At 65.0% G+C, this 113,308-nt stretch carries 102 protein-coding genes, 1 tRNA gene and 1 pseudogene (2 of these 104 only partly in view); 53 read left to right on the top strand and 51 right to left on the bottom strand.

The window, feature by feature from the left end:
- Together GGD61_RS08005 and GGD61_RS08000 are read left to right on the top strand one after the other, a co-directional pair.
- Positions 1-2,388, top strand: the 3' portion of a protein-coding gene (locus GGD61_RS08005) for a tetratricopeptide repeat protein (RefSeq protein ID WP_092261221.1). Its footprint begins 207 nt before the window's first position; 2,388 of the gene's 2,595 nt are visible here — the last part of the coding sequence; its start codon lies beyond the left edge, outside the window; its stop codon occupies positions 2,386-2,388.
- A gap of 286 nt (positions 2,389-2,674) precedes the next feature.
- The gene (locus GGD61_RS08000) at positions 2,675-4,291 is read left to right on the top strand and encodes a phosphoenolpyruvate carboxykinase (protein ID WP_183230483.1); all 1,617 of its coding nucleotides are present in this window, start codon (positions 2,675-2,677) and stop codon (positions 4,289-4,291) included.
- Positions 4,292-4,373: 82 nt separating this feature from the next.
- Here GGD61_RS08000 and GGD61_RS07995 read toward each other — a convergent pair whose 3' ends face one another.
- On the bottom strand, positions 4,374-5,261 hold the full coding sequence (locus tag GGD61_RS07995) for a helix-turn-helix domain-containing protein (protein WP_018316381.1): 888 nt from the start codon (positions 5,259-5,261) through the stop codon (positions 4,374-4,376).
- A gap of 337 nt (positions 5,262-5,598) precedes the next feature.
- On the opposite strand from GGD61_RS07995, the gene GGD61_RS07990 reads away from it, so the two are divergent.
- Positions 5,599-7,239: an NAD(P)/FAD-dependent oxidoreductase gene (locus GGD61_RS07990; RefSeq protein ID WP_092255883.1), complete on the top strand. Its 1,641-nt coding sequence runs from the start codon at positions 5,599-5,601 to the stop codon at positions 7,237-7,239.
- Positions 7,240-7,295: 56 nt separating this feature from the next.
- Positions 7,296-8,489: a serine hydrolase gene (locus tag GGD61_RS07985; protein WP_092255878.1), complete on the top strand. Its 1,194-nt coding sequence runs from the start codon at positions 7,296-7,298 to the stop codon at positions 8,487-8,489.
- 37 nt (positions 8,490-8,526) lie between these two features.
- On the opposite strand, the gene GGD61_RS07980 is transcribed toward GGD61_RS07985, so the two are convergent.
- Entirely contained in the window at positions 8,527-9,342 is an 816-nt protein-coding gene (locus tag GGD61_RS07980) for an acyl-CoA thioesterase II (protein WP_092255875.1), read from the bottom strand.
- A 188-nt stretch (positions 9,343-9,530) separates the two neighbouring features.
- A complete protein-coding gene (locus GGD61_RS07975; RefSeq protein ID WP_177237083.1) occupies positions 9,531-12,047 on the bottom strand; it encodes a glycogen/starch/alpha-glucan phosphorylase in 2,517 nt (838 codons plus the stop codon).
- Positions 12,048-12,251: 204 nt separating this feature from the next.
- Here GGD61_RS07975 and GGD61_RS07970 point away from each other — a divergent pair, with 204 nt between their 5' ends.
- The gene (locus tag GGD61_RS07970; protein ID WP_177237082.1) at positions 12,252-12,497 is read left to right on the top strand and encodes a hypothetical protein; all 246 of its coding nucleotides are present in this window, start codon (positions 12,252-12,254) and stop codon (positions 12,495-12,497) included.
- Positions 12,498-12,521: 24 nt separating this feature from the next.
- On the opposite strand, the gene GGD61_RS07965 is transcribed toward GGD61_RS07970, so the two are convergent.
- Entirely contained in the window at positions 12,522-13,385 is an 864-nt protein-coding gene (locus GGD61_RS07965) for a LysR family transcriptional regulator (RefSeq protein WP_177237081.1), read from the bottom strand.
- 97 nt (positions 13,386-13,482) lie between these two features.
- On the opposite strand from GGD61_RS07965, the gene GGD61_RS07960 reads away from it, so the two are divergent.
- Both GGD61_RS07960 and GGD61_RS07955 read left to right on the top strand, forming a co-directional pair.
- Complete coding sequence (locus tag GGD61_RS07960; RefSeq protein ID WP_092255866.1) at positions 13,483-14,394, top strand: DMT family transporter; 912 nt, start codon at positions 13,483-13,485, stop codon at positions 14,392-14,394.
- A gap of 15 nt (positions 14,395-14,409) precedes the next feature.
- Positions 14,410-15,183 (top strand): MBL fold metallo-hydrolase, encoded by a 774-nt coding sequence (locus tag GGD61_RS07955; RefSeq protein WP_092255864.1) that lies wholly within the window; start codon positions 14,410-14,412, stop codon positions 15,181-15,183.
- A 168-nt stretch (positions 15,184-15,351) separates the two neighbouring features.
- Here the strand turns inward: GGD61_RS07955 and GGD61_RS07950 are convergent, their stop codons facing one another.
- The 4 genes from GGD61_RS07950 to GGD61_RS07935 form a co-directional block, all read right to left on the bottom strand.
- Positions 15,352-16,122 (bottom strand): TIGR02186 family protein, encoded by a 771-nt coding sequence (locus GGD61_RS07950; RefSeq protein WP_092255861.1) that lies wholly within the window; start codon positions 16,120-16,122, stop codon positions 15,352-15,354.
- Entirely contained in the window at positions 16,119-17,036 is a 918-nt protein-coding gene (locus tag GGD61_RS07945) for a sulfite exporter TauE/SafE family protein (protein WP_026201657.1), read from the bottom strand. The genes GGD61_RS07950 and GGD61_RS07945 overlap by 4 nt, the downstream gene beginning before the upstream one ends.
- A gap of 351 nt (positions 17,037-17,387) precedes the next feature.
- Positions 17,388-20,918: a tetratricopeptide repeat protein gene (locus GGD61_RS07940; protein ID WP_092255859.1), complete on the bottom strand. Its 3,531-nt coding sequence runs from the start codon at positions 20,916-20,918 to the stop codon at positions 17,388-17,390.
- A gap of 389 nt (positions 20,919-21,307) precedes the next feature.
- Positions 21,308-21,898 carry a PadR family transcriptional regulator gene (locus GGD61_RS07935; RefSeq protein WP_092255855.1) on the bottom strand — a complete coding sequence of 197 codons (591 nt, stop codon included), beginning with the start codon at positions 21,896-21,898 and terminating at the stop codon, positions 21,308-21,310.
- A gap of 200 nt (positions 21,899-22,098) precedes the next feature.
- On the opposite strand from GGD61_RS07935, the gene GGD61_RS07930 reads away from it, so the two are divergent.
- The 4 genes from GGD61_RS07930 to GGD61_RS07915 all read left to right on the top strand — a co-directional run bounded on the left by GGD61_RS07930 (position 22,099) and on the right by GGD61_RS07915 (position 28,057).
- A complete protein-coding gene (locus tag GGD61_RS07930) occupies positions 22,099-22,482 on the top strand; it encodes a nuclear transport factor 2 family protein (RefSeq protein ID WP_183230482.1) in 384 nt (127 codons plus the stop codon).
- 105 nt (positions 22,483-22,587) lie between these two features.
- Positions 22,588-24,378, top strand: coding sequence for an acyl-CoA dehydrogenase C-terminal domain-containing protein (locus tag GGD61_RS07925; RefSeq protein ID WP_183230481.1), 1,791 nt, complete (start codon positions 22,588-22,590; stop codon positions 24,376-24,378).
- Between the two features lie 55 nt (positions 24,379-24,433).
- Positions 24,434-25,642 (top strand): acetyl-CoA C-acetyltransferase, encoded by a 1,209-nt coding sequence (locus GGD61_RS07920; RefSeq protein ID WP_183230480.1) that lies wholly within the window; start codon positions 24,434-24,436, stop codon positions 25,640-25,642.
- A gap of 201 nt (positions 25,643-25,843) precedes the next feature.
- A complete protein-coding gene (locus GGD61_RS07915; protein WP_183230479.1) occupies positions 25,844-28,057 on the top strand; it encodes an FAD-dependent oxidoreductase in 2,214 nt (737 codons plus the stop codon).
- 401 nt (positions 28,058-28,458) lie between these two features.
- Here the strand turns inward: GGD61_RS07915 and GGD61_RS07910 are convergent, their stop codons facing one another.
- Together GGD61_RS07910 and gstA are read right to left on the bottom strand one after the other, a co-directional pair.
- Positions 28,459-28,767 (bottom strand): hypothetical protein, encoded by a 309-nt coding sequence (locus GGD61_RS07910; protein ID WP_143109044.1) that lies wholly within the window; start codon positions 28,765-28,767, stop codon positions 28,459-28,461.
- Between the two features lie 239 nt (positions 28,768-29,006).
- Positions 29,007-29,621, bottom strand: a complete 615-nt coding sequence (gstA, locus tag GGD61_RS07905) for a glutathione transferase GstA (protein ID WP_183230478.1) — start codon at positions 29,619-29,621, stop codon at positions 29,007-29,009.
- 126 nt (positions 29,622-29,747) lie between these two features.
- Between gstA and GGD61_RS07900 the strand changes: the two genes are divergently transcribed.
- The 3 genes from GGD61_RS07900 (at position 29,748) to GGD61_RS07890 (ending at position 32,408) form a co-directional block, all read left to right on the top strand.
- The gene (locus tag GGD61_RS07900) at positions 29,748-30,245 is read left to right on the top strand and encodes a MarR family winged helix-turn-helix transcriptional regulator (protein ID WP_018316363.1); all 498 of its coding nucleotides are present in this window, start codon (positions 29,748-29,750) and stop codon (positions 30,243-30,245) included.
- A gap of 99 nt (positions 30,246-30,344) precedes the next feature.
- The gene (locus GGD61_RS07895) at positions 30,345-31,715 is read left to right on the top strand and encodes a glutamate--cysteine ligase (protein WP_028139831.1); all 1,371 of its coding nucleotides are present in this window, start codon (positions 30,345-30,347) and stop codon (positions 31,713-31,715) included.
- A 102-nt stretch (positions 31,716-31,817) separates the two neighbouring features.
- The gene (locus GGD61_RS07890) at positions 31,818-32,408 is read left to right on the top strand and encodes a PAN domain-containing protein (RefSeq protein ID WP_018316361.1); all 591 of its coding nucleotides are present in this window, start codon (positions 31,818-31,820) and stop codon (positions 32,406-32,408) included.
- Between the two features lie 349 nt (positions 32,409-32,757).
- Here GGD61_RS07890 and GGD61_RS07885 read toward each other — a convergent pair whose 3' ends face one another.
- The 3 genes from GGD61_RS07885 to tldD all read right to left on the bottom strand — a co-directional run bounded on the left by GGD61_RS07885 (position 32,758) and on the right by tldD (position 35,610).
- Positions 32,758-33,324 carry a nucleotidyltransferase family protein gene (locus GGD61_RS07885; protein ID WP_183230477.1) on the bottom strand — a complete coding sequence of 189 codons (567 nt, stop codon included), beginning with the start codon at positions 33,322-33,324 and terminating at the stop codon, positions 32,758-32,760.
- Between the two features lie 82 nt (positions 33,325-33,406).
- Entirely contained in the window at positions 33,407-34,186 is a 780-nt protein-coding gene (lepB, locus tag GGD61_RS07880) for a signal peptidase I (protein ID WP_183230476.1), read from the bottom strand.
- Complete coding sequence (gene tldD, locus GGD61_RS07875; protein WP_026201654.1) at positions 34,183-35,610, bottom strand: metalloprotease TldD; 1,428 nt, start codon at positions 35,608-35,610, stop codon at positions 34,183-34,185. The genes lepB and tldD overlap by 4 nt, the downstream gene beginning before the upstream one ends.
- Positions 35,611-35,779: 169 nt before the next feature.
- Here tldD and GGD61_RS07870 point away from each other — a divergent pair, with 169 nt between their 5' ends.
- Complete coding sequence (locus tag GGD61_RS07870; RefSeq protein WP_018316358.1) at positions 35,780-36,067, top strand: hypothetical protein; 288 nt, start codon at positions 35,780-35,782, stop codon at positions 36,065-36,067.
- A gap of 2 nt (positions 36,068-36,069) precedes the next feature.
- On the opposite strand, the gene GGD61_RS07865 is transcribed toward GGD61_RS07870, so the two are convergent.
- A complete protein-coding gene (locus tag GGD61_RS07865; protein WP_409362452.1) occupies positions 36,070-36,612 on the bottom strand; it encodes an invasion associated locus B family protein in 543 nt (180 codons plus the stop codon).
- A gap of 480 nt (positions 36,613-37,092) precedes the next feature.
- On the opposite strand from GGD61_RS07865, the gene coxB reads away from it, so the two are divergent.
- From coxB to GGD61_RS07820, 9 genes are all read left to right on the top strand, one after another.
- On the top strand, positions 37,093-37,932 hold the full coding sequence (gene coxB, locus GGD61_RS07860; protein WP_018316356.1) for a cytochrome c oxidase subunit II: 840 nt from the start codon (positions 37,093-37,095) through the stop codon (positions 37,930-37,932).
- Between the two features lie 87 nt (positions 37,933-38,019).
- Positions 38,020-39,639 (top strand): cytochrome c oxidase subunit I, encoded by a 1,620-nt coding sequence (ctaD, locus tag GGD61_RS07855; RefSeq protein WP_018316355.1) that lies wholly within the window; start codon positions 38,020-38,022, stop codon positions 39,637-39,639.
- 61 nt (positions 39,640-39,700) lie between these two features.
- Positions 39,701-40,645 (top strand): heme o synthase, encoded by a 945-nt coding sequence (locus GGD61_RS07850; RefSeq protein ID WP_092255829.1) that lies wholly within the window; start codon positions 39,701-39,703, stop codon positions 40,643-40,645.
- Positions 40,642-40,818 (top strand): hypothetical protein, encoded by a 177-nt coding sequence (locus tag GGD61_RS07845; RefSeq protein WP_018316353.1) that lies wholly within the window; start codon positions 40,642-40,644, stop codon positions 40,816-40,818. Before GGD61_RS07850 ends, GGD61_RS07845 begins: the two co-directional genes overlap by 4 nt.
- A 5-nt stretch (positions 40,819-40,823) precedes the next feature.
- Positions 40,824-41,477: a cytochrome c oxidase assembly protein gene (locus tag GGD61_RS07840; protein ID WP_183230474.1), complete on the top strand. Its 654-nt coding sequence runs from the start codon at positions 40,824-40,826 to the stop codon at positions 41,475-41,477.
- Positions 41,478-41,555: 78 nt separating this feature from the next.
- Positions 41,556-42,452: a cytochrome c oxidase subunit 3 gene (locus tag GGD61_RS07835; protein WP_092255826.1), complete on the top strand. Its 897-nt coding sequence runs from the start codon at positions 41,556-41,558 to the stop codon at positions 42,450-42,452.
- Positions 42,453-42,551: 99 nt separating this feature from the next.
- Positions 42,552-42,953 (top strand): DUF983 domain-containing protein, encoded by a 402-nt coding sequence (locus tag GGD61_RS07830; protein WP_018316350.1) that lies wholly within the window; start codon positions 42,552-42,554, stop codon positions 42,951-42,953.
- Positions 42,950-43,702 carry an SURF1 family protein gene (locus GGD61_RS07825; protein ID WP_092255823.1) on the top strand — a complete coding sequence of 251 codons (753 nt, stop codon included), beginning with the start codon at positions 42,950-42,952 and terminating at the stop codon, positions 43,700-43,702. Before GGD61_RS07830 ends, GGD61_RS07825 begins: the two co-directional genes overlap by 4 nt.
- 118 nt (positions 43,703-43,820) lie before the next feature.
- Positions 43,821-44,186 (top strand): nuclear transport factor 2 family protein, encoded by a 366-nt coding sequence (locus GGD61_RS07820; protein ID WP_092255821.1) that lies wholly within the window; start codon positions 43,821-43,823, stop codon positions 44,184-44,186.
- Positions 44,187-44,252: 66 nt separating this feature from the next.
- On the opposite strand, the gene GGD61_RS07815 is transcribed toward GGD61_RS07820, so the two are convergent.
- Complete coding sequence (locus tag GGD61_RS07815) at positions 44,253-45,599, bottom strand: histidine kinase (RefSeq protein WP_092255818.1); 1,347 nt, start codon at positions 45,597-45,599, stop codon at positions 44,253-44,255.
- 86 nt (positions 45,600-45,685) lie between these two features.
- Between GGD61_RS07815 and GGD61_RS07810 the strand changes: the two genes are divergently transcribed.
- From GGD61_RS07810 to GGD61_RS07790, 5 genes are all read left to right on the top strand, one after another.
- Complete coding sequence (locus GGD61_RS07810; protein ID WP_018316346.1) at positions 45,686-46,330, top strand: response regulator transcription factor; 645 nt, start codon at positions 45,686-45,688, stop codon at positions 46,328-46,330.
- Between the two features lie 552 nt (positions 46,331-46,882).
- Positions 46,883-48,301 (top strand): threonine synthase, encoded by a 1,419-nt coding sequence (thrC, locus tag GGD61_RS07805; RefSeq protein WP_177237080.1) that lies wholly within the window; start codon positions 46,883-46,885, stop codon positions 48,299-48,301.
- Positions 48,298-49,587, top strand: coding sequence for a pitrilysin family protein (locus tag GGD61_RS07800; protein ID WP_092255813.1), 1,290 nt, complete (start codon positions 48,298-48,300; stop codon positions 49,585-49,587). Before thrC ends, GGD61_RS07800 begins: the two co-directional genes overlap by 4 nt.
- 39 nt (positions 49,588-49,626) lie before the next feature.
- Positions 49,627-50,214, top strand: a complete 588-nt coding sequence (locus GGD61_RS07795) for a GNAT family N-acetyltransferase (RefSeq protein WP_018316343.1) — start codon at positions 49,627-49,629, stop codon at positions 50,212-50,214.
- 160 nt (positions 50,215-50,374) lie between these two features.
- On the top strand, positions 50,375-51,025 hold the full coding sequence (locus GGD61_RS07790; RefSeq protein WP_018316342.1) for a hypothetical protein: 651 nt from the start codon (positions 50,375-50,377) through the stop codon (positions 51,023-51,025).
- 208 nt (positions 51,026-51,233) lie between these two features.
- On the opposite strand, the gene GGD61_RS07785 is transcribed toward GGD61_RS07790, so the two are convergent.
- The 5 genes from GGD61_RS07785 to GGD61_RS07765 form a co-directional block, all read right to left on the bottom strand.
- Positions 51,234-51,719: an ATP F0F1 synthase subunit B gene (locus GGD61_RS07785; protein ID WP_183230473.1), complete on the bottom strand. Its 486-nt coding sequence runs from the start codon at positions 51,717-51,719 to the stop codon at positions 51,234-51,236.
- Positions 51,720-51,724: 5 nt separating this feature from the next.
- On the bottom strand, positions 51,725-52,291 hold the full coding sequence (locus GGD61_RS07780) for a F0F1 ATP synthase subunit B' (protein WP_018316340.1): 567 nt from the start codon (positions 52,289-52,291) through the stop codon (positions 51,725-51,727).
- 65 nt (positions 52,292-52,356) lie between these two features.
- Entirely contained in the window at positions 52,357-52,587 is a 231-nt protein-coding gene (locus GGD61_RS07775) for a F0F1 ATP synthase subunit C (RefSeq protein WP_007599451.1), read from the bottom strand.
- A gap of 53 nt (positions 52,588-52,640) precedes the next feature.
- The gene (locus GGD61_RS07770; RefSeq protein WP_018316339.1) at positions 52,641-53,390 is read right to left on the bottom strand and encodes a F0F1 ATP synthase subunit A; all 750 of its coding nucleotides are present in this window, start codon (positions 53,388-53,390) and stop codon (positions 52,641-52,643) included.
- A gap of 112 nt (positions 53,391-53,502) precedes the next feature.
- Positions 53,503-53,877, bottom strand: coding sequence for an AtpZ/AtpI family protein (locus GGD61_RS07765; RefSeq protein ID WP_018316338.1), 375 nt, complete (start codon positions 53,875-53,877; stop codon positions 53,503-53,505).
- A gap of 359 nt (positions 53,878-54,236) precedes the next feature.
- Here GGD61_RS07765 and GGD61_RS07760 point away from each other — a divergent pair, with 359 nt between their 5' ends.
- Positions 54,237-54,758, top strand: a complete 522-nt coding sequence (locus GGD61_RS07760; protein ID WP_092255995.1) for a hypothetical protein — start codon at positions 54,237-54,239, stop codon at positions 54,756-54,758.
- A 160-nt stretch (positions 54,759-54,918) separates the two neighbouring features.
- Positions 54,919-55,392, top strand: a complete 474-nt coding sequence (locus GGD61_RS07755; RefSeq protein WP_092255810.1) for a secondary thiamine-phosphate synthase enzyme YjbQ — start codon at positions 54,919-54,921, stop codon at positions 55,390-55,392.
- A gap of 76 nt (positions 55,393-55,468) precedes the next feature.
- Here the strand turns inward: GGD61_RS07755 and GGD61_RS07750 are convergent, their stop codons facing one another.
- Positions 55,469-57,094, bottom strand: a complete 1,626-nt coding sequence (locus GGD61_RS07750) for an MFS transporter (protein ID WP_018316335.1) — start codon at positions 57,092-57,094, stop codon at positions 55,469-55,471.
- 337 nt (positions 57,095-57,431) lie between these two features.
- Here GGD61_RS07750 and GGD61_RS07745 point away from each other — a divergent pair, with 337 nt between their 5' ends.
- Entirely contained in the window at positions 57,432-58,103 is a 672-nt protein-coding gene (locus GGD61_RS07745; protein WP_018316334.1) for a response regulator transcription factor, read from the top strand.
- Between the two features lie 5 nt (positions 58,104-58,108).
- Here GGD61_RS07745 and GGD61_RS07740 read toward each other — a convergent pair whose 3' ends face one another.
- Positions 58,109-60,970: a tetratricopeptide repeat protein gene (locus GGD61_RS07740; protein ID WP_092255807.1), complete on the bottom strand. Its 2,862-nt coding sequence runs from the start codon at positions 60,968-60,970 to the stop codon at positions 58,109-58,111.
- A gap of 198 nt (positions 60,971-61,168) precedes the next feature.
- Between GGD61_RS07740 and GGD61_RS07735 the strand changes: the two genes are divergently transcribed.
- From GGD61_RS07735 to GGD61_RS07725, 3 genes are all read left to right on the top strand, one after another.
- Entirely contained in the window at positions 61,169-61,588 is a 420-nt protein-coding gene (locus tag GGD61_RS07735; protein WP_092255805.1) for an organic hydroperoxide resistance protein, read from the top strand.
- Positions 61,589-61,625: 37 nt separating this feature from the next.
- A complete protein-coding gene (locus tag GGD61_RS07730; RefSeq protein ID WP_183230472.1) occupies positions 61,626-62,654 on the top strand; it encodes an alpha/beta fold hydrolase in 1,029 nt (342 codons plus the stop codon).
- Between the two features lie 71 nt (positions 62,655-62,725).
- Positions 62,726-63,286: a cytochrome P460 family protein gene (locus GGD61_RS07725; protein WP_092255799.1), complete on the top strand. Its 561-nt coding sequence runs from the start codon at positions 62,726-62,728 to the stop codon at positions 63,284-63,286.
- 37 nt (positions 63,287-63,323) lie between these two features.
- Here GGD61_RS07725 and GGD61_RS07720 read toward each other — a convergent pair whose 3' ends face one another.
- Together GGD61_RS07720 and hemA are read right to left on the bottom strand one after the other, a co-directional pair.
- Positions 63,324-66,833: a PAS domain-containing hybrid sensor histidine kinase/response regulator gene (locus tag GGD61_RS07720; RefSeq protein WP_183230517.1), complete on the bottom strand. Its 3,510-nt coding sequence runs from the start codon at positions 66,831-66,833 to the stop codon at positions 63,324-63,326.
- Between the two features lie 320 nt (positions 66,834-67,153).
- Positions 67,154-68,383: a 5-aminolevulinate synthase gene (gene hemA / locus GGD61_RS07715; protein ID WP_018316328.1), complete on the bottom strand. Its 1,230-nt coding sequence runs from the start codon at positions 68,381-68,383 to the stop codon at positions 67,154-67,156.
- A gap of 340 nt (positions 68,384-68,723) precedes the next feature.
- On the opposite strand from hemA, the gene aroQ reads away from it, so the two are divergent.
- Positions 68,724-69,155, top strand: a complete 432-nt coding sequence (aroQ, locus tag GGD61_RS07710) for a type II 3-dehydroquinate dehydratase (RefSeq protein ID WP_092255796.1) — start codon at positions 68,724-68,726, stop codon at positions 69,153-69,155.
- Between the two features lie 34 nt (positions 69,156-69,189).
- Here the strand turns inward: aroQ and GGD61_RS07705 are convergent, their stop codons facing one another.
- From GGD61_RS07705 to GGD61_RS07690, 4 genes and pseudogenes are all read right to left on the bottom strand, one after another.
- A complete protein-coding gene (locus GGD61_RS07705) occupies positions 69,190-70,251 on the bottom strand; it encodes an MBL fold metallo-hydrolase (RefSeq protein WP_092255793.1) in 1,062 nt (353 codons plus the stop codon).
- Positions 70,252-70,484: 233 nt separating this feature from the next.
- A pseudogene (locus GGD61_RS07700) lies at positions 70,485-72,637 on the bottom strand (methyl-accepting chemotaxis protein).
- Positions 72,638-72,803: 166 nt separating this feature from the next.
- Complete coding sequence (locus tag GGD61_RS07695; protein ID WP_092255990.1) at positions 72,804-73,529, bottom strand: outer membrane protein; 726 nt, start codon at positions 73,527-73,529, stop codon at positions 72,804-72,806.
- A 224-nt stretch (positions 73,530-73,753) separates the two neighbouring features.
- Positions 73,754-74,074: a hypothetical protein gene (locus tag GGD61_RS07690; RefSeq protein ID WP_092255788.1), complete on the bottom strand. Its 321-nt coding sequence runs from the start codon at positions 74,072-74,074 to the stop codon at positions 73,754-73,756.
- A 208-nt stretch (positions 74,075-74,282) separates the two neighbouring features.
- On the opposite strand from GGD61_RS07690, the gene GGD61_RS07685 reads away from it, so the two are divergent.
- On the top strand, positions 74,283-74,570 hold the full coding sequence (locus GGD61_RS07685) for a hypothetical protein (protein WP_177237079.1): 288 nt from the start codon (positions 74,283-74,285) through the stop codon (positions 74,568-74,570).
- Between the two features lie 7 nt (positions 74,571-74,577).
- On the opposite strand, the gene GGD61_RS07680 is transcribed toward GGD61_RS07685, so the two are convergent.
- The 7 genes from GGD61_RS07680 to GGD61_RS07650 all read right to left on the bottom strand — a co-directional run bounded on the left by GGD61_RS07680 (position 74,578) and on the right by GGD61_RS07650 (position 81,684).
- Positions 74,578-75,516 (bottom strand): AEC family transporter, encoded by a 939-nt coding sequence (locus GGD61_RS07680; RefSeq protein ID WP_092255782.1) that lies wholly within the window; start codon positions 75,514-75,516, stop codon positions 74,578-74,580.
- Between the two features lie 159 nt (positions 75,517-75,675).
- Positions 75,676-75,885 (bottom strand): hypothetical protein, encoded by a 210-nt coding sequence (locus GGD61_RS07675; RefSeq protein ID WP_018316320.1) that lies wholly within the window; start codon positions 75,883-75,885, stop codon positions 75,676-75,678.
- Entirely contained in the window at positions 75,882-76,058 is a 177-nt protein-coding gene (locus GGD61_RS07670; protein WP_018316319.1) for a hypothetical protein, read from the bottom strand. The genes GGD61_RS07675 and GGD61_RS07670 overlap by 4 nt, the downstream gene beginning before the upstream one ends.
- 375 nt (positions 76,059-76,433) lie before the next feature.
- Entirely contained in the window at positions 76,434-78,053 is a 1,620-nt protein-coding gene (locus GGD61_RS07665; RefSeq protein ID WP_177237078.1) for an ABC transporter ATP-binding protein, read from the bottom strand.
- A 2-nt stretch (positions 78,054-78,055) separates the two neighbouring features.
- Positions 78,056-78,895 carry an ABC transporter permease gene (locus tag GGD61_RS07660; RefSeq protein ID WP_143109043.1) on the bottom strand — a complete coding sequence of 280 codons (840 nt, stop codon included), beginning with the start codon at positions 78,893-78,895 and terminating at the stop codon, positions 78,056-78,058.
- Positions 78,892-79,863: an ABC transporter permease gene (locus GGD61_RS07655; RefSeq protein WP_092255776.1), complete on the bottom strand. Its 972-nt coding sequence runs from the start codon at positions 79,861-79,863 to the stop codon at positions 78,892-78,894. Before GGD61_RS07655 ends, GGD61_RS07660 begins: the two co-directional genes overlap by 4 nt.
- Before the next feature lie 270 nt (positions 79,864-80,133).
- Positions 80,134-81,684: an ABC transporter substrate-binding protein gene (locus GGD61_RS07650; protein ID WP_183230471.1), complete on the bottom strand. Its 1,551-nt coding sequence runs from the start codon at positions 81,682-81,684 to the stop codon at positions 80,134-80,136.
- 483 nt (positions 81,685-82,167) lie between these two features.
- Between GGD61_RS07650 and irr the strand changes: the two genes are divergently transcribed.
- Complete coding sequence (irr, locus tag GGD61_RS07645; protein ID WP_092255770.1) at positions 82,168-82,653, top strand: Fur family transcriptional regulator Irr; 486 nt, start codon at positions 82,168-82,170, stop codon at positions 82,651-82,653.
- 21 nt (positions 82,654-82,674) lie between these two features.
- Here the strand turns inward: irr and GGD61_RS07640 are convergent, their stop codons facing one another.
- Entirely contained in the window at positions 82,675-84,222 is a 1,548-nt protein-coding gene (locus tag GGD61_RS07640) for a winged helix-turn-helix domain-containing tetratricopeptide repeat protein (RefSeq protein WP_092255766.1), read from the bottom strand.
- A gap of 133 nt (positions 84,223-84,355) precedes the next feature.
- Here GGD61_RS07640 and mddA point away from each other — a divergent pair, with 133 nt between their 5' ends.
- Both mddA and GGD61_RS07630 read left to right on the top strand, forming a co-directional pair.
- Complete coding sequence (mddA, locus tag GGD61_RS07635; protein WP_177237077.1) at positions 84,356-85,144, top strand: methanethiol S-methyltransferase; 789 nt, start codon at positions 84,356-84,358, stop codon at positions 85,142-85,144.
- Between the two features lie 213 nt (positions 85,145-85,357).
- The gene (locus GGD61_RS07630; protein WP_018316309.1) at positions 85,358-85,780 is read left to right on the top strand and encodes a GFA family protein; all 423 of its coding nucleotides are present in this window, start codon (positions 85,358-85,360) and stop codon (positions 85,778-85,780) included.
- A gap of 65 nt (positions 85,781-85,845) precedes the next feature.
- Here the strand turns inward: GGD61_RS07630 and GGD61_RS07625 are convergent, their stop codons facing one another.
- Complete coding sequence (locus tag GGD61_RS07625) at positions 85,846-86,070, bottom strand: hypothetical protein (protein WP_028139882.1); 225 nt, start codon at positions 86,068-86,070, stop codon at positions 85,846-85,848.
- Between the two features lie 238 nt (positions 86,071-86,308).
- Here GGD61_RS07625 and GGD61_RS07620 point away from each other — a divergent pair, with 238 nt between their 5' ends.
- Entirely contained in the window at positions 86,309-86,599 is a 291-nt protein-coding gene (locus tag GGD61_RS07620) for a hypothetical protein (protein ID WP_018316308.1), read from the top strand.
- Positions 86,600-86,734: 135 nt separating this feature from the next.
- Here GGD61_RS07620 and GGD61_RS07615 read toward each other — a convergent pair whose 3' ends face one another.
- From GGD61_RS07615 to GGD61_RS07590, 6 genes are all read right to left on the bottom strand, one after another.
- The gene (locus GGD61_RS07615; protein ID WP_092255762.1) at positions 86,735-88,681 is read right to left on the bottom strand and encodes a sensor histidine kinase; all 1,947 of its coding nucleotides are present in this window, start codon (positions 88,679-88,681) and stop codon (positions 86,735-86,737) included.
- Positions 88,678-89,361 (bottom strand): response regulator transcription factor, encoded by a 684-nt coding sequence (locus GGD61_RS07610; RefSeq protein ID WP_026201644.1) that lies wholly within the window; start codon positions 89,359-89,361, stop codon positions 88,678-88,680. Before GGD61_RS07610 ends, GGD61_RS07615 begins: the two co-directional genes overlap by 4 nt.
- Before the next feature lie 151 nt (positions 89,362-89,512).
- A complete protein-coding gene (locus GGD61_RS07605; RefSeq protein ID WP_092255760.1) occupies positions 89,513-92,269 on the bottom strand; it encodes a DUF2235 domain-containing protein in 2,757 nt (918 codons plus the stop codon).
- 244 nt (positions 92,270-92,513) lie between these two features.
- Entirely contained in the window at positions 92,514-92,741 is a 228-nt protein-coding gene (locus tag GGD61_RS07600; RefSeq protein WP_018316304.1) for a hypothetical protein, read from the bottom strand.
- An 861-nt stretch (positions 92,742-93,602) separates the two neighbouring features.
- A complete protein-coding gene (locus tag GGD61_RS07595) occupies positions 93,603-93,905 on the bottom strand; it encodes a hypothetical protein (protein WP_092255758.1) in 303 nt (100 codons plus the stop codon).
- 192 nt (positions 93,906-94,097) lie between these two features.
- Positions 94,098-94,182, bottom strand: a tRNA-Leu gene (locus GGD61_RS07590).
- A 157-nt stretch (positions 94,183-94,339) separates the two neighbouring features.
- Between GGD61_RS07590 and GGD61_RS07585 the strand changes: the two genes are divergently transcribed.
- Positions 94,340-94,882, top strand: a complete 543-nt coding sequence (locus GGD61_RS07585) for a disulfide bond formation protein B (protein WP_092255755.1) — start codon at positions 94,340-94,342, stop codon at positions 94,880-94,882.
- Between the two features lie 171 nt (positions 94,883-95,053).
- On the opposite strand, the gene GGD61_RS07580 is transcribed toward GGD61_RS07585, so the two are convergent.
- Complete coding sequence (locus tag GGD61_RS07580; RefSeq protein WP_092255752.1) at positions 95,054-96,139, bottom strand: AbrB family transcriptional regulator; 1,086 nt, start codon at positions 96,137-96,139, stop codon at positions 95,054-95,056.
- Positions 96,140-96,239: 100 nt separating this feature from the next.
- Positions 96,240-96,512, bottom strand: coding sequence for a PsiF family protein (locus tag GGD61_RS07575; RefSeq protein ID WP_092255749.1), 273 nt, complete (start codon positions 96,510-96,512; stop codon positions 96,240-96,242).
- Positions 96,513-96,717: 205 nt separating this feature from the next.
- Between GGD61_RS07575 and GGD61_RS07570 the strand changes: the two genes are divergently transcribed.
- Complete coding sequence (locus GGD61_RS07570; protein WP_092255747.1) at positions 96,718-97,209, top strand: hypothetical protein; 492 nt, start codon at positions 96,718-96,720, stop codon at positions 97,207-97,209.
- A 128-nt stretch (positions 97,210-97,337) separates the two neighbouring features.
- Here the strand turns inward: GGD61_RS07570 and GGD61_RS07565 are convergent, their stop codons facing one another.
- A complete protein-coding gene (locus GGD61_RS07565; RefSeq protein WP_092255744.1) occupies positions 97,338-97,886 on the bottom strand; it encodes a TetR/AcrR family transcriptional regulator in 549 nt (182 codons plus the stop codon).
- Between the two features lie 104 nt (positions 97,887-97,990).
- Here GGD61_RS07565 and GGD61_RS07560 point away from each other — a divergent pair, with 104 nt between their 5' ends.
- The 3 genes from GGD61_RS07560 (at position 97,991) to GGD61_RS07550 (ending at position 99,670) form a co-directional block, all read left to right on the top strand.
- Positions 97,991-98,419: a thioesterase family protein gene (locus GGD61_RS07560; protein WP_092255983.1), complete on the top strand. Its 429-nt coding sequence runs from the start codon at positions 97,991-97,993 to the stop codon at positions 98,417-98,419.
- A gap of 3 nt (positions 98,420-98,422) precedes the next feature.
- Positions 98,423-98,899, top strand: coding sequence for a PaaI family thioesterase (locus tag GGD61_RS07555; protein WP_092255741.1), 477 nt, complete (start codon positions 98,423-98,425; stop codon positions 98,897-98,899).
- A 114-nt stretch (positions 98,900-99,013) separates the two neighbouring features.
- Complete coding sequence (locus tag GGD61_RS07550) at positions 99,014-99,670, top strand: DsbA family protein (RefSeq protein WP_177237076.1); 657 nt, start codon at positions 99,014-99,016, stop codon at positions 99,668-99,670.
- Between the two features lie 74 nt (positions 99,671-99,744).
- Here the strand turns inward: GGD61_RS07550 and GGD61_RS07545 are convergent, their stop codons facing one another.
- The 3 genes from GGD61_RS07545 to GGD61_RS07535 all read right to left on the bottom strand — a co-directional run bounded on the left by GGD61_RS07545 (position 99,745) and on the right by GGD61_RS07535 (position 102,099).
- Entirely contained in the window at positions 99,745-99,951 is a 207-nt protein-coding gene (locus tag GGD61_RS07545; RefSeq protein WP_018316294.1) for a hypothetical protein, read from the bottom strand.
- A gap of 83 nt (positions 99,952-100,034) precedes the next feature.
- The gene (locus GGD61_RS07540; protein WP_183230470.1) at positions 100,035-101,105 is read right to left on the bottom strand and encodes a phospholipase; all 1,071 of its coding nucleotides are present in this window, start codon (positions 101,103-101,105) and stop codon (positions 100,035-100,037) included.
- 22 nt (positions 101,106-101,127) lie between these two features.
- Positions 101,128-102,099: a S1C family serine protease gene (locus GGD61_RS07535; protein WP_092255980.1), complete on the bottom strand. Its 972-nt coding sequence runs from the start codon at positions 102,097-102,099 to the stop codon at positions 101,128-101,130.
- A gap of 287 nt (positions 102,100-102,386) precedes the next feature.
- On the opposite strand from GGD61_RS07535, the gene GGD61_RS07530 reads away from it, so the two are divergent.
- The 6 genes from GGD61_RS07530 to GGD61_RS07505 all read left to right on the top strand — a co-directional run bounded on the left by GGD61_RS07530 (position 102,387) and on the right by GGD61_RS07505 (position 109,689).
- Positions 102,387-103,805 carry a M20 family metallopeptidase gene (locus GGD61_RS07530; protein ID WP_092255732.1) on the top strand — a complete coding sequence of 473 codons (1,419 nt, stop codon included), beginning with the start codon at positions 102,387-102,389 and terminating at the stop codon, positions 103,803-103,805.
- A 261-nt stretch (positions 103,806-104,066) separates the two neighbouring features.
- A complete protein-coding gene (locus GGD61_RS07525; protein WP_092255729.1) occupies positions 104,067-105,857 on the top strand; it encodes a peptide ABC transporter substrate-binding protein in 1,791 nt (596 codons plus the stop codon).
- Positions 105,858-105,886: 29 nt separating this feature from the next.
- Entirely contained in the window at positions 105,887-106,846 is a 960-nt protein-coding gene (locus tag GGD61_RS07520) for an ABC transporter permease (protein ID WP_183230469.1), read from the top strand.
- The gene (locus GGD61_RS07515; RefSeq protein ID WP_018316289.1) at positions 106,812-107,729 is read left to right on the top strand and encodes an ABC transporter permease; all 918 of its coding nucleotides are present in this window, start codon (positions 106,812-106,814) and stop codon (positions 107,727-107,729) included. The genes GGD61_RS07520 and GGD61_RS07515 overlap by 35 nt, the downstream gene beginning before the upstream one ends.
- Entirely contained in the window at positions 107,729-108,724 is a 996-nt protein-coding gene (locus GGD61_RS07510; RefSeq protein WP_092255726.1) for an ABC transporter ATP-binding protein, read from the top strand. Before GGD61_RS07515 ends, GGD61_RS07510 begins: the two co-directional genes overlap by 1 nt.
- Positions 108,721-109,689 carry an ABC transporter ATP-binding protein gene (locus tag GGD61_RS07505; protein ID WP_018316287.1) on the top strand — a complete coding sequence of 323 codons (969 nt, stop codon included), beginning with the start codon at positions 108,721-108,723 and terminating at the stop codon, positions 109,687-109,689. Before GGD61_RS07510 ends, GGD61_RS07505 begins: the two co-directional genes overlap by 4 nt.
- 98 nt (positions 109,690-109,787) lie before the next feature.
- On the opposite strand, the gene GGD61_RS07500 is transcribed toward GGD61_RS07505, so the two are convergent.
- Both GGD61_RS07500 and GGD61_RS07495 read right to left on the bottom strand, forming a co-directional pair.
- Complete coding sequence (locus GGD61_RS07500) at positions 109,788-110,432, bottom strand: HAD family phosphatase (RefSeq protein WP_092255722.1); 645 nt, start codon at positions 110,430-110,432, stop codon at positions 109,788-109,790.
- Between the two features lie 56 nt (positions 110,433-110,488).
- A complete protein-coding gene (locus tag GGD61_RS07495) occupies positions 110,489-111,346 on the bottom strand; it encodes a helix-turn-helix domain-containing protein (protein ID WP_246785887.1) in 858 nt (285 codons plus the stop codon).
- 565 nt (positions 111,347-111,911) lie between these two features.
- On the opposite strand from GGD61_RS07495, the gene GGD61_RS07490 reads away from it, so the two are divergent.
- On the top strand, positions 111,912-113,308 hold the 5' portion of the coding sequence (locus tag GGD61_RS07490) for an autotransporter domain-containing protein (protein ID WP_177237075.1). Its footprint extends 1,780 nt past the window's final position; only the first 1,397 of its 3,177 coding nucleotides appear in the window; it begins with the start codon at positions 111,912-111,914; its stop codon lies beyond the right edge, outside the window.

Here is a 113,308-nt window from a genome sequence, read left to right as displayed (position 1 = left end):
CTCGCCGCGGCGCTCAACAATCTCGGGCAGATTTACGCCGACCAGGGCCACGACGATCAGGCCGAGCCGCTTTACAAACGCGCCATCGCGCTGATGGAGAAGGGGACCGGTCAGGGCAGCGTCGAGATCGCGCCGCTCCTGAACAATCTTGCGGCGCTCTATCAGCGGCAGAGCCGCTTCACCGAAGCCGAACCGCTGTTCAAGCGTGCGCTGGCCGTTCGCGAAAAGGCGCTGTCGCGCGCGCATCCCGATGTCGGCCAGGCTCTCAACAATCTCGCCACGCTTTACGTGAAGCAGGAGCATTTTGCCGACGCCGAACCGCTGTTTCAGCGTGCCCTCGCGATCTATCAGAAGGCCGCCGGGCCCGAGCATCCCGCGGTCGCCACGGTCCTGAACAATCTCGGCCAGGTCGATCGCGACCTCAACCGCGATGCCGACGCCGAAGCGCCGATCAAGCGCTCGCTCGCGATCCGCGAAAAGGTGCTGGGGGCGGATCATCCCGACGTGGCGCGCTCGCTCAACAATCTCGCCGGGCTCTACGAGCACCAGCAGCGCTATTCCGAGGCCGAGCCGCTCTATCGCCGCGCGCTTGCCATCCGCGAGCGTGCACTCGGACCTGACCATCCCGATGTCGTTACCTCGACCAGCAATCTCGCTTATTTCCTTCAGGTGTCGGGCCGTACCGCCGACGCCTTGCCGTTTGCGCAGAAGACGCTTGCCGCCAACCGCGCGCAGCTGCGCACCGTGCTGCCGGTTCTGTTCGCTGCGCGCCAGCAAACTCTGCTGGCGAGCGACAAGGCGCTGGATGACGCCCTCGGCGCGATTCAGCGCGGCACGCAATCTTCCGCCGCCTCTGCCGTGAACAAGCTCGCGGTGCGATTGGCCGCCGGCAGCGACCGGCTGGCCGAGTTGGTGCGCCGGGATCAGGATATCGCGGCCGAGGCCGAGGCGCTCGACAAGGCGATCATCACGGCGGTGTCGAAGCAATTGGCGCAGCGCGACGTCGCAGCCGAGCAACGCAGCCGCGCGCGGATCGCTGCGATCGCAAGCGAGCGTGCGGGCCTGCAGAAGACGCTCACGCTCGAGTTTCCCGACTACGCCTCGCTCTCGAACCCGCTGCCGCTGGCGGTGAAGGACTTCCAGCCGCTGCTGTCGGCCGATGAGGCGATGGTGATCTATTCCGTCGTCGACAAGCGAAGCTATGTCATCGCGATCACGCGCGATGGTGCCGACTGGAAGGAGATCTCGCTCGGCGCGGACGCGATGGCGCGGAAGGTCTCGGCGTTCCGCAGGGGACTGGATGTCGGCAAGGCGCGCGATGCCTCCGGCAAATCTGGGCTGTTCGATCTTGCGCTCGCGAACGAGCTCTATGTCGCGCTGCTCGGCCCGGTCGAGGCGCTGACGAAGGACAAGCGCAGCCTCTTGGTCGTGCCATCGGCGGCGCTGACCGCATTGCCGTTTCATCTGCTGGTGACGGAGAAGCCGCAGGCTGCGATTCCGGACAGGCTCGAAGGTTATCGCGACGCCGCCTGGCTGCTGCGGCGTCAGGCCGTCTCGGTGCTGCCGTCGGTGATCAGCCTGAAATCGTTGCGTGCCTTCGCGCGCAGGGATCAGGGCGCGAAGCCGATGACCGGCTTCGGCGATCCCGTTTTCAATCCCGCGCTGGAAGGACCCGCCGACCGTCGCGCCGCAGGCGGCAAGGTCGCGGCGCGCAGCATTGCGACGATTGCCTATACCGATTTCTGGCGCGGCGCCGGGGTCGACCGCGCGCGGCTCGCGCAGGCGCTGCCGCAACTGCCCGATACCGCCGATGAGCTCAACGCGGTGGCGAGAGACGTCGGCGCCACTGATGCCGACATCCATCTCGGACGCGATGCCAGCGAAACGACGCTGAAGCGTGCAGTGCTTGCTCAATACGGCATCATCTACTTTGCCACCCACGGCCTCGTTGCCGGCGACGTCAAGGGACTGGGCGAGCCCTCGCTTGCATTGTCCATTCCCGATCAGCCGTCTGAGCTCGACGACGGCCTTCTGACCGCGAGCGAGGTGGCCCAGCTCAAGCTCAACGCCGATTGGGTGGTGCTGTCCGCCTGCAACACCATCGCCGGCGACAAGCCCGGCGCCGAGGCGCTGTCGGGATTGGCGCGCTCTTTCTTCTATGCCGGTGCCCGCGCGCTGCTGGTCTCGCATTGGGCCGTGGATTCGGAAGCCGCCACCCGCCTCACCACATCGACATTCGAGCTGCTCAAGAACGAACCAAAAATCGGTCGCGCCGAAGCCTTGCGCCGCGCGATGTTAACGTTTGTCGACGACACCTCGTCGCCGCGCAACGCCTACCCGGCGATGTGGGGACCGTTCGCGCTCATCGGCGAAGGCGAGGTACGATAAGCCGGCAGCCGGAATTGTGCGTCGCAAAAACCTTGATCAACGCCGAATTCCGCATTTGGTTGCGCGATCATTCGTGATTTTTTGATGCAGCTGCTCAGAGCTGACATGCGCGACGTTTGGCGCGGTCCTTGAATAAACCAAATCCTGCGGGATCAGCTTGGCAACGCCAGCGTTCATCATTATTAGGTCGCCCAGCCGAGGCTGGTTGGCCTATAAATCACGGTGACCGCGATGGTGCTGAAGTTCTGGTCGCGCTGAATGTCGCGGGTTCTAGGAGGATTTTTTCGTGCAAGAGACGGGCGTGCGCAACGGTGCCTTTGGCGCCGACAAGTTCGGTTTAAAGAATCTCCAGCAGGTTCACTGGAACCTCGGTGCGCCGCAACTCTATCAATACTCGCTCACTGCGGGCGAGGCGGTGCTGTCCGCTGACGGCGCACTCTGCGCCGACACCGGCGAGTTCACCGGGCGCAGCCCGAAGGACAAGTTCACGGTGCGTGACGCCACCACCGACAAGAAGATGTGGTGGGCCGGCAACCAGTCGATCACCGCAGAGCAGTTCGAGACGCTCTATCAGGACTTCCTCAAGCACGCCGAAGGCAAGAAGCTGTTCGCGCAGGACCTCTATGGCGGCGCCGACCCGGCCTACCGGATCAAGACGCGCGTCTTCACCGAGCTCGCCTGGCACTCGCTGTTCATCCGCACCCTGCTGATCCGCCCCGGGGCGGTCGAGCTGCCGACCTTCGTGCCGGAGCTCACCATCATCGACATGCCGAGCTTCCGCGCCGATCCCAAACGGCACGGCTGCAAGTCGGAGAACGTCGTCGCGATCGATTTCGCCCGCAAGATCGTCCTGATCGGCGGGTCTTATTATGCCGGCGAGATGAAGAAGTCGGTTTTCACCACGCTGAACTATTATCTGCCCGAGCGCGGCGTGATGCCGATGCATTGCTCGGCCAATGTCGGCGCCAAGGGCGACGCGGCGATCTTCTTCGGCCTGTCCGGCACCGGCAAGACCACGCTATCGGCCGATCCGAACCGCACGCTGATCGGCGATGACGAGCACGGCTGGGGCCCGAACGGCGTCTTCAACTTCGAAGGCGGCTGCTACGCCAAGTGCATCAAGCTGTCGCAGGAAGCCGAGCCCGAGATCTTCGCGGCCTCGACCCGCTTCGGCGCGGTGCTCGAGAACTGCGTGCTCGACGAAGATACCCGCGTGGTGGATTTCGACGACGGCTCCAAGACCGAGAACACGCGCTCGGCCTATCCGCTCGACTTCATCCCGAACGCCTCGCGCACCGGCCGCGCGCCGCAGCCGAAGAACGTGGTGATGCTCGCCGCCGACGCCTTCGGCGTGCTGCCGCCGATCGCCAAGCTCTCGCCGGCGCAGGCGATGTATCACTTCCTGTCCGGCTACACCGCCAAGGTCGCCGGCACCGAGCGGGGTCTCGGCAACGAGCCGCAGCCGGAATTCTCGACCTGCTTCGGCTCGCCCTTCCTGCCGCTCGACCCCAGCGTCTACGGCAACATGCTGCGTGACCTCATCGCCCAGCACCACGTCGATTGCTGGCTGGTCAACACCGGTTGGACCGGCGGCAAGTATGGTGTCGGCTCGCGCATGCCGATCAAGGTGACGCGCGCGCTGCTCACCGCCGCGCTCGACGGCTCGCTTCGCAACGTCGAATTCCGCACCGACAAATATTTCGGCTTCGCGGTCCCGACCGCGCTGCCCGGCGTGCCGGCCGAGATCCTCAACCCGGTCAACACCTGGAAGGACAAGGACGAGTTCGACAAGACCGCCCGCGCGCTGGTCGGCATGTTCCAGAAGAACTTTGCCAAGTTCGAAGCCCAGGTGGACGCCGAAGTGCGCGCCGCCGCGCCGGACGTGAAGCTCGCGGCGGAGTAAGTTCTCGCAAGATGTGATTGACGAGAAAGGGCGGCTTCATCAGCCGCCCTTTCTTTTTACGGCCTGAGCATCGTCAGGCTGTCTAGCCCGTGCATTGCTTGCGATATTCTGCGGGAGTCGTACTCATGTGCCGGCGAAAGATCCGGTTGAGATGGCTCTGGTCGGAGAATCCGCTCAACAGGGCGATCTCCTTCAACGCCAGGCGGTCCTTGCGCAGATGTTCGCAGGCGCGCTCCACCTTGCGGGTGAGGACATAGCTGTGCGGCCGCATGCCATAGTGTGCCTGGAATTTGCGGGCGAACTGCACCGGCGTGCAGTTGCAGATGTTAGCCAGTTCGTCGAGCGTGATGTTCCGGGAAATGTTCTGCTCGATATAGTCCTCGATCATTCGCGCATGCGCCGGCCTGAAGGGCCCTTGCGCACAGGGCATCTTGAACTGCACTGAGGCGTATTTTCGCAGGATGTGAATGCTCGCCTGAAGTGCCATGGCATCGTAGCAGAGCCGGCCGCCCGGACCTCCTGCGGAAACCTCCTGCACCATCTGGTCAGCAATCCAGGTCAGGACTGGATCCTCGATCCTGAGCAGATCATGAAGCTCGACGCTTTCGGTATCCCGGTCAAAAGCCTCGCTCGCGGTCTTCGCCATGAGCCTGGGCGAGATGTAGAGATGACTGACTTCGATGTCATGGGACCATCGCCAGTTCGACGCTTCGGCCCGCGTCAGCAGTGTCGTGACGCCGCGGCCGACCCGATCCTGCTTCCAGGATCCGGTCACGCGGCGCTTCATCGCCGTGGTGCCTTCGCGATAGATCACGATCAGAAAGTTATCGGACGGCGGCACCCAGATATCGGAGGGCGCATAGCGGAACACGCGCAGCCGAAAATCGGCTTTTCCCACCGCCGAACTGTCCAGCATCATTTCGCCGGGAGCATAGCGTGGCAGCTCCTCGACCGTGATGAACTGCCCCATCGCGCGAGCCTCCTCCCTGGAGTTTTGGCATGGTCGACTGCTTGTTGTTCTCATTGGCCGATCGGCAAGGCAGCAGCATAGGCCGGATTTGCCATTTGCCAAGCGAGCTCGGGCGAGGTCGGTGCCGGCCTCCGGCTTCATTCAAAGGATTGTCGGTTTTGTTCAAGCCGGGAACGCAGCCCGCCTCATAGCCTCCCTCGCGTCCCGGGCAAGTGCGGAAGAAGGGTGAAAAGCCGCAGGCACTCGCGGGACCGACAAATGACGCGATGCACCACCATCCGAGCGCACGACGGGTGGGGAGGGTCGCGCGCGCTCTGGAAACACCTAGGAGGGAAAAATGGCGGAAACGGCGACCAAACCCAATGGAAGCAATGGCGCGCATGTCACGGCGAAATTCGACGCGGTGGTTGTTGGAGCCGGCGTCGCCGGGCTCTATCAGCTCTACCGTTTGCGCGAACAGGGATTAAAGGTCAGGGCAATTGACGCGGGCGCAGGCGTGGGCGGCACCTGGTATTGGAATCGCTATCCCGGCGCCCGCTTCGATTCAGAAAGCCACATCTACCAGTATCTGTTCTCCGAGGAGCTCTACAAGGGATGGAGCTGGAGCGAGAAATTCCCCGGCCAGCCGGAAATCGAACGCTGGCTCAACTACATCGCCGACCGCCTCGATCTGCGCAAGGACATCCAGTTCGGGACGATCGTCAAAAGCGCCCATTTCAACGAAGCCACACAGCGCTGGCTGGTCACGACCGACAGGGGTGACGTGATCGACACCCAGTTTCTGATCACCTGTTGCGGCATGCTCTCCGCCCCCCACGTATCGTTTCCGGGACAGGAGACGTTCAAGGGGCAGTTGTTCCACACGGCGCGCTGGCCCAGGGAGCCGATCGATTTTGCCGGCAAGCGCGTCGGCGTCATCGGCAACGGCGCAACCGGCATCCAGGTCATCCAGACCATCGCTGGCGAGGTCGGTCATCTGAAGGTCTTTATTCGCACGCCGCAATACATGATTCCGATGAAGAATCCCAAGTACAGCGCGGCAGATGCGGAGGCCTACAAGTCGAAATTCCAACACCTCACGGAGCGCCTGCCGCATACCTTCACCGGGTTCGAATACGATTTCGAGCACGCCTGGGCCGGACTTTCGCCAGAACGGCGCAGGGAGGTGATCGAGGATTGCTGGAACGACGGCTCCCTGAAGCTGTGGATCTCGTCCTTTGCCGAGCTGTTCTTCGATGCCGAGGTCAACGCCGAGATCTCCGACTTCGTGCGCGAGAAGATGCGCGAGCGACTGAAGGATCCAAAGCTGTGCGAAGCCTTGATTCCGGCCGACTACGGTTTCGGGACGCACCGGGTGCCGCTGGAGCAGAATTTCCTCGAGGCCTTCCATCGCCCGAATGTCGAGATCGTCAGCGTCAAGGCCAATCCGATCGAACGCGTGACACCCATGGGTATCCAGACCGCGGACGGGACGATCCACGAGCTCGACGTCATCGTTCTGGCGACTGGATTCGACGCCGGAACCGGCGCGTTGACGCGCATCGATATCAGGGGCCGCGGTGGGCGGTCGCTGAAGGAGGATTGGAGCAAGGATATCCGCACCACGATGGGCCTGCAGGTTCACGGCTATCCGAACCTGTTCACGACCGCGGTGCCGCTGGCTCCGTCGGCTGCGCTCTGCAACATGACCACCTGTCTCCAGCAGCAAGTCGAATGGATCGACGATTGCATCAGGTTCGTGCGCACGAAGAACCTGAAGGTGGTTGAGCCGACCAGGGATGCCGAAGACGGATGGGTGGCGCATCACGATGAGATCGCCAATGCGACGCTGATCGCGAAGACCAATTCCTGGTACCTGGGCTCGAACGTCGAAGGCAAACCGCGCCGCGTTCTGTCCTACTGCGGCGGCGTCGGCGCCTACCGGCAGAAATGCAACGAGGTCGCCGCCAGCGGCTACCTGGGCTTCACCATGAACTGAGTGCTCGCGAAGCGCTGCGTCGACGGAATTCATCCAATCCCAACGGGAGGACAACCATGAGCACGAATTTCGGTGCTGCTGCAGACGCCGTTCTCGACGGTGTCGTTACATCCACGCCGCGCGTGCCCGGCGTCGTCGCGATGGTGACGGACCGTTATCGCAACATCTACGAAGGTGCTGCGGGAAAAAGGCGCCTTGACCAGCCCGCCGACATGACGGCCGACAGCATCTTTGCCATCTTCTCCACGACCAAGGCGATCACCGGCACGGCCGTGCTGCAACTCGTCGAAGAGGGCAAGCTCGATCTCGACGCACCGGCCAAGCGCTACGCGCCGGACATCGGCAAGCTCCAGGTCATCGAGGGCTTTGATGCCGCGGGTGAGCCGATGCTGCGGGCGCCCAAGCGGGACATCACCACACGGATGCTGATGACGCATACCGCCGGTCTCAGCTACGATTTCATCAACCGCACCTATAACCGCCTCGCCGAAGAGAAAGGGCAGCCCAGCGTCATCACCGCTTCCAAAGCCTGCCTGATGACGCCGCTGCTGTTCGATCCCGGCGAGCGTTGGGACTACGGCACCAATCTCGACTGGTGCGGCCAAATCGTCGAGGCCATCGCCGGGCGCCGGCTTGGCGAGGTTTTCAATACGCGCATCTTCGAGCCGCTCGGAATCAAGAATATGACCTTCGAGCTGACGGAGGCCATGCGCGGCAAACTGGCCGGGATCCACGCGCGCGGCGCCGACGGCTCGTTGACGCCGATGGATTTCGAGCTCCCCGCCAACCCTGAAGTGCATATGGGTGGCCACGGCCTTTACGGCACGGTCGGCGACTACATGCGTTTCATCCGGATGTGGTTGAATGACGGTGCCGGCGAGCATGGCCGCGTGCTGAAGGCGGAGACCGTGCGCATGGCGGAGAAGAATCATCTCGGAGACAAGAAGGTGACACCGATCACCGGCGTCATCCCAGCGCTGTGCAATGATGCCGAGTTCTTCCCGGGCCAGTCAAAGTCCTGGGCGCTGTCCTTCATGATCAACGACCAGGAAGCACCCACCGGGCGTCCCGCCGGCGCCCTCGGCTGGGCAGGCCTTGCCAATCTGTTCTATTGGATCGACCGGCAGAACGGGTTCGGCGGGTTCTGGGCCACGCAGATTCTTCCGTTCGGCGATCCAACGTCGTTCATCGGCTATATGAATTTCGAGACGGCGTTTTATCAGAGCCTGAGGCAGCGAATGGCGGGTTAGGAACCCCGGCAAGAGCGGGACGAGGGGTGGAGAGAGCTCACGCCTTGAAATACGCAATCTGCGTCGTGGTCGCCAGCAGCCTTCCGTTCGGCGACCACAGCTCGGCGTTCTGGTCGGCGTAGCTCTTGTGCATGATCTTCGAATCGGCCGTCGCCAGCACGCGCGTGATTTCCTCAGCCGCGAGCTCTTCGCTTTCGGTGTGGAAATAGGTCGTCAGCGACACCGTGCCGAACGGCACCAGCTCGCGCCGCGCGTGGAAGATGCGGCCGAAGAAGGCGTCAGACATCGACATCAGCGACAGCATGTCGAGCTTGCGCGGCGTGCGGTCGCTGATCCAGATTTTTGAATAGGTGCTGGCGGGTTCGGCCTGCGCTGGGCCGATCCGCATCTCGCCCTCGACGAAGCGGAATTCATACTGGTTGGCCCAGGACGCCGCGATCTTCGGAAACGGCAGCGTCTCCTCGAACGGCTTTGCATCGGGATATTGCGCCACCCGGTGCTCCCAGGACGGCCGCCGCTCGGCGAACACCGCGGTGGCGAGCGTTGCGACCTCGCCGCCGCCTTGGCTGAGCTCGACGCTCCAGTGCTGGCTGGAGCGGTTGGCCTTCACCAGCCGCACGTCGAGATCGAACGGCCCCTTGGCGATCGGCGCGCAATAATTGACCGTGAGCGCGAGCGGATCGCCGGCGCGTTCCGGGTGGTCGATCAGCGCGCGCAAAATGGTCGCGGCGGTGGCGCCGCCGAACGGACCGACGAAGGCCCAGTAATCGTCGCTGGTGTGCCCCTGCCAGCTGGAGTCGCCGGCAGTGACGCGGGTGGCATCGTCGAAGGGATGGGGAAGTTTTGCGTGCATTTTCGTTTCCGTCTGTCATTCCGGGGCGATGCGATGGGACCGCGTAGCGCGGGACCGAGCATCGAATCCGGAAGCTCGAGATTCCGGGTTCGGCTCTGCGAGCCGCCCCGGAATGACGGTCGTCATATCACAGCCATCGCGTGGCTGTGCAATTACCTGTCGGGTAACGCTTCCACGCCGCGGAAAAATCAGCCCGCGGCGTCGCGCAGGTTGGGCAGCAACGGCGTGGTCGGATTGACCGGCACGTTCCAGATCTCCTCGGCATATTCGCGGATGGTGCGGTCGGAGGAGAACCACGCCATACGCGCGACGTTGAGGATGGAGGCGCGCGTCCAGGCCGGCGCCACCAGCCAGCGCGCATCGACGCTGCGCTGCGCCTCGTAATAGGAATCGAAATCGGCGCTGACCATGTAATGGTCGAGATAGCGCAGCGCGTGCGCGATCGATTCAAAGCGGCCGGGATCGCCGGGCGAGAATTCGCCGGTGCCGATCGCATTGATGGCGCGCTGCAGCTTCGGCGAGTTGCGGATCAAGTCGGAGGCGTCCAGCCCCTGCTTGCGCCGGATCATCACGTCGCCGGCCTCCATGCCGAAGATCGCGATGTTCTCCGCGCCGACATGGTCGCGGATCTCGATATTGGCGCCGTCGAGCGTGCCGATGGTGATCGCGCCGTTCAGCGCCAGCTTCATGTTGCCGGTGCCGGAGGCCTCCATGCCGGCGGTCGAGATCTGCTCCGACAGGTCGGCCGCGGGAATGATCACTTCGGCGAGGCTGACATTGTAATCGGGCAGGAAGACCACCTTGAGCTTGCCGCCGATCGCGGGATCGTTGTTGACGACCTCGGCGACGTCATTGATCAGCTTGATGATCAGCTTGGCGTAGCGATAGCTCGCGGCAGCCTTGCCGGCGAAGATCTTCACCCGCGGCACCCAATTGCCATTGGGGTTGTCCTTGATCGCCTGGTACAGCGCGACGGTCTCGATGACGTTGAGCAGCTGGCGCTTGTATTCGTGGATGCGCTTGATCTGCACGTCGAACAGCGCGGTCGGGTCGACCTTGATGCCGAGCCGTTCGCCGATCAGGCGCGCCAGCGCGGTCTTGTTGTGAAGCTTGACGCTGCGGAACTTCTTCTGGAATTCGACGTCGCTGGCGCGGGCCTCGATCAGCGAGAGCTGGGTCGGATCGTCGAGCACCGCCTCGCCGCAGGTCTCGCGCAACAGGTCGGTCAGCTTCGGATTCGCCAGCATCAGCCAGCGCCGGAAGGTGATGCCGTTGGTCTTGTTGGTGATGCGGCCGGGATAGAGATGGTTGAGGTCGTGGAACACGGTCTCGCGCATCAGGTCCGAATGCATCCCCGAGACGCCGTTGATGCGGTGCGAGCCGACAAAGGCGAGCTGGCCCATGCGCACGCGGCGCCCGCTCTTCTCGTCGATCAGCGAGACCGAGGCGCGGAAGTCGATGTCGCCGGGGCAGCGCGCTTCGGCCAGCGCCAGATGCTGCACGTTGATGCGATAGATGATCTCCAGATGCCGCGGCAGCAGCCGCTCGAACAGCTCGACCGGCCAGGTCTCCAGCGCCTCGGGCAGCAGCGTGTGGTTGGTGTAGGAGAGGGTGGCGACCGTGATCTTCCAGGCCTCGTCCCAGCGGAAATTGTGCAGATCGACGAGGATCCGCATCAGCTCGGTGACGGCAAGGCTCGGATGGGTGTCGTTGAGCTGCACCGCGACCTTGCTCGACAGGCTGCGCAGCTGTCCGTCGGACGCAAGGTGCCGCTTGACGAGATCCTGCAGCGAGGCCGAGACGAAGAAATATTCCTGGCGCAGGCGCAGCTCGCGGCCTGCCGGGCTCTCGTCGTTCGGATAGAGGAATTTGCAGATCGCTTCCGCGCGCGACTGCTCGGCGGTGGCGCTGACATAGTCGCCCTTGTTGAAGGCGTCGAGCTTGAGCGGATCGGGCGAACGCGCCGACCACAGGCGCAGCGCGTTGACGTGCTGGCCCCGCCAGCCGACGATCGGCGTGTCATAGGCGATCGCCTGCACGGTCTCGCCCGGATGCCAGATCGCGCGGTCGCGGCCCTTGTCGTCGACATGCTCGACGCCGCCGCCGAAAAAGATGTCGTAGATCACCTCGGGGCGCTGCAATTCCCAGGGATTGCCGAAGCTCAGCCACTCGTCGGGATATTCCTGCTGCCAGCCCTGGTTGATGATCTGGCGGAACAGGCCGTAATCATAGCGGATGCCGTAGCCGATCGCGGGGATCGACAGCGTCGCCATGCTCTCCATGAAGCAGGCGGCAAGGCGCCCGAGGCCGCCATTGCCGAGCGCAGCGTCCGGCTCGCATTTGCGCAGCTCCGGCAGCGAGACGCCGAGATCGCCGAGCGCGACCTCGAAGATCTTGAGCAAGCCCATGTTGTTGAGCGCGTCGGTAAAGAGACGGCCGATCAGGAATTCGAGCGAGAGATAATAGACGCGCTTGCGGCCCGCGTCGTAGCTGTGCTTCTCGGCCGTGAGCCAGCGATGCACGACACGGTCGCGCAGCGCCAGCGCCGCGGCCTGGTACCAGTCGTGCCTGGTCGCCATGCCGGCATCCTTGCCGATGGCAAGGCGCAGCTTCGCCAGGATCGCGCCCTTGATCTCAGCCAGCGCGAGCTCGTCGATCGGCTGGCCGGGGGCGGGAAAACTGGGCTGGAACGATTGATCTTGCAAAGCCGTCACTTCCTGGTCGAACACACCACTAACCCTTACGCGTCTTGCCCCTGCACCGGAACTGCCACTGGAGCGGCCGTGCACTGCGCTGGCGCAAATTTATGCAAGGAACGGGCCGTTTGGGAACCCGGGCGAGCACGGAGAAACCGGGATTCGGTGCTAGATTGCGGATCAAATCAGCCATCAGTGTGGAGGAACATTCCCATGAGACTGCTGACGCGACTGCTGATCGAGATCGCCGCGGCGGCCCTGCTCGTCGTCTGCATCGGGACCCTCAGTGCCGCGTTTGCCGCCGGCAAGCCCGGTCGCAGCGCCGATGGCCTCAGCTGCGGCTTCACGGTCCCGCAGAATGCCTCGCCCGCGGCCCGCTGCGCCGCCATCAAGCGCCAATGTGGCGGCAAGTTCTATGCGAATGCGTGCGGCGACAGGCTGATGTCCGCGGCGAACTAAGAGACCGTCCGATATTCTGCGAATTCAAGCCGCCTTCGCCTGCACTGCATCGCAAAACTCGGCGAGACGATCTGCAAGTCGCAGCGTTGCCGGGCTCGCATCGGGCGAGGCCATCAGTGCGACCTCGGTCTTGTTGATCGGCGCAAAACCATCTTTCGCCGTCAGCACGCGGTGGTCGGACTGGATCGACATCTCCGACAAGATGCTGAGGCCCATGCCGGCGGCGACCGCGGCCTGGATCCCGGAGAGGCTCGACGAAGAATAGGCCATGTGCCAGGCACGGCCGATGCTTTCCAGTGCGTGGATGGCGCCGGCCCGGTAGAGGCAGCCGGTCGGAAAGCCGATCAGCGGCACGGACGCGGCGTGAACATCGACCGGATGGCTCTTGCTGGTGACCCAGTGCACCCGCTCCGGCCACACCGCGATGGCGCCCTTCTCGCCGGCCGCACGCTTGAACAGCGCAAGGTCGAGCTCGCCGCGTTCGAGATCGCGCGCCAGATGCTTGCTCTGGTCCGCGCGCACGTCGAGCCGCAGGCCCGGATGCGAGCGCGCGAACGCGCCCAGTAATTTGGTCAGCCGGTACGCCGCGAAATCCTCGGGGATGCCGAGCCGGATCGCGCCTTCGCCATCCGGCTGGCGCAGCACGTCGCGCGCCTCCTCGGCGAGCGAGAGCAAGCGCCGCGCATAGGAGAGCAGCCGCTCGCCGGCCTCGGTCGGGCGCACGGTCTTGCCGTCGCGGTGCAGCAGCACCTGGCCGATATCGTCCTCCAGCCGCTTGATCTGCTGGCTGACGGTCGACTGCGTGCGATGGACGCGCGCGCCGGCGCGGGTGAAGCCGCCGGCCTCGACCACCGAGACGAAGCTGCGCAGCAGCTCGAGATCGAGCATGGCCGCCTCCATTCGAAAATCCACTGGCGTGGAGTTAATCATTTAATTTCCAAATGACAAGCGGACTCCCTAGATCGAGGCTCAGGAGAATGCCCCCATGTCGCTCGCCCCCTCGATTTCGGCCCCCCGCACCCGCTTCAACACCCTGCCGCTCGCCATCGGCCTGTTCTGCCTGCTCTGGAGCTACGCCTTCGTCGCCGGCAAGATCGGGGTCACCCATTGCCCGCCGTTGATCCTGCTCGCCGCGCGCTTCTCGCTCGCCGGCATTTTGATCCTGGGCGCCACGCTGATCCGCGGCGACAGCTGGTCGTTAACCTGGCGCGATGCGGCGATCTTCGCCGTGCTAGGGATTGCCAACAACGCGCTCTATCTCGGCCTCGGCTACACCGGCCTGCAATCGGTCTCCGCCGGCCTCGGCGGCCTGATCGTATCGGCCAATCCGGTCTTCACCGCGGCGCTCGCGACCCTGCTGCTCGGCGAGAGCATGACCTTGCGCAAGGCCGGTGGCCTCCTTCTCGGCATCGCCGGCGTGACCTTGATCGTCTGGCATCGCCTGTCGGTCGGCACGGATTCCCTGCACGGCATCGTCTTCACGCTGGCTTCGCTCGCTTCGCTGGTCGCTGGCACCATCCTGTTCAAGCTGCTCGCGCCGAAGGGCTCCTTGTGGATCGGCAATGGCGTGCAGAACCTCGCGGCCGGCCTCGCACTTTCGCCGATCGCGTTCAGTTTCGCCGACGTGCACGCGATCGACTATACGCCGGGCCTAATCGGCGCCTTTGCGTTCCTCGTGCTGGGCGGCTCGATCCTCGCCTACTGGCTCTGGTTCCATCTCCTGAAAGTGTGCGGCGCGACCGCCGCCAGCGCCTATCATTTCCTGATGCCGCCGCTCGGCATGCTGTTCGCGTATCTCGTCCTTGGTGAGCACGTCGAGGCCCGTGATTTGTTGGGCATCATCCCGGTTGCGCTCGGCATCTACCTGGTGACGCGCCCTGCAAAGCCTGTCTCGTAAGAGGAGAGTTCTCTCGTGCCCATTTCCATCACCCTGATAGGCGGCCCGACCGCGCTGATCGAGATCGACGGCTTCCGCCTGCTCACCGACCCGACCTTCGATGCGCCCGGCGCCTACCAGCTGCCGCATGTGACGCTGGAGAAAACCATCGGTCCCGCGTTGAAAGCCGATGCGATCGGCCCGGTCGATGCCGTGCTGCTCAGCCACGACCAGCATTCGGACAATCTCGATCATTCGGGCCGCGACTATCTCCATAAGGTCAAGCGCGTGCTGACGACGGAGGCGGGCGCGAAGCGCCTCGGCGGCCATGTCGAGGGCCTTGCGCCCTGGAGCACGACGCATCTGAAGGATAGCGACGGCAACACTCTGACCATCACCGCGACGCCGGCGCGCCATGGCCCGGCTGGCATCGAGCCGCTGTCGGGCGACGTCATCGGCTTCGTGGTGGCGTCCAGCCGGAAGGACACCAGCACGGTCTATGTCAGCGGGGACACCACCTGGTTCGACGGCGTCGCCGAAGTCGCGCGCCGCTTCAAATGCGGCGTGGTGCTGCCCTTCGCCGGCGCCGCGCAGACGCGTGGGCCGTTCCATCTCACCATGGACACCAACGACACCATCGAAACGGCGCGCGCCTTCCCCGATGCGACGATCGTGCCCGTGCATACCGAAGGCTGGGCGCATTTCCGCCAGAACAGCGAAGATCTGCGCAAGACGTTCGACGTGCTCGGTTTCGGAACGCGGCTGCGGCTGCTGGAGCCGGGCGTGCCGACGGTGATCCAGGCGCCGTGAGCCCCACTGTCATGCCCCGGCTTGACCAGGCTTGACCGAGGCATCCAGTACACCGCGGCGGCCGTTGCGAGAGCGAGCTCCCTAACGCCGGCCTCTGGAATACTGGATCGCCCGGTCAAGCCGGGCGACGACGAGCGGAGAGAGTGGCGCGCGCCGCAATGACGGCAACTAATCCTTCCGGAACACGATCGACGCCATCCATCCCGTCATCAGCGCCATCGCGGCGGTGACGAGGCCATAGATCAGCCCGTTGTGCCGGGCGGTGGTGGCGACGAATTGCTCGAAGCCGACCTTGACGATCTCGAACGCGGTCTCGGTCTTGCTGATGAACGCGCCGTTCGCGAACAGCTTGATCTCGACCTCGTAGGTGCCGATCGGCACCTCCGCCGGCAGCGGAATGCCGGTGCGGAACAGGGTCGGCGTCAGGAACGTGACGGCGCTCGGATCCTCGCGATAGAGCCCGCGCTGGGTACGCAGGCGGATGAAGGCCGAGCGGAACGCGTCGTTCGGCACCACGTCGGCATAATCGCCGCCGACCCGCTGCGTCAGCAGCACGTTGTTCAGCCCGATCTGCTGCCGCCGTGCGATCTCGGGCGAGGTGATCGCGTCGAAGGAGCGGTTGGCGAACAGCGCCAGATAGCTCGGCACCTGCAGGAACTGCCGGTAGTCGGTGTTGATCCAGATGCCGAAGGTGCGCTCCTTGCGCCGTGTCACCATGTCGGCGCGCGGGCCCATCACGGTGACGACGAGGTCATAGGCCGTGCGATCGGCGGACGTTGTCGCATCTTTCTCCACCGAGCCGAACAGCACCAGTTCCTCGCCGGAATAGTTCGGGGTCACCGTGACGCGGTGGTTTGAGACCGATACGATCAGACGCTCGGCGCGCGCGGCGGAGCCGAGCAGCAGGACGAGCAGGAGTGCGAGAGCTGCGCGCATCATCCGCTCACTCCCAGCTCGCGGATGGTGAAGAGATCCTCGGGGCGGATCACCAGCTCGATCGCGAAGCGGACGCCGACCGAGAGGATCAGGAGGCCGAGCAGCAGCCGTAGCTGCTCGCCGCGGATCTTCTGCCCGGCGCGGACGCCGAACTGCGCGCCGGTGACGCCGCCGACCATCAGGATCAGCGCCAGCACGGCGTCGACGAGGTGATTGGTCACCGCGTGCAGCATGGTCGCGAACAGCATCGTGACGAGCGTCAGCACCATCGAGGTCCCGATCACCGTCGAGGTCGGCACCCTCAACAGATAGATCATGATCGGCACCAGGATGAAGCCGCCGCCGATGCCCATGATGGCGCCGATGAAGCCGATCATGATGCCGACGATCACCACGGGGATGACCGAGAGATAGATCTTCGAGCGCTTGAAGCGCATCTTCAGCGGCAGCCCGTGGATCCAGTTGTGCGTGCGGCGTGGCGGCAGCGCGCCGCGCCGGGTCCGCATCAGTGCGCGCAGCCCTTCCGAGAACATCAGGCTGCCGACGGTGCCGAGCAGCACCACGTAGGAGAGCGCGATCATCAGATCGAGCTGGCCGAGCGCACGAAGCTGCGTGAAGGTCCACACGCCGAGCGCCGTGCCAGTGACGCCGCCGCAGAGCAGGACGCTCGCCAGCGCCGGATCGATCGCACGCCGCCGCCAATAAGACAGCGCGCCGGAAAAGGAGGAGGCCGCGATATGGCTCGTGACCGAGGCGACCGCGACCGCCGGCGTGATGCCGATGAAGATCAGCAGCGGCGTCATCAGGAAGCCGCCGCCGATCCCGAACATCCCCGAGACGAAGCCGACCGCGGCGCCCATGGCGAGCACCAGGAAGACGTTGACGGGAAGATCGGCGATCGGAAGATAGAGCTGCATCGAAGGACCATACGCCGGCGAGACGGATCGATTGTCGCGGAATGCTCGCGGGAAGGTCGGAACGATTGCCGCGCCCTTCAATAGCGGAATTCGGAGCCGGGAGGGACCCGGAATTTCGGGCGTGGTGAATGTTGACGAGGGTCGTGAACGAGGCCCCGATCGTTGCGATAACGCGAGATGCGCTCCCTCCCCCGCTTGCGGGGGAGGGTTGGGGGGAGGGTGCCTCCTCTCGCGAGAACCCCCAAGAGGCGAGAGCCCTCACCCGCGTCGCTTCGCTCCGCGACCTCTCCCGCAAGCGGGAGAGGTGCACCGCGCGCGCGGCTCGTTCTGTCTGTCTAAAGCAATTCGCCTTTAATGCGCAGCCGAGGCCGAGCGCTTGGTCGCGACTTGCTTCGGCGCCGGCTTTGCATTCGCCTGCGGCGCGCTGTCCCAGCCGCCGGCGGGCGCCGTGACGTTGACGGCGTCGTCGGGCTGCGGCTCGGCGCTGAAGGTCTGGATCGCGAGCTTGGCGGCCGCGAGCGATTGCGGGTCGAGACGCTTGGCGACGTCGTCGCGCTTGCCGGAGGCGTCCGCATCACCCTGGGCAGCTGCGAGGCTGAACCATTTGTAGGATTCGGCGAGGTTCTGTTCGACGCCGATGCCGCGGGCATAGAGGATGCCGAGGTTGAACTGGCTGTCGGCAACGCCGCGATCGGCGGCCTTGCGGAACCATTGCGCCGCGCTCTTGTAGTTGGCGCCGCGTCCGCCGCCGTCGGCATCGAGCACCGCGAGATTGTGCATTGCCTTGGCGTTGCCGCGCTCGGCGGCCTGGGTGTAGTAGCGGCGGGCGATGTCGGCGTCCTTCTTCACGCCGAGGCCCTTCTCGTAGAGCGTGCCGAGGCGGAAGGTCGCCGGCACCACGCCGGCCTGCGCCGCGCGGTCGTACCATTTGGCCGCTTCGTCGTAATTCGTGGCAACGCCCTTGCCTTCGGCAAAGCGCAAGCCGATCTCGTAGGCCGCGGTCGCATCGCCCTTCATCGCGGCGGTGCGCAGTACCGGGCCGCCGATGCCGTCAGGCAGCTTTTCGCTCGGCGGCACCTGGATCATGCCGAGCTTGGCGCGGCTCGTGCCCGACAGCGCGCCGGTGACGTCGCTGCTCGTGGCAGGCGGCGGCACGGATGCGGCGGGCGGCGGCGGAATTTCGACCGAGGCCGAGTTGCCTGAATTGGCGGCGGGAGCCGGCGCGGCGTTGTTCTGGGACTGCCGTCCAATCGGCGTCGGCGAGGTCATCGATGGCGTGACCTGCTCGGGCGTGGCGGGCTTGTTCTCGATCACCGGCGGTGGCGGTGGGGCCTGCGGCGCGGGCTGGCTCAACGTATTGTCCATGGCCTGCGGCGCGGGCGGCGCGCTGCCCTCGAGCAGGTTCATCGCCATCTTGAAGGTGCCGAGCACGATCACGACCACGCTCGCGCCGACCAGCAGCGAGCGGATCTTCGAGGTGATGGTCGAGCTGCCGTCCTTGCCCTTGTCCTTGCCGCGATCGGCGCCGGCCTTCGCACCACCCTTGGCGCCGCGCGCCGGCTTTTCCGGCTGCGCGGCGGCGGCCTGGGCGGCGCGGCGGGCGGCCGCGATGAAGCTCGACGACGACACCGGCTCTTTCGGCGCGGCGGGAATGTCGCTGATCGCGCTCTCGGAGGCGGCGATGCGCTCCGACGGCGTGGCGAGGCGTCCACCCGGCCGTGTGCCCGGCTCGAGCGGATGATCCGGCGGCAATTCCGGCGCGAGCGCGGTGCGCGCGGGCGCCGTGTGCGGCTCCAGGATCTCGCTGATCGCGCGCGGCGGCACCGGTGGTGCCGACGGAACCGGCGGCGGCGCGGCGGGGCTAGCAGCATGGAATTCACGCGGCGCGGCGGAGAAGGCGGCTTGGGCGAAGGCGCCGTGGGCCTGTTGCTGCGCGTGGGCCTGTTGCTGCGCGGCGGGGTTCGGCAGCTCCGGCTTCGGATCGTATTTCGGTTGCTGCTGGGCTTGCGGCCGCGGCTCACGCGCCATCGGCGGCGCGGGCTCCATGGGAGCGGCCATCGGCATGGGCATTGGCGCGGGGGCCGGCGGCGCGGTGCGCACCGCGCGCAGATCGCCCTCGATCATGGAGAGGCGATCGACGACATGGCCGAGCGCGCTATGGACGGCGTCGAGCGAGTCCTGGGTGCTGCGGTTGGTCTCGGCCTGGCTGAAGCGGATGTCGGACAGCTCGCGCTTGACCAGATCGACCACGCCGGAATCGGCCGGTGCTGCGGAGCTGCGGCTCTCGGCCAGCGCGGAATAGGTCGCCTGCTGCCGCTCGAGGTGACGCAGGATGTCGTGCAGCCCGTCCTCGACGCGGCTCAAATTGCCGTTGCGCGGATCGGCGGCGGCTTCGATCCGCTCCAGCAAATACGAGACGCGCTGTTCGAGATGCGCAAAGGTCGAGGCCGAATCGTTGCCGACCTGCATGCGGTCGAAGCGGTCCGACAGCGCGCGGATCGCCGATTCCAGGTGCTCGGTGCTCTCGGCCGGCTGAGGCCGCTCGCGCGTTTCCAGCGCCGCGGTGAGCGCCGCAATGCGCTGCTCCAGCACCGCAAAGCTGTCGCCCTGGCCGGAGGCGCGGGTGACCTGGTCGACCTTGGACGACAGCAGCTGCACGTCTTCGGACAGGCGTGCCAGCGCTTCGTTGGACGCGACGTTGGAGACGATGCCGCGCAGGGCGGTGATCGCGCCTTCGAGCTGGCGCACCGTCGAGGGATCGTCATTGGCGCGCAGGATCAGGTCGAGCTTGGCGCCTAGATTGCGGATCGCCTCGTCATAGCCGGTGAGCTGCTCGGCCGGTGTCAGCGTGCGCAGCACCTGCTTGATGTCGGACAGCGCGTGCTCGATGCCCGACAGGACCTGGCCGTCGGTGCCGTTGGAACGCGTCTCGTCGATCCGGCGATGCAGCGAGCGGATTTCGTTCTCGATCGATTCGATCGCGCGCCGCGGCATCGCCTCGGTGATGGCGGCGCGGATCTCGGCAAGCTCGCTGCGGAAGGCGTTGATCGCCTGCTCGGTATTGTCGGGGCGCTGCAGCGACTCGATCTGGCTCGTGATCTTGAGCAGATGGCGCTCGAGCGCGGAAAAATCCGGCCCCGGCTGCGGTGGCGGCGGAGCATAGGCAGGCGCGGGTGGCGCCATCGGAGGTGCGTAAGGAGCGGCCCAGGGAGCAGCATTGGGCGCGATCGAGGGCGCGGCGCGCGGCGGCATCTGCCGCGGCGTGAAGCCGTCGAGCTCGCTCTGCCGCGCGGTGATCTCGGCGACGGCGACGTCGAACGAGGCGGGGCTCAGGGGCGGGGCGTTGCGATAGACCTGCGCCGCCGCGCGCTCGACCGCATCGGCCTGGCGCTGGCGCGTGTCGGCCGGCGCCGGGCGCGGAGCCGGGGGCTGCTGCGGTTGAGGCTGCGGCCGGGAGATTTGCGACAGCCGCGCATCGAGACGCGAGATCGCATCGTTGAGCTGGCGCGCGACGCCCTGCTCGCGCGAGGCGTCTGGCCGCGAAGGGTCCTGCCGCGACGAATCCTGTCGTGACGAATCCTGTCGTGAAGTATCTTGGCGCTGCGCGGGCTTGGAGATCCGCTCGATCTGCTGGGTGATCGCGTCGAGCCGCTGGTGGATGTCGGCGACTTCGCGGCTTTCCTGACTCGGTCCCCGGGTTTGAACGTGCGGGGCTTGCGGACGCTGGTCGTAAGGTTCGCGAAAGTTCGGGGGAGCAGTTTCGCCGAGGGTGGAGTTCAGCCAATCGTTGAGTGACATGCCGGCGCGACGCGCAGCAGCTTCGGCCCGCTCCCTGACGGATGGATCGATGCCGTCAACACTCCACGATACGCGCGAATTCATGACTCTGTCCGGTTCCGACTCCGGCGCCCCACCCGGCGCCTCCAGCCTCCCCTCGCGTGCCGGTTGCAAAGACAATCGGATTTGGCGCGGGTCGTCTGCCTCGAAAACCGACTTTTTCCTGTTACGGTAAATAACGGGTTAAGGAACGCGAGCCCGGTGTCTTAAAGTTGGGCGGCGGGAACTGGGGCACGCCGGAAGCGGCGTCATTGCATCCTTCGCGACCTGCCGCCGCCATATACTCCGCTGTCATCGCCCCCGAAGGCGGGCGATCCAGTACGCCGCGGCGGCTCGATTCCAGCCGCGCTGCCTCGGAGTACTGGATGCCCCGCTTTCGCGGAGCATGACACCGGTAAATGTGGTGACAGTCTCCTGTCGGGTCGGGCCACCCCTCAGCCCTTCCCCTCGCGCTTGCCATCCTCCAGCGGCACCACCGTGGCCTTGCCGGTCATCGCCGACAGCGCATCGAGCGCCTCCTCGCAGAAGTCGGCGACCATCTGTTCGTGGCGGGCCCCTAAGCGGAGCAGGAGCAGATTGCCGAGATCGAGCCGGCCTTCCGCCGTGCCCTCCGGAAAGCGCTTCTTCAGGATGCGCTCGTAATTGGCGTGGCGGTCGCGATGGTGCTCCAGGCGGGCCATCAGGTCGGTGCGCAGCGGCTCGATGTCGATGCTGTCGAGCGCATGGAGGCGGACCAGCAGATCGTCCTTGGTGGAGGCTGGCGTGCTTGGTCGCGCGGCCCAGTGCCGCAGCGCTGTTCGCCCCTCCGGAGTGAGCGTATAAACCAGCTTGTTGGGCTTGCCCGATTGCACGACCTCGCGGCCCTGGATGTGGCCGCGGTCGCGCAGCTTGGAGAGCTCTCGGTAGATCTGCTGGTGGTCGGCCTTCCAGAAGAAGCCGATCGAGGAGTCGAACGTCTTGGCGAGTTCGTAGCCCGTCATGGGGCGTTCCGTCAGGCATGCGAGGATTGCGTCGCCCAGTGCCATGACCGGCCTCCTTCTTCTTCGACCTCGACCAACCCGCTTGACTTTATGCGCATTGGCGCATATGCGTCAATGTGCATATGAGGCGTTCAGGGACGGGCTGAAGATCCGACCCGAAAAACCCAGCGGAATCAATCAGCACGCTACTGTGCATGGGGTTGTTTTCGCGTTTTTTGCCAAGGCCTTTAGGGAGGCATCCTGGAATGACCGGCCTCGACTCCTGGTACGGCTACATGAAGTCCCACGACCGCACCGCGCTTTGGGACTTGCTTCATCACGACGCCGTTTTCGAAAGTCCCGTCGTGCATTCGCCGCAGCGCGGGCGCGACATCACTTTCAAATACCTCTCCAGCGCCGAGAAGGTGCTCGGCGGTCCCGGCTTCACCTATGTTGGTGAGTGGACCAGCGAGCGCGGCGCCGTGCTCGAATTCAAGACCATGATCGACGGTATCGAGATCAACGGCGTCGACATCATCAGCTTCGATGCCGAGGGACGCATCACGCATTTCAAGGTGATGGTGCGTCCGCTCAAGGCGATCAACATGCTGCATCGTCTGATGGCGGAGCAGTTGGCCGCCCAATCATGACCCTGCCCTGAGGTTGCAGAACCCGCTAAGCTCGCGGGCACGGCTGCGCCGCAAGGACCGTTCAGAGCATTCCACCACTTCAAGGCCCATTGCCGGGAGAACCCCATGCCGATCTACAAAGCCCCCGTCGAAGACGTGAACTTCCTGCTCAACGACGTCTTCCAGATCGACCGCTACGACAATCTCGCCGGCTTCTCCGATGCGTCGAGCGATGTGCGCGAAGCCATTCTGGGCGAAGCCGCCAAGCTCGCCGAAGAGGTGCTGCAACCGCTCAATCGTGTCGGCGATCTCGAAGGCTGCAAGCGTGCCGATGACGGCAGCGTCACCACGCCGAAGGGCTTCAAGGACGCGTTCAAGCAGGTTGCCGAAGGCGGCTGGCTCGGTCTGTCGGCGCCGACCGAGTTTGGCGGGCAGGGCCTGCCGGTGACGCTGAGCCAGGCGGTCAACGAATTCCAGATCTCCGCCAACATGGCGTTCTCGATGTATGGCGGCCTCACCATGGGCGCGACCGCGGCGCTGATCGTTCATGGTTCGCCCGAGCAGAAGAAGACCTACGTGCCGAAGATGGTTGCCGGCGAATGGACCGGCACCATGAACCTGACCGAGCCGCATTGCGGCACCGATCTCGGCATGCTCCGCACCAAGGCGGTGCGTCAGAGCGACGGCAGCTTCAAGATCACGGGCACCAAGATCTTCATCTCGGCCGGCGAGCACGACCTTGCCGACAACATCATCCACCTCGTGCTCGCCCGCATCGAAGGCGCACCTGCCGGCATCAAGGGCGTGTCGCTGTTCGTGGTGCCCAAGTTCCTTGTAAATCCGGATGGCTCAGTCGGAGCCCGCAACGGCGTCGTCTGCGGCTCGATCGAGCACAAGATGGGCATCCACGGCAATTCCACCTGCGTGATGAACTACGACAGCGCCACCGGCTGGCTGATCGGCGAAGAGAACAAGGGCATGCAGGGCATGTTCGTGATGATGAACGAGGCGAGGCTCGGCGTCGCCGTGCAGGGCCTCGCGCAGTCCGAGGTCGCCTATCAGAACGCGGTCGCCTACGCCCGCGAGCGCATCCAGGGCCGCTCGCTCACCGGCGTCAAGGCGCCGGACAAGCAGGCCGATCCGATCATCGTGCATCCCGACGTGCGCCGCACGCTGCTCTCGATCCGCGCCTTCAACGAAGCCGCGCGCGCCTTCGTGATGTGGACTGCGCTCAAGAGCGACGTCGCCCATCGCTCGGAAGACCCGAAGGACCGCCAGGCGGCCGACGACCACATGGGCCTGATGACGCCGGTGCTGAAGGGCTTCCTTACCGATTACGGTTTTGCCAACGCGGTGCAGGCGCAGCAGATGTATGGCGGCCACGGCTACATCGCCGAGCAGGGCATGGAGCAGTTCGTGCGCGATGCCCGCATTGCCATGATCTATGAAGGCGCCAACGGCATCCAGGCGCTCGACCTCGTCGGCCGCAAGCTGCCGCGTGACGGCGGCCGCGCCATCATGGCCTTCTTCGGCGAGGTCATGGCCTTCGCCAAGGAGAATGGCGGCGACGAGGCGCTAAAACCCTTCATCGCGCCGCTCTCGGCCTCGCTCGGCCATCTCCAGCAGGCCACGACTTGGCTGATGCAGAACGCGATGGCGAAGCCCGATAACGCCGGCGCAGCCGCAACCGATTACCTGCATCTCTTCGGCTTCGTCGCGCTCGGCTACATGTGGGCGAAGATGGCCAAGGTGACCAATGCCAAGATTGCCGAGAGCGGGGCGACGCCCTATCTCTCCACCAAGCTCGTCACCGGCCGTTTCTTCATGGAGCGGATGCTGCCGGAGACCGCCGCCAATCTCGCGCGCATCCAGGCCGGCTGCGCCACCATCATGGAATTGCCGGCGGAAGCGTTCTGAGCCTGCTTCCGCTGCCTGCTCCCAATCGTATTGAACATCACATCAGGAGGGCGTCATGCCTGAGGCATTCATCTACGACCACGTTCGCACCCCCCGCGGTCGCGGCAAGGCGGACGGCGCGCTGCACGAAGTCACGGCGCTCGCGCTCGCGACCGTGCCGCTGAAGGCGCTGAAGGACCGCAACAATCTGCCTGAGGATTCCGTCGATGACGTCATTCTCGGCGTGGTCGATCCGGTCGGCGAAGCCGGCAGCGACATCGCGCGTTTCGCGGCGCTGAAAGCAGGTCTCGGCGAAGCCGTGCCGGGCGTGCAGATCAGCCGCTTCTGCGCCTCCGGCCTCGATGCCGTGAACTTTGCCGCCGCGCAGGTGATGAGCGGCCAGCATGAGCTGGTGATCGGCGGCGGCGCTGAATCGATGAGCCGCGTCGGCATCGGCGCCTCCGGCGGTGCCTGGCCGATGGATCCGTCGATGGCAGTCCCCGCTTACTTCATGCCGCAGGGCGTCTCTGCCGATCTGATCGCCACCAAATACGGCTTCTCGCGCGATGACGTCGATGCCTACGCCGTGCAGAGCCAGCAGCGTGCCGCGAAGTCCTGGGAAGAAGGCCGCTTCGACAAGTCGATCGTTCCGGTGAAGGACATCAACGGCCTCACCATCCTGGCCAAGGACGAGCACATGCGTCCCTCGACGACGATGCAGTCGCTGGCGCAGCTGCAGCCGTCGTTCACGATGATGGCGCAGATGGGCGGTTTCGACGGCGTCGCGGTGCAGTCGCATCCGGAGATCGAGCGCGTCAATTACGTTCACCATGCCGGCAATTCGTCGGGCATCGTCGACGGCGCCGGCGCCGTGCTGCTCGGCAGCAAGGAGGCTGGTAGCAAATACGGCCTGAAGCCGCGTGCAAAAATCCGCGCGTTCGCCAATATCGGCTCGGAGCCGGCGATGATGCTGACCGGTCCGGTCGACGTCACCGAAAAGCTGTTCGCGCGCTCCGGCATGAAGAAGTCGGACATTGATTTGTTCGAGCTCAACGAAGCCTTCGCCTCGGTCGTGCTGCGCTACATCCAGGCCTTCGACATCGACAACGCCAAGATCAACGTCAATGGCGGCGCCATCGCGCTCGGCCATCCGCTTGGTGCAACCGGTGCGATGATCCTCGGCACCGTGCTCGACGAGCTCGAGCGCACCAACAAGGCGACTGCCCTGGTCACGCTGTGCATCGGCGGCGGCATGGGCACCGCGACCATCATCGAGCGGGTGTGACTTCTTCCCCTCTCCCCTTGTGGGAGAGGGTGGCGCGAACACGCGGAGCGGGTTCGAGCCGGGTGAGGGGTCTGTCTCCGCGGATGCAGACCCCTCACCCCCTCGCTTCGCTCGGACCCTCTCCCACAAGGGGAGAGGATAAGACGAGACCCCATCAACCGCCGCGCCTGAGATTGGCTGCGGCACCGAGGAGCAACCAACATGTCGTACAAGAATTTCAAGGTTGAGACCGACGCAGACGGCATCGCGCTCGTCACCTGGGACATCCCGGGCCGTTCGATGAACGTGCTCGACGAGACCTCGACCAACGAGCTCGACGCCATCGTCAAGGCGACCACTGCGGATGCCGCGGTGAAGGGCGTCGTCATCACCTCGGCCAAGGAAGCGTTCTGCGCCGGCGCCGACCTGTCGATGCTCGAGGGCATGAACCAGGCCTACGCCAAGGTGTTCAAGGAGCAGGGCGAGACCGCCGCGAACCAGATGCTGTTCGACCAGAGCCGACGCTTCTCGCTGGTGCTGCGCTCGATCGAAACATCAGGCAAGCCGTGGGCGGCCGCGATCAACGGGCTCGCGCTCGGCGGCGGTTTCGAAATCACGCTGTGCTGCCACTATCGCGTCGCCGCGGAGAATCCCAAGACCCGGCTCGGCCTGCCCGAGGTCAAGGTCGGCCTGTTCCCGGGCGCCGGCGGTACGCAGCGCGTGCCGCGCCTGGTGCCGCCGCAGGACGCGATGACGATCCTGCTCAAGGGCGATCCCGTCACGATCGACAAGGCCAAGGCGCTGAATTTGATTCACGCCATCGTACCGGCTGCCGATCTCGTCAAGGCGGCAAAGGACTGGATCAAGGGCGGCGGCAAGGCGATCGCGCCCTGGGACGAGAAGGGTTTTAAGCTGCCCGGCGGCCCGGTGTTCTCCAAGGCCGGCATGATGATGTTCCCGGCCGGCAATGCGATCTATCGCCGCGAGACTTACGACAATTATCCGGCCGCGCGCGCCATCATGAGCTGCGTCTATGAAGGCCTGCAGTTGCCGATCGACGCCGCGCTTCGCGTCGAGTCGCGTTATTTCACCTCGGTGCTGCGCTCGAAGGAAGCGGCGGCGATGATCCGCAGCCTGTTCCTGTCGATGCAGGAGCTCAACAAGGGTGCGCGCCGTCCGAAGGACGTGCCCGCAACCAAGGTGAAGAAGATCGCCGTCATCGGCGCCGGCTTCATGGGCGCGAGCGTCGGCTACGTCTCGGCTCGCGCCGGCCTCGACGTCGTCCTGATCGACCGCGACCAGGAGAGCGCCGACAAGGGCAAAGCGCACGCGCAGAAGGTGATCGAGGATCAGATCAAGAAGGGCCGTGCCAAGCCCGGCGATGCCGAAGCGCTGCTCGCGCGCATCACGCCGACCGCGGACTATGCGGCGCTGAAGGACGTCGACCTGGTCATCGAGGCGGTGTTCGAGGATCGCAAGGTCAAGGCCGATACCTTCGCCAAGGCGCAGGAGCACATGAAGCCCGACGTGATCTTCGCGTCGAACACCTCGACGCTGCCGATCACCTCGCTGGCTGAATCGTTCAAGGATCAGGGCAAGTTCGTCGGCATCCACTTCTTCTCACCGGTCGAGAAGATGATGCTGGTCGAGATCATCAAGGGCAAGAACACTGGCGATCTCGCACTCGCGACCGCGCTCGACTACGTCCGGCAGATCGGCAAGACGCCGATCGTCGTCAACGACTCCCGCGGCTTCTTCGCCAACCGCTGCGTCGGCCGCTACGTCGCCGAGGGCAACGAGATGTTCCTCGAGGGCGTGCCGCCGGCAATGATCGAGAACTGCGCCAAGATGGCCGGCATGCCGGTCGGCCCGCTCTCGCTCTCCGACGAAGTCGCGCTCGACCTCGGCCTCAAGATCATGAAGGCGACGGAGGCCGATCTCGGTCCCAACGCCATCAATCCCGACCAGAAGAAGCTGATGGTGGAGTTGGTCGAGAAGCAGGGCCGGCTCGGCCGCAAGAACAGCAAGGGCTTCTACGACTATCCTGAAAAGGGCAAGGGCCAGAAGAGTCTGTGGCCGGGTCTGTCGGCGCTGCAGCCGAAGCAGCTCGACCCTGACACGCTCGATATCGAGGAGCTGAAGCAGCGCTTCCTGGTGGTGCAGGCGGTGGAAGCCGCGCGCACGGTCGAGGATCACGTCATCACCGATCCGCGCGAAGCGGATGTCGGCTCCATCCTCGGCTTCGGCTTCGCGCCGTTCACCGGCGGCACGCTGTCCTATATCGACTTCATGGGCCCGAAGAAGTTCGTCGAGCTTTGCCACAAGCTGGAAGCGAAGTATGGCTCGCGCTTCACCCCGCCGAGGCTGCTCGAGGAGATGGCGGCGAAGGGCGAGACCTTCTATGGCCGCTTCGCGCCGAAGAAGGCGGCGGCCTGACGAGCAGCCTGTAGCCCGTACGGAGCGGAGCGAAATCCGGGACCAGTTTTTCAACTCGCGAGAGCACCCCGGATTACGCTTGCGCTCCATCCGGGCTACGCAGAAACAGGAAAGGCCGGATCGTCGATCCGGCCTTTCTATTTGCAGTCGTCGAACGGTTAGAAAACGCCGCTGCAAACCCGTCCAGCCGCGCTCGCTCCGCCCTGGCACCGCTCTTGCTGACGATCCGTCGGATGGCTCGTCAGCATTGAAGGTGTCCCGCAATGATCCCCACGGTGTCTCAAGTCAGCGCAGCCGGCGTTGCCGTAAGATACGCCCCCCTCTTGCGGCTGGGGCAGCCGTGGCCGCGCCGCAGGCTTCTCCGGCGGCGCAGAAAGCTCCCCTCCTGGGTCGGCCTGGCCCTACTCATTCTCTTCATCGACATGGCGATGGCCGCGCTGGCCTGGGTCGCCGTCGACGTCGTCCTGCACTGAGAGCTCGCCTCTGTGCACGTAGAGCGTCGCCGCCAAATAGGCGACCTGGCCGGCAACCAGGCAGCCGGCGACGATGGGAATGCCCGTCCAAAATCCAAAGCCCGAGGTCTGAAGGACCGTTGCGACGAGGATCGCGGTCGCCGGCGAGACCAGCAACAGACTCCCGACTCGGAAGAAGAGTCCCGCCGCCAAGCCGGTGATCGTGCTCGCAAGCAAGAGGAGGAGTACGGTTGTCACGAGAGCTTCCCAGTTCAGGCCGCATCGCGGTACATGGCTGAAATTGAGCCAACTGGATTGCTCTCACAACGATGGTGATCTCTGCCGCACACACAAGGCGGAGTTATTGTTAACTCCGACAATGCTCGTAAAATTGATGCCCAGGACATCGCGAACGTCCGGGCTTCCGCAACCGCTTCAAGCAAAAGAGCCGGATCATCGATCCGGCTCTTCGTCGTCCCGACTGTCGTGCGCGGGTCTTACTTCGCCTGCGCGAGGCCTTCCTTCTTCAGCGCTTCCTGCACCTGCGGCCGCGCCTCGACGCGGGCCTTGTAGGCGGCAAGGTTCGGCATCGCCGAGAGGTCGAACTTCATCCGCTCGCCCCAGGTCAGCATCGTGAACAGATAACCGTCGGCCACCGTGAACTGCTTGCCCATGAGGTAGTCGCGGCCGGCGAGCTGGCTGTCGATATATTTCAGCTTGCCCATGACGCGATCTTTGAAGAAAGCCTTGGCTTCGTCGTTCAGGGCCGGCGCGAACAGCGGACCAAAGCTCTTGTGCACCTCCGAGGTGAGGAAATTCAGCCACTCCAGCAGCTTGTAGCGCTCGGAACTGCCATGGGCGGGCGCCAGCGCCTTGCTTGATGCCTGATCGGCGATCATCTGGACAATCACCGGGCCTTCGGTCACGATCTCGCCGCTGTCGAGGCCCAGCGCAGGGACCTGGCCCTTGGGGTTCAGCTTCAGATAATCCTCACCATTTTCGAGCTTCTTGGCCCGGAGATCGACCTTGACCAGCTCGTAGGGCAGGCCGGCTTCCAGGAGCGCGATGTGGGGGGACAGCGAGCAGGCACCGGGCGAATAGTACAGTTTCATGGAATTTCCTCCTCTTGACGCTTGGTTCGGCGGAAAGAACGACTACATGCAGCTGCTTGTAACAGTCAATATTGATGCAGCTGCATCAAATGGGGTAAGAGACGGGCGACGAGCTTGAGCGGGACCATGAAACGCAAACCATCGACCGAGGCGACTTCCGCCTGGATCCGCCTGATGCGGGTGCAGAGCCGCGTGCTCGATTGCGTCGAGCAGGATCTGAAGAAGGCCGGCTTCCCGCCGCTGGCATGGTATGACGCGCTGCTCGAATTGTCGCGAGCTCCCTCGGGCGAACTAAGGCCAGTGGAACTCGAACGGCAGATGCTGATCCCGCAATATTCAACCTCGCGCCTGATCGACCGCCTGGTCGACGAGGGCCTCGCCTCGCGGCGCGAATGCAAGATCGACAAGCGCGGCCAGTTCGTCGAGATCACGGAAGCCGGCCGCGAGTTGCAGAAGCGGATGTGGAGCGCCTATTCGGCTGCGATCGAGAAATATGTCGGCTCGAAACTGTCCGATGCCGATGCCGTCAAGCTCAGCGGTCTGCTCGACCGCCTGGGCTGCTCGTGCGGCGAGATGAAACTGCCGCCCGTCGCCAACGTCAACGAAACCTCGCCGTCGCGATGATCGCGCGGCACACCAGCTCGTCCGTGCACCCGGTGGGTTCGCGGACCATCCCGTCACCCGCGCGCGTTCGATCGAAGCGCCTTTTGATTAGAGTTTGATATGGCGCGAGACCAGATCGATATGACGCCGCTGCAATCGCGCGACGAGCTCGTTTCGTGGTTCGAGGAAGGCTGCAAGGACCCGTCCGAATTCCGCATGGGCACCGAGCACGAGAAGACGCCGTTCACGCTCGAGGGCCACCGTCCGGTGCCTTACGAGGGCGCGCGCGGCATTGGTGCGTTGCTCGAAGGCATGAAGCTCCTGCTCGGCTGGGAGCCGATCATGGAGAAGGGCAACATCATCGGCCTCTACGACGTCACCGGCGGCGGTGCGATCTCGCTCGAGCCCGGCGGACAGTTCGAGCTCTCCGGCGCGCCGGTCGAGAACGTGCACCAGACCCAGAGCGAGCTGATGGCGCATCTTGCACAGGTGCGCGAGATCGCAACGCCGCTCGGCATCGGCTTCCTCGGTCTCGGCATGACGCCGTCCTGGTCGCGCGCCGATATCCCGGTGATGCCGAAGGGCCGCTACAAGATCATGACCAACTACATGCCGAAGGTCGGCCAGTACGGCCTCGACATGATGTACCGGACCTGCACCGTGCAGACCAATCTAGACTTCTCCTCCGAAGCCGACATGGTCAAGAAGCTGCGCGTTTCGCTCGCGCTGCAGCCGGTCGCAACCGCCTTGTTTGCCAATTCGCCGTTCACCGAAGGCAAGCCGAACGGCTTCCTCTCCTTCCGCTCCGAGATCTGGCGCGACACCGACAATGCGCGTTCCGGCATGATGCCGTGGGCGTTCGAGGACGGCATGGGGTTCGAGCGCTATGTCGACTACGCGCTCGACGTGCCCATGTATTTCGTCAAGCGCGGCGAGGAGTACATCGACGTGTCGGGCTCCTCGTTCCGCGCGTTCTTCGACGGCCGCAACAACAACCTTCCCGGCGAGCGTCCGACGCTGTCGGACTGGGCCAACCATCTCTCGACGATCTTCCCGGAAGTGCGGCTCAAGCGCTATCTCGAGATGCGCGGCTCCGATGGCGGCCCGTGGGGCCGGTTGCCGGCGCTGCCCGCGTTCTGGGTCGGGCTGCTCTATGACGACGTCGCGCTCGATGCGGCCTGGGAGATCGTCAAGCACTGGAGCGCGCCCGAGCGTCAGGCCCTGCGCGACGACGTGACGCGCTTCGGCTTCAAGGCGCGGATCAAGAACCGTTACCTGTTCGAGATCGCCAAGGAATGCCTGGTTCTGGCGCATGCCGGCCTGCGCCGGCGCGGCCGCATCGACCAGCTCGGCCGCGACGAAACGCGGCATCTGGAGCCGCTCGACCGCATCATCGATTCCGGCCGGACGCCGGCCGAGGAAATGTTGGACAAGTTCAACGGTCCCTGGAAGGGCTCGGTGGAACCGGCCTACGCGGAATACGCGTTCTAGGACGGTCAGGGATTCAGCCGTTCATCGCCCATACAGGTTTGCGGCGATCAAATGACCGGCTGAAAAAACCTGAACGTCGTCAATAACTCGAAAGCTGTTCTGATGGGGAAGGGCCGCCTGTCCGGCGCCGTCATGGCAAAGGTCTTGGCAAAAGTCCTGGCAAGCGCCGTGGCATGCGCCGCGCTGCTTTCGCTCGCATGCGTGAGCGTGCCGGCGCGCGCCCAGACGGCGTTCGACCGGCCCGGCGGCGACTATTTCAGCACGCCGGTCGCCTCGGGCGATCCCGAGGATTGCGCGCTGCTGTGCGAGCGCGACCGCCGCTGCCGCTCGTGGAGCTTCAGCTATCCCGACGTCGAAGGCGGCGCGGCGGTGTGCTGGCTGAAGAACACCGTGCCGGCGCGAGTGCCGGGAAGTTGCTGCATCTCGGGTGTGCGCGGCGCCGGCGTGATCGAGCCGCGGGTCGAGGGCGTGGAGACGTCGATCGACCGCCCCGGTGGTGATCTGCGCAATTTCGAGCTCAAGGACGGCGAGGGCGAAGAGGCCTGCAAGGCCGCCTGCACCGCCGATAACAAATGCCGCGCCTTCACCTATGCCCGCCCCGGCTACACCGGACGCGAGGCGCGCTGCTTCCTGAAAAAGGAAATCAAACCGCCGCGAAGGAAGGCGGGATTCACGTCGGGCGTGGTGCGGTAGGCAAGGTGCCGTAGGGTGGGCAAAGGCGCCCTTGCGCCGTGCCCACGATCTCTGAGATACGGCGCAGGCGCGTGGGCACGCTCCGCTTTGCCCACCCTACGGCACCTCACTCTGCCACGATCACCGTGAGCTCCGGCCACAGCGCTTTCCATCGCGCGGCTTGCACTACGTAGTTCGCAACGGAAAAATTCGGACCCGGATTGGGCCGCGCGATCAGCAGCTCTCACCGCAATCATTGCGAGCGTAGGTGCCGTAGGGTGGGCAAAGGCGCCCTTGCGCCGTGCCCACGATCTTTCCGATACGGGGACAGACGCGTGGGCACGCTTCGCTTTGCCCACCCTACGAGATCTTACTCTGCCACGATCACCGTGAGCTCCGGCCACAGCGCCTTCCATCGCGCGGCCTTCGCTTCGTAATTGGCGATGGAGAAGTTCAGCGCTCGATTGGGCCGCACGATCAACCCCGCGACGTCGTCGAACCCGTGGGGCGCATAGACGTCGAAATCTCCGCCCGCGCATCTCACTCCGAATTGCGTGTTCTGCGTGAGGAAGCGGTCGATACCGTCAGTCGAACGTGTCAACGGCGGATAGGGCAGGCCATGCTTGGCAGGGTACCAGAGATGGACGCGCGCCTGGTTGCGGATCTCGATCTTGGCGCCGAGATGTCCAAGCCGCGCATGCAGCGTACGGATCACCGCGTCCTCGGCTTCCCAGGAGGTATCGGGATCGAAATAGAACACGTCGTAATCGGCAATGCCGTGACCGATCGGGCGGCCCGTGAGCCCGTTCCACGCCGTCTGCACCAGGCAACCTGCAACCAGCCACGCATCCGGCAGCGCGAGTTGCACGAGCGCGTCGGTGATCCCGACGTTGAGCGGATTGCGGAGCGCCAATGCGAGGAATTCGTCGCGGATCATCAGGAGTCGCAGGTTAGGGCTCTCCAGATTGCGACAGAAGAGGTGGGCACGCTTCCGCTTTGCCCACCGCAGGATCTACGGCTCAATGCACGGCGGTGAAGAACCGGCCGAGCCGGAAGCCGGAGAGCCAAGTGTACACCGGCTGGCCGCGTATGCCGAGATCCCAGGAGCCGAGCACTGCATCGGCACGGCCGATCAGATTGTCGATCGGCAACAGTCCGACGCCGCCGGACCGCAGCGGCACGCGGCTGTCGGCGGAATTGTCGCGGTTGTCGCCGAGCACGAAGAGGTGACCGGCCGGCACCGTCACTTCCGGCGAGTTGTCGAGCGGACCGTTGTCGCGCATCTTGAAGATCAGGTGAGAGACGCCGTTCGGCAGCGTCTCGACATAGCGATAGGCGGGCTCGCTGCCGCCATTGTCGTCCTCGGCCGCGCCAACGCCGTCCGGCTTGAGCTCGGCGGGGCGGTCGTTGATGAAGAGCTGGCCCTGCCGCATCTGGATGCGATCGCCGGGCAGACCGACGACGCGCTTGACCCAGGCCTGCGAGCGATCGCCAGGCCAGCGGAATACGACGACGTCGCCCTGCTTCGGCGTCTCCGCGAAGACGCGGCCGCTCTCGGGCAGGCTGATCTGGATCGGCAGCGACGAGGTGCCGTAGCCGTAGGGGAATTTCGAGGCGAGCAGTGCATCGCCGATCAGCAGCGTCGGCTCCATCGAGCCCGACGGCACGTAGAACGGCTCGGCGAGCGCGCCCTTGGCGATGAAGACGGCTGCGACGATGCCGGCGAGCTGAACGATCTGCCCGCCCCAGCCGCTGCTCTTCCGCTTGGGGGTGACGGTGACCTTTTCTTCCATGCTCATGCGCCCGTTCCACCCACCGTGATGCGCTCCATCAGCAGCGACGGCTGGCCGACGCCGACAGGCACGCCCTGTCCATTCTTGCCGCAGGTGCCGATGCCGGTATCGAGCGCAAGGTCGTTGCCGATCATGCGGATGCGATGCAGGTCGGTCGGCCCGTTGCCGATCAGCATGGCGCCCTTCAGCGGCGCGCCCAGCTTGCCGTTCTCGATCTTGTAGGCCTCGGTGCACTGGAACACGTACTTGCCCGAGGTGATGTCCACCTGGCCGCCGCCAAAATTCGCAGCAAAGACGCCGTTCTTCACCGAAGCGAGGATCTCGGCCGGATCGCGGTCGCCCGCGAGCATGTAGGTGTTGGTCATGCGCGGCATCGGCACGTGGGCATAGCCCTGGCGACGGCCGTTGCCGGTCGGCTTCATGTTCATCAGCCGCGCGTTCTGGCGGTCCTGCATGTAGCCGACCAGGACGCCGTCCTCGATCAGCACGGTGCGATTGGTCGGCGTGCCCTCGTCGTCGATCGACAGCGAGCCGCGGCGCGAGGCCATGGTGCCGTCATCGACCACGGTGACGCCCTTGGCCGCGACCTGCTGGCCCATCAGGCCGGCAAATGCCGACGTCTTCTTGCGGTTGAAGTCGCCTTCGAGGCCGTGGCCGACCGCTTCATGCAGCATCACGCCGGGCCAGCCGGCCCCTAACACGACGTCCATCTCGCCGGCGGGGGCGGGGATCGATTCCAGATTGACCAAAGCCTCGCGCAACGCGCCGTCGGCGGCATCGCGCCAGTTCTTACTCTCGATGAATTCGGCATAGCCGGCGCGGCCGCCATAACCCTTGCTGCCGCTCTCCTGGCGGTCGCCCTGGCCGGCAACGACGGAAATGTTCACGCGCACGAGCGGGCGGATGTCGCGATAGCTCTCGCCGTCGGGCCGCAGGATCTCGACGACCTGCCAGGTCGCACCCAGGCTGACGCTGACCTGCCGCACCCGCGGATCCTTGTCGCGCAGATAAGCGTCGATCTCGGCGAGCAGTTTTACCTTGGTCTCGAAGCCCGGGGCATCGAGCGGGTTGTCATCGCCGTAAAGGCGCACATTGGTGTGCGCCGGCGGCGCGGCGAAGCTGCCGGAATAGCCGCCGCGCACGGCCGCGACCGCGTCTGCGGCGCGGATCAGCGCCGGCAGCGAGACGTCGGAGGAATGCGCATAGCCGACCGCATCATCCTTGACCGCGCGTAAGCCAAACCCTTGCGAGGTGTCGTAGGTCGCCTGCTTCAGCCGCCCATTGTCGAACATCAGCGCTTCGGTCTGGCTGTACTCCAGGAACAGCTCACCGTCGTCGGCACCGGAAAGCCCGCGCGCGACCTCGTGGCGAACCTGGTCGCGGTCGAGATTGGCGCGGTCGAGCAGGGAGGTCGTGGCAGGATTTGTCATGCGTCCGTCCATTAGCGGAAGATGTGGGGCAAGATAATGGTTTCCCGCCAGTTCCGCGAGGGCCGGACCGTGACATTACGAAAACGATAGGTGCGGCTCGGGCTTAAGCCGGCTTTCAGGCTTTTCGGGCTATCAACGGCGAACCCGGAGTCGGAGCCGCAGACAGAGCATGTGGAATTCCCTGACGGTGTTCTGGGATCAGTATCACGGCCTGATCATCGGCTTCGCCGCGCTGGCTTTGGTCCTGATCTTCAATCAGTTCGTCTACCGCCGCCGCTGGACATCCTATCCCACGCGCGAGGCCTATGTCGCGGCTCACCCGGCCTGTGACACCGTTGACGGCATCCTCTGTGCGACATGTCGGCGAAAGGCGCTGGTCGGGCCAGTGGCCGGCAGAGGCCGCATCTATCGCTGCGGCTGGTGCGACACGGAGCTTTATCGCGTGGACAGGGCGTAGCCCTAAGGCAGCTTGTCATAGCCCTCGCCGAGCCCGTTCAGGCTGAGCGGGAAGCCGATGCCCTCTTCCGGGGTCTCGAAGATGATGAAGGTGGCGGTCTTGGCGGTGCGGAGCTGGCCGAGCAGCTTGTCGTCCATGACGACCTCGGCGACGCAGCCATTGGGCAGGCAGCGGACGAAGCCGGCGCGGCCGACGTCCTGGTTGTCGAGCTTGAGGCCGAGGCCGGAGGGCAGCAGGACACCGAGCGGCGCGACGACGCGCATCAGGCGGCTCTTCTGGTCGGCGGTCTTCAGCACGATGACGGTCAGGCCGGCATTGGAGCGGTCTTCGGCTACCACGCTCTGGATCAGGGCGCATTGCTCGGTCTGGGCGCCCGGTGGGGTGTCGCAGCGGATCTGCCAGTCGCCCTGGACGGAGCGGACTGCGCCCTGCGCATGGGCGAGGCCGGGGAGTGCCAGAAGGACGAGCGCGGCCAGCAGGCTGGCCAGCGCCGAAAGGCGGGTCATCTGCCTTCTAGCCAGCCTTGCCATAGCCAGCCCTGCCATCGATTTCGAAAGCCCCATCGGGTCGGTCCCTCTGCTCGCCTTCCTCGCTCGCGCTTGGCGGACTAATCTGGCGGACTGATACGGGAATGACGGCGCCTTGAAGGCGATTCCCAAGCAAATTCCACGCCGCCTCGCGCCGCCGCCGCCCGCACGAATCAGGTTCCTGCGCGGCCATCTGTCAGTGCCTACCGCGGGCAATTCCGCTGTCAAGCGGCAGCATCCCGGCAAACGGTATTTTTGTTTGATCTTACTAGGAAATATCTTGCGGGTGATCGCTGGCAGACGGGGCTCAAGACTGCATTGCGATAGATCAAAAATTATGGTTTGAGAGGCTTGATTTCGGCGTTCTAGCGATCTGGCCCCAATTCCTCTTAGAGGTATTCTTGCGCGGCGGTTTGTCAGGCGGGCGGATCGAATAAGCGTTTCCCGCAAACAGGGGGAGCGCACTTGGGGTGATTTCGTAAGGGGAGCGCGAACGGCATGAGGATGTCGATGGGCCCGGTGGGCCGGCACTTGCTGGGATTGGCCGTGGCGGGTCTGACGCTGGCGACGGGCGGTGCGGCATTTGCCGAGCTCGGGCAACCGAAGCCCTGGGAATGGACGCTTCAGGAGTCCGGCTCCCCGGTGATGGACAACATCGTCTGGTTCCACAACTTCCTGTTCGTGCTGATCACGCTGATCACGCTGTTCGTCCTGGCGCTGCTCGTGGTCGTGGTCGTCAAGTTCAACGCGCGGGCCAATCCGGTGCCGTCGCGGACCACCCACAACACGCTGATCGAGGTGGCCTGGACGCTGGTTCCGGTGCTGATCCTCGTCGGCATCTCGGTGCCGTCGTTCCGGCTTCTGTTCCTCGAGCTCGACGTGCCGAAGGCGGATATCACCATCAAGGCGACCGGCAAGCAGTGGTACTGGTCCTATGCCTACCCGGACAACGGCAAGTTCGAGTTCGACTCGCTGATGGCGCAGGACAAGCAGCCCCGCCTGCTCGGCGTCGACAACGAGATGGTGGTGCCCGTCAACAAGGTGATTCGTGTCCAGGTCACCGGCGCCGACGTCATCCACGCCTTCGCGCTGCCGGCTTTCGGCGTCAAGATCGATGCCATTCCGGGCCGGCTGAACGAAACCTGGTTCAAGGCGACCAAGACCGGCATGTTCTACGGCCAGTGCTCGGAGCTCTGCGGCAAGGACCACGCCTTCATGCCGATCGCGATTCGCGTCGTGAATGACCAGGAGTTCGCCTCCTGGGTCGAGACGGCAAAGAAGAAGTTTGCGAGCGGCGGCACCAGCACCTACGCCTCCGCGGCCGGCCCGACGCAGTAAGCGTCGGGTGACGGCTCTAAGGGACTGAAAGCGACATAAGGGCGGGACCTCCAGAGGTCCGATTGGGACGCAAGGCAGGATTTGAAAATGGCAACGAGCGCAGCGGCACACGGCGATCACGCCCACGGACATGACGAGCATGCCCATCCGACCGGATGGCGCCGCTACGTCTATTCGACCAACCACAAGGACATCGGCACGATGTACCTGATCTTCGCGGTCATCGCCGGCGTCATCGGCGCCGCGATGTCGATCGCGATCCGTGCCGAGCTGATGTATCCGGGCGTGCAGATCTTCCATGAGACGCACACCTATAACGTGTTCGTGACCTCTCACGGCCTGATCATGATCTTCTTCATGGTCATGCCCGCGATGATCGGCGGCTTCGGCAACTGGTTCGTGCCGCTGATGATCGGCGCGCCCGACATGGCGTTCCCGCGCATGAACAACATCTCGTTCTGGCTGCTGCCGGCCTCCTTCGCCCTGCTCCTGATGTCGACCTTCGTCGAGGGCGAGCCGGGTGCCAACGGTGTCGGCGCCGGCTGGACCATGTACGTGCCGCTGTCGAGCTCGGGCCATCCGGGCCCGGCCGTCGACTTCGCGATCCTGTCGCTGCATCTGGCGGGCGCCTCCTCGATCCTCGGCGCCATCAACTTCATCACCACGATCTTCAACATGCGCGCGCCGGGCATGACCCTGCACAAGATGCCGCTGTTCGTGTGGTCGATCCTGGTGACGGTGTTCCTGCTGCTGTTGTCGCTGCCGGTGCTTGCCGGTGCGATCACCATGCTGCTCACCGACCGCAACTTCCACACGACGTTCTTCAACCCCGAAGGCGGCGGCGACCCCGTGCTGTTCCAGCATCTGTTCTGGTTCTTCGGCCACCCCGAAGTGTACATCCTGATCCTGCCGGCTTTCGGCATGGTCAGCCAGATCATCTCCACCTTCTCGCGCAAGCCCGTGTTCGGCTATCTCGGCATGGCCTACGCCATGGTCGCGATCGGCGGCATCGGCTTCGTGGTGTGGGCGCACCACATGTACACGGTCGGCATGTCCAGCGCGACGCAGGCCTATTTCGTCGCCGCGACGATGGTGATCGCGGTTCCGACGGGCGTGAAGATCTTCTCGTGGATCGCCACGATGTGGGGCGGCTCGATCGAATTCCGGGCCCCGATGATCTGGGCGGTGGGCTTCATCTTCCTGTTCACGGTCGGCGGCGTCACCGGCGTCGTGCTGGCGAATGCCGGCGTCGACCGCGTGCTGCAGGAGACCTATTACGTCGTCGCCCACTTCCACTACGTGCTGTCGCTTGGCGCGGTGTTCGGAATCTTCGCCGGCTGGTACTACTGGTTCCCGAAGATGTCGGGCTACATGTACAGCGAGACGCTCGCGAAGGCGCACTTCTGGGTCACCTTCATCGGCGTCAACCTGGTGTTCTTCCCGCAGCACTTCCTCGGCCTGTCGGGCATGCCGCGCCGCTATGTCGACTATCCCGACGCGTTCGCGGGCTGGAACCTGGTCTCGTCGGTCGGCTCCTACATCTCCGGCTTCGGCGTGCTGATCTTCCTCTACTGCGTGCTCGACGCCTTCATGAAGAAGGTGCCGGCTGGCGACAATCCGTGGGGTGCAGGTGCGACCACGCTGGAGTGGACCTTGCCCTCGCCGCCGCCCTTCCATCAGTTCGAAGTGCTGCCCCGCGTGCAGTGATCGATCTCCCGCGGCGCCCGTGACGGGCGCCGCGGCTCTATAACCAAGCGAGTTGAATTAAGTGTCCGTCCTCGACCACAACGCCATCGACATCAATCCCCGCATCTCCGAGGCGGAGGTGGGCGACTACATCGCGCTCTTGAAGCCGCGGGTGATGTCGCTGGTGATCTTCACCGCGCTGGTCGGGATGGCGATGGCGCCCGGGCATTTCCACTGGGTGCTGGCCATCACCTCGCTGCTCTGCATCGCCGTCGGTGCCGGTGCCTCCGGCGCGCTCAACATGGCGCTGGAAGGCGATATCGACTCCAAGATGTCGCGCACGGCGAACCGGCCGATTCCGCGCGGCCGCATCACCCGCCCTGAAGCCATGGCGTTCGGCCTGACACTGTCCTTCTTCTCGGTGATGACGCTCGGCATCCTCGTCAACTGGATCGCCGGCGCGCTGCTCGCCTTCACCATCTTCTTCTACGTCGTGATCTACACGATGTGGCTGAAGCGCTGGACCGCGCAGAACATCGTGATCGGCGGCGCCGCCGGTGCGCTGCCGCCGGTGGTGGCCTGGGCTGCGGTGACCGGCACGGTTGACGTCGAGCCGCTGCTGCTGTTCGCCATCATCTTTTTCTGGACCCCGCCGCACTTCTGGGCGCTGGCGCTGTTCCGCTCCGACGATTACGCGCGCGCCGGCATTCCGATGCTGCCCAATGTCGCCGGTCCCGACGCGACGCGGCTCCAGATCCTGCTCTACACCATCGTGCTGATCGCGGTCGCCGCCGCGCCCTGGGCGCTCGGCTATTTCGACGCGATCTACGGCATCGTCTCGCTGATCCTTGGCGCCGGCATGCTGGTGCTCGCGATCAACGTCTATCTGCGCCGCGAGCGAGCTGCGTCGCTGCGCGCGACCCGCAAGCTGTTCGCCTTCTCGATCCTCTATCTGTTCGTGCTGTTCGCGACCCTGCTGGCCGAGGTCGTGTTCCGGGCAGTTGCTCCGCTGGTAGGGGGCGCATGATCGCAGGGATGGTCGACAAACCCGAGCCAGATGGAATCGTCCTCACCGAGGCGCAGAAGAAGAGCCGTCGTCAGCGTTCGATTGCGATCGCGCTCGCGCTCGGCGTGCTCGTGGTGCTGTTCTTCGCCGTCACCATGGTCAAGGGGCCGGCAGTCCTCGTGCGGCCGATGTAGGAAACATGGATCACGATCCCACCATATCGCAGGATGTCAGCGCCAAGCCGGCCAAGCGTGAGCCGACCAAGGGCCGCGGGCTGGGCCGCGATGTGGTGGTTGCTTCTATCTGCGGCGGCGTGGTCGCGTTGATGGTCGGTGCCTCCTACGCGGCGGTGCCGTTCTACAACTGGTTCTGCCGCGCCACCGGCTTCAACGGCACGACCCAGGTCGCGACCTCCGCGCCGGCCACCGGCCCGATCGCGCGGAAAATCTCGGTGCGCTTCGATTCCAACGTCGCGCCGGGCCTGCCCTGGAAGTTCGAGCCGGAGCAGAGCGAGATCGAGGTCAATATCGGCCAGGTCGTGACCGTCTTCTACACCGTGACCAACCAGGCCGCGCGCACCACCGCCGCGCAGGCCGCCTACAATGTCGCGCCGCTGACGGTCGGCTCCTATTTCCAGAAGATCAACTGCTTCTGCTTCACCGAGCAGACCATGGCGCCCGGCGAGAAGCGCGAGATGCCTGTTGTCTTCTACGTCGCTCCCTCGATCGCTGACGATCACGAGAACGACGGGCTGAACACGATCACGCTGTCCTACACCTTCTATCCGGTGAAGGATCCCGTGGTGAAGCCGCTGGCATCGGGCGAAGGCGACAAGCGCAAGGGAAATCTTTGATCGCCGGGCTCGCGCTCAGGCGGTTGGAAACAAGGGGATAAGTGCCTGACAGGCACGGGATTGAGGAGAGAGACCGAAATGGCTACGGCGCACACCAAGCATCACGACTATCACCTGGTCGATCCCTCGCCCTGGCCGGCCGTCGGTTCGCTCTCGGCCTTCATCATGGCGGTCGGCGCGATCGCCTGGATGCATCACATGTTCTCGGCCGCGCCGATCGTGTTCGGCGTCGGCACCGTGGGCGTGCTCTACACCATGGCGAGCTGGTGGGGCGACGTGATCAAGGAAGCCCAGTACAAGGGCGACCACACCCGCGTCGTGCAGCTGCATCACCGCTACGGCATGATCCTGTTCATCGCCTCCGAGGTGATGTTCTTCGTGGCCTGGTTCTGGGCCTATTTCAACGCCGCGCTGTTTCCGGCCGACGCCGTCCACGCCACCCGCGATGCCGTGTTCGGCTGCGGCCTCGGCACCCAGGCCGGCGCCTGCGCCGTCCCCGGCACTTGGCCGCCGAAGGGCATCGAGACCTTCGATCCCTGGCACCTGCCGCTCCTCAACACGCTGATCCTGCTGACGTCGGGCACCACCGTGACCTGGGCGCACCATGCGCTGCTCGAGAACGACCGCCAGGGCCTGAAATACGGCCTGATCCTCACCGTCGTGCTCGGCGCGCTCTTCACCTGCGTGCAGGCCTATGAGTACAGCCATGCGGCGTTCTCGTTCGGCGGCAACGTCTATGGCGCGACCTTCTTCATGGCGACCGGCTTCCACGGCTTCCACGTGCTGGTCGGCACCATCTTCCTGCTGGTGTGCCTGTTCCGCGCCTATGCCGGCCACTTCACGCCGACGCAGCACCTCGGGTTCGAGTTCGCCGCCTGGTACTGGCACTTCGTCGACGTGGTCTGGCTGTTCCTGTTCCTCTGCATCTACGTCTGGGGACACGGCGCCGAAACCATGGCCCACGGCGCGCACTGAGCCCGCGCGGCAGATCATCAACAAGGGCGGCCCGCAAGGCCGCCCTTTCGCTTTCAGGCCGCCGGAAGCTCCGGCGGAACTGTGATAGAGTCCGCGATCATGAATGACAGCACCGGCCCGTCCGTGCCTGAAACCACCGTCCTGCAAAGCGCGCTGCGCGGGCTTGCCTGCCGATGCCCGCGCTGCGGCCAGGGCAAGCTTTATGCGGGCTTCCTGACGCTCGCGCCTGCCTGCGACCGCTGCGGTCTCGACTATGCCTTCATCGATACCGGCGACGGGCCGGCGATCTTCATCATCATGCTGGCCGGCGGGATCGTGGTGGCGGCTGCGCTCATCGTCGAGGTCAAATACCAGCCGCCATACTGGCTGCATGCGGCGCTGTGGTTGCCGCTGATCCTGGCCACCACATTGTTGCCGCTGCGTGCGATGAAGTCGCTGCTGATCGCGCTGCAATTCCACCACAAGGCGGCGCCGGGCCGGTTGGTCGACCGCGCGAAATGAATCAGCCTGCGCGCAAGCCTCGCGTGGCCGGCTTCGCGCTGTTCACGCTGTTCCTCACGGCCGTCTTCATCGCGCTCGGCCTCTGGCAATTGCAGCGCCGGACCGCCAAGCACGCGCTGGTCGCGGCGCTCACCGAGCGCCTTGCAGAGGTGCCCATCGTGCTGCCGCCATCTTCGCAATGGGCTGCACTCGATCCCGCGCGCGACGAATTCCGCCGCGTCAGCTTCACCGCGACCTACGCAGCCCTGCCGGATGCGATGATCTATTCGTCGGGCTCGGCAGTGCGCAAGGACGCCTCCGGCCCCGGCACCTGGGCGTTCCTGCCGGCGCGGCTGCCCAGCGGCGAGACGGTCGTGATCGATGCGGGCTTCGTCGAGAACACGATGCAGGACCGCAGCGTCGAGGATCGCGCGGTGAAGAAGCTCGTCACCGGGCAGCCGGTCGCGCTCACCGGTTACCTGCGCTTTCCCGAGCCGCCAGGCTGGCTGACGCCGGCGGAGAACCGCGACAAGCGGCTCTGGTTCGTGCGCGATCATCCGGCCATCGCAGGCGCGCTCGGCTGGGGCGCGGTTGCGCCGTTCTATGTCGACCTCGAGCAACCGGTGCCCGAGAACGGCATCCCGCGCCCGGGGCCGCTCGACGTGCATCTGAAGGACGATCACCTGCAATACGCCATCACCTGGTTCCTGCTCGCAGGCGCCGTGCTGATCGCCTTCGCGGTGTGGGCAAGAGGCCGGCGGCAGAGCTGAGCTCGACCGTAGATACTCTGAGGGAACCCGGTATCGTCCGGGGTTTATTATTCAGCGCACATTCACGAGTGTGGTCCTAAGCCGCCGGTGAGTTTCCGCGGCAGACAGGGATTGCGGCGTGAGCGATTTCGACCAGATGGGAATTGTCGTCGATTGGGTGGACGCCTGCCGGAAGGGCGACCTCTCGACGTTGCTCGACCTCTATGCGGACGACGCCCAGGTCGAATGCACGTGCAACGGCGCGCAGCGCTATCGCGGCCGCAGCGAGCTCGAGGCCTATTGGCAGCCGCGCCTCAGTGCCTTCTCGTTGGCAGGTTTCGGGCTGGAGGAGATCCATCCCGCGCCCCATGGCGTCGATGTCGAATATTCCGTCGCCGGCGCGCTACGCATTCACGCCTCGTTTCGCTTCAGCCCGGAAGGCAAGATCCGCAGCACGTTGTGCGAGCCGGCGCAACAGGACGCGCATCATGGCTGCGCCTGTTAGGGCATGATGCGGACCCGAAGGGCCGCGTTGGCGCAAAGTGCGCAGTGGGTCTCCGACAAGGTCAGCTCATCCAATGGGCTGGACCGGCGCCTGGCGTGCCGGCTCGGTCGGAAGCCGGCAGCGTACATAAGTTCGCCCATCCACGCGCAACAGTGACAGCGATCCGCTGAGCGCGCGCACGCGTTCATGCATGCCGGTCAGACCGCGGCCGAAAACGTTGCCCTCGGGAAAGCCGTCGCCGTCGTCGGAGATCTCGATGATGAGCGCCTCGCCGGTGACGGTCGCCTGGGCATGGGCGTTGCCGGCCTTGGCGTGGCGCAGCACGTTGGTCAGCGCCTCCTGGATCACGCGATAGACGGTCTGGGCCAGCGGCCCGGCGATCACGTTGAGACCCGGATCGATCGTCTCCGTCAGGACGATATGCGGTGCCTGCTTGCGAAAGTTCTGGAGCAGCGTCTGCACGCTGGTCGAAAGGCCAAGCTCCTGAATGTAGAGCGGCCGCAACCGATCGAGGATGCGGCGGTTGGTCTGCTGGAGCGCCTCGACCGATTGCAGCACATCCTGGGCTGATTTGCCGAGATTTCCCACCTGCGGCGAGGCGTCGACCAGCGCGATCGTGCCGGCGCGGATGCTGAACAGCAGCGGTCCGAGCTCGTCGTGCAACTCGCGGGCGAGATCGCGCCGCTCGTCGTCCTGGAGCGACACCAGGCGGTGCATCAGATCGCGATTGTCCTGGCTCAATTGCGCCAGCGTCGCAGCCAGCGCATTTGCTTCCGCACAGCTCTGCCGGATCTCCGGCGGGCCTCCGACCGGGATCGGCTTTGCGTAGTCGCCGCGCCGCATCCGTGTGAGGCCTTGGCCGAGATGCTGCAGGGGACGCAGTGCCGATCCCGCGAAGACGTAAGCGATGATTCCGGTGAGCACGGTCAGCACGGCGACGAGGCCGGTCAGCGCCAGGAAGCCGATCCACTTCTCGAACAGGTCGGCCGACAGGTCCGGCAGGAACACGATATCGCCGACACGTCTGCCATCGATCAGCACCGGGGTTGCGGCGTCCATGTCCGGTACCATGAGCAGGTTGACAAACCACTGCGGAATCCCTTGCAGGTTGTGAAGGCCGTCCTTTGGTGGCTCCGCAGGAGGGGCTTCCGCGGAACGGAATTGGATGTCCGAGGAGGTGGTCAAGGATTGAACAAAGGCGTCAAGCGTCTTCCGCGGGTCGTCCGACGCGCGCAGAGTGTTGTTGAGTGCGGCCGCGATCGTCCGGGTCGAACGTCGTGCGGGCTCGTTCTCGTCGGCGAGCTGACCGGCCGCGAAGATCTGGAGCAGCACGCCGCCAAGGATCAGCGCGGCGAGAAAGCTCGCCCCAAGTGGAAGAAACAGTTGCGTTCTGAACGAGAGTCGTTGCCACATTAGGTCAATTCTAACGCGCATCGGCGGGATTTACTCTTTCCATTTGTTCCCGCCGGTCTATGAGTCGAAAAACAAGAGAGTGCGCGATGCAAGATACCGCCAAGCCGGCGACCAGGGTCCTGATTGTCGATGACCACCCCGTGGTGCTGTCCGGTTGCCGCACCCTGTTCGCTTCGGACCATTCGATCCGTATCGACGAGGCGACCGACGCCAAATCCGGCCATCGCGCCTATGTCAGCAAGCGGCCCGACGTCACCGTGATCGACATCAGCCTGCCCGATGTCTCCGGCTTCGAGCTGATGCGACGCATCCGCAAGGACGATCCCGACGCCAAGATCATCATGTTCAGCATGAACGACGATCCGGCCTTCGTGGTGCGGGCGGTCGAGCTTGGGGCGCAGGGCTATGTCTCCAAGGGCGATGATCCCAGGATCCTGCTGAAAGCGGTGCGCAAGGTGATCGCGGGCGACAATTACATCTCACCGCAACTCGCGGAAGCCGTGACGTTTTCCGGCGCGGCGATCAAGGCCAACCCGGCTTCGCAGATGACGCCGCGGGAGCTCGAAATTCTCCGCCTGCTCGGACGCGGCGACAAGATCGTGGAAGTCGCCGAGGCGCTCGGCATCTCCTACAAGACCGTCGCCAACACCACGTCCCTGCTCAAGCAGAAGCTGGGAGCCAAGAACCATTCCGACCTGATCAGGATCGCGGTTGAAATCGGCATGAATTGAGGGCCCGGGGGCCCGGCACCGAACCGGCTGCTCCAGGATGCAGCCGGTTCGGCGAGACGGATTGGTGCCGGCGTGCAGCCGGGCAATGCATGGACACCGCCGACACCCATCCGCGGACACAATGGGTCGAGGTGGCATTCGTTCCGGATCCCCGCAATTGTCGGGATAAAATGGCAATTCTTCACGACGGTTGGCTGGAGCGCGCTCGCAAAAGCTTGGGCATGTCGGGAAAAATAGGAACATCTTCCCGCGCTCGTCGTTTTCGCCCTTGACGATTTCGTGACTGACGGCGAAAGGTTGCCGGACAAGTTTCAGCGGGAGCGGCGACCCCAGAGGCAAACCGGTCTGCACATATCAACGACAGACCTTCCAAGAGAGGGCTGCGGCATCGCCGCAGCCTTTTTTGCTGGGCAGGGGTGCCGGCGGGAAGCGGTTTCCTGATGCCGCAAAACACTTTATGGTGGCGCAAAGCTTCTGGCTGTTAACAAGTAATTTCGTAAAATCAAAGGCTTAACGAGCGGTCGTAAGCCCGGTCGGCCTTTGGAGGGCAGTTTGACTCGTTATATCTCGACCCGGGGCGAGGCCCCCGAACTCGGCTTCTGCGACGTGATGCTGACCGGGCTTGCGCGCGACGGCGGCCTGTATGTGCCGACCATCTGGCCCCAGCTCTCCAATGAAACCATCGCCGGCTTCTTCGGCCGCCCCTATTGGGAGGTCGCGGTCGACGTGATCCGTCCGTTCGCCGGCGACGAGATTTCGGACGCCGAGCTTGGCCGCATGGCGAACGAGGCCTATGCCACCTTCCGCCATCCGGCGGTGGTGCCGCTGCGCCAGATGTCGCCGCACCAGTTCGTGCTGGAGCTGTTTCACGGCCCGACGCTCGCCTTCAAGGACGTGGCGATGCAGCTGATCTCGCGGCTGATGGACCATGTGCTCGCCAAGCGCGGCCAGCGCACCACCATCGTGGTCGCCACCTCAGGCGATACCGGCGGCGCTGCGGTCGAAGCCTTCGCCGGCCTCGAGAACGTGGATCTCATCGTGCTGTTCCCGCACGGCCGCATCTCCGAGGTGCAGCGGCGAATGATGACGTCGACGGGCGCGGCCAATGTCCATGCGCTCGCCATCGAGGGCAATTTCGACGACTGCCAGGCGCTCGTGAAGGGGATGTTCAACAACCATCGCTTCCGCGATGCGACCTCGCTCTCCGGCGTCAACTCCATCAACTGGGCGCGCATCGTCGCCCAGGTGGTCTACTATTTCACCTCCGCCGTCGCCGTCGGTGCGCCGGCGCGCGCGGTGGATTTCGTCGTGCCGACCGGCAATTTCGGCGACATCTTCGCCGGCTACGTCGCCAAGCGCATGGGGCTGCCGGTGCGGACCCTGCGCATCGCCGCCAACGTCAACGACATCCTGGCGCGCACGCTGAAGACGGGGATCTATGAGGTGCGCGAGGTGCACGCGACGGCGTCGCCGTCGATGGACATCCAGATCTCCTCGAATTTCGAACGGCTGCTGTTCGAGGCCGGCAAGCGCGATGCAGCCGGCGTGCGCCGCCTGATGGATTCGCTGAAGCAGTCAGGACGTTTCGTGCTGCCGGACGCAACGCTGGCCGCGATCCGCGAGGAGTTCGACGCCGGCCGCGCTGACGAGACCGAGACCGCGGCTGCGATCCGCGCCGGCTGGCGTGAGGCAGGCGAGCTGGTCGATCCCCATACGGCGGTGGCGCTCGCTGTCGCCGATCGCGACACCACCGACACGAGGGTGCCAAGCATCGTGCTCTCCACCGCGCATCCGGCCAAATTCCCCGACGCCGTCGAAGCGGCCTGCGGCCAGCGGCCGCAACTGCCGGCCTGGCTCGACGGATTGATGACCAAATCCGAACACATGAAGGTGATGAAGAACGATCAGGCCGAGGTCGAGCGGTTCGTGCTGTCGGTCAGCCGCGCCGCAAAGCAGGGAGTTGCCGGATGAGCGTCGAGATTTCCAAGCTTGCCTCCGGCCTGACCGTCGTCACCGACAAGATGCCCCATCTCGAGACCGCGGCGCTCGGCGTCTGGGCCGGCGTCGGCGGACGCGACGAGAAGCCGAACGAGCACGGCATCTCGCATCTGCTCGAGCACATGGCGTTCAAGGGCACGACGAAGCGCTCCTCGCGCGAGATCGTCGAGGAGATCGAGGCGGTCGGCGGCGACCTCAATGCCGGCACCTCGACCGAGACTACGTCCTATTACGCGCGGGTGCTCAAGGCCGACGTGCCGCTCGCGCTCGACGTGCTCGCCGACATCCTCGCCAATCCGGCCTTCGAGCCCGACGAGCTGGAGCGCGAGAAGAACGTCATCGTGCAGGAGATCGGTGCCGCGCAGGATACGCCCGATGACGTCGTGTTCGAGCATCTCAACGAGCTCTGCTATCCCGATCAGCCGATGGGCCGCTCGCTGCTCGGCACGGCCAAGACGCTGCGCGCCTTCAACCGTGACATGCTGCGCGGCTACCTCTCGACGCATTATCGCGGGCCCGACATGGTGGTGGCGGCCGCAGGCGCGGTCGATCACAGCCAAGTCGTTGCCGAGGTCGAGAAGCGCTTTGCGAGTTTCGAGGGGACGCCGGGCCCGAAGCCGCAAACCGCTCAGTTCGGCAAGGGCGGCGCCAAGGTGGTGCATCGCGAGTTGGAGCAGGCGCATCTGACGCTGGCGCTGGAAGGCGTGCCGCAGAACGATCTGTCGCTGTTCTCGCTCCAGGTCTTCACCAACATCCTCGGCGGCGGAATGTCGTCGCGCCTGTTCCAGGAGGTGCGCGAGAAGCGCGGCCTCTGCTACTCGATCTATTCGTTCCACGCGCCCTATACCGACACCGGCTTCTTCGGCCTCTACACCGGCACCGATCCGGCCGACGCGCCGGAGATGATGGAGGTCGTGGTCGACATCATGAATGAGTCGGTGGAGACGCTGACCGAGGCCGAGATCGCGCGGGCCAAGGCGCAGATGAAGGCAGGGCTCCTGATGGCGCTGGAGAGCTGCTCGTCGCGTGCCGAGCAGCTGGCGCGCCACGTGCTGGCCTATGGCCGGCCGCAGACGGTCGAGGAGCTGGTGGGCCGGATCGACGCCGTCAGCGTCGAATCGACCCGGGACGCGGCGCGTGCGCTGCTGTCGCGGAGCCGGCCTGCCGTTGTCGCATTAGGCAGTGGCAGGGGTCTGGACACGGCGGTGTCTTTTGCGGAAGGATTGACGCGGGCACGTGCCAAGGCGCGGCTGCATTAGGAGCCGCGCGCGGGCTGAGCTGCCCCGGGAAGCATCACCATGGCCCTCTTTCGCCTGCCGTCCAGTGGACCCGCCGCCCTCGCGCCGCGCGGTAACGGGCTGTTGCTGCGCGCGCCGCAGATGTCGGACTTCCTGCAATGGGCGCATTTGCGCGAAACCAGCCGCGATTATCTGACGCCCTGGGAGCCGATCTGGCCGTCTGACGATCTCACCCGATCCGGCTTCCGCCGCCGCCTGCGCCGCTATTCCGAGGACATTGCCGCGGACCGTTCCTATCCCTTTCTGATCTTCCGCGAGCTTGATGGCGCCATGGTCGGCGGCATCACGCTGGCCAATGTCCGGCGCGGCATCGTGCAGGCCGGCACCATCGGCTATTGGGTCGGCCAACCCCATGCCCATCGCGGCTACATGACGGCTGCACTGCGGGTGCTGCTGCCGACGCTGTTCGGCGAGCTCAATCTGCACCGGGTCGAGGCCGCCTGCATCCCCACCAATGCGCCGTCGATCCGGGTGCTGGAGAAGTGCGGTTTCTCCCGTGAGGGCTTGGCGCGCCGCTATCTCTGCATCAATGGGGTCTGGCAGGACCATTTGCTGTTCGGCCTGCTGCATGAGGATTTCCGCGGCTGAGCCGCTCGATCATGTGGCCAAATCCCTTGCCCAAGTCCTTTGGCCAAGTCCCCTGCCAAGTCCCCCTTTTTGCTGCCTTGGGTTCGCCGATTTTGACGATATAACCCGCATGCCCCGGCCCACGATCGGCCGGACAATTGTCATTGGAGTACGGGCTTTGATGGTGAAGCAGCTTCGGTCATCGCGGAATGTGCTGCGGCGGGGGACGGCGATCGCGCTTGTCTTGTCGATGTCGTTCGCGGCGGTTTCGCCGGTGGCCGCCCAGTCCTTGACTGACCGCTTCAAGAGCCTGTTCGGCGGCAAGTCGGATGAGCCGGCCCCGCCCAAGCCCGCGCCCGCGCCTGGCCAGCCGGCGGAAGACGAGGTCGATTGCCCGCAGGTGACGGTGCGCGCGGGCGCATCAACCTACGCGGTCGGGGCGGCCGGCAAGCCGGCCGTCGGCAACGAGATCCGCTTCCAGGCCTCGATCACCAAGATGGCGCGCGAATGTTCCCGCAGCAGTGTCGGCATCACGGCCCGGATCGGAATCCAGGGCCGCGTGATCGCCGGTCCCGCCGGCGCGCCCGCCACCGTCGAGGTGCCTTTGCGTGTCGCGGTGGTGCAGGGCGGCGTCGGCGAGAAAGTGATCGCCTCGAAGGCTTACCGGACGACGGTCGAGATGTCGGAGGGCGGCAGCGTGCCCTTCACCTTCATCGTCGAGGATCTGGCTTATCCGACGCCCTCCGCCGCGGTCGCCGATTCCTATGTCTTCTATGTCGGCTTCGACCCGCAGGCGCTGTCGCCCGAGCCGAAGGGACGGAAGAAGAAGTAGGTAAGCAAGTCGTCACGAAGAACGCTGTCATGCTCCGCGCAGGCGGGGCATCCAGTACGCCGCGGCTTCTCCGTATCTCATTGCTGTCTCTGGAATACTGGATCACCCGCTTTCGCGGGTGATGACACGGTATTTGTGGATTGCGGTGTCGCAAACAAAAAAGCCGGCGCTCATCGCGCCGGCTTTTTGATTACTGAAGGCAAAACCCTCAGTTCAGCTTCTGGCGAACCTCGGTGATGCCCTTGGCGAGCAGATCGTCGGCGACCTGGCCCTTGACCGACTGCGACAGGATCGTGGAGGCGGCCTGGACGGCGGCTTCCGCGGCTGCGGCGCGGACATCGGCGAGTGCCTGGGCCTCGGCGAGCGCGATCTTGCTCTCCGCGGTCTTGGTCCGGCGGGCGACGAAGTCTTCCATCTTCGCCTTGGCGTCGGCCGCGGTGCGCTCGGCTTCGGCCTTGGCGTTGGCGATGATGTCGGCAGCTTCGCGCTCGGCCGTGGCGCTGCGTGCCTTGTAGTCGGCGAGCACCTTGGCCGCTTCCTGCTTGAGGCGCGTCGCGTCGTCGAGCTCGGCCTTGATGCGGGCGGCACGATGATCCAGCGCCGTCATCGCCGACTTGAAGACCCCGAGATAGGCGAACACGACCATCAGGATCACGAAGGCGATGGCGACCCAGGTTTCAGGATCGAAGAACATCTCGACTAACCTTTCAGGGACGCATCGACCGCGGCATTGACCGACGCGGCGTCGGGAACGACGCCGGTAAGCTGCTGCACGATCTGGCCTGCCGCATCGGCCGCGATGCCGCGGACGTTGCTCATGGCGGTGGCGCGGGTCGAGGCGATGGTCTTCTCCGCCCCGGCGAGCTTGGCCGCCAATTGTTCTTCCAGCGTCTTGCGCTCGGCTTCCGCCTGCGCATTCGCCTTGTCGCGGGATTCGTTGCCGATGGCCTGTGCCCGCGTGCGCGCCGAAGCGAGCTCGGTTTCATAGGCCTTCAGCGCCGCCTCGGACTGGTCCTTCAGCTTCTGCGCCTCGGCGAGGTCACCCTCGATCTTGTTCTGACGCGCCTCGATCGCACCGCCGACCTTCGGCAGAGCGAGCTTGGACACGATCACGTAAAGCAGGACGAAGAAGATCGCGAGCGACACCAGCTGTGAAGCGTAGTTGCTGCTCTCGAACGGCGGAAAACCGCCACCGTGGTGACCACCGTCAGCCTCGGTGTGAGCGCCCGCCGCCGGACCTTTTGCGCCGCCATGACTTTCAGCCACGGAGTTCTCCTGTTGCAGTCACACGCGCCGTCCCAATGGATGGAACGGCGCGAAAAACGTCGTCCTCAGAGCGGAACGAACAGCAGCAGCAGCGCGATCAGCAGCGAGAAAATGCCGAGCGCTTCGGTCACGGCGAAGCCGAAGATCAGGTTGCCGAACTGGCCCTGAGCGGCCGAGGGGTTGCGAACGGCTGCGGCGAGGTAGTTGCCGAAGATCACGCCGACGCCGACGCCCGCGCCGCCCATGCCGATGCATGCGATGCCCGCGCCGATAAGTTTTGCTGCTGCCGGATCCATTTTAGACTCCTTGGAAGAAAGATTGGGTTGTGGGTGGAAATTCCCCGGACCGCTCAGTGTCCCGGATGAATGGCGTCGTTGAGGTAGATGCAGGTCAGGATCGCAAACACATAGGCTTGCAGGAACGCGACCAGAATCTCGAGCGCGTACAGCGCGACCGTGAGAGCCAGCGGCAGCACGCCGCCGACCCAGCCCAGCGCCCCGAGCGAGAAGCCGAGCATGGCGACGAAGCCCGCGAACACCTTCAGCGCGATGTGGCCGGCCAGCATGTTGGCGAACAGACGGACGCTGTGGGAGACCGGCCGCAGGAAGAACGACAGGATCTCGATGAACATCACCAGCGGCAGGATGTAGCCGGGGACGCCGTGGGGCACGAAGATCGAGAAGAACTTCAGGCCGTTCTTGGCGACGCCGTAGATCAGGACGGTGAAGAAGACCAGAAGCGCGAGCGCCGCGGTGACGATCAGATGGCTCGACACCGTGAAGGTATAGGGGATGATGCCGACCAGGTTCGAGACGCAAATGAACATGAACAGCGAGAAGATCAGCGGGAAGAACTTCATGCCTTCCGCGCCGGCCGTCGAACGGATGGTCGAGGCGACGAATTCGTAGGAGATTTCGGCGACCGATTGCAGGCGCCCGGGAACCAGCTGCGTGCCGCTGGCGAGCATCAGGATCGAGATCACCGCCACCGCCACCAGCATGTAGAGCGACGAATTGGTGAAGGCGATCGTGTGATTGCCGATATGGCCCAGGGTGAAGAGAGGCTCGATGTTGAACTGGTGGATCGGGTCGATTTTCATCAGCGCGGCATCTCTTGGTCTGCCGGGCAATGCCGGCGGGTCTCGGTCTGCCGGCCGGGCCGGCCCGTACCGGCAAGGCCGGCACGATCATTCCTGTCCTGGTGCGGATCGGCTAAGACCCACCGCGCCTGTTTTGACCCGCACCCGCCGTTCTCACCACATTCACCACGCCGGCGACGAAGCCCAGCAACAGGAACACGATAAATCCGAAAGGCGACGTCGACAGCAAGCGGTCGAAACCCCAGCCAATCCCCGCTCCGACAACGACCCCGGCGATCAACTCGGAGGATAACCGGAAACCAAGCGCCATCGCCGAAGCTCTGGCCGCTCTGTCCTCACCGTCACCTGCGGGTTGCTCGGTCTTGATTCGTCGGTCCCGGAATTCGGACAACCGCTGATCAAGATTTCCGAGCCGTTCGGAAAGCGCAGCTTCCTCGGACGATCTATCGCGATCCCCATTCTCGCCGTGTCCCGTGCCCTGTGTCATGCAACGAAGACCCGAAACGCCGCGGCTGAATGGAAATTGCGCCCGCCACCCTCAAAAGCCGCGCGGACCATACTGATGGCCCATAATCAAGTCAAGCCAAGTCACGATTGCGTCGCTTTCGTTTACGTAGCTGATTTATTTGATGATATTGGCGCGCACGGCAGCGCTGCACACAGCGTGACGCCGCACCGCAGCAGCAAGCCTCAGGATCGGCGAAGGCGGCCGCCCTTTCGCCACGCTGCCGGGATCGAACACGCCGCCGCGATCGTTGATAAGGGTGCGTGTTTTGGGCGGCGGATCGCCTCACCGGGGTGTAGAATTTGCGAGAGGGCCACCAGCACGCCGTGGCGGAGATCGCGATGAGACCAGTGACGTCATCCACAACATCATGGCTTGCGCTGGCGGCGTTCGCCGCCGCGGTGGCGATCGCCGGCGACCTCGAGGCCGCGCAATCCGCGCCCGACAGCGAGAACGGCCGCTACAGCATGACGCCCATCCCCGAGGGCGTGCTGCGGCTCGACACGCGCACCGGCACGGTATCGACCTGCACCAAGAACGGCGCCGGCTGGGCCTGTTACGCGGTGCCCGACGAACGGACCGCGCTCGACGCCGAGATCGGCCGGCTCCAGGCCGAGGTCGAAAGGCTGCAGGGACAGCTCGCGGCCGGGCCGACGGTGTCCGGCAAGATCGACGAGGCGCTGCCGAAATCCGACCCGCTGAAGAAAGCGGAGCCCAAGGCCGCCGAGGGCGAGCGCAAGATCGAGATCCCGCTGCCGAGCGACCAGGACGTCGACCGCGTGATGTCGTTTCTGGAAAAGGCCTGGCGGCGGCTGATCGACATGGCCAACCGCGTCCAGAAGGACGTGTCGGGGAAGATTTGAGGACCCCTTCGCGCCATCCATGCGTTGAGGTGCCGTAGGGTGGGCAAAGGCGTTCTTACGCCGTGCCCACCATGGTTCTAAGGCAATGAGGAAAGACGTGGGCACGGCGCGTTGCGCCTTTGCCCACCCTACGGCAGTATTCGATTAGTCGAGACCCTTCATGACATCAACCAGATCAGTCACCCGCTCGGCGCCATCGTCGGTGCAAGCCGACACCATCGCATCGTCATTGCTGACCGTGCAGACATCGGGTCACGGCTTCACCGATCTGACGAGCGAGGCTGCAAAATTCATCGCCGAGGTTCACGCGCGCGACGGCGCGCTGACGCTGTTCATCCGCCATACCTCGGCCTCGCTGACGATCCAGGAGAACGCCGATCCCTCCGTGCTGGTCGATCTCACCACGGCACTGTCCCGGCTGGCGCCGGAGAATGCCGGCTGGACCCACGACGCCGAAGGACCGGACGACATGCCGGCACATATCAAGACGATGCTGACCGGGGCCTCGCTTCAGGTCCCGGTCCTGAGCGGCAGGCTTGCCCTCGGCACCTGGCAGGCGATCTATTTGATCGAGCACCGCAAGCGCCCGCACCGGCGCGAGGTGGTGCTGCAATTCGTCGGCAGCAATCAATAAAGCAATTTTAGTGCTCAAACAAAACCGGCCGCGGATCGCTCCGCGGCCGGTTCGTTGTACTTATCGCTGCTTTCGATCAGGTCGCCTTGATGTCGACGTCCTTGGTCTCGGGCAGGAAGAAGAAGCCGATCACGACGGTAATCGAGGCGAAGATGATCGGGTACCAGAGGCCGGCATAGATGTCGCCCGTCGAGGCCACGATGGCAAAGGCGGTCGCCGGCAGCAGGCCGCCGAACCAGCCGTTACCAATGTGGTAGGGTAGCGACATCGAGGTGTAGCGGATGCGGGTCGGGAACAGTTCGACCAGCATCGCCGCGATCGGGCCGTACACCATGGTGACGAACAGCACCAGGATGAACAGCAGGCCGATGATCGCCGCCACCTGCGGACGGAAGATGTCGAACGGATGGGACATCTTCACGATGCCCGCATCGCCGGCCTTCGGATAGCCGGCCGCCTGCACCGCGGCGAGCACTGCCGGGTTGCTGTCCTTGGCGCTCGTGTAGGGCACTTCCTTACCATTGACGACGACCTTCACACCCGAGCCGGCTGCGCCAGACGTGGTCGAGTACTTGACCGACGACTGCGACAGGTAGGCACGTGCGGTGTCGCAAGGTGCGGTGAAGACACGGGTGCCGACCGGGTTGAACAGGTCGCCGCAACCCGCGGGATCCGCCACCACGTCGACCTTGACCGATTCGATCGCCTTTTCCAGCGCCGGGTTGGCATTGGTGGTGATCATCTTGAAAATCGGGAAGAAGGTCAGCGCCGCGATCAGACAGCCGCCGAGGATGATCGGCTTGCGGCCGATCTTGTCGGACAGCATGCCGAACACGATGAAGAAGCCGGTGCCGAGCAGCAGCGACCAGGCGATCAGCAGGTTGGCGGTGTAGCCGTCGACCTTCAGGATCGATTGCAGGAAGAACAGCGCGTAGAACTGACCGGTGTACCAGACGACGCCCTGGCCCATCACGCCGCCAAGCAGCGCGAGCAGCACCAGCTTGCCGTTCTGCCAGTTGCCGAAGGCTTCGGTCAGCGGCGCCTTCGAGCTCTTGCCCTCGTCCTTCATCTTCTGGAAGATCGGGGATTCATTGAGGCGAAGCCGGATCCAGACCGAGATGCCGAGCAGCAGCACCGAGACTAGGAACGGGATGCGCCAGCCCCACTTCGCGAAATCGGCCTCGCCGAGGGCGCTACGGGTGAACAGGATCACCAGTAGCGACAGGAACAGGCCGAGCGTCGCGGTGGTCTGAATGAAGGAGGTGTAGTAGCCGCGCTTGCCGTTCGGAGCATGCTCCGCGACATAAGTGGCCGCGCCGCCATACTCACCGCCGAGCGCCAGGCCCTGGGCGAGGCGCAGCGCGATCAGGATGATCGGAGCCGCGATGCCGATGGTCGCCGCGTTCGGCAGCAGGCCGACGATGAAGGTCGACAGACCCATGATCAGGATGGTGACGAGGAAGGTGTATTTGCGGCCGACGATGTCGCCGACGCGGCCGAACACGATCGCGCCGAACGGACGCACCAGGAAGCCGGCGGCGAAGGCCAGCAGCGCGAAGATGTCGCGGGTGGCTGGCGGGTAATCCGAGAAGAACTGCACGCCGATGATCGAAGCCAGCGAGCCGTAGAGGTAGAAATCGTACCACTCGAAGACGGTACCGAGCGAGGAGGCGAGAATGACGAACCGTTCGTCCTTCGTCATCCCTCCCGCGCCTGCTTGAGACACAGCCATTGTCGACATATTGAGTCGCTCCCCGAATTGCGTTTCCTCGCACCCCAGACGTCCGGACATGCCGGATCAACCCAGGTCTTGCCTGCAAGGTAACATCGGCGTGAAACCCGCCCCAATACGACTTTCGGCCTTGCGCACTGACGCGTAGCTGACGCCGGTATCAGGCACCGGCGCGCCGCCACGTAGGCTTCCGGATTAACCCCTTTGCAGCAAAGGGATAATGTGCACTTGCATGCCACGGCCGCTCGGGGAAGAATTGACAGACCCGGGATCTGTCCGCCGGCCCGCGAACGACAGCAAGAGAACGATGAACGCTCCCTCGACCCATCTCGTCATCGCCGATGACCATCCTCTTTTCCGCGACGCGCTGCGACAGGCGGTGGCCGGCGTCCTGACCTCGGCCAGGATCGACGAGGCCGGATCGTTCGAGGATCTGACCAAGCTCCTGGAACAGACCTCGGATGTCGACCTGATCCTGCTCGACCTCTCGATGCCCGGGATCTCAGGCTTTTCCGGCCTGATCTATCTGCGTGCGCAATATCCGGCGATCCCGGTGGTGATCGTCTCGGCGTCCGACGACAGCGCCACGATCCGCCGCTCGCTCGATTTCGGCGCCTCCGGCTTCATTCCCAAGCGATTCGGCGTCGAGACCCTGCGCGACGCCATCCTCAAGGTGATGGAGGGCGACGTCTGGGTTCCCGCCGATACCGATCTGTCGGCTGCGGCCGATCCCGACATGACGCGCCTGCGCGACCGTCTGGTGACGCTGACGCCGCAGCAGGTCCGGGTCCTGATGATGCTGTCGGAGGGCCTCCTCAACAAGCAGATCGCCTATGAGCTCGGGGTCTCCGAGGCCACCATCAAGGCACATGTCTCGGCGATCCTGCAAAAGCTCGGCGTCGAAAGCCGCACCCAGGCGGTGATCGCCGCCGCCAAGATCGCCGGCGGCCAGTGGAAGCAGGGCACGCCGACGGGGTGAGCCCGCTACAGCGTCTTCAGGAGCGCATCGGCGGCCCTGATATCTTCAGTCTCGGAACCTGCAGCGAAACCTTCGCGTGCCGATTGAAGTAATCGCCTGGCTTCCTTGGCGCGGCGCCGGTGGGCAAGAAGCTGCGCCAGATCGATTGCCGCGCGCAGTTCCCACGCTTTGGCACCCTTGTCGCGGCTGAGTTCCAGCGCCTGCACGAGGCAGGCCTCCGCTTCCTCGATTTGCGGCTCGGGCAGGTGCGACAGCACCTTGCCCTTCATGCGCAACAGCTCGGGCATATAGAGGTGATCGCCGCTCTGCGCGACGAGGCGGATGGCGTCGTCGATCAGCTGTGCGCTCTGCGCGATCTGGCCGAGCGCTATCAATCCCTGAACCAGCGCGATGTTGAACGTCGTGGTCAGCAGCTCGTAGCGGGCATCGTGGAGCTCACGCAGGCAAGTCCTGATCGTCTCGACGCCAACTGCGGCATCGCCGCGCCGGATCGCCAGCTCGCCTTTGACGCCGCGGCCGACGGCGAGATAAGGCCCCATCGAGCGCGACGTCGCATGCGCGATGAAGCGGTCGATGTTCGCGTTCGCACCGTCGAGGTCTCCGCTCCAGAGATCGATTGCGACCGTCCAGATCAGCGCAATGCAGAGCGTGATCGGGTGATCCATCTGCGCGGCCTCGGTGACCGTCTGTCGCGCCAGTTGCAGCGCATCCGCGGGGCGGCCCTGCAACCAGAGCTCGCGAGCCAGCGTGATGCCGGCCCGATTGCGATGATCGAAGCCGTGGACGGTGCTGATTCGCTCCGTGCCCGGTCCCCGCCATGCGACCTCCAGCATCTCGAGCGCGTCGCGATGCCGGCCTGCCAGATGCAAGGAGACGCCGAGGAGGGAATGGGCGAGGGCGATTGAGGCGGAATCGCCCAGCGACCTCGCGACCCCGAGGCTCTGCTGCGCATAGCCGAGCGCGGCGTCGAACTCTCCCATCCGCTCGTGAAAGATATGCATCCGGCCGAGCAGCTGGAGCTGGTTGATTTCGTCGCCACGCGCTTCGGCGATCGCAAGGCTCCGGCTCAAGGCGCTGCGCGCCGCTTCGCTGCCGCCGCGGGTGAACATCAAGGTCAGTCCGAGGGCGGCCTGGATGTGCATTTCCTCGGCGCTGCCGCGCGAGGAGGGGTCCATCGCCAGCAGCGCCCGCTCCGACCAGCGCCGGCATTCGATCAACAAGGACATCGCCAGGAAGATCGGCGCCGCGGCGGCGGCGAGCGCAATGCCGATGCCGAGATCACCGCCCGCCCCGAAGCACCAGTCGAGCGCGGCGCGCACATTGTGAAGCGCGGAGAAGTGAGCAGCTCGCTCGTCCGCGCTCGGCACGGCGGCCCATGTCATGCCGGCCTGTTCCAGCCATCGCCGGTAGTACGTCGCGTGGCGGGCGGCGAGAGCCGCGTCATCGGGCTCGATCTCGAGCAGATAAGCGCGCGTCGTGTCGAGCAGGCGGTAGCGCATCATGGCGCCGATGGGGCGCGGCGCGACCATCGATTTGGCCACGAGACTGTCGACGGCGTCGAACAGGCGGGCCTGGTCGACGCGCTCGTCCGGCACGACCTCGAGCGCCGCATCGATGGTGAAATGCCCGGCGAAGACCGCAAGCCTGCGCAGCACGAGGCGTTCGAGATCCGACAGCAGTCCGTAGCTCCAGTCGAGCGTGGCCTGCAATGTCTTCTGCCGGGGCGGCGCCGTTCGCTGGCCTTGCCAGAGCAGATTGAGGCGCTCGTCGAGCAGTGCGGCCGTCTGCTCCAGGCCGTAGGCTTCGACCCGGCCGGCGGCGAGTTCGATCGCCAGCGCCATGCCGTCGAGCTTGCGGCAGATCCTCGCGATGATCGCGGCATTGGCGTCATCGAGACTGATCTGCGCGCCGCTGGCCGTGGCACGTTCGAGGAATAGTTGCAGCGCCGGATAGGTCTGCGCTGCGGCGACCGTCAGTCCGGAGCCGTCGGGCGGAACGGCAAGCGGCGCCAATCGATAGACCTGCTCGCCCTCGACGCGCAGGGCCTCGCGACTGGTCGCGAGGATATGGACATGTGGCGCGGCCTGGAAGATGTCCGCCGCCAGCGGCGCGGCGGTCGCGATGACGTGCTCGCAATTGTCGAGAACCAGCAGCATCCGCTTGTCCCTGACATGCGCGAGCAGCGCGGGCAGGGGATCGTCGGTCTCGGCCGGCAAGCCCAGCATCAGCAGGATCGAGGTGATCACGAGATCGGGATCACTGAGCGCGGCGAGATCAACAAAGTGCGCGGCGTCGGAGAAAGTCTCGAGCAAGTCGTGGGCGATCGCCACTGCGACCGCCGTCTTGCCGACGCCGCCGGGGCCGGCGATCGTGACAAAGCGCGAGGCGATGAGCTTGTCGGAAACAGTGGCGATCTCATCGTCGCGCCCGACCATCCGCTGTAGCCGGTTCGGCAGTTTCACCGGCGGCAATTCCAGCCGCGGCGTGGGGCGCTGGGCTGCCGCAATGCCTGTTTGCGAAACCGGCGCTGCGAGTTGCGAGATCGGCGCCACGAAACAATAGCCGCGGCCGGAGAGCGTCGTGATGTAGCGGGCGCCGTCCTTGCCGTCGCCGAGCGCCTTGCGCAGCGTTGCGACGTGAAAGCGCAGATTGGCCTCTTCGACGGTGACGCCGGGCCACACCAGCGCCATCAGGTCCCATTTGCCGACGACCTGGTTCGGTCGCGACATCAGCGCCATCAGCGTGTCGAACGCTTTCGCGCCCAGCGGCAACGCGACGCCATCGCGCGTCACGAGCCTTTCATGCGGCGTCACGGAGAATGGCCCGAACGATAAAGTTCCCGCTGCGGTGCCGGCCGGCTCTGTCATGGCAAATCTCGGGTCCCTTCGACAGGACCCGATAGCCAGATGATCGCGATCCGGCAAGGCCGTCGCTGCATCGGCATCAGGCCGCGGGTGCAGGCCTTGTTAAGCGCGCGAGGTCTGACCTCACAACTTCTCACAACTCCCAACGGGTGTCCTGCACCAGCCACTGCTAGTCAGTTGCGGAACGGAAAGGACAGCTTCATGACGCAGGCGGCAAAAATACTTTACACGGCCAAGACCCACACCAGCGGCGGCCGAGGCGACGGCATATCGCGCAGCTCCGATGGCCGCCTCGACGTCAAGCTGTCGCCGCCGGGCGCCGCAGGCATCGGCACCAATCCCGAGCAATTGTTCGCCGCCGGCTGGTCGGCCTGCTTCGAAGGCGCGATGGAGATCGCGGCGCGCAAGCGGAAGATCGAGCTTCCCAGGAAATGCGCGATCGATGCGGAAATCGATCTCATGCTCGACGAGGGCGCCTATTCGCTCCGGGCGCGCCTCAATGTCAGCCTGCCGGGCCTCGACCCCGAGATCGCACGCGGCATCATCGATGATGCGCATCAGACCTGCCCCTATTCCAAGGCCGTTCGCGGCAACGTCGACGTCACGGTCGCGCTGATCTGACGCGCCATCACCAACCATCAAGAAAGGTAGCACCACCATGAAGCAGATCATCGATCAGCATCGCCGCCAGTTCCTTGGCGTCGCCGCCGGAACCGTCGCCGTCGGCCTCGGCGTGATCGAACTCGCGCGCGCTGAGACCGAAGCGCCGAAATCGTCCGCATCGACTGCGTCCTTCGGGGCGATCAAGCAGATCGATGCCGGCGTCCTCAATGTCGGGTATGCGGAGGCGGGTCCTTCGAACGGTCCCGTGGCGATCCTGCTGCACGGCTGGCCCTACGACATTCACGCCTTCGTCGACGTCGCGCCGATCCTGGCCAAGGCCGGCTATCGCGTGATCATCCCTCACTTGCGCGGCTACGGCACGACGCGTTTCCTTTCCAGCGAGACGCCGCGCAACGGCGAGCCTGCCGCGATGGCGGACGACATCATCGCGCTGATGGATAAGCTTGAGATCAAGAAGGCTGTTATCGCCGGCTTCGATTGGGGCGCGCGCACCGCCGATATCATCGCCGCGCTGTGGCCGGAGCGCTGCCGCGCGCTGGTGTCGGTCAGCGGCTATCTGATCTCCAGCCAGGCCGCCGGCAACGCGCCGTTGCCGCCGTCCGCCGAGCTGCAATGGTGGTACCAGTTCTATTTCGCGACCGAGCGCGGCCGTGCCGGATACGAGAAGTACACGCATGATTTCGCCAAGCTGATCTGGAAGCTCGCCTCACCGCAATGGAAGTTCGACGACGCCACCTTCAATCGAAGTGCGGCGGCGCTGGACAACAAGGATCATGTCGCGATCACGATCCACAACTACCGCTGGCGACTCGGGCTCGCCCAGGGCGAAGCGAAATACGAGCATCTCGAAAAGAAGCTGGCGGCGGCTCCCGTCATCGACGTGCCGACGATCACGATGGAGGGCGACGCCAACGGCGCGCCGCATCCCGACCCGAGCGCCTATGCCAAGAAGTTCTCGGGCCGATACGAGTTTCGCCTGATCACCGGCGGCATCGGCCACAATTTGCCGCAGGAAGCGCCGCAAGCCTTTGCCAAGGCCGTCATCGACGCCGACGGCGCCTGAGCATTCATGCGTGCCTCGGTCCAGCGTGGCTGGGCCGGGGATGTACCGCGATCCCAGCTTGAAGAAACGTCATGCCATTTATCGAACCTGAAAAGAATGAGCGATCCTACGTCACGGTGATCACGCTGGCCGTGCTTCTTCTGGTCGTTCTGCTGACTTGCGTGCCCTATCTGGTCTCGATCGCTCTTGCCGAGGGGCCTGCGCAAAACGCGGCAGACGCCTCGCCGATCTTCGGCATCACGATTCCGCCCGGTTACAAGCAGTGGGAGCTGATCGCGCCGGCCGAAGAAGCCGCGCCGCTCGACGAGCTTCGCGCCGTCGTTGGCAACCAGACCGCAATCGATGCGTATCAGGCCGGCAAGCTCCCATTCCCTGATGGCACCATCCTGGTCAAGCGCGCCTGGAAGCGGAAGCAGTCGCCGGAGTTCGCGTCCGCGACAATTCCTGGTGCCGCTACCACGGTCCAGGTGATGGTCAAGGATTCCAAAAAATACGCGGCGACGGGCGGCTGGGGCTTCGGCCGTTTCATCAACGGCAAGCCGGTCGACGAGGCCCAGCACCGCACTTGCTGGGGCTGTCACGAAGCTCGCGCCAAGAGTCGGGACTACGTCTTCACGCGGCTGGCGCCCTGAATTGTGCAAGCGTGCCGGCCGTCGCCAGCAAGCCGCTTCACTCCGCCGCCACCATCTGCTGCGTGCGCCACTGACCGAGCAGGGCGCGGAGCGAGGCCGGCTTGACCGGCTTGTTCAGCACCGCGACCTTCTCGTCGCGCGCAGCGACCTGCACGGCGGGGCTGCGGTCGGCAGTTATCAGGATCGCCGGGATGCCGTCGCCGAAACGGCGGCGGATCTCGCGGATCGCGGCAATGCCGTTGCCGCGGTCGAGATGATAGTCGACCAGGAGGCCGGTGACGCGCCGTCCCGCCGTCTCGATGGCGGCGATCGCGCCTTCGGGATCGGCGACCGCGATCACTTCGGCGTCCCAGGCCTTCAGCAACGTGCGCATGCCATCGAGGATCGCCGCGTCATTCTCGATACAGACGATCAGGGCGCCTGAAATCGGCGTGCGCGCCAGCGGCGTCGCGCTGGTCACCGCGGCGGTGTGGGTGATCGCTTTCGCCGTCGGCACCGTCACGGAGAATACCGAGCCGCCGCTCCTGTTGCCGTCGATGGCGATGCCGTGCTTGAGCACGCGCGCCAGGCGTTCGACGATCGACAGGCCGAGCCCCAGCCCGCGCGCGATCCGCGCGCCCTGCTCGAGGCGGTGGAATTCCTTGAAGATCTCGCCGCGCTTGACCGGCGGGATGCCGACGCCGGTGTCGTAGACGCAGATCTTGAGCGAAGGGCCTTGCCGGCGACAGCCGACCAGGACGCGGCCGCGCGGGGTGTATTTGATCGCGTTCGAGATCAAATTCTGCAGCAGGCGCCGCAGCAGCAGCCGGTCCGATTCGACCGGCAGCGAGCACGGCACGAAGGTGAGCTCCAGGTTCTTGGCACGCGCGATCGGCGCGAACTCGATCTCCAGCGAGCGCATCAGATCGGCCATCTTGAAGCTCGAGGTCGAGGTCGTCATCGCGCCGGCGTCCAGCCGCGAGATGTCGAGCAGCGCGCCGAGGATCTCCTCGATCGCCTGCAGCGATTCGTCGATGTTCTCGACCAGCCGCGTCTCCTCGCCGCTGTGCTGGCGCTCGACCAGGCTCGTGACATAGAGCCGCGCCGCGTTCAGCGGCTGGAGAATGTCGTGGCTGGCGGCGGCGAGGAAGCGCGTCTTGGAGATGCTGGCGTCTTCCGCCGCGCTCTTGGCCAGCGCCAGCTCGGAGTTCAGCCGCGTCAGTTCCTCGGTGCGGTCGCGCACGCGCTTTTCCAGTGTCGCGTTGGCGCGTTCGAGCGCTTCCGCCGCCTCGAAGGTTGGCGTGACATCGGTGAAGGTGATGACGAAGCCGCCGCCGGGCATGCGATTGGTGAGCACCTCGATCACCATGTGGCGTTCCGGCAGGCGTTCGAGATATGGCTCGCTGTCGGTGGTGTAGGCGGCGAGGCGCCGCTCCAGCATGGCCTCGCGCTCGACCGGGTCGTCCGGATCGCTCACGCCGATGAATTCCAGGATATCGCGCAGCGGCTCGCCGAACTGGACGATATGCGGGGGCACGTTGAGGAGATCGCCGAACTGCCGGTTGGAGCAGATCAGCTGCAGATCGGCATCGAACACGGCGATGCCCTGGCGCACGTGGTTGAGCGCGGTCTGCAGGATCTCGCGGTTGAAATGCAGGGCCGCGTGGGAGTCGTCGAGCAGCTTGAGTGCAGCCTTGGCCGAGACCGTGCGCTTGCGCAGCAGCAGCGACATCACGAGACGCGAGGAGGCAGCTCCAATCGAGGAGGCGATCAGATGCTCGGCATGCTGTAACAGCTCGAAATCGGCGGGCGCTCCCGTCTCCAGACGAACGTTGCGCCGTGCGGAGAACGCCTCGAAGGAATGCCGGGCGCGGTCGGGTCCGAGATATTGCGCCACAGTGGTCTGGATGTCCTGCACGGTGACGGTGGTGCGCCAGCGGCGGAAGCTCGGTGAGATCGGCGCGAGCGTATTGGGCACGAACAGATCGGCCTGCAGCAGCTCGATCGACGAGGGCCTTCGTGCCAGCGACAGCAGCACATAGGTCAGGATGTTGAGCGACAGGGACCAGATCACGCCGTGCATCAAGGAAGGCAGATCGGCGCCGAACAGCGCCTGCGGCCGCAGCGCCTCGATGCCGAAGGGGCCATGCTGGAGCAGCAGGATGCCTGATGTCGAGGTATCCATGAAGCTCGGGATGAACAGTGTGTAGAGCCACACCACGAAGCCGACCAGCATGCCGCCGATGGCTCCGCGCGCGGTCGCGCGCCGCCACAGCAGCCCGCCGAAGAAGCTCGGCGCAAGCTGCGCGATGGCGGCAAAGGAGAGCAGGCCGATCGCCACGAGCTGGGTATTGCCGAGCGCGCGATAGTAGAAATAGGCCATCACCATGATGGCGAAGATCGCAAGCCGCCGCGAGCGCAGCAGGAAGTCGCTGAAATCCGCGCCGCCGGCGCGTCCTTCCGGCCGCCGTTGCAACACCAGCGGCACCACGAGGTCGTTCGAGACCATGATGGAGAGTGCGACGCATTCGACGATCACCATCGCGGTCGCCGCCGACAGGCCGCCGACGAAAATGGCGACGCTGAGAAGCCCCGCACCGCCCTCCATCGGCAGTGCCAGCACGTACATGTCAGGGTCGGCCGCGCCGAACGGGAAGGTGACGAGGCCGGCGAGCGCGATCGGGATCACGAACAGATTGATGGCGACGAGGTAGAGCGGGAACAGCCAGCGCGCGCGGCCGACCTCGGCATCCGAGGAGTTCTCGACCACACTGACGTGGAACTGGCGCGGCAGCAGCATGATGGCGCAAAGCGACAGCAGCGTCATGGTGAGGAAGTTGCCGATCGACGGCGAATAGTTGATGGCGCGCACCGCCTCCGGCGTCTTCATGGCGCGCTCGATCAGTTCGTGCGGCGAGAACATCCAGAATGTGACGAAGATGCCGGCGGCGAGGAAGGCGACCAGCTTGATGATGGATTCGGTCGCGATCGCCAGCATCAGGCCGTGCTGGTGCTCGGTCGCGTCGGTCTGCCGCGTGCCGAACAGCACGGCGAAGGCCGCCATCGCCAGCGTCACCATCAGCGCGACGTCGCCGACGATCGGGATGTGGGAGAAGGCCTGGTCTTCGCTCAGGATGGTTTCGAGCGAGGAGGCGACCGCCTTGAGCTGGAGCGCGATGTAGGGCACCGAGCCGATGATCGCGATCAGTGCGACGGTGGCCGCCACCGCCTGGCTCTTGCCATAGCGGGCCCCGATGAAGTCGGCGATCGACGTGATGTTGTGGGTTTTCGCGAGCTGGATCACGCGGCGCAATACGCCGGCGCCTAACCCGATCATCAGGATCGGGCCGACATAGATGGCGAGGAAGTCGGTCGAGGCGCGGGTGGCGAAGCCGACCGAGCCGAAGAAGGTCCAGGAGGTGCAGTAGATCGCCAGCGAGAGCGGATAGATCAGCCCGGAGGCACGGCCGCGCCCGGCCGGCGAGCGGCGATCGCCATGGCTCGCCACCAGGAACAGGAAGCCGATATAGCCGAAGGCGGCGGCGATCACGCCCCAATCGTGCAGCATGGCGAGCGCGCTTCTCGAAAGGGCGCCGGCGGCGCCCGAGCTCATTTTCCCAGTAATTCTAGCGCGTTGGACGGGGCGAGGCGACAGCGAAATGCCGCGCGGCGGTGGGAACTGGGGTTGTCGTTAAGTCGTAGGGCGAGCTGCTTGCTCTCACCCTCCCTTGGAGGGGGAGGGTCGATCGCGCGAAGCGCGAGCGGGGTGGGGTGATCTATCCACTCGGGCACGGTTGGATGAGGAGACACCGTCACCCCACCCCGGCCCACATTTCGCTGCGCTCAATGTGAGCCGACCCTCCCCCTCCAGGGGAGGGTAAGACAGACCTACTCCGCCGCGAGCGACTTCTGGCGCAGCGGCAGACCCAGGCGCTCCCACACTTGCAGTAGGGCCTCGGCGAGTTGATCGATCAGGCCATCGTCGTGATAGGGCGAAGGCGTGATGCGCAGCCGCTCGCTGCCCTTGGCGACCGTCGGATAGTTGATGGGCTGGATGTAGATGCCGTGCTCCTCGAGCAGGAGGTCGGACGCCTGCTTGCACTTCTCGGGATCGCCGACGAACAGCGGCACGATGTGGGTGTCGCTCGACATCACAGGCAGGCCGGCGGCGTTGAGGATCGCCTTGACGCGGGCGGCACGGTCCTGGTGGCGCTCGCGCTCCCAGTTCGAGGTCTTCAGGTGCTTGATCGCGGCGGTCGCAGCCGAGCAGATCGCCGGCGGCAGCGCGGTGGTGAAGATGAAGCCCGGTGCATAGGAGCGCACGGCGTCGATGATCTGGCCGTTGGCGGCGATGTAGCCGCCGAGGCAGCCGAAGGCTTTCGCCAGCGTGCCTTCGAGGATGTCGATGCGGTGCATGACGCCGTCACGCTCGGCGATGCCGCCGCCGCGCGGGCCGTACATGCCGACCGCGTGGACTTCGTCGACATAGGTCATCGCGTCGTACTTCTCGGCGAGATCGCAGATCTTGGCGAGCGGTGCGACGTCGCCGTCCATGGAATAGAGGCTCTCGCAGACGATCAGCTTCGGCCTATTCGGGCCGGCCGCTTTCAACAGCTCCTCGAGATGCGCAAGGTCGTTGTGCCGGAACACGACCCGCTCGCAGCCGGACTGGCGGATGCCCTCGATCATCGAATTGTGGTTGAGCTCGTCCGACAGGATCAGGCAATTCGGAATGAGTTTTGCGATGGTCGGGATGCCGGTCTGGTTCGAGACATAGCCCGAGGTGAACAGTAGCGCGGCTTCTTTGCCATGGAGATCGGCGAGCTCGGCCTCGAGCTGCACCAGCGGGTGATGCGTGCCGGCGATGTTGCGGGTGCCGCCGGCGCCGGTGCCGACGCGCGTCGCAGTCTCGACCATGGCGCCGACCACTTTCGGATGCTGGCCCATGCCGAGATAATCGTTCGAGCACCAGATCACGACGTCGCGCTTGCCCTTGGGCGAGTGCCAGACCGCGTGCGGGAATCGGCCGGCCGTGCGCTCCAGGTCGGCGAACACGCGGTAGCGCCGCTCGGAATGGAGACGATCGAGGGCGGTATCGAAGAACTGGTTGTAATCCATCGGCAAAACCTGCAACGGAACCCGGCCACGGCGGCCGCTCATTTTTAGAGCTTTTCCAGCTCCAATGTCCATGCGCCCGCACACATTTGTGACGAGGCGCGCGGGTCCATTGATAGCGGCGTATCGCCGGCGATAGTTGATGTGGATCAAACGCCTAACGCTGGCCCGTCCGCACGGCCAAGGCTTCGGGGAAAGCCGGGGACCGTTGCCGCCGGCTTGGACATTTTGTCCATGGGGCGCGCTCCGTCCATGATTGCTGAGCTGGTCGCGCCGATGTCGTAGCCTTTGCCTTGGCGAGGCGCGGATCGGCTCGCCAGCAGCTCATGCGAAAGGACGCCCGATGAAGCGAGTCATGATTCTGAACGGTCCCAACCTCAATATGCTCGGCATCCGCGAGCCGCACATCTACGGCACGACGACGCTCGCAGAGGTCAACGCGAGCTGCGAGGCGGCCGCCGCATCGCTCGGGCTCAAGCTCGCCTTCCACCAATCCAACCATGAAGGCGTGCTGGTCGACCTGATCCAGTCGGCGCGGCAGGACGCCGATGCAATCATCATCAATCCGGCCGGATTTTCCTTCACCTCGGTCGCGATCATGGACGCGATCAAGACGTTCGAAGGGCCGGTGCTGGAAGTCCACATCTCCAACATCCACGCCCGCGATGAATATCACCGCCACTCCAAGATCTCGTTCGTGGCGACCGGCGTGATCTGTGGCCTCGGACCGTTCGGCTACATCGCGGCGCTGCATGCAATCGCGAATATGAAGTGAGATGCCGCCACAAGCCCGGCCATGACGAAGTGACTCACGTCGTCGTGAACTGCAGCACTCCGTCCTTCGTCTCGGCCGTCAACCGGCCCTCGACGATCATGTAGTTGACGTGGGCGACCAGCTCGCCGGCGGCAAAGCCCATCTGGTGCTCGTCGAGCACATGCTTGTTGAACACGACGGGCACCAGGGCGCGCGAGGTCTGTGGCACCTCGCGGCAGGCTTCCGCGATCAGGCGGCAGCGCTCTTCATGGTGGTCGGCGAGCTGCTTGATGCGGGTCTTCAATCCGTAGAACGGCACGCCGTGGCCGGGCAGCACCAGGACGTCATAGGGCAGCGTCGTGGTGAGGCTGGCGAGTGAAGCCAGATATTCGCCGAGCGAGTTCTGGTCGGGCTCGACCGCCCAGACGCTGACATTGGGCGAGATCTTGCTCAGCACCTGGTCGGCGGAGAGGAACAGCTTGTCGTCGGCGCAATACAGCATCACCTGGTCGAGCGCGTGGCCGCCGCCGGTGATCACCTTGAAGCGGCGCGTGCCGATCACGACGTCCTCGCCATGGGAGATGCGGCGGTAGGAGGGCGGCAGCACCGAAACGCGCTTGAGATAATCCTGGCCGCGGCCGAGCAGCTTTTCGGTGAGCGACTCGTCCATGCCGTGGCGGCGGAAGAACAGCCGCTGCGCTTCCTGCCGCTCCGCGGTGCCGCGGTTCTGGTGATAGACCGATTGCAGATATTCGACCTGCGACATCACCAGCGGGCAGTTGAACCGCTCGACGACCCAGCCGGCAAGGCCGACATGGTCAGGGTGGGAGTGCGTGACGATCAGGCGCGTGATGTGGACGCCCTTCAGCGGCCCGTCGAATAGCTTGGTCCAGGCCTCGATCGTCTCCTCGTTGCCGAAGCCGGTATCCACCATCGCATAACCGTCGCCGTCGGCGAGCAGGTAGATGTTCACATGGTTGAGGCGGAACGGCAGCTTCAGCCGCACCCACAACACGCCGGGCCTGATCTCCACGACCTCGTCGTGGCCGGGGTGCTGTTCCCAGGGGTAGCGCAGGGCTTCGGCCGAGGACTGTGCGGTGTCGGTTTTTGCGTTCATGCATTATCGGTACCCGCACATACGGCGGGACGCCAGCCGAAAAAGGACCGTCCGTGGTCTCCGCATGGCGGACATACCGGGCGGCGTTTTTCCGCGTCCCGGTCGTGACCGTAAAAAACGTCGTCATTCCGGGGCGCGCGGAGCGCGAACTCAGGTGCGCTGTTGCGCACCCGAGAATCTGGAGATTGTTGCGAGATTCCGGGTTCGCCTCTTCGAGGCGCCCCGGAATGACGTCAGGCCGCCCGCATGTTGTTGAGGAACGCGTCGATCTCTCCGCGCAGCATGTCGGCTTCGCGTCGGAGCGCGTCGGAGGCGCCCAGCACTTCGTTTGCCGCGGCGCCGGCTTCGGCCGAGGCGGTGGAGACGCCGACGATGTTGCTGGAGACTTCGCTGGTGCCGCCGGCGGCATGCTGGATGTTGCGCGCGATCTCGCGGGTGGCGGCGCCCTGCTCCTCGACTGCGGCTGCGATCGTTGTGGTCACGTTGTCGATCTCGCCGATGATCCGGCCGATGCCCTGGATGGCGCCGACCGCCGATGTCGTGATCTCCTGCATGCTGGCGATCTGGGTGCGGATTTCCTCCGTGGCCTTGGCGGTCTGGCTCGCGAGGCTCTTCACTTCGGAGGCGACCACCGCGAAGCCGCGGCCGGCCTCGCCCGCGCGCGCCGCCTCGATGGTGGCGTTGAGCGCGAGCAGATTGGTCTGCGAGGCGATGGTCTGGATCAGGTCGACCACGACGCTGATGCGGCTCGCGCTGTCGGCAAGGCTCTGCACCGTGGTGTCGGTGGCGCCGGCCTCGTCGACCGCCTTCTTGGCGATTGCGGCCGAGGTCACGACCTGCTTGCTGATCTCCTCGATCGAGGACGACAGCTGCTCGGTGCCTGACGACACGGTCTGCACGTTGACCGAGGTCTCCTCGGCGGCGGAGGCGACCGCGTTGACCAGCGCGTTGGACTGGTCGGCGGTGGTCGACATGCTCTGCGCGGTCGATTGCATCGAATTGGCCGACTGCGCCAGATTGTCGAGCGCGGAGCGCACCGTGCTTTCGAATTCGGCGATCTTCGCTTCCATGCGCGCGGCCCGCTCGGCCTTGGCGACACGGTCCTTGTCCTGCTCGGCGGCGAGTGCCCGGGCTTCGATCATGCTGTCGCGGAACACGGTCAGCGTTTCCTTCATCACGCCGATCTCGTCGTTCTGCCGGGAGCGGACGATCTCGGTGTCGAGGTCGCCGGCCGACAGCAGCTGCATGGCGCGCTGAAGCTCACGGATGCGGCGCAGGATGTTGCGGCCGACATAGAGCCAGACGAACAGCGCCGAGCCGACCAGCATCAAGGCACCAAGGGCCAGCATCACGGTCGTCGCGAGCGAGGTCTCCTGCTGCGCCTGCGAGGTCGAGGCGTTGGTCTCCTTCTGCACGCCGTCGACGAGCTGCTGCACGCTGATGCCGAGGCCGACATTGAGCTTGCGGGTCTCGTCCAGGATGGTCTGGCCGTAGTCGACGGAGTCGAGCTCCTTCTCACGCGATTGAACACGCCGGTCTTGCCGGTGCCGAGCGCCATCAGCTTCTCCGCCGTCTCGCGCAGCATCTTGTTGCCCTGATTGTCCGGCAACAGATCGAGGTTGGACCGCAGGCGTCCCTGTGCCGTCTTGAATTCCTTCTGGATGTCGTCGAGCTTGTCGCTGGTGTTCGCCGACAGTGCCGCACTCATGTTGGCGGCCGCGCGATTGCCGCTGGCGACGACGTTGCCGAGCTGGCCGACGGTCTGCGCGGCATCGTTGGCATCTGCGGCGGACAGGTCGGCCGAGCCGAGAATGGCGTTGACCCGGGTCTGCGCGTCGAGCATCACCGGACTGGCCGCGCCGACGAAGGCGCCCTGGGCGCTGCGAAGCGCGTCATATTGCTTGTCATGGAGGGCGGCGATATCGAGCCGCTCGCGGGCCGCCTTGGCGAGGCTCTGCGCCGCCTCGTTGATGCTCTTCATCGTCTCGCTGAGTCCGGAGACGACGGTCTTGTCGCCGCCGAGCCCGATGATCTCGGTGAGCTTCTGCTGGGTCTGCTCCTGCAGCTCCTTGAGCTTCTTGGTGCGCTCGTTCAGGGCTTCCTCGGTTTGAGCCGCGAGCAGGGCAGGTCCCTGTGCCGCTAGGCTGGCGCTGAGGGCCGACAATTGCAGGCTGGCAGTGAGGCGCGGAATATCCCGCCCGCTCAGCTCGGTCATCCGTCCGCCGAGATTCTGCAGCGCCAGGCCGGCGCCGGCTGCGATCACGAGGCCCATGCCCGCGATCACTGCAAAGGCCGCGAACAGGCTGCCGCGCACGCCCCAGGTCGGCATTTTGAAACGAGGCCGCATCCGGCCAAGTGAGCCGCCAAGGCTGAAACGGATCGCCATCGAAATTCCCCCAACGTTCTTGCTTCTGTTTGCGGCCGGCAGTATCCGCACCGCCGGTTAAAAATTCGCAATCTCCCCAAACGGTTGCGCGTGTTCCGCAGGGCGAAAAAAAGAAGGGCCGGCGAAATCGCCGGCCCTTCCGTCCTGGTAAGGTTGTGGTAACCGATCAGTAGCGCGCGACGGCCGGGCTTGCCCAGTTGAAGCGGTAGTTGACGCCCGCCTTGATGGTGTGGTCGTCGGTCGTGAAGCTGCCGGTGCCCGCGAGCGGGCCGCCGGTGAAGCTCGAGTCGCCGAAATTGTAGTACTGGTACTCGGCCTTGGCCGACCAGTTCGGGGCGAACATGTATTCGAGGCCGGCGCCGACCGTGTAGCCGTTGCGGTGATCGCCGGTGATGACGAACGCGGTCGGCACGCCGCCGACCGTCACCTTCTCGTTGTTGTCCGAATAGGCGTAGCCGCCCTTCACATAGACGAGGCCGGGGCCCCAGGTGTAGCCGACGCGGCCGGTGATCGAGCCGAGGCCACGCTGGTCGTTGGTATATGCGATGCCGCCCGGAAACACGGCACCGACGCTGCCGGAGAGCCAGGAATACTGGCCCTCGACGCCGACCACGAAGTTCGGGTGGAACTGCCAGTCCCCACCAACCTGCACGCCGCCGAGGAAACGGCCATTGCCGTTGTTGCCGGTGGAAAGGCCGTTGAAATTGTTGTCGCTGGAGAACGCGCCGCCGATATGGCCGCCGATGTAGAAGCCGGTCCAGTTGTAGATCGGCGCGGCATAGGCCGGCGCGGGCGTCTTGTAATAGTTGCGGTTGCCGAGATCGGCGCCGACGGCCGGTGCAGCAGCGCCCATCACGAGCAGCGCAACGGTCGCAAACAGAATCTTCTTCATCGTCTTGAACTCCGACACTTAAGGTCCCCGGCAGGCGCGCTTTCCGCGCCGCGTTGGTTTTGCAGATAGCTCGCTTTTGACGAAAATGCTGTCACATGCATGGCACAGCGAGACCCAACCTAACTTATTGGGCTGCAAATGAATTTCGTGCTTAATGCCGGCTTAAGAAGTGGTGAAGGAAGGCTTAACCTCGCAGCCCTTCGGTAACCTCTCGGCGTCCTTCGTTAACCGAGACGCCGTCGCGCCTCATCGCGCATCTGCGCGCGGAACGCCGCGCGCTTCGCGGGCCGGTCTTCCTCGCGCACGTCATGTCGATCGAAGATGTCGAACTTCTCCAGGATCGGGTAGCGCTCGCTCGCCATCGCAAGCACGCGCAGCACCTTGGTCGCCTCCGGCGTCGGGCCGCTCACCTCCCAGCGCCGGATGGTGTCACTGCCGCCTTTCTCCGGCAATCCGCAGAGCTTTGCCATGTCGGCCGCCGTGAGCTTCCGCTCGAGGACATCGGAGAGGTCGGCGCGGAGTTGCTTCAGTTCGGGCCCGGTCATGTCGCCTCAATACGCGAAGTCGCTAAGGGCAATGCACTAGCGCTGATTCGGGTCCATCCGAAGGCGGGCATGATTCGTCCGAAGCGGAGGTGACGAACGCACTGCTTCGGCACATTCGCCAGCACACGGAGTTATGAATTTGTGCCTATGGACATCGTGCGATCAATGAACACATGGCACAAGGGCCCCAGCGATCGAGGGATCAGCCATGACAAGCATCAAACTCGCCATTGCCGCGCTCATCACGACCGGGCTGCTTGCCGCGCCCTTTGCGGCTGAAGCGAAGAAGGCGCGGTCGAGCCGACATTACAGCACGGGCGTGGTGGCCCCAACCTATGGCGGCGCCGGGGCGCCCACTGCTGTGCAGCCGCGGGCGTCCTACGGCTCGTCCGGCCAGACGGTCGGAACGGTCACGGCACCGTCGGTCGGATCTTACAATTGGCCCTCGGTCGGCGTGACCAACTCGGCGCCCACCTGGAGCAACACCACGAGATAAGTGCGGGTTAGCGCGTGCCGGTCGCCAGACCCGAGAGAAGGTATAGCGCGACCAGCAATGTCGCTACCGACAGCATCGTCGTGACCGAGACCGTGGCCGCGACCAGTTTCTCCTCGACCTTGTGTTCGTGCGCCAGCACGTACACCGTCTTCGCCGTGGGCACGGCGGCGCATATCACGGCGGCGACGGTGTAGAGCGCGTTGAGGCCGGTGACCACACAAAGTCCGTAGACGATCAGCGGCATGATCACGAGCTTCACGAGCGCGAGCGCGAACGATGCCTTCAGGTTGGAGCGCAGGCCCTCGACCGAAAGGCCGAGCCCGATGGCAAACAGTGCGCAGGGCGTGAGCGCGGCGGCGACCATATTGAGGTAGGCGGCAACCGGCGCCGGAATCGGCAGGCCCGTAATCGCCCAGACGAGACCGCAAAGCGTCGACAGCACCATCGGATTGAGCAGGATCTGCTTCGCGAGGCCGGCGGACTGCGCGGACGATCCGCGTGCGTCCCTTTCCAGCAGGATGACCGTGATCGGAAACATCACGGCCGCGACGAATACTGTCGCTACCGCAGCAGGCAGGACGGCGGGCTGGCCGTAGATCGCGTGCAGGATCGGCAGCGCCACGAAGCCGGTATTGGTCATCGCCGCCGCCATGCCATGAATCGTGCTGCTGGCGAGATCATGCTTTCCGCGGGCGCGGACCACCAGGAAGACCAGCGCAAAGCAGACGAGGGAGCCGCCGCCGAACGCGAGCAGGAAACGCCATTCCAGCAGATTGCCCGCAGGCTCCTGCGCGATGGTGACGATCAATAGCGCAGGCATTGCCACGTTGTAGGCGAAATGCACCAGCGCGTCGGCGAGCGAGCGGGAGAGATAGCCGAGCTCGCCGGCCAGCCAGCCGGTGACGATGATCGCGAATACGGGAAGAACGAGGCTCGCGACTTCCATGCGGATCCCCCCTTGCTGCCAATGGCCGCAACGAGAGGTTACCCCGGCAATGGAGTGTCGTCACTGCTTTGGTCGAGCCGTGGCCCCCGGCCAAGAGCTCCCTTCAGTCGAGACCGTCATGGCCGGGCGGGCGCGCCGATCGAACGCGGCCGTCAGACGCTAGATGCCCCGGCCGGCCTGTTGACCGATCACGCAGCGCCACGCAGCCAGCCGCTCGGCTGGATGCTGGTTCATCCAGTCGGCGAGCTGCGGCGCGCCCATCAGGCAGGACTGCACCGAAACCTGCGCGAAATCCGAGGTGGTGACGACCTGCTCGTGACAATTGGTCGGGGAGGCAAGGCTGCAAAGCACGGCGATGATCTTGATCACGACAGGTTACCCCCGTCGCGGCCGATATATGCACGGCCCATCGCGGCCTTATCCTGGCCTTCGCTGGCCGGGTCGGTCGGCGGGAAGATACTGTCGTAGATGGCGCGCGCCTCCTGGATGAGACGTGCTCGCTCGCGCTCGGACTTGGAGACAAATCGAATGACTTCGCCCATGTTGGCTCCGAATATCAGTTGGCAAATCCCGTCATCAGATGACGGCTATCATTTCATCGTCATCTATGACGCCGTCTTCGGCTTTGAAGCGGTGTCGCCGATCACGAATGAGTAAAAAGCGCGTGAGCGCACTCCGGAATCCCAACGTCTCCCGTGCCTTTGATGCGCCGGGTTGAGAGACCGCTCACCAGCTCACATCCGTCGCGCGGCTTTCTGGAGCCGCGCGCGCGAATGCTGGTGTCGACTTGCTCCTTGCGCTCATCGGCAAGGATATTCTCGTCAAGAAAATTCTTCTGGACCGAATATGTTTCACCTCAGGCCGCGTGCAAGTTTTTGGAACAATCCCGGAATTCGGCGACTCGATGCGATCGATCGTCACGCCGCCGGCGCGCGCTCTTTACGTCCCGGCACCGCCGCCAGCAGCTCGCGCGTATAGGCATGCTCCGGCGCGGCAAACAGCTGCGCGGTCGGCTTCAGCTCGACGATGGCGCCGCGCTGCATCACCGCGATGCGGTCGCAGATCTGGGCGGCGACGCGTAAGTCGTGAGTGATGAACAGCATAGAGAGACCGAGACGGGTCTTGAGGTCTTCGAGCAGCCGCAAGACCTGCGCCTGCACGGAGACGTCGAGTGCGGAGACGGCCTCATCTGCAACGATGATCTCGGGCTCGAGTGCGAGCGCGCGCGCAATGCCGATGCGCTGGCGCTGGCCGCCAGAGAATTCATGCGGATAGCGCTCGAGTGCGCCGGCATCCAGGCCCACCATCTTGAGGAGGTCGCGGGCACGGTCGAACGCGACCTTGGCATCAAGGCCGGCCGCGATCGGGCCGTCGGCGATGATGTGGCCGATCTTGCGGCGCGGATTGAGCGAAGCGAACGGATCCTGAAAGATCATCTGGATGCGATGGCGCTCGGCACGCAGCGCCTTGCCGGAAAGAGAAGTAAGATCGGTCTCACCGATCCGCACCGTGCCGCGGTCGGCCTCGATCAGCCGCATCACCAGGCGCGCCACCGACGATTTGCCGGAGCCGGATTCGCCGACAAGGCCGAGCGTCTCGCCCTTGAGGATGTTGAAATTGACCGCGCGCGCGGCATCGACGCGGCGGTCCTCGCGAAACCAGCCGCCCGAGGTGATATAGGTCTTGTCGAGCCCGATTACCTCGACCGCCCTGGCCTGATCGTCGAGCGGCTCGCGCGCCGGCGGGTCCATCGAGGGCACCGCGGCGAGCAGCGCCTTGGTGTAGTCGTGCTGCGGCGCGTTGAAGATCGTCGCGGCTGGACCTTCCTCGACGACCTTGCCGTGCCGGAGCACGACGACCTGGTCGGCGATGTCGGCGACCACGCCGAAATCGTGGGTAATGAACATCACCGCCATGTTGCGGTTGCGCTGGAGGTTGCGGATCAGCTTGAGGATCTGCGCCTGGGTGGTGACGTCGAGCGCGGTGGTCGGCTCGTCCGCGACCAGAACGGCTGGTTCGAGCGCGAGCGCCATCGCGATCATGGCACGCTGGCGCTGACCGCCGGAGAGCTGGTGCGGATAGGCACGCACGATTCTTTCAGGGTCGGGCAGGCCGACTTCCCGTGCCAAAGCGAGCGCTCGCGCGCGCCGCTCCCTCGGCGTCAGCAGGCCGTGCGCCTCGAACATCTCCGCCATCTGGTCGCCGATCCGCATCAACGGATTGAGTGCGGTCATCGGCTCCTGGAAGATCATCGCCAGACGGCGGCCGCGCAGATCGCGCCAGCCGTCGTCGTCGAGCTTGAGCAGGTCGCGTCCTTCGAACTGGATCTCGCCGGCGGCCACCGAGACCGTATCGGGCAACAGGCCCATCAGCGCATGCGCGCACATCGACTTGCCGGAGCCGGACTCGCCGACGATGCAGACGATCTTGCCGGGCCGGAAATCGAGCGAGACGCCGTCGACGGCGAAGGGACGCTCGGCGCCTTTGGGCAGGGCAATTCGCAGGTTCTTGATGGAGACGGCGGGCGGGGCGGTCATTGTCAGCGTCCCTCCCGCGACAGGCGCGGATTGAGCGCGTCGTTGAGGCCTTCGCCGATCAAATTGAGCCCGAGCACGGAGATCAGGATGGCGACGCCGGGAAACACGGTGATCCACCAGGCCTGGCGGATCACGGTGCGGCCGGCGCCGACCATGTAGCCCCAGGAGATCAGATTGGGATCGCCGAGGCCGAGGAAGGACAGCGAGGATTCCAGGAGGATCGCGGTCGCCACCATCAGCGAGGCCAGCACGATCACGGGCGACAGTGCGTTCGGCAGGATTTCGCGCATAATGATCCAGGTGTTGCTTTGGCCGGTGACCACGGCCGCCTGGACATATTCCCGCGTGCGCAGCGACAGCACCTCCCCGCGCACGAGGCGGGCGACCGGCGGCCAGCTCACCAGCGCGATCGAGGTCACGATCGAATAGATCGAGGGCTGCAGGATCGCGACCAGCACGATCGCGAGCGCGAAGCTCGGAATGGTCTGGAAGAACTCGGTGAAGCGCATCAGGGCGTCATCGACCCTGCCGCCGAAATAGCCGGCCATGGCGCCGATGGGAACGCCGACGATCAGCGCGACCAGCGTGGAGACGAGGCCGACAAGCAGCGAGACGCGCGCGCCAAAAATCATGCCGGCGAACACGTCGCGGCCGAGCGCGTCGGTGCCGAGCGGCACGGTGGAGAGCGTGAACGGCGGCAGGAACGGCCGCTGCACCATGCGCCATGGCGAGTTCGGGAACAGCATCGGTCCGAACAACGCGACCGAGATCGCGAGAACCAGGATGATGAGCCCGATGACGCCGCTCGGGCTGCGCAGCATCGATTTCCAGAACTGTTTCATGAGGCGAATTCGATGCGCGGGTCGACCAGGCGATAGACCAGGTCGGTGATGAGGTTGAAGATCAGGACCATGGCGGAGCAGATCACGAAGACGCCGAGCAGCAGATTGTAGTCCCGTTGCAACAGCGCGTCGTACATCAGGCGCCCGATCCCGGGCCAGGCGAACACGGTCTCGGTGATGACGGCGCCGCCGATCAGCGTTCCCGAATGCACGCCGGCCAGCGTCACGACGGGCAGCAGCGCGTTGCGCAGCACGTGGCGGCGCTGGATCACGGCGTCGGAGAGGCCCTTGGCGCGCGCGGTCTTGACGAAATCGAGCCGCTTCACCTCCAGCATCGAGGCGCGCGTCATGCGGGTATAGGTCGCCATGAAGAACAGGCCGAGCGTCATCGCCGGCATGATCAGGTGTTTTGCGACGTCCACCGCGTGGGCGAAGCCGGTCAGATTGGCGCCGACCGTCTCGTAACCAAAACTCGGCAACCAATCCATGGTGACCGAGAACAGCAGGATGCCCATCAACGCCACCCAGAAGATCGGCATGGCGTAGAAGATCAGTGCGAACACGGTGATGGCGGTGTCGAGGAAGGTCCCGGCAAAGCGCGCGGCGAAGGTGCCGAACAGGATGCCGAGCGCGAGCGAGATCGCGAATGCGGTCAGCGTCAACAGCAGCGTCGCCGGCAGCCGTTCGCCGATCAGCTTTGCGACCGGTGCCTGCTGGCGGAAGGAGAAGCCGAGGTCGAGGGTGACAACGCCTTTGACATAGAGGAAGAGTTGTTCCGGCAACGGCTTGTCGAGCCCGAATTTCTCCCTGAGCTGATTGACGAAGATCTGATCACTGGCCCCGGCCTCGCCCGCCATCACCACCGCGGGGTCGCCGGGCGCAAGCCGGATCAGGAAGAAATTGAGGACGACGATCGCAAGCAGGACGATCACGCCCTTCAGGACACGCTGAGCGATAAAGGAGAGCATACTTAGAGCGACGCTTGTTTGACGAGAGTGTCGCCGCAGCGACGGTGCGCTCCCTCTCCCGCTTGCGGGGGAGGGTAGGGGTGGGGGTGTTTCCGCAGAGAAGGTCCCCGAGTGGAGAGAGCCCTCACCCGCCGCGCTTGGGACGATGCTTCGCATCGCCCGACGCGCGTCGACCTCCCCCGCAAGCGGGAGAGGTGCACCTTTTCGGTGGCTCGGACGGCAATCATTCGGCGAAAGCTACAGCACGAGAGATCAGACGCGAAGCGCCCGTCACTTGTCGAGCCATGCGTCCTTGAAGCCGTCATTGACCCCGATTCCCGTTGTGATCAGGTTCTTGACATTGCAACGGGTGATGGTCGGGAACTGCAGCTCGAGCATCCAGGCCACCGGCACGTCCTCGACCAGGATCTTCTGCGCCTTCTCGTAGATCTCCTTGCGCTTGGAGTCGGGGGTCGCGACCGCGCCGTCGGCGAACAGCTTGTCGATCTCGGGGTTGGAATAGCCCTCGACGTTGTTGAACATCTGGCCCTTGGCGATGGCGCTGGAGACGTAGTTGCGGCCGACGCCGAGCGCGGGATCGCCGTACTGGTAGAGATAGGTGAAGGCGATGTCGTAGTCCCAGTCGCCGATCTTCTGGTTGCCGCCGGCGACGTCGGTGGCAATGGTCTCGATGTTGATGCCGACGTCCTGGAGGTTCTGCTTCACCGCTTCCCCCCAGCGCTGCCAGGTCTCGCCATAAGCGAGCGGCAACAGCCGGATCTTCTCGCCCTTGTAGCCGGCCTCCTTCAAGAGGGCCTTGGCCTTGGCCGGATCGTACGGATATTTTTTCACGTCGTCGGTGTAATACTTGATGGTCGAGGCGGACGGGCCGGTCGCGACCTTGCCGAGCCCGTTCCAGATCACGTCCTTGGCGAAGTCGCGATCGATCGCATACATGACCGCCTGCCGCACCCGCTTGTCCGCGAGCGGACCCTGGCGGTTGTTCAGCCACAGCCAGGCCAGCGGCGAGAAGAACTCCCAGCCGGCGCCGGTGACGCAGGTGTCCTTCAGCTTGGACAGCCGCGGCACGTCGAAATTCTCCACCGAGCCACCGGGCAGCACGTCGACCTTGCCGGTCTCATACGCCACCGAGCGCGCCGCGGCGTCGGGAATGATCTGCCAGTAGATCTCGTCGAGATAGGGTTTGCCCTTCTCGTGATAGTTCGGGTTCTTGACCAGGCGGATGAATGAGCCCTTTTGCCATTCCCTGAACATGAAGGGGCCGGTGCCGACGGGGGCGTTGTTGTAGGGATTGGTCTTCCAGTCGGTGCCTTCATAGAGATGCTTCGGCACCATCGGCATCGAGCCGACCTCGAAGATGCCGAGGAACGGACCGAACGGCTGCTTCAGCGTGAACACGACAGTGTAATCATCGGGCGCCTCGACCTTGTCGACCTGCGCGAGGTTGTTGCGGGCGCGCGCGTGGGTCTGCTTCAGCATCTCGATCGAGAACAAGACGTCCGCGGCGGTGAAGGGCTTGCCGTCATGCCAGGTGACGCCCTTCCGGAGCTTGAACGTGTAGGTCTTGGCGTCCTCGCTGACGCTCCAGCTCTCGGCGAGCTCCGGCTGCGGTTCGAGCTTCGGGCTGTAGCGCAGCAGGCCCTCGAAGATGTTGCCCGAGACCATCTGCACGGGGCCGTTCTGGACCATCGCCAGCATCAGGCCGGGCGGCTCGGGCTGGATCACCGCATTGATCACACCTCCGGTCTTCGGCTCTTGCGCCAGTGTCGGGGCCGTGAGGCCGCACGCCAGGAGGAGACCAAGCAACACTCGTTTCGGCATGTCGTATCTTTCTCAAGCGAGACCAGCCGTCAACGCCTCGCACGCCATGGCGCGCGAAACTACGGCCGCTCCATCCCAGTCCCCATCCGATATCGAGGCTCACACAGTCCCGTTCGGCGCCGCAAGATGAAAGTCGCGACAGTGCTCGCACAAAAAATGTACAGCGCGTCCTGTTTTCCGCATACCTTCGCGCGCGGCGGATCGGCCCGCTCCGGGTGATCAAGCGGCCTTACTCCTGTCGAGAGTCTACGAAGGCGTTGCACAAGCCTGCACCTGCGACCAAAAGCGTCAGGCGGTCATGATGCGCCGAGCGCCCGCCGCCAAACCGGCCAGGAATAAACCGGACCGCCTTGCGATAGGTCAGAGGCGGCCCCGCTCCGGATTTGATCCGGATCAAAGCCAGGCCGCCGCTTTTGCGATCGAATAGCAACTGGCAGGACCCGGCACTGTGCGTCCTGCTCCCCCTGAGCCGTGAGACGATCGATGGACATCCAGGCCACGAATTTCCCTGCGCATGACGATAGCGATCCTGATGTCGCCGGCCTCGAGTTGCCGCCCGATGCAGGGGTGCAGCACTGTCTGCAATTGCTCAGCGATGCCGGTCTGCGCCCGACGCGCCAGCGCCTGGCGCTCGGCCAGTTGCTGTTCCTGCGCGGTCATCGTCATGTCACCGCAGAGAGCCTGTTCGAAGAGGCAATGGCGGCGAACGCCTATCTGTCGCTCGCGACCGTCTACAACACGCTGAACCAGTTCACCGAGGCGGGCCTCTTGCGCCGGATCGCCGCCGACGGCATCAAGTCGTTCTTCGACACCGACACATCGGTGCATCCGCACTTCTATCTCGAGGGCGAGGATGTGCTGGTCGACGTTGCCGAAGGCCTCGCCTTCACCAGGATCCCCGAGGCGCTTCCCGGCCACGAGATCGCGCGGCTCGACGTCATCGTCCATTTGCGCCGCAAGCGCGCGTAGCGCCGGGGTAAGAGCAGCCGCCTAGCGCAGTCCCGCGCGCCGAAATCCTTCCAGATAGTGCTCGCGATCCCCGTCATTGGCCCACGGCAGTTGCGTCGCGATCCAGTGCAGCGAGATGTCGGGCTGGGTGCGGCGGAGCTCGCCCAGCGCCGTCTCCGCAAGCGTTCCGTCACCGGTCATGCCGGCGGAGACCGCGAGCACGCGGTAGGCGCCGGTGAGATCGCCGCGATGGCGGATCGCCTCGCGCGCCAGTGCGATGGCCTCGTCATAACGGCGTTCGGTGAAGCGCGCATAGCCGGCGATGCCGTGATAGATCGCCAGCGACGGATCGCGCGGTGACAGCCGGATCGCCCGTTGCGCGGCCTCGAACGAATCCTTGGGACGTCCGGCATAGGACAGCGCCAGCGCGTAATAACCCTGCGCCAGCGAGAAGTTCGGATTGAGCGCGAGCGCCTGCTCGAACTCGGACAGCGCGTCCCCGAGCCTGCGTGTCGAGAAGCAGACGCTGCCGAGGGCGACATGCGCCCAGGCATCCTCATGGTCGCAGCGCACCGCGGCCAGCGCGGCGGCCTCCGCCACCGGCACCACGGTGGCGAGCTCGGCCCAGCCGAGGTGCACGCCCAACATGTAATTCGCCGCCAGCACCGACAGCGCCTGACCGTAATTCGGATCGATCCCGATCGCGCGTTCGAGCAGCGTCCGTGCGGTCTCGTGATCGTGCCGGGTCACGCGCCAATAATGCGACAGCGCCCGCATCAGCAGATCCCATGCGTCCAGGCTCGCAGGTCCCTTGCGTTGGGCGCGAAAACTTTCGGCCGCGTGAATCTGCGGTTCGATCGCCGCGGCGATCGCGTTGGTGATCTCGTCCTGGACGGCGAAGACGTCGACCAGCTCGCGGTCGTAGCGCTCGGCCCATAGATGGCTGCCTGACGTGGCATCGTTGAGCTGCGCGGTGATGCGCACCCGATTGCCCGCCTTGCGCACGCTGCCTTCGACGACGTAGCGGACGCCGAGCTCCTCCGCGATCTGCCTGAGGTGGACTGCGCGCCCCTTGTAGGTGAAGGACGAGTTGCGGGCGATCACCATGAACCAGCGCTGCTTCGACAGCGCCGTGAGGATGTCCTCGCTGATCCCGTCGCCGAAATAGTCCTGAGCGGGATCGCCGCTCATGTTCTCGAAGGCGAGCACCGCGATCGCCGGGCGGTCCCCCACGCGCGACGGCGCGGGCCTGGCTTCGGCCGGCACGATCGACGCTGCCACATCTTCCCGGACCTCGCCGACGAAACGAAAGCCCTTGCGCGGAATGGTCTTGATCAGCCGCTGCGTCGCGCCGTCGTCGCCGAGCGCCTTGCGCGCTGCGTTGATCCGGCTGTTCAGCGCCGAATCCGAGATGATCCGGTCGCTCCAGATCTGGCTGATCAGGTCATCCTTACTGACCACACGCGCGCGTTGCGCGACGAGATAGAGCAAGAGATCGAACACCTGCGGCTGCAACGGCACGGCTGCCCCGCCGCAGGTCAGTTCCCGCAGGTCGCCGTCGAGCACGTTGTTTTCAAAGCGAAATCGCACGTTTCTGTCGTCTCAAGCAAAAATCAAAGTCGTCTCAGGCGAAAATCAACCGGTCGCGAAAGTCTGGGGACGTCCGATCCGGCATGGTGCGAAGACCAAACAGTGTCGATGCCTCGGCACAACGGAGCGTTCTATGACCCAACTTGATCACCAGGTTCATTCCATCAGCCCGGAGGTTGCGGGCTCACGCATTTTCAAGTTCATCGCCTTTCTGTACGGAATTGCGGCATATCTCGTGTTTTTCGTCACCATTCTCTACGCCATCGGCTTCGTCATGGGGATGGTGGTGCCCAAGACCATCGATACCGGAACCGACACGCCGACGGCCGAAGCCGTCATCGTCAATCTCCTCCTGATGTCGCTGTTCGCCCTTCAGCACAGCGTGATGGCACGCAAGCAGTTCAAGGCGTGGTGGACGCAATTCGTCCCCAAGCCGGTCGAGCGCTCGACCTATGTGCTGTTCGCGAGCCTGTCATTGCTGCTCCTGTTCTGGCAGTGGCGCCCGCTGCCTGCGATCGTATGGAATGTCGAGAACCCGGATCTCGCCGTGACGTTGGTCACGCTGTCCTTCGCTGGGTGGATCCTGGTGTTCACCAGCACCTACCTGATCAATCATTTCGAATTGTTCGGATTGCATCAGGTGACCAACCATCTGGTCGGCAAGGAGATGACGCCGCCGCGCTTCAGGACGCCGCTGCTCTACAATTTCGTCCGCCATCCGATCTATCTCGGTTTCATCATTGCGTTCTGGGCGGCGCCGACCATGACCGCGGGGCATCTGCTGTTTGCGGTCGTCACCACGCTCTACATCTTCGTCGGCATCGCGCTGGAGGAGCACGACCTCGTCGCTCTCTTCGGCGACGAGTACCGGCAGTACAAACAACGGGTGTCGATGCTTATTCCCTGGCGTCGGTCACTCTAGCCTCGGTGCGGCACCGCGCGTCCGCCGAACGGAGGACGCTTGGCCGCGCCGGCTGAGGTATGCGAGCATCTCACATACCCGTCCCCTCAACGTCCCCGGGGTGATGTCCCCCTTCACCCCGACACCTCTCCCCGCATTCCCATCGGTCCCGACATATTGTGGACGAGGAGCGGGGAGAGGATTTCTTCCTCTTCATCAAACGGAGACGACCAAATGAAACATGTCGGAAATTGCTTCTGTGGCGCGGTCACGATCGAGGTCACGGGCGCACCGGAGGCGATGGGCTATTGCCATTGCCGCTCCTGCCGCTCCTGGTCGGGCGGTCCGGTCAACGCCTTCAGCCTGTGGAAGCCCGAGGCCGTGCGCGTCACCGAAGGCGCCCAGAATGTCGAGACGTTTGCCAAGACGCCGCTCAGCCAGCGCCAATATTGCAAGAAGTGCGGCGGCCATCTCATGACCAACCATCCGCCGCTCGGACTGGTCGACGTCTTCACCGCAACCATCCCGACGCTCGCCTTCGCGCCCGGCGTTCACGTCAACTATGCCGAGACCGTGCTGCCGATGCGCGACGGCCTGCCCAAGCTGAAGGATTTTCCGGCCGAGTTCGGCGGCAGCGGCGAGATGATGCAGGAGTAGCGGCGCCGGGTGTTGAGAGGGCGGCAGCACGCCGCTCCTCTCTTCTTCGCGAGAGCGTTGGCAGATCAGCCGCCGCGTGATTCGACGACCTTGCGGCAGCTGTCCGAGAGTTTCGACTTGTTCTCGCGCAGGCAGGCATTCATCTGAGGGGGCTTGCCGATATGCTCAGCGCAGAATTTGCTGGCATCGCCACGGCAGGCCATTTGCTCCTGGACCGATGGACCGGATTGTGCAGCAGCGGGCAGGGCGGAAGCGGCGAGCAGCAGCGCGGCAACAGCTGAAATCTTCATAAAGCACCTCTTTGGAATCGACGTTGGTCCCGACCGGGATCAATCGGGCCGGACCATCTCGCGAAGGTCGTGCGTGGGTCCATGCCATGTTCATGGCGTCGGCCCGGTGTCCCGGCCGCGGCAACCCCCATCTTCATGGCATGTATCCGCGCGCCGTATTTTGTCATTCAGGCTGCACCTCGGCTGCGAAACCCGGTGATTGCATCGGGACGCCGAACGGGAAGCAGGAGAGCAAAGGATGTCGAAGAGAGCTGGAGCGCTGAGTGCGGGGCTGACGGTCATGGCGCTGGCCGGCGCGGCGATGGTGTCGCTGGGCACGAGCCCGGCGCAGGCGGTGGTCTATTGCAAGACGGTCGGCGTGCCCAAGGGCTGCGTGGTGCGGCCGACGGCGGCCGTGGTGGTCGCGCCGGGAGCGCCGGTCGCAAGAGCCGCGGTCGCAACGCCCGGCGTCGGCGCCCCCGGGGTCGGCGTGCGCGCGGGAACGCCGATGAATCGCGGCGGCCCGGTCAATCGCGTCGGCGTGCGCTGATATTTCCATTCGATTGAATTGATTGCATCGCCTCGGGCCCAGGGCGCCCTGCGGACGAACCCCCGTCCTCCGCCGGCAAATCACCCGGCCCGTTCCCTCTCTCCGCGCGTCCCACACGTTCGGAGAGGGGGCTTTTCAGCCCGCAGCCGCGTCGCTGTCGGGAAAACGCTGCGGCAATTGCAGCCGCACCCGCGTGCCGGAAGCATCGGAACTCAGGTCTAGCACGGCGCCGCAGCGCGCGGCGCGGCTTCTCATGTTGCGCAAGCCGCGCGCGGTCTGGCCCGCGCGGGCGGTCTCTCCATGGCCGGCCAGCGCAAAGCCTTGGCCGTCGTCGGTCACGCTGATCAGGCCGTACGGCCCCTCGCTTGCATCGAGCGTCTCGATGGTGACCGCGATGCGGTGGGCGTGTGCATGCTTGACCGCATTTGTCACGGCCTCGTCGAGGATGCGCACGATCTGGATGACGTGCCATGGCCTGAGTTCAGGGTGCAGGGGCAGGCCCTGCGGGGTCGCCACGCGCCAGTCGAGCGTGATGTCGTGCGGCCGCAATTGCGCGCTCGCGCGCTCGCGCCAGGAGCCGAGCGCGAGCATCAGGTCGCCGCCGATGTCGTCCATGGAATCGATGACGAGACGCAGATCCTTCAACGCGGCACGGGCGGCGTCGGTGATGGTCGCGCCCTCATGGCCGCGCTCGGAGAGCGCGACGATGCTGACGAGCTGGCCGCCGAGGCCGTCATGCAGGTCACGCATCAGACGCGTGCGCTCATTGGCGAGCGCGGCGGCGCGCGCGCGCTCCTCCTCGCGGACGAAGCTCGCCTTCAGCCGCTCCTCGGCCTCGCGCACACGTGTCACCAACTGGCCGGCGAAGCTGTCGACCTGGTTGAGCGCGCGGGCGAAGCGCCAGGTCAAGCCGGCCCCGATCGCGACCAGCATCGCCGAATAGGACAGGCGCGAGACGAAGATGCGTTCGTTGGCGACGATCTCGAACACCGTGAACATGTCCTGGACCCAGCAGACCAGCACGATGGTGACGGCGCATCCGATCGTGAAGCTTGCCGCGTCCTGCCGCCGGACGACCGCGGTCGCGGTCACGCAGGCCATCAGAAACAGGCAAATCCCGACGGTGGGGATGCCGAGCACCAGAAAGAGGATGCGCGGCAGCGGCGGGCCCCCGATCAGCCCGACCACGAACACGACGAGGCCTGGCACGAACAGCAGCATGCCGTAGCGCGGCCAGCGCCAGCCGAAGAACAGCACGCCGAACATGACGACCAACGCGCTCTCGATCGGCGCGGACGCCAGCAGCACCGCGGCAAGCCGCGACGTGGCGGCCGGCGGAACCGGCGGCGGTACGTACGCCTGCACCACGCCGAGCACCATCGCGGCCGCCAACACGCCGTAGACCGGCTCGCGGCGCCGCATCAGCCACATGATCGCGAGGATGACGGCGAGGATCGACTGCCAGGCCGAAAACACCACGGGGAGGGTGACAAACAGCAGTGTGCGCGTCTCATAGGCTGGCCGCAAGGCGGCATCCGGCCCGACATAGACAGTGTCGAGAAAACCCTTCAACGGCCCCCACACGAACAGGCGCACCGTGATCTCGTTGGCGCCCTCGCGCAGCAGTGAGGCGGGTATCGCTGCGATCTGCGGCGTGTTGCGGTCGGGCCGGTTGGCATTGGCGTCGCGCCGGGAATCGAGCACGACGACGCCGTCGACGGCGACCTCCACCGCGTTGCTGAAGCGCGGCAGATAGACCGACCATCCCGCTGCCGCTTCGCCGCGCCGGAACGTGAAGCTGCCGGTGTAGAGCGGTGGGTCGTCCAGGGAATAGCGCGACGCCGTGAAATGCGGGAGGTTCACGGGCAGCGTCACGCCGTCCTGCCGCAGCGAAAACCCGCTCAACGCAAAATCGTCGGGATCGCTCGGCTGCAGCAGCCGCAGCCCGAGAATGGTGGCGATCACGATCAGGGCCTGCATCAGCAGATAGGGCACGAGGCGCGAGGCGATCAGCCGGCGCCGCGGCCGCGTAGGCGCCTTCGTAGCTGCCTTGATAGGTGCTTTGGCCGCGATCTCGCTCACAGCTTGATCAGGCCCTGCTGCACCGCCTCGAAGACCGCTTCGCTGCGCGTGTGCACCTCAAGCTTGCGATAGATGTTCTTGATATGGCCGGGCACGGTCTGCTTGGACAGGCCGAGATGGCTGGCGATCTCGGCATAGCTGAAGCCTTTTGCGATGCCCCAGAGAATGTCGATCTCGCGCGGTGTCAGCCTCGCCGTGTTGAGCGCCGGGCCGGGCGGCGGCTCCGCCGAATTTGGCGCGGCACCTTGGGTTCTGCGCACGATGAAGCGCGCGATGGAGGCCGAGATCGGCGAATGGCCGGCGACCAGATCGCGCACCGTGGTGGCGATGTCGGTGGGGAAGGCGTCCTTGAGCAGATAGCCGGTGGCGCCGACTGTGATCGCCGAGATCACGCTTTCCTCGTCCCCGAGGGCCGAGATCACCATGATCTCGGTGTCGGGGAAGCGCTGCCTCATCTCGCGGATCAGCTCGATGCCGTGGCCGTCGGGCAGGCGCAGATCGGTCAGCAGCACGCGGGGCGCGCCGCCGGCAAGCGCGGAACGGGCTTCGCCGAGCGTGCCGGCGCTGCGCACCTCGTAGCCGGCCTTGACCAGCGCATCCTGCAGCCGCCAGCAGGTCGGCGCGTCGTCCTCGACGAGGAGGATGGTGATGGCTTCACCCGTCTCGCCCTGTTCGGTCATGATCATGGTCCCGCGACCCGCGTGTCCCCCGCGGCGCAAGGGCAAGTTTAACCACCGGACGCAGGCAGCGACACCCATAATCATGGGGGCGGGAATGCCCCGTGTCCAAGTCGCGGCGCGGAGCGCTCCGACGCTGCGTCCCCGCTGGACCTCAGTTGCTCGCCAGCGGTAATGCCGGCTTGTCCGGCGGCATCGGTGGGGCCGGCAGGCGCTGGACCTTGATCTTCGCAGTGCCGCTATTGTTTCGGTAGAACAGATCGTGCGGCCCCTGGATCGCATCGAGCCAGGACGGGACCCACGACTCCGGAAGCAGCCGCGGGAATATCTGGACGGCGTCATTGACGTAGAAGAACAGCTCGCCGGACTCGGGCGCCACGAATTCGGCGACGACGCGGCCGGTCAACAGCTGCTTGGTCCAGACCTGGCCTGCCTCGGCGAGCATGGCCGGCGGAATCGGTTCGAATTTGCCGAGTCCGTCGAGCCTGCCCTTGAATTCGGCCGTGTCGTCGAGCCGCGCGGGGTACCTGTTGCGGCTCCTGCTGATGTCGTCCTCCGCGGGCAGGGTGGGCTTCATGCGGCGGGGAAATTCGTCGGCCGGCATCACATTGACTGCCTTGAGCGGCAGGTCGTTGATGCCTTTGCTGCCGACGCGCACCACGGGCTGAAACCAGTCCGCGGCGAACAGACGACGCTCCGGCAGCGCCACGTAGTGGTGCGGCTCGTAGGTCGCAAATCCGTTCACGCCGCTCATGATGGTGCGGTCGAACCATGGCTCTTTGATCTCGAGAAAGACGCGGTATTTGCGGCCCTTCTCGACGGCGAGCCCGCTCCACCAGCAAAAGTCCCTGGTGTCGAATAACGCGCGCGCGTCGACCGGCTCGTCCGTCACCGGCGTGCCGGTCTGGAACGCGGCCGAGCCCTTGACGGCAGGCGGCGAGCAGACCGATCCGAGGGCGAGACGTGCGGTGAACAGGCTGCTCGACACGATCAGCGCGGCGGAGCCGAAGATCGCGATCAGGAAGACCGCCGGCACCAGTCCCCTGGTGATGACGTGCTGCGCCGGGCTGGCGTTCAGGCGCATCCAGTGTCCGAGCCGCATCAACGGCCCCGGCTTGTCGATGTGCTCCATGCTCGCCCTGCGGCGCGACGTGTTCCATGCAAGACGCGCCCGCTCCTCGATGTCGTCACGCAACGTTCCGTTCTTTTGCCAGATCCACCAGGTGACGATCACCACGATCGAGGTCAGGAAGGGATAGTAGGTCGCGATGTTGAGCCAGGGGGCCGCATAGGACGGCACCACGTCTTGCAGCAGATTGGTCAGTGGCGCCACCACTGCGCCCATCACCCAGTCGATATTGGTGATGAAAGACAGTGCGCCGGTGCCCTCCAGGGCGCGGTCTTCGGACCATTGCACCAGCGCGTGCGCGATCCACGGCCACGCGGCGATCACGCCGGCCATGAACAAAAGCGAGAAATAGGCGACGCGCCGCCACCACACGGTGTCGCGCGTGAGGCTCGACATGGTGGCGTCCGGCGTGCTCATCCCAGTGAAGGCCCTGGCCTCCTCGGTACGACGCGGTCCCGTCGCCTTTTGCAGATAGGCGGCCTTCATGACCTCGCGCGCATGCTGCTCGTCGAGATCCTTGGTCTCTCCCTCCGATCGCAGCGGCAACCTCGTTCCGTCCGGCAGCAGCACCAGGCAGTTCGCCGGAAGCATGATGGGGGCGTAATCGTCGCAGCCGAGCAGCATGCGCTCGATGACGGCGAAGTGCACCACCGGCAGCCCGCCATTCACGTCGCCGCTGAGGATCGGACGCGGCCCGTAGCGGTACAGCACCGCTGCGCCGCTGCGTGAATCATGCCGCGGCCCGAGCGCCGATTGATATTCCCTGAAATGCTCGATCTCGCCGTCCTGGAAGCGCAACCGGTCGCCGAGCTGCTCGACCATCCAGACTAGCGGCACGAAGGACAGCGTGGATTCAGGATAGCCGCCGCCGATATCGGAATGGACGCCCGTGAACCACACTTCCTTGACGATCTGTCCCTCCGCCAGATGGCTCTGGTCGATCCGCAGCGGATGGAAGGTGGTGCGTTCGTCGTCGAGCGCGAGCGCGTGACAGGCGTGCCTGACCTTGTGCGACAGCCGGTGATTGCGGAACGAGATCGGCCAGATTGCCCAGTCGATGGCGAGGCGGAGCTCCTCGACCGGCACGCCGAAGGCCTCGACGGTGTCGAACAGGCCGAGGAATGCGATCTCGACCTCGCTGCGCCCGTTCATTTTGCTCCGCACCTCGGCATAGCTACGGTGCCCGCAAAGCCAGTGATAGACGAACAGCAGGAAGTCGCGGATCCAGCGCGTGACCCAGATCGTCGGCAAGCTCTTGGTCCAGGGCACGGTCTCGCGCCGATACTCGCGCCAGGCGGCTTTGACGTTGCGCCCCATCTCCGCGTGCGACACCGGCGTGTCGTCGATCTCCGCCGGCACCAAGCCCTGGCTCGCGATCAGCGCCGCCAGCGTGCGCGCGGTGAAGGCGCCGCGGCTGAAGCCGAAGATGTAGATCTCGTCGCCGGGTCGCCAATTCCAGCACAGGAAGCGATAGAGCTTGCGTACGTTGCCGGGGACGCCGATGCCGGTGGCGCCGTCGAGCGCGGCAAGCGGTGCCCAGCCGGCGGTGCCGACACCCTTGATGTAATGCGAGATCTGGTCCGGCTGGGTATGGTCCAGGGCCTCATACAGACGCCAGACGCTGGATTCCTGCTTGGTGAACGCATTGCCGGTGCCGTCGGCGAACAGCACCAGCTTGCGTCTTGGCAGGGCCGCGCCCGCGCCGGCATTGCTGTCTTGATCGCTGGGCGCGCGTTCCGGCCTCGGAGAATCGGCGTTCCCCCCGACATCATGATGCGTCATGGGCCCCTCCGGCAATTCGACAAGGAAAGCGTCAGGCCAAACCGGGCACCATTTCCCGGAATCAATCAGTGGTTGAAATCTCTGACTCATGAAAACACAGGTGCATTCTGCGCACAGTCGCGTTGAGGTAGCAAGCGGGATCGTGCGGCGTCGCCGTGTCGGGTCGTCGCTGGCTGGCGGCGGCGCTGCCTCCAGCGGTCGTTGTCTCCATGGCGACAGACTTGTGCTGGATGGGCTGACGCCGTTACGAGAGATCCACCCGCGGCGGCGGGTAGCGCCGCGCCAGCATCGACAGCGACAGATCGCGCTCGTCCGCCGGCAGCTCAAGATAGGCCAGCACCAGCGGCCGCTTCCAGTCGCCGACGCCGAAATCCATCGCCATCCATTTCTGCGGCTCGGGGCCTTCGAGGCCCCGGACCCAGACGAAATAGCGGGGGAGGTCGTCGGCGTCCGTCCTGCGTGTCCTGGCCATCAAACTGTCCGCTGCATCACATCTGCTGCCACAGGATATAGGGATCGGCGCGGCGAAGTGGAACGGCCTCAAGAAGCGTAATCTCTCCTCCTCGTCATTGCGAGGAGCTCTTGCGACGAAGCAATCCAGACTGTTTCCGCTGATGCATTCCGGGATTGCTTCGCTGCGCTCGCAATGACGATGCGGATACACGGGGGAGAAACGAAGCTATTGAGCTGCAGGAGATGATTCTCGGCCGGAACAAGGTCTGTCTGGACACTCGCCGCTTGGTCACACAAGATTCTGCTTGACCGAAATTCGGAAATATCGTATGTGTCGCTCATCCCGGCCCAAGGATAAGGGGCGTTTCGCGATCGTCACGATGCGCGGGCCGGGTGGCGGTGGACGTGGAGTGCATCGGCGCGCCAGCAATCGCAGGGCGGGTTTGGCCCGTGAGCGGTTGAGCAGCGCGCACACGACCGGTGCGGTCCGCGTACGGCAAAAGCGTGTCGTCCTGACGCCCGGGGTCTGTGCGTCAAGGCTTGTGGTGGTGAAGCGGCCCGACCGGGCACGCGCGCCAGTCATCCGCAAGGCGACGGGGGCAATAGTGCATCGCTCCCCGGGGAGAGCGCGCCATAAGCCGTAAAACCATTGCGCAGGGAAAGGCCGGGATGTCCTGGGCTGCCCTGTATGCCGCTGTGCATTTGTCTTCGCAATTTGCGCGCAGCGGACCGCGGGTGCCAGCCGGCGCCCGGCCTTCCCTGCGCCCTTTCCAAGGAAGGGGCGTCAAGAGAAGCACTGGACTCGGGCGTCATGCGTCGCGAGGCCGAAGAGGCGTGTCCTGTTACCTAGAAATTGAAGTGGGCACGCTGGTCCTGACGATCACCGCCACAACTCGCAGGTCGCCACGCGGTTGATGTCGGCGAGCCGGCGAGCGGCGTTTCCGTGCAGATCGAGGCTTTCGACCAGCGTCAGCAGGCGCCGATAGGCGTCCTCGGCAGTGTCGACCGGCAGCGGGGCCTCGTCAAAGGCCTCGACATAGCTGCCGATGACGCCGCTGAGCAGGCGGCACAGGCCGCGCTGGGCGGGATCGTGCTGGCCGAGCGTCTCGAGCTTCTGCTGAAAGGTCTGGAAGGTCCGCAAACCGTGGTGTTGCTGCGAAAGCCACGCGTGCAGGTCGTTCATATGAGCTCCTTCGAGTTACGGAAGAAGCTACCGGTTTATACAGTGGAGATGAGGGGATGGCTAGGGAGGGGGGAGAGCGAGTGTGTTGAGCCAGTCCGCCTTCGCCAAGGCTTCGGCGCGACAGCCTTCGCCGCTTCGCATGGATATGGCTGCGCCCGGCTTGCCGAGCCGTAGCTGCGAAGCAGCGAAGGCTGGTGCCCCTGGCCGGAATCGAACCAGCACTCCTTGCGGAACTCGATTTTGAGTCGAGCGCGTCTACCAGTTCCGCCACAGGGGCCCTCGGTCGGCCCTTGCAGGGAGCGTCGCGAAGCCGGCGGACTATAGCCATGGACAAAGCGGGGTCAACCCGCGCCAAAGTGATGTCAGCCGTTCTCGACAGCCGCATGGAGCGGGTCTAGAGGCTTAGGAGCGCGACCTACCGGAAAGAGGCTGCCGTGACGACCCAGAGTGCCGCCATACCTGCTGCGTTCAAGCCGGCTGCGAGCGGCGCTGCGCTGACGGCCTCGCTGCTCGTCACGCTGATTGCAGCCGCGACCATCGCGGGCGCCTGGTTCTTCCAGCTCGTGCTGGAGATCCTGCCCTGTCCGCTCTGCCTGGAGCAGCGCTACGCCTATTATCTCGCGATTCCGCTCGGTGCGCTCACGGCGCTGGCGGCGCGGAGCGGCGCGCCGCGGCCACTGCTGCTGGCGGGGCTGGCGATCCTCGCGCTGGCAACGCTCGCCAATGCCGGTCTCGGCACCTACCATTCCGGCGTTGAATGGGGGTTCTGGAAGGGGCCGACCGATTGCAGCGGTCCCGTCGTCAATCTCGGCAATGCCGGCGATCTGTTCTCAAAGCTCGACACCGTGAAGGTGGTGCGTTGCGACGAGGTGCAGTGGCGCTTCCTCGGCCTCTCGCTCGCCGGCTACAACGTCCTGATCTCGCTGCTCATGGCCGCGATTGCCGCGTGGGGATTTGCGAAGACGGCGAGAGGCTAGGTCAGCTGCCGTAGGTGGGCAGGCAGGCTGCCGTAGGGTGGGCAAAGGCGCGCCCTTCGCGCGCCGTGCCCACCATCTCGTAGTGATAAGGTCGAAAGAGAACGTGGGCACGGCGCTATGCGCCTTTGCCCACCCTACGAGAGCGGAGTTCGCGAGGCGCACCGCGCGCCGTTAATCATCCACATCGTCCTGCGTACGCCCGAACAGATGCACGATGCCCGGCGTTGCGATCGTCACGAACACGAAACGCGACAAATGGTGGGCCCCGACGAAGATCGGGTCGATGTGCAGCGTCAGCGCCAGCGCCAGCATGGCATCCATCGCGCCCGGCGCGAAGGCGACGACGGCGTCGGAGAATCTGACCTGGGTGGTCAGCGCCACGATGCCGACGAAGATGGCGGAGACGGCGATTGCGACCGTGAACGAGCCCAGCGCCGCGTTGAGGTGGCCGGCCAGCGTCTTGATCCGCATCCGCGCGAAGCGGCTGCCGATCAGCGCGCCGATCCCGACCAGCGCCACGCCGCGCACCCAGTCCGGCAGGCCGCCCTCGACCCAGCCGGCGCCATGCAGCACGCTGGAGGCGATCATGGCGCCGAACATCCAGCTCGCGGGAAACCTGATCAGGCGAAGGACCAGCGCCATGGCCAGCGACGCCGCGGCCAGCTCGACGAGATCGAGCGGCGAGGCGATCGTCGTCGCCAGCGACGGCGCGGTGGAGGGGGCGACGCCCGCAAACGCGAGCACCATCGGCAGGGCCGCGGTGAGGATGATGACGCGCATGGTCTGCACCACCGCGATTCCCGGCAGGTCGGCGCCGCGCTCGACCGCCAGGATCGTGATCTGCGACAGCGCGCCGGGGCTGCCGGCCAGGAAGGCCGAGGTGCGGTCCCAGCCATGGATGCGCTGGAGGTAATAGCTCGAGCCGAAGGTCGAGCAGAAGGTCGCGAGCGCAAGCAGCCCGATGGTGAGGGGATATGCGCCGACCTGCTGAAGCAGATGGCGCGAGACCACCGAGCCCAGCGAAATGCCGAGCAGCACCAGCACGGTCTGGGTCAGGAGCGGCGGCAGCGCGAGCTGGCGCCCGGCGATCGCGGCGATCCCGACCGCGATCATCGAGCCGGAGATCAGCCCGCCGGGAAGGCCGGCGAGGAGAAACACAAGGCCGCCGGCGGTGCCGATGACGAGCGTCTCCGCCGTGCTCAGGATCTTGGCACGGCTCGGCCATTCAAACGACAGGGAGGCGGCAATTTGCTTCACGCCACCTTATCGCAAATCAGCGAGAGGCGCACAATTGCAGGCTCGTCATGCCGCAATGCGCGCGCCTCTCGCTGGAAGCTCGCGGAAGATCGTGTCGGGGCTACTTCTTGTCGGCAGCCGGCGCGGCGGCGCCCGCCTTGGCGGTCTTGATGCATTCGGAGCGGAATTTCTTGCGCTCCTTGCCGTGCAGGCCCTTGGCGTCGGCCTGCTTGGAGCATTCGAGCGACTCCGCCGAGCGCTCCTTCGGGGCTTTCTTGTCGGCGGTGGCGGCAGGTTCGGTCTTGGCAGCCGGCGCGGCGGTCTGCGCGAAGGCAGTGCCGCCGGCGAGCAGGGAGGCGAGGGCGACGGCGGCGAGGCGAGAGGCGAGGGTCATGGTGTTGCACTCATCTTGCGAGAATTGCGAAGGGCTGCGAACGTCGGCTCGCATTGCTGAACGCGACATGAATAATCTGAACGGCGCCGTTACTATATTTTGGCGGCCGGGAGCCATCGCTTCCTTGTCGCAAATGGCCGGCACGCTAGGATAGCAATTCTTGTTTCACTTCCCCTCGGGGGAAGACCAAGGAGGAGACCTAAGGATGACCATTCAATCAAAAATGCTGTGCGCGATTGCGTTGTCGGGATTTGCTGTGCTCTCGGTATCGGCGCCGGCGCAGGCGCTGACGTCGCAGGAGTGCAGCGCCAAATACCAGGCGGCCAAGAAGGACGGCTCGCTCGGCACCATGAAGTGGAATGACTTCCGCAAGGCCCAGTGCGGCGCGGATGCAACGCCGGCTGCTGCAGCACCGGCTGCTCCTGCACCGACCGCGGCTGCGCCCGCCGAGCCGAAGCAGGCCAAGAAGGAGGCGGCCCCCGCCGCCGCGCCGACCCTGCCGGCGGGACCTGCGATCTATCCGAACGCGATCGATCCGAAATATGCCAAGGAGACCCCGGGCAAGGGGCGCCTGCACACCTGCGTCGACCAGTACAACGCCAACAAGACCACCAACGGCAACGGCGGCATGAAGTGGATCCAGAAGGGCGGCGGCTACTACAGCGAATGCAACAAGAAGCTGAAGGGCGCTGCCTGAGCTTCGAATCGATACGAAGGCCGGAGCACCGCTCCGGCCTTTTCACTTGATTTTGAGTTGGAGCATTATCTTTCGGAAAACCGCTGCACACTTTGCGCTCACGCGGCCCTTCGGGTCCGGATCATGCTCTAGTTGAGCAGCTTTTCGGCCGATTTCGCCACCAGTTGCGACCGCTTGCGCGGGCCGCGCTCGACGAACAACAGGCTCTGGCCGAAGATGAAGCAATAGAACAGGAAGGCCTGCGCCTCGGCCTCCTCGGGTGCAAGCCCGGTCGCGCGATAGAGCTCGGCCACGTGCTTGAGCCGCGCTGCGTCCACGCTCGCCACGGCCGCCGCGGCGCTCTCGTCGGAGCGGGCCCATTGCCGGATCGCGAGCTCGATCGCCATGGCTTCCGGATTGAGCCGCTCGGAGTAGAGCTGGATCACCGCCTTCAGCCGTTCGCGGGGCGGTTGACCATCGAGGCGCGTCTGCTGCGCGATCGACGCGGCCCGCCCCTCGCGCCAATGTTGCAGCATGGCATCGAGCAGCGCGGCGCGGTCGGCGAAGCGGCGGTAGAAGCCGCCCTTGGTGACGCCGAGATTCTTGGCAAGCACCTCGACCCTGACACCCTCGACCCCCGCGCGGGCGAGCTCGGCAAACCCCGCCTCGACCCAGACATCGCCCTTGCCGTCGCTCATGAATGAAGCCTCTCGAACTCTTGATACGGTGCCGTATTGCTAACGCGTCTCGTGCCTGATACGCTACCGTATCAATCAATAAACAACGAGGGCGGAAAATGGCGATGGAGCAGGAGGCGACCTATCGCGGCACGGTCTATCCGTGGCAATGCGACCATGTCGGCCACATGAACATCATGTGGTATGTCGGCAAATTCGACGAAGCCAACTGGAATCTATTCGCCCGCCTCGGCCTCACGCCGAGCTATTTGCGTTCCTCCGGCCGCGGCATGGCCGCCGTGCAGCAGAACATCGCCTACAGGCGCGAGCTGCTCGCCGGCGACATCGTCGAGATCCGTAGCCATCTGCTCGAGGTGCGCGAAAAGTTGATCCGCTTCCGGCACGACATGACGAATGCCGAGACCGGCGAGATCGCGGCGATTTGCGAGATCACCGGCGTGCACATGGATCGAACCCAGCGCAAATCGGCGCCGTTCACGGATGCCGTCCGCGAGATCGCTCTTCGGCATCTCGCCGAGCCGGCCGAGGCCTGAGCCATGGCTGCGTTCGAGCCGAAGAACCCGGGCTATCGGGCGGCGGCCATCGCCATGTTCGACGGCCAGCCGGCGATGCACACGCTCGGCATCGTGATCGTCCGCCTCGCACCGGGCGAGGCCGAGCTGGCGATGCTGCATTCCGCGGCCTTCACCCAGCAGAACGGGTTTGTTCATGCCGGCATCATCACCGCCGGGCTGGACAACGCCTGCGGCGTTGCCGCCTTCACCCTGATGCCGCGCGAGGCTGATATCCTTACCGTCGAGTTCAAGACCACGCTGCTGGCTCCGGCTAAAGGCGAGCGCTTCGTCTTCAAGGCCGAGGTCGTCAAGCCCGGCCGCACGCTGACGTTCTGCGAGGCCAGGGCGTTTGCCGAGCACGAGGGCAAGACCACGCTGATTGCAACGATGACCGGCACGTTGATGGCGATGCTGCCGCGCATTGCAGCGCCACCCGCGGCGAGTGCGTCCGGCGCATAGCCTGACGGTCACGCTGCTGGTGCGATGACATCGCCGTCGCGACACTCTATATGACGAGTAACAATTCCCGGTCCCGACCGTATTCAGGGAGATGGGACCGAAACGGGACGAGATATGGCTGGATTTGAGACTAAGGGCCTTGCGCCGACGCGGCGCGCGGCGTTGACGTTGATCGGGGCGGGCGCCCTCGCACTGACGGGCGCCTCGGCGCGCGCGGCGACCGACGACAACGAGGTGCTGACCGAAGCCAAGGTGCTGCGCGATCCCGACACGCCCGTCGCCGGCAATTCCAACGGTAACGTCACGATCGTCGAATGGTCCGACTACAATTGCCCCTATTGCCGCAAGCTCGAGCCCGAGCTGCGCCAGGTCGTTCAGGACGACGGCAAGGTGCGGCTGGTGATGAAGGATTGGCCGATCCTCGGGCCGGTCTCCGTCACCGCGGCGCGGACCGCTCTCGCGGCAAAATTCCAGGACAAATACCATCAGGCCCATGATGCCTTGATGGGCGTCAGCTCGCGCCTGACCGAGCCGCGCATCAACGAGCTGCTTGCCGCCGCCGGCCTCGACATGGATCGCCTGAAGCGCGATCTCGCCGGCCATGGCAGCGATATCGACGCCCTGCTCAAGCGCAACAACGAGCAGGCCGAAGCCTTCGGTTTCAGCGGCACCCCGTCTTTCATCGTCGGCAAGTACCGCGTCCCCGGCGTGCTCAGCATGACCGAGTTCGAGCAGGTCATCGCCGATGCGCGCAAGGCCAAGATGAACTGAGGCGCATCGGCGGTAGCCAACGCAAAGGCGCCGCCGCGGAGCTCGCGACGGCGCCTCGTTCATGATGGGCGTTATTACTTCGACGAGATCCGGACCCAGTCCTTGTGCGCGCGGTCGCGCAGCGCATCCCAATCCGCCTTCGCGACATCCCAGTTCACGATGGTGCGATTGGTGGTCGCGACCTCGCCATTGGCGACGGACGAGGTCTGCATGGAGTCATAGACATACACGCCGCCGGCAAGCAGCAGCGCGCCAAGGATCATTCCGAAAAAAGTCTGCATTTGCGAACCTCCGGTGGGCCAGCAATAACGTCGGCCCGGAGCGATGGTTCCGCGGCAGTGCGGCGCGGATAAGGACGGGTTGTTCACCCCGCGTTCAGCCACTGCACCAGCTCCGCGTTGATCTCGCGCGGATAGGTGTGGCTGAGGTCGTCGATCTCGCGATAGGTGACATCAGCCCCGGCCGTTGCGAGCGCGGCCTGGGTCTGGCGCGCGGTCTGCACCGGAAACATCCAGTCGAGCTTGCCGTGGGTGATGAAGATGGGCAGCCCCTGCAGGCGCGCGGCGTCGGCCATCTCCGCCATCAGCGGATGGAAGGTTGCCGAGACCGGCGCCAGATGGGTGAAAGGCGAGGCGCCGTCGAGGCCGCTGACGTAACTGAAGGTGCCGCCGTCGCTCATGCCGGTCAGCAGCATGCGCGAGGCGTCGATGCTCCAGCGGCTGCGCACGGTTTCGAGGATACGCATGAGGTTAGGCGTATCGGCATCATCGCCCATCAGCGCCCAGGTCGGACCGGTCGCGGTTGGCGCCACCAGAATCGTGCCAAGGCTGCGGGCGTCGCGCAACCAGCTCCACAGGAAACCGCGTCCGTTGCCGCTGCCGCCATGCAGCGCCATCACCAGCGGCATGGCACGCTCGGGCGTATAGTCCTCAGGCACATAGACCGAGAAGCCGCCGCGGCTGCCGGGTTCGTTGTGATCGTGGAAGATGCCAGTATTTTCGCTCGCGCCGACGTCGAGCCGCGACAACAGATCCGCATTTTCGCGATTGGCGGTGTTGAGGAAGAAGCTGCTTACGGGAGGAAATTGCATCGCCAGGGGATAAAGCGCCTCCTGCGCGCGCGGCACGTGGCGCAGCGCGCGGAAGACAGCGATGAGATCGCCATTGCCGCGCTCCACCTCGCGGATCCCGGCAAAGGCGGCGAGCGTCTCGCCGCAGGCGCAATCGAGCCGCTCGCGGAGGCCCGCGAACTGCTCTGGCCACTTTCCAATAGCCGCGTGTGCCGCTTGCAGCGCCTCATCCGGTGCGCCGATCGCGTTCATCACGGTAGCGAACGCCGGCGGATGCAGATGGCGTTGGAAGAAGCCGAGTGCTTCCAGCGCATTGAGCAGCGGCGGCAGCACGGCCACGATGTCGTCGATCACGGCCTCGCTCATCGCGGCTTCCTTCAGCGTGGGATCAATGCAGCTTCGGTGCCTTCAAGAGCTTGAAGCGATCGGTGGAGGTCACCGTGACGTCGAAGGTGACGCCTTGGTGGTACACGGTCAGCGGCACGTCGACGCCGGCGGTGCCGAGCGCCCACATCTTCTTGTAGAAGGCGGTCTGGCTCGTGACCTTGTCCCCGTTCACGGCGAGGATGATGTCGTCGGTCTTGAGCTCGGCGCGCGCGGCAGGGCCGTTGGGGGAGATCCCGATCACGACCAAGCGGTTGTCGATCTCGGTCGAGTAGAGCCCGAGCCAGGGGCGCGCCGGCTTGTTGACGCGACCGAACTTGCGCAGATCGTCCAGGATCGGCTTCAAGAGGTCGATCGGCACGACCATGTTGACATGCTCGGCCTTGCCGTCGCGCTCCCGCTCCAGCTGAAGCGAGCCGATGCCGATCAGCTCGCCGCGCTCGTTGAGCAGCGCCGTGCCGCCCCAGTTCGGATGCGCGGGATAGGTGAAGACGGCTTCGTCCAGCAGATATTCCCAATAGCCGGCGAATTCCTGCTTGGCCACGATCTGGCTGGCGACCGAGCGCGTGCGACCGCCGGCGCCGCCGACCACGACGCGGTCGCCGATCCCGGTTTCTGCCGAGCTGCCGAGCGGCAACGGTTCGACGTCGAGCTCACCGAGGGCTTGCACCAGGCCGAAGCCGGTTTCGGAATCGAAACCGAGCGCATGGCCTTCGACCACCCGCCCATCGCCGAGGTGCAGCCACACCGATTCCGCCTCGGTGATGAGATAGCCGATGGTGAGCACCAGTCCGTGATCGATCACGACGCCGTTGCCGGCGCGTTCGGTGCCCAGCGTCTCGGCGCTGAAGGCGTCCGGCGGGACGATGGCGTGCAGGCCAACGACGGATGCGAGCGCGCGGTCGAGATCGAAACCGTAGTCGCCCGCACGCGGCTGATTGGCCGGCGGCACTCTCCATTCGGTCAAAGCGGGCATGGAGTTCTCCTGGCTGAGTGCATCGCTCCGTGATTGCTGCAGAGCGACGCGCGAAGCCCGCATAATTTAGGCCGGGGCAGGCCGTCTTGAAAGCCTCGTTCCCAATTATTCGTGAGAGCGCCGCGTGAAATCTTTGAAAGGCACGGAAACACCTTGTGCACGAGCGGTAGGCACCCCTCAATCCGGCATGCGCCGCATGGCTGGTGTCCGGCGAGGTGCTAGGCGCCGTACCATGAAGCTGCTAACCATTGCCGCTTCGTTTGACCAAGGGATCACGGACCGAAGCAATGGACAACCGCAGCGATATCTGGCGTGGCGTCGACACGATCAAGGGGCGTTTCATCGACCTCAGCGACAAGGTCTGGGGCATGCCCGAGGTGTGCTACACCGAGGCGCGGTCCGCCGCCGAGCATCTCGCCGAGCTGCGTCATCAGGGTTTCCGCATCACCGAGAACGTCGCCGGCATTCCGACCGCAGTGATGGGCGAGTGGGGCGAGGGCGGTCCGGTCATCGCATTCATGGGCGAATATGACGCCCTTCCCGGTCTCAGCCAGGAAGCGGGTGTCGCCGAGCATCGTCCGATCGAAGCCGGTGGGCACGGCCATGGCTGTGGTCACAATCTGCTCGGTTCCGCCGCGCTGCTCGCCGCGACCGCGGTGAAGGACTGGCTTGCCGAAAACAAGGTGCCAGGTCGCGTGCGCTATTATGGCTGTCCGGCTGAAGAAGGCGGCGCCGCAAAGGCCTTCATGGTGCGCTCCGGCGCGTTCGAGGACGCCGACATCGCCATCACCTGGCATCCGCACAGCTTCTGGGAGGTCGCGGTGACGCCGTCGCTCGCCAACACGCGCGCGGATTTCATCTTCACCGGTCGCACCTCGCATGCCGCGGCCTCGCCGCATCTCGGCCGCTCCGCGCTCGATGCGGTGGAGTTGATGAATGTCGGCGTGAACTACATGCGCGAGCACATGCCGAGCGATGCGCGGGTGCATTACGCGCTGCTCGACACCGGCGGCATTGCGCCGAACGTGGTCCAGGCCCATGCGCGGGTGCGCTATTCGATCCGCGCCCGTGACCTTCCCGGCATGAACGAGCTGGTCGGACGTGTGAGCAAGATCGCCGAGGGCGCGGCGCTGATGACCGAGACCAAGGTCGAGATGAAGATCATCTCCGCGGTCTCCAACATCCTGCCGAACACGCCGCTGGAGCAGGCGCTGCACCGGGTCATGGAAGAGCTCGGACCGCCGCATTTCGACGATGCCGACAAGGGCTTTGCCAGCCAGATCCGCGCGACCTTGAGCGACAAGGATATCGCGTCGGTCTTTTACGCGATCGGCATGGAGCAGACCGATCGGCCGCTGGCCGACTTCTTGGTGCCGCTCGATGCCAAGCGCAACCCGCTGGTCGGCTCGACCGACGTCGGCGACGTCAGCTGGGTGGTGCCGACCGTGCAGGTTCACGCCCCCACGGTTGCAATCGGCACGCCGTTCCACACCTGGCAGGTGGTGGCGCAGGGCAAGAGCCCGCATGCCCACAAGGCCATGGTGCAGGCCGCCAAGGCGATGGCCGGTCTCGGCATCAAGGCGCTGACAGATCCGGAACTGATCAAGGCGGCCAAGGCCGACTTGAAGAAGCGAACGGCCAAGACGCCGTATGTCTGTCCGCTGCCGGATCACGTCGAGCCGCCGCTCGACATGTCCGTCGCGTAGAATTTCGCCTCCACACTTCGTCTGATCCTGCGAACAAATTTTCCGCAGTGCAGCGTGCAATCCAGCATGTTTTGATGCTGGATTGCCGAACGGATGGGCTGCAGAACACAGTTTTGCCCAACAGACAGCCAGAAGACCGTTTGCATACACACGGTCCCAGTTGACGCGCCCCCCATTCGGTGTGCCATCTACTGCCAGCTAATTGGGCGGCCGCCTCTGACGGCCGTCTTCATCACGATGGGAACCAGACGGGGGACAACCATGCTGGATAAAGAACTGCGTTCGATGATCGGCCAGGTGAAGGACGGACGGATGGATCGCCGCGCCTTCATCACGCGCATGGCCGCGGTCGGTCTCACTGCCCCGCTGGCCAACCAGATCCTCGCGCTCGGCGGCGTCGCCATGGCCGAGGGCGCCTCGACCTACAAGCCGACCAAGCGTGGCGGCGGTGGTGCGCTGAAGCTGCTGTGGTGGCAGGGCCCGACCTTGCTCAATCCGCATTTCGCCACCGGCACCAAGGACCAGGACGGTGCGCGCTTGTTCTACGAGCCGCTGGCCTGTTGGGATCCCGACGGCAACATGAAGCTGGTTCTCGCCGCCGAAATTCCCTCGATCCAGAACGGCGGCCTGGCCGCCGACGGCAAGTCGGTGACCTGGAAGCTCAAGCCCGGCGTTAAATGGCATGACGGCGCGCCGTTCACTGCCGACGACGTCGTATTCAACTGGGAATACGCCAAGGATCCCGCGACCTCCGCGCTGACGATCGCGACGCTCCGCGACATCACGGTGGAGAAAGTGGATGACCTCACGGTCCGCATCCTCTTCAACAAGCCGACGCCGTTCTGGGCCGACGCCTTCGTCGGTGCGCCCAACACCATTATCCCGAAACATCTGTTCAAGGACTATATGGGGTCCAAATCGCGGGAGGCGCCGACCAACCTCTCGCCGGTCGGTACCGGCCCCTACAAGTTCGTCGAGTTCAAGCCGGGCGACCTCGTCCGCGGCGTGCTCAACCCCGATTATCACATGCCGAGCCGCCCCTATTTCGACTCGGTCGAGATGAAGGGCGGCGGCGACGCCGTCTCGGCCGCGCGGGCGGTGATCCAGACCGGCGAATACGATTTCGGCTGGAACATCCAGGTCGAGGACGACGTGCTGTTGCGCCTGGAGAAGGGCGGCAAGGGCAAGACCGTCTATGCGGTCGGTGGCGACACCGAGTTCATCGCGCTGAACTTCACCGATCCCAACACCGAGGTCGATGGCGAACGCTCCTCGATCAAGACCAAGCACCCGCTGTTCTCGGATCCGGCGGTGCGCAAGGCGCTCTCGCTGCTGATCGATCGCGAGTCGGTCAAGAAGGCGATCTATGGTCGCGCCGGCCGCACCACGGCCAACTTCCTCAACGGTCCCGAAAAGTTCGTCTCCAAGAACACCTCGTGGGAGTTCAGCATCGAGAAGGCCTCGAAGATCCTCGACGAGGCCGGCTGGAAGCCGGGCGCCGACGGCATCCGCGAGAAGGACGGCAAGAAGCTGAAGCTGCTCTACCAGACCTCGATCAACGGTCCGCGCCAGAAGACCCAGGCAATCGTCAAGCAGGCCTGCCAGAAGGCGGGCATCGACGTCGAATTGAAATCGGTCGTCGCCTCCGTGTTCTTCTCGTCCGATGTCGGCAATCCCGATACCTATTCCAAATTCTACGCCGACATGGAGATGTTCCAGATCCCGCTGAGCCAGCCCGATCCGTCGCAGCACATGCGTCGCTATCTCTCGACCCTCGTCGCCACCAAGGAGAACAAGTGGCAGGGCACCAACTTCCCGCGCTGGGTCAACAAGGAATATGACGCAACCATCCAGGCTGCGGACGGCGAGATGGATCCGGTCAAGCGCGCCGCGCTCTACATCAAGGCCAACGACCTGATGTACCAGGACACCGTGTTCATCCCGGTGCAGCATCGCCTCAAGGTCGAGGCAGCGGCCAACAATCTGCGCCCGGTCGTGTCCGGCTGGGCCAACGAAACGGACAATCTGTTCGACTGGTACCGCGAGGAATGATCCCCCAACTCTAGACGGGGCCTTCCCTCATGAGCCAATACGTCCTGCGTCGCCTGATGATCGCGATTCCGAGCCTGCTCGGAATCTCGGTCGTGCTGTTCGTCGTGCTCGCGCTCGCGCCCGGCGATCCGTTCTCCGAGCTGGCGACCAACCCGAACGTGCCGCCCGAGGTACAGGCGGCGTTCCGGGCCAAGTTCGGCCTCGACGATCCGATCCACCTTCGTTACCTGCACTGGCTCAACGCCATGCTGCACGGCGACTGGGGCTTCTCCTTCGTCAGCCGGATGAACGTCGACACGCTCATCCTGCAGCGCCTGCCGGCCACGCTCTACGTGATCGGCTCGGCGCAGATCCTGGCGCTGCTGATCGCGATTCCGGTCGGCGTCTATGCCGCCACGAAGCCCTATTCGCTGTTCGACCAGATCGCCAACACACTCGCGTTCGTCGGCTTCTCGCTGCCGACCTTCTTCACCGGCATCCTGTTCATCCTGATCTTCTCGGTCACGCTGGACTGGCTGCCTTTCGTCTACACCACCGACATCAAGGGCACCGGCATCCACTGGGTGCTGGAGATGATCCGTCAGGCGATCATGCCGGTGGCGGTGCTCGGCCTGTTCCAGGCGGCGTCGATGACGCGTTTCGTGCGCTCGGCGATGCTGGATGTGATCCGGCTCGACTATGTCACCACCGCCCGCGCCAAGGGGCTCGGGCAGGCCAAGGTCATCGTCAAGCATGTCATGCGCAACGCCATGATTCCGGTCGTGACGTTGATCGCGCTGCAAATGCCCGCGGTGTTCGGCGGCGCCATCGTCACCGAGCAGATCTTCCGTATTCCGGGCATCGGCTCGCTGCTGATCTCCTCCATCCTTTCCAACGACACGCCGGTGGTGATGGCCGTCACCTTCGTCTTTGCGTGTCTGGTCGTGCTGTTCAATCTCATCGCGGACGTGCTTTATGGCTGGCTTGACCCTCGCATCTCCCTCCGCTGAGCGGCGCGTCTACTCGCCCTGGCGCGAGACGTGGCGGCGCTACAGCCGCCACAAGCTTGCCGTGGTCAGCGCGTTCCTGCTGCTCGTTCTGATCCTGGCGGTGGTGCTCGGCCCCTTCATCTGGCGCGTCAAGATCGACGACATCGACATCGTCGCAGGCATGCAGGGGCCCTCGCCGGCGCATCCCTTCGGCACCGACGATCTCGGGCAGGACATCCTCGCCCGCATGATCTATGGCGGGCGCATCTCGCTCGCGGTCGGCCTCGCCGCGATGCTGGTCTCGGTCTTCGTCGGTGTGCTGATCGGCGCGCTCGCCGGCATGTCGCGCGGTGCGCTCGGCCACGGGCTGATGTGGCTGACCGATCTGTTCCTGTCGCTGCCGCAATTGCCGCTGCTGCTGCTGCTGATCTATCTCTTCCGCGACGGTCTGAAGGCCGCGTTCGGTCCGGAGGGCGGTATCTTCATCCTGATCGTGCTCGTGATCGGCGGCCTGCGCTGGATGCCGGTGGCGCGGCTCGTGCGCGCCCAGTTCCTGTCGATCCGCGAGAAGGAGTTCGTCGAGGCCGCGCGGGCGCTCGGGGCGAGCCCGGTGCGGCAGGTGGTACGTCACATCCTGCCCAATGCGCTCGGTCCGGTGATCATCGCCGGCACCATCGACGTCGCCGCCGCCATCATCGCGGAATCGACGCTGTCCTTCCTCGGCCTCGGCTTCCCGCCCGACACGCCGACCTGGGGCCGGCTGCTGTATGACGCAAAGGACTTTCTCGATATCGGCCCGCACTGGGCGCTGTTTCCGGGTGGCGCGATCTTCATCGCGGTGGTCGCCATCAACTTCATCGGCGACGGCCTGCGTGACGCACTCGATGCGCGACGGGTGATCTGATGGCGCCGCTGCTCGAGATCAAGGGACTGAAGACCCACTTCTCCACGGACGACGGCATCCTCCAGGCCGTCGACGGCGTCGACATCTCCATCAACCGGGGCGAGACGCTCTGCGTGGTCGGCGAATCCGGCTGCGGCAAGACCGTCACCGCGATGTCGATCCTGAAGCTGATCGCGATGCCGCCGGGCCGCATCGCGGCGGGTCAGATCATCTTCGAGGGTCGCGATCTCGTGCCGCTGACCAGCAACGAGCTCGACGAGATCAGGGCCAAGGAGATCGGCTTCATCTTCCAGGAGCCGATGACCTCGCTCAACCCGGTGCTCACCGTCGGCGAGCAGATCGCCGAGAGCCTGCGCCGCCACGAGGCCGTGACCAGGAAGCAGGCGCTCGATCGCACCATCGAGATGCTGAAGCTGGTGCAGATCCCCAACGCCGAAGGCCGCGTGCACAATTATCCGCACCAGTTCTCCGGTGGCATGCGCCAGCGAGTGATGATCGCGATGGCGCTCGCCTGCAAGCCGAAGCTGATCATCGCCGACGAGCCCACCACCGCGCTCGACGTGACCATCCAGGCCCAGATCCTGGACCTGCTCCAGGACATGAAGGAGCGCTTCGGCATGGCGGTGATGCTGATCACCCATGCCATGGGCGTCGTCGCCGAAACCGCGCAGCGCGTCGTCGTGATGTATGCCGGCAAGGTGGTCGAAGAAGCGCCGGTCGATGATCTCTTCGGCAATCCCGGCCATCCCTATACGCAAGGGTTGATTCGCTCGATCCCGCGCATCGATCTCGACAGCGAGCACAAGACGCGGCTCGAGGCGATCGGCGGCTCGGTGCCGATCCTGATCAATCCGCCGGTCGGCTGCCGCTTTGCGCCACGCTGCAAGTTCGCCATGAACGTCTGCACCGAGAAGGAGCCGCTGCTGCGCGAGATCGCACCCGGCCATCGCATGGCCTGTCATCTCGGCGATACAAATCTGGGAGGTGCGGCATGAGCGAACCCTTGCTGCAAGTCTCCAATCTGAAGAAGCATTTCCCCGTGCTCGGTGGCCTGCTGTCGCGCCAGGTTGGCACCGTCTATGCGGTCGACGGCGTGTCGTTCTCGGTCAATCGCGGCGAGACGCTCGGTCTCGTCGGTGAATCCGGCTGCGGCAAGTCGACGACGGGACGCTGCGTGCTGCGCCTGATCGAGCCGACCGACGGTGAGGTCACTTTCGACGGCCAGGACGTGCGCAGCCTCGGCGGCAACGATCTGCGCGCGATGCGGCGCAACATGCAGCTGGTGTTCCAGGATCCGTTCGCCTCGCTCAATCCGCGCATGACGGTCGGCGCGATCCTCGGCGAGGCCTTCACCATCCATAACCTTGCGACCTCCGCCAAGGAGCGCGAGGAGCGCGTCGCGGGCCTGCTGGTCAAGGTCGGGCTCAAGGCCGAGCACATGCGGCGCTATCCGCACGAATTCTCCGGCGGCCAGCGCCAGCGCATCGTGATCGCGCGCGCGCTCGCGGTCGAGCCGAAGCTGATCGTCTGCGACGAGCCGGTCTCGGCGCTCGACGTGTCGATCCAGGCCCAGGTCATCAATCTGCTGGAAGACCTCCAGGCCGAGTTGAACCTCACCTATCTCTTCGTCGCGCACGACCTCTCGGTGGTCGAGCACATCTCCGACCGCGTCGCGGTGATGTATCTCGGCCGGATCGTCGAGCTGGCGAAAGCGAGCGATCTCTACCGCAACCCGCAGCATCCCTACACCAGGGCGTTGTTGTCGGCGGTGCCGGTGCCCGATCCAAAGCTCAAGCGCGAGCGCATCCGCCTCAAGGGCGACGTGCCGAGCCCGATGAAGCCGCCGTCGGGCTGTCACTTCCACACCCGCTGCCCGATCGCCCAGCCGCGCTGCGCGGAAAGCGCGCCCGTGCTGAAGGAAGGGGCGGGCGGGCATTTCGTGGCGTGTCATCTGGCGTAGTGCGATGAACACGTAGGGTGGGCAAAGCGAAGCGTGCCCACGATTCTGAAGACGTGGGCACGGCGCTGTCGCGCCTTTGCCCACCCTACGCACATTCATCAGGGAAGCAGGCCGTACTCCGACAAAGCCTGCCTGAAGGTCTCCACGGACGTGTGCTGATGCGCGAACAAGCCCGCCTCTCGCGCGCCGGCGACGTTGGCTGCGAGATCGTCGACGAACAGGACGGTCTGCGGCCTCAAGCCGAGCTCCGAGAGGCAGAGGCGATAGCAGTGCGGGTCCGGCTTGGCGGTCTTGAATTGCGCCGAGGTGTAGATCCGGGCGCCGAACAGCGGGCGCAATTCCGGCAGCAGCGTGTCGATGTGGTCGGCAACCAGCGTGGTATTGTTGGTCAGGACGGCGATATCGACGGTGTTTCGCAGGCTGCCGGCAACGTCCAGCATCGCGCGATCGGCCTGCATCGAACGACGCCGGGCCTCCACCCATTCATCGAGCGAGAGGGGATAGCCGATGCGTTCACCAAAGCCCCGCAAATAGTCGGCGGCCTCGAGCGCGCCGGAATCGCCGAGCAGCTCGAATCCGCTGTCCCAGATCGCGTTGTGAACGGCTTCGCTGCTGGTCCCCGCAAGCTCCGCCAGATAGGCGACGCGCGTCGCCCTGTCGTAGTCGCAGAGGACATTGTCCATGTCGAAGAGGACAAGCTTGATGGCATCAGTCACGGCGACGCTCGCGCATTGGCCGAACATCCGGCCCTGGCGTGAGTCATATCGCGCCGGAACGCGGGCGACAAATCAGGTGCTGGCTAGGGCTGCGATGCGCGCCGCCGCGCCAGTTGATGCAGCACCGTGTCGACGGCCGGCACCGCTCCGGTCTCGCGCAGCCACGTGTCGGCCAATTCCCTCAATTCGCCCGGCGTCAGGCCGAACTTGCGACGGAACGCGCGGATGAAGGTGGAATCGCTGCTGAAGCGCATGTCGACGGCGAGCTCGATCAGACGGCCGTCCTGCGCGGATGGTGATATCAAGCGCCGAAACGCGAGATTGAGCCGCTGCTCCCGCACATAATGCGCAAGCCCGCCCTCGGCCTCGAACATCCGGTAGAGGGTCGCGCGCGAGATCTGGAAGTGGCGGCAGAGCTCTTCGCTGGTGAGCGCATCGGTTTCGAGATTGTTCGCGATGCGGCGCTTGATCATCGTGAGGTAGAGGTGCCGCTCGGCGCGCTCGAGGCCCGCGACGATCTCCGCCGTCCCGCCGGCAGCGGCCGCCACGAGATCGGCGATCGCCTCGACCGTGGCTTCGGCATGGCCGGTCGCGGTGTCCGTGCCGGGCTCGGACGGCAGGGCAAGCGCGGCGTAGTGGCTGGCGAGCAGGCGTGCATGAGGGTGATCCGACGGCAGCAGGGTTGCCGTCGCCGCATCCGGATGGGCGAGCCGCGGCGCCAGCATCGCGCGTTGCAGCACGATCGACATCAGATGGGTGCGGCTGCCCGCGGCGCGCAGCGCGGTCCGGTTTGGCTGCGCCATGTCGATCAGAACGATGTCGCCGGGCCGCAGCGTGACCTCGCGCCGGCCCGAGCTGAACTGCATCTCGCCCTCGACGCAGAGGGTGATCTGAAAAATGATCCATGACGCCGCGGGCGACGTGCGCGGGCGTGCGGTCATAGTCCTGGTCGGTGGCACGCGTGTCGATCAGCAGGGCGTTGCGGGTCATCCTCGTCACCGTAGTGACATGGAAGTCGCCCTCCGCGGTCCGCGGAATGACCTCACAAATGTCGACCGTCATGGCCCGCAACTGCGCGAGCGCCTCCGGACCGCGCCCAGGAATGTCCGCCGCCGTGCTTCCGTTCAACGCAGTCCCGTCCACATCCCCTCGCGATGCGGAAGACCGCATGCAACTGATTTCTCGAGATCGGCGGCAAGCCAATGTCGGGTCTGGATGTAGCCATTCGGAAATCGGTGCGCAAGCGAGGTCGAGATAGATTGTGCGATTGTGTATTTGCAACCATCGAGAGGTTTACTTGGATTTTGTCGCGCTGAGACGCTGGGCACATCGTCCGGTCTGCCGCCCTGTTAGAGATTCTCCCGTCTCTGGAATGCGAGCGCGCCATGCGGGGCTGCGCCGTCGGAATGGGGTTGTCGCGTGGGGTCAATGGGAATTTTGCGCGCTGGTCGTTGGCAACGACGTCCGCGCAGCTGCCGTCGTCGCCGGACAGTGAGAGGTTGCGGCATGTTCGTCATCCTGGCTTTGCCGTATCTCGGCTCGACCTCCGCCAGCCGGGCGCAGATCGACAATTACGGCATCTGGACCGCGATCAACAGCACACCGGGGCAGGTGATCGAGTTCGGCACGCTGAGCAACGCTCCGATCGGGTCCCCGATCGGAACGAGCGCATATCCTCACAGCGCGGTGTTTTCGGCCGATGGCCGCTTCGCCTATGTCGTTGCCATGTCCGGCGCGGTGGAGGTCATCGACGTCGCTGGCCGGACGGTCGTCGCGACCATACCCGTCGCCGGATTGACGGCGGGATTGGCGCTCAGTCCGGATGGCTCGAGCCTCTACGTGACGTCCTCCTCGGCCGGTTCGGTCACGGTGATTTCCACCGCGACCAATCTCGTGGTCGGCTCACCCATCGCGGTGGGAGTAGCCCCTTTCGGCGTCGTCGTTTCGCCGGACGGGACCCGGGCCTATGTCGCCAACCAGGGCTCCGCGAACATTTCGATCATCGACGCCGCGTCGAAAACCGTCATCGGCACGGTCGCGGCGGGAAGCTCCCCCTCCGGCATCACGATGTCTCCGGACGGAAGCCGGATCTACGTGGCCAATCAAAGCAGTGGCAGCGTCTCGGTGATCGATGCGGTATCGCAATCGGTGGTTACGACGGTTTCGGTCTCCGGACTGCCCCTGAGCGTCGCGGCCAGCCCGGACGGGTCGCGGATCTATGTGGCGACGCAGTCCAACCAACTCGTGGTGATCAATGCCGTGACGAACACTGTCACGGCGAGCGTGACCTTGTCCGGCTTCAGCATCGGAGTGACCGTGACGCCCGACGGCAGCCGGGCCTACATCACGACAGGCCATGGCTATTACGTGATGGATACGGCCACCAACACGATCCTCTCCTCCGTCACCATGCCGATCGCGGACAACGGCAATGCCGGGACCGCCTTCATCGGGCCGAACGTCATCGTTGCGGCGGGTGGGGCGGTCGCGGCGGGCAGCGATGCCGCGCTCTCGGCACTGAGCTTCGGGCAATACGTCAACTTCAACGGCGGCGCGCTGCGGTTCACGGGGGCTTTCAGCACCGCGCGGACAATCTCGCTGCTGGCCGGCGGCGGCACGATCGACACCAACGGCTTCAATGCGACGTTATCAGGACAGATCATCAACACGGGAGCCCTGACCAAAATGGGGTTGGGCACGCTGACGCTGTCCGGCGCCAACACCTACAGCGGCGGCACCTTCGTCAACGGCGGCACGCTGGCCCTGAGCGGCGCCGGCACGCTGGGCGACGTCGGCGGGACGACCACGGTCAACAGCGGTGCCACACTCGATCTGGGCGGCACGACGCAGACCCAGGGCGCGGTCGGCCTTAACGGCGGCACGATCCGCAACGGCAACCTGAA

It is taken from the genome of Bradyrhizobium sp. SBR1B (assembly GCF_014198205.1).
In the GTDB taxonomy this organism is placed as follows: Bacteria; Pseudomonadota; Alphaproteobacteria; order Rhizobiales; family Xanthobacteraceae; genus Bradyrhizobium.
The sequence above is the reverse complement of the archived record's forward strand: the minus strand, read 5'-3'. Positions and strand labels throughout refer to the sequence as shown.

What these genes read in the sequence shown, in the direction of transcription:
- GGD61_RS07995 (WP_018316381.1), bottom strand. Translation starts at nt 5,261, where the DNA reads ATGGGGCAGTTCATCACGGTCGAGGAGCTGCCACGCTATGCTCCCGGC.
- GGD61_RS07990 (WP_092255883.1), top strand. Translation starts at nt 5,599, where the DNA reads ATGGCGGAAACGGCGACCAAACCCAATGGAAGCAATGGCGCGCATGTC.
- GGD61_RS07985 (WP_092255878.1), top strand. Translation starts at nt 7,296, where the DNA reads ATGAGCACGAATTTCGGTGCTGCTGCAGACGCCGTTCTCGACGGTGTC.
- GGD61_RS07980 (WP_092255875.1), bottom strand. Translation starts at nt 9,342, where the DNA reads ATGCACGCAAAACTTCCCCATCCCTTCGACGATGCCACCCGCGTCACT.
- GGD61_RS07970 (WP_177237082.1), top strand. Translation starts at nt 12,252, where the DNA reads ATGAGACTGCTGACGCGACTGCTGATCGAGATCGCCGCGGCGGCCCTG.
- GGD61_RS07965 (WP_177237081.1), bottom strand. Translation starts at nt 13,385, where the DNA reads ATGCTCGATCTCGAGCTGCTGCGCAGCTTCGTCTCGGTGGTCGAGGCC.
- GGD61_RS07960 (WP_092255866.1), top strand. Translation starts at nt 13,483, where the DNA reads ATGTCGCTCGCCCCCTCGATTTCGGCCCCCCGCACCCGCTTCAACACC.
- GGD61_RS07950 (WP_092255861.1), bottom strand. Translation starts at nt 16,122, where the DNA reads ATGATGCGCGCAGCTCTCGCACTCCTGCTCGTCCTGCTGCTCGGCTCC.
- GGD61_RS07945 (WP_026201657.1), bottom strand. Translation starts at nt 17,036, where the DNA reads ATGCAGCTCTATCTTCCGATCGCCGATCTTCCCGTCAACGTCTTCCTG.
- GGD61_RS07940 (WP_092255859.1), bottom strand. Translation starts at nt 20,918, where the DNA reads ATGAATTCGCGCGTATCGTGGAGTGTTGACGGCATCGATCCATCCGTC.
- GGD61_RS07935 (WP_092255855.1), bottom strand. Translation starts at nt 21,898, where the DNA reads ATGGCACTGGGCGACGCAATCCTCGCATGCCTGACGGAACGCCCCATG.
- GGD61_RS07930 (WP_183230482.1), top strand. Translation starts at nt 22,099, where the DNA reads ATGACCGGCCTCGACTCCTGGTACGGCTACATGAAGTCCCACGACCGC.
- GGD61_RS07925 (WP_183230481.1), top strand. Translation starts at nt 22,588, where the DNA reads ATGCCGATCTACAAAGCCCCCGTCGAAGACGTGAACTTCCTGCTCAAC.
- GGD61_RS07920 (WP_183230480.1), top strand. Translation starts at nt 24,434, where the DNA reads ATGCCTGAGGCATTCATCTACGACCACGTTCGCACCCCCCGCGGTCGC.
- GGD61_RS07915 (WP_183230479.1), top strand. Translation starts at nt 25,844, where the DNA reads ATGTCGTACAAGAATTTCAAGGTTGAGACCGACGCAGACGGCATCGCG.
- gstA (WP_183230478.1), bottom strand. Translation starts at nt 29,621, where the DNA reads ATGAAACTGTACTATTCGCCCGGTGCCTGCTCGCTGTCCCCCCACATC.
- GGD61_RS07900 (WP_018316363.1), top strand. Translation starts at nt 29,748, where the DNA reads ATGAAACGCAAACCATCGACCGAGGCGACTTCCGCCTGGATCCGCCTG.
- GGD61_RS07895 (WP_028139831.1), top strand. Translation starts at nt 30,345, where the DNA reads ATGGCGCGAGACCAGATCGATATGACGCCGCTGCAATCGCGCGACGAG.
- GGD61_RS07890 (WP_018316361.1), top strand. Translation starts at nt 31,818, where the DNA reads ATGGGGAAGGGCCGCCTGTCCGGCGCCGTCATGGCAAAGGTCTTGGCA.
- GGD61_RS07885 (WP_183230477.1), bottom strand. Translation starts at nt 33,324, where the DNA reads ATGATCCGCGACGAATTCCTCGCATTGGCGCTCCGCAATCCGCTCAAC.
- lepB (WP_183230476.1), bottom strand. Translation starts at nt 34,186, where the DNA reads ATGAGCATGGAAGAAAAGGTCACCGTCACCCCCAAGCGGAAGAGCAGC.
- tldD (WP_026201654.1), bottom strand. Translation starts at nt 35,610, where the DNA reads ATGACAAATCCTGCCACGACCTCCCTGCTCGACCGCGCCAATCTCGAC.
- GGD61_RS07870 (WP_018316358.1), top strand. Translation starts at nt 35,780, where the DNA reads ATGTGGAATTCCCTGACGGTGTTCTGGGATCAGTATCACGGCCTGATC.
- GGD61_RS07865 (WP_409362452.1), bottom strand. Translation starts at nt 36,612, where the DNA reads ATGGCAGGGCTGGCTATGGCAAGGCTGGCTAGAAGGCAGATGACCCGC.
- coxB (WP_018316356.1), top strand. Translation starts at nt 37,093, where the DNA reads ATGAGGATGTCGATGGGCCCGGTGGGCCGGCACTTGCTGGGATTGGCC.
- ctaD (WP_018316355.1), top strand. Translation starts at nt 38,020, where the DNA reads ATGGCAACGAGCGCAGCGGCACACGGCGATCACGCCCACGGACATGAC.
- GGD61_RS07845 (WP_018316353.1), top strand. Translation starts at nt 40,642, where the DNA reads ATGATCGCAGGGATGGTCGACAAACCCGAGCCAGATGGAATCGTCCTC.
- GGD61_RS07840 (WP_183230474.1), top strand. Translation starts at nt 40,824, where the DNA reads ATGGATCACGATCCCACCATATCGCAGGATGTCAGCGCCAAGCCGGCC.
- GGD61_RS07835 (WP_092255826.1), top strand. Translation starts at nt 41,556, where the DNA reads ATGGCTACGGCGCACACCAAGCATCACGACTATCACCTGGTCGATCCC.
- GGD61_RS07830 (WP_018316350.1), top strand. Translation starts at nt 42,552, where the DNA reads ATGAATGACAGCACCGGCCCGTCCGTGCCTGAAACCACCGTCCTGCAA.
- GGD61_RS07825 (WP_092255823.1), top strand. Translation starts at nt 42,950, where the DNA reads ATGAATCAGCCTGCGCGCAAGCCTCGCGTGGCCGGCTTCGCGCTGTTC.
- GGD61_RS07815 (WP_092255818.1), bottom strand. Translation starts at nt 45,599, where the DNA reads ATGTGGCAACGACTCTCGTTCAGAACGCAACTGTTTCTTCCACTTGGG.
- GGD61_RS07810 (WP_018316346.1), top strand. Translation starts at nt 45,686, where the DNA reads ATGCAAGATACCGCCAAGCCGGCGACCAGGGTCCTGATTGTCGATGAC.
- GGD61_RS07800 (WP_092255813.1), top strand. Translation starts at nt 48,298, where the DNA reads ATGAGCGTCGAGATTTCCAAGCTTGCCTCCGGCCTGACCGTCGTCACC.
- GGD61_RS07795 (WP_018316343.1), top strand. Translation starts at nt 49,627, where the DNA reads ATGGCCCTCTTTCGCCTGCCGTCCAGTGGACCCGCCGCCCTCGCGCCG.
- GGD61_RS07790 (WP_018316342.1), top strand. Translation starts at nt 50,375, where the DNA reads ATGGTGAAGCAGCTTCGGTCATCGCGGAATGTGCTGCGGCGGGGGACG.
- GGD61_RS07785 (WP_183230473.1), bottom strand. Translation starts at nt 51,719, where the DNA reads ATGTTCTTCGATCCTGAAACCTGGGTCGCCATCGCCTTCGTGATCCTG.
- GGD61_RS07775 (WP_007599451.1), bottom strand. Translation starts at nt 52,587, where the DNA reads ATGGATCCGGCAGCAGCAAAACTTATCGGCGCGGGCATCGCATGCATC.
- GGD61_RS07770 (WP_018316339.1), bottom strand. Translation starts at nt 53,390, where the DNA reads ATGAAAATCGACCCGATCCACCAGTTCAACATCGAGCCTCTCTTCACC.
- GGD61_RS07765 (WP_018316338.1), bottom strand. Translation starts at nt 53,877, where the DNA reads ATGACACAGGGCACGGGACACGGCGAGAATGGGGATCGCGATAGATCG.
- GGD61_RS07760 (WP_092255995.1), top strand. Translation starts at nt 54,237, where the DNA reads ATGAGACCAGTGACGTCATCCACAACATCATGGCTTGCGCTGGCGGCG.
- GGD61_RS07755 (WP_092255810.1), top strand. Translation starts at nt 54,919, where the DNA reads ATGACATCAACCAGATCAGTCACCCGCTCGGCGCCATCGTCGGTGCAA.
- GGD61_RS07750 (WP_018316335.1), bottom strand. Translation starts at nt 57,094, where the DNA reads ATGACGAAGGACGAACGGTTCGTCATTCTCGCCTCCTCGCTCGGTACC.
- GGD61_RS07745 (WP_018316334.1), top strand. Translation starts at nt 57,432, where the DNA reads ATGAACGCTCCCTCGACCCATCTCGTCATCGCCGATGACCATCCTCTT.
- GGD61_RS07740 (WP_092255807.1), bottom strand. Translation starts at nt 60,970, where the DNA reads ATGACAGAGCCGGCCGGCACCGCAGCGGGAACTTTATCGTTCGGGCCA.
- GGD61_RS07735 (WP_092255805.1), top strand. Translation starts at nt 61,169, where the DNA reads ATGACGCAGGCGGCAAAAATACTTTACACGGCCAAGACCCACACCAGC.
- GGD61_RS07730 (WP_183230472.1), top strand. Translation starts at nt 61,626, where the DNA reads ATGAAGCAGATCATCGATCAGCATCGCCGCCAGTTCCTTGGCGTCGCC.
- GGD61_RS07725 (WP_092255799.1), top strand. Translation starts at nt 62,726, where the DNA reads ATGCCATTTATCGAACCTGAAAAGAATGAGCGATCCTACGTCACGGTG.
- GGD61_RS07720 (WP_183230517.1), bottom strand. Translation starts at nt 66,833, where the DNA reads ATGCTGCACGATTGGGGCGTGATCGCCGCCGCCTTCGGCTATATCGGC.
- hemA (WP_018316328.1), bottom strand. Translation starts at nt 68,383, where the DNA reads ATGGATTACAACCAGTTCTTCGATACCGCCCTCGATCGTCTCCATTCC.
- aroQ (WP_092255796.1), top strand. Translation starts at nt 68,724, where the DNA reads ATGAAGCGAGTCATGATTCTGAACGGTCCCAACCTCAATATGCTCGGC.
- GGD61_RS07705 (WP_092255793.1), bottom strand. Translation starts at nt 70,251, where the DNA reads ATGAACGCAAAAACCGACACCGCACAGTCCTCGGCCGAAGCCCTGCGC.
- GGD61_RS07695 (WP_092255990.1), bottom strand. Translation starts at nt 73,529, where the DNA reads ATGAAGAAGATTCTGTTTGCGACCGTTGCGCTGCTCGTGATGGGCGCT.
- GGD61_RS07690 (WP_092255788.1), bottom strand. Translation starts at nt 74,074, where the DNA reads ATGACCGGGCCCGAACTGAAGCAACTCCGCGCCGACCTCTCCGATGTC.
- GGD61_RS07685 (WP_177237079.1), top strand. Translation starts at nt 74,283, where the DNA reads ATGACAAGCATCAAACTCGCCATTGCCGCGCTCATCACGACCGGGCTG.
- GGD61_RS07680 (WP_092255782.1), bottom strand. Translation starts at nt 75,516, where the DNA reads ATGGAAGTCGCGAGCCTCGTTCTTCCCGTATTCGCGATCATCGTCACC.
- GGD61_RS07670 (WP_018316319.1), bottom strand. Translation starts at nt 76,058, where the DNA reads ATGGGCGAAGTCATTCGATTTGTCTCCAAGTCCGAGCGCGAGCGAGCA.
- GGD61_RS07665 (WP_177237078.1), bottom strand. Translation starts at nt 78,053, where the DNA reads ATGACCGCCCCGCCCGCCGTCTCCATCAAGAACCTGCGAATTGCCCTG.
- GGD61_RS07660 (WP_143109043.1), bottom strand. Translation starts at nt 78,895, where the DNA reads ATGAAACAGTTCTGGAAATCGATGCTGCGCAGCCCGAGCGGCGTCATC.
- GGD61_RS07655 (WP_092255776.1), bottom strand. Translation starts at nt 79,863, where the DNA reads ATGCTCTCCTTTATCGCTCAGCGTGTCCTGAAGGGCGTGATCGTCCTG.
- GGD61_RS07650 (WP_183230471.1), bottom strand. Translation starts at nt 81,684, where the DNA reads ATGCCGAAACGAGTGTTGCTTGGTCTCCTCCTGGCGTGCGGCCTCACG.
- irr (WP_092255770.1), top strand. Translation starts at nt 82,168, where the DNA reads ATGGACATCCAGGCCACGAATTTCCCTGCGCATGACGATAGCGATCCT.
- mddA (WP_177237077.1), top strand. Translation starts at nt 84,356, where the DNA reads ATGACCCAACTTGATCACCAGGTTCATTCCATCAGCCCGGAGGTTGCG.
- GGD61_RS07630 (WP_018316309.1), top strand. Translation starts at nt 85,358, where the DNA reads ATGAAACATGTCGGAAATTGCTTCTGTGGCGCGGTCACGATCGAGGTC.
- GGD61_RS07625 (WP_028139882.1), bottom strand. Translation starts at nt 86,070, where the DNA reads ATGAAGATTTCAGCTGTTGCCGCGCTGCTGCTCGCCGCTTCCGCCCTG.
- GGD61_RS07620 (WP_018316308.1), top strand. Translation starts at nt 86,309, where the DNA reads ATGTCGAAGAGAGCTGGAGCGCTGAGTGCGGGGCTGACGGTCATGGCG.
- GGD61_RS07610 (WP_026201644.1), bottom strand. Translation starts at nt 89,361, where the DNA reads ATGACCGAACAGGGCGAGACGGGTGAAGCCATCACCATCCTCCTCGTC.
- GGD61_RS07605 (WP_092255760.1), bottom strand. Translation starts at nt 92,269, where the DNA reads ATGACGCATCATGATGTCGGGGGGAACGCCGATTCTCCGAGGCCGGAA.
- GGD61_RS07600 (WP_018316304.1), bottom strand. Translation starts at nt 92,741, where the DNA reads ATGGCCAGGACACGCAGGACGGACGCCGACGACCTCCCCCGCTATTTC.
- GGD61_RS07595 (WP_092255758.1), bottom strand. Translation starts at nt 93,905, where the DNA reads ATGAACGACCTGCACGCGTGGCTTTCGCAGCAACACCACGGTTTGCGG.
- GGD61_RS07575 (WP_092255749.1), bottom strand. Translation starts at nt 96,512, where the DNA reads ATGACCCTCGCCTCTCGCCTCGCCGCCGTCGCCCTCGCCTCCCTGCTC.
- GGD61_RS07570 (WP_092255747.1), top strand. Translation starts at nt 96,718, where the DNA reads ATGACCATTCAATCAAAAATGCTGTGCGCGATTGCGTTGTCGGGATTT.
- GGD61_RS07565 (WP_092255744.1), bottom strand. Translation starts at nt 97,886, where the DNA reads ATGAGCGACGGCAAGGGCGATGTCTGGGTCGAGGCGGGGTTTGCCGAG.
- GGD61_RS07560 (WP_092255983.1), top strand. Translation starts at nt 97,991, where the DNA reads ATGGAGCAGGAGGCGACCTATCGCGGCACGGTCTATCCGTGGCAATGC.
- GGD61_RS07555 (WP_092255741.1), top strand. Translation starts at nt 98,423, where the DNA reads ATGGCTGCGTTCGAGCCGAAGAACCCGGGCTATCGGGCGGCGGCCATC.
- GGD61_RS07550 (WP_177237076.1), top strand. Translation starts at nt 99,014, where the DNA reads ATGGCTGGATTTGAGACTAAGGGCCTTGCGCCGACGCGGCGCGCGGCG.
- GGD61_RS07545 (WP_018316294.1), bottom strand. Translation starts at nt 99,951, where the DNA reads ATGCAGACTTTTTTCGGAATGATCCTTGGCGCGCTGCTGCTTGCCGGC.
- GGD61_RS07540 (WP_183230470.1), bottom strand. Translation starts at nt 101,105, where the DNA reads ATGAGCGAGGCCGTGATCGACGACATCGTGGCCGTGCTGCCGCCGCTG.
- GGD61_RS07535 (WP_092255980.1), bottom strand. Translation starts at nt 102,099, where the DNA reads ATGCCCGCTTTGACCGAATGGAGAGTGCCGCCGGCCAATCAGCCGCGT.
- GGD61_RS07530 (WP_092255732.1), top strand. Translation starts at nt 102,387, where the DNA reads ATGGACAACCGCAGCGATATCTGGCGTGGCGTCGACACGATCAAGGGG.
- GGD61_RS07525 (WP_092255729.1), top strand. Translation starts at nt 104,067, where the DNA reads ATGCTGGATAAAGAACTGCGTTCGATGATCGGCCAGGTGAAGGACGGA.
- GGD61_RS07520 (WP_183230469.1), top strand. Translation starts at nt 105,887, where the DNA reads ATGAGCCAATACGTCCTGCGTCGCCTGATGATCGCGATTCCGAGCCTG.
- GGD61_RS07515 (WP_018316289.1), top strand. Translation starts at nt 106,812, where the DNA reads ATGGCTGGCTTGACCCTCGCATCTCCCTCCGCTGAGCGGCGCGTCTAC.
- GGD61_RS07510 (WP_092255726.1), top strand. Translation starts at nt 107,729, where the DNA reads ATGGCGCCGCTGCTCGAGATCAAGGGACTGAAGACCCACTTCTCCACG.
- GGD61_RS07505 (WP_018316287.1), top strand. Translation starts at nt 108,721, where the DNA reads ATGAGCGAACCCTTGCTGCAAGTCTCCAATCTGAAGAAGCATTTCCCC.
- GGD61_RS07500 (WP_092255722.1), bottom strand. Translation starts at nt 110,432, where the DNA reads ATGTTCGGCCAATGCGCGAGCGTCGCCGTGACTGATGCCATCAAGCTT.
- GGD61_RS07495 (WP_246785887.1), bottom strand. Translation starts at nt 111,346, where the DNA reads ATGACCGCACGCCCGCGCACGTCGCCCGCGGCGTCATGGATCATTTTT.